The 115343-nt window shown below is 57.9% G+C and carries 97 protein-coding genes, 1 tRNA gene and 5 pseudogenes (2 of these 103 cut by a window edge); 46 read left to right on the top strand and 57 right to left on the bottom strand.

Annotated elements, in window-relative coordinates; translation table 11 throughout:
• The 7 genes from argR to acs form a co-directional block, all read right to left on the bottom strand.
• A protein-coding gene (argR, locus tag QK293_RS03175; RefSeq protein WP_282375575.1) for a transcriptional regulator ArgR crosses the window boundary here: on the bottom strand, positions 1-799 show its 5' portion. 182 nt of this gene lie to the left of the window's left edge; 799 of the gene's 981 nt are visible here — the first part of the coding sequence; its start codon is at positions 797-799; the stop codon falls past the left edge of the window.
• A 112-nt stretch (positions 800-911) separates the two neighbouring features.
• Positions 912-1676, bottom strand: coding sequence for an ATP-binding cassette domain-containing protein (locus tag QK293_RS03170; protein ID WP_282375573.1), 765 nt, complete (start codon positions 1674-1676; stop codon positions 912-914).
• Positions 1677-1703: 27 nt separating this feature from the next.
• Positions 1704-2828: a M14 family metallopeptidase gene (locus QK293_RS03165; RefSeq protein ID WP_282375570.1), complete on the bottom strand. Its 1125-nt coding sequence runs from the start codon at positions 2826-2828 to the stop codon at positions 1704-1706.
• A 1-nt stretch (position 2829) separates the two neighbouring features.
• A complete protein-coding gene (locus QK293_RS03160; protein WP_282375566.1) occupies positions 2830-3528 on the bottom strand; it encodes an ABC transporter permease in 699 nt (232 codons plus the stop codon).
• The gene (locus QK293_RS03155) at positions 3525-4214 is read right to left on the bottom strand and encodes an ABC transporter permease (RefSeq protein ID WP_282375564.1); all 690 of its coding nucleotides are present in this window, start codon (positions 4212-4214) and stop codon (positions 3525-3527) included. The genes QK293_RS03160 and QK293_RS03155 overlap by 4 nt, the downstream gene beginning before the upstream one ends.
• A gap of 90 nt (positions 4215-4304) precedes the next feature.
• Positions 4305-5078, bottom strand: a complete 774-nt coding sequence (locus QK293_RS03150; protein ID WP_282375563.1) for an ABC transporter substrate-binding protein — start codon at positions 5076-5078, stop codon at positions 4305-4307.
• Between the two features lie 558 nt (positions 5079-5636).
• Complete coding sequence (gene acs, locus QK293_RS03145) at positions 5637-7592, bottom strand: acetate--CoA ligase (protein WP_282375561.1); 1956 nt, start codon at positions 7590-7592, stop codon at positions 5637-5639.
• Positions 7593-8141: 549 nt separating this feature from the next.
• Here acs and QK293_RS03140 point away from each other — a divergent pair.
• Both QK293_RS03140 and QK293_RS03135 read left to right on the top strand, forming a co-directional pair.
• Positions 8142-8405 carry a DUF2790 domain-containing protein gene (locus QK293_RS03140; RefSeq protein ID WP_282375559.1) on the top strand — a complete coding sequence of 88 codons (264 nt, stop codon included), beginning with the start codon at positions 8142-8144 and terminating at the stop codon, positions 8403-8405.
• Between the two features lie 711 nt (positions 8406-9116).
• A complete protein-coding gene (locus QK293_RS03135) occupies positions 9117-10367 on the top strand; it encodes a ribonucleotide-diphosphate reductase subunit beta (protein WP_150657174.1) in 1251 nt (416 codons plus the stop codon).
• Positions 10368-10431: 64 nt separating this feature from the next.
• Here the strand turns inward: QK293_RS03135 and QK293_RS03130 are convergent, their stop codons facing one another.
• A complete protein-coding gene (locus QK293_RS03130) occupies positions 10432-12246 on the bottom strand; it encodes a deaminase (RefSeq protein ID WP_282375555.1) in 1815 nt (604 codons plus the stop codon).
• Positions 12247-12452: 206 nt separating this feature from the next.
• On the opposite strand from QK293_RS03130, the pseudogene QK293_RS03125 reads away from it, so the two are divergent.
• A pseudogene (locus tag QK293_RS03125) lies at positions 12453-12590 on the top strand (phage antirepressor protein); the annotation flags it as partial.
• Between the two features lie 119 nt (positions 12591-12709).
• Positions 12710-13423, top strand: a complete 714-nt coding sequence (locus QK293_RS03120) for an HNH endonuclease signature motif containing protein (RefSeq protein WP_282375553.1) — start codon at positions 12710-12712, stop codon at positions 13421-13423.
• Between the two features lie 243 nt (positions 13424-13666).
• Here QK293_RS03120 and QK293_RS03115 read toward each other — a convergent pair whose 3' ends face one another.
• Positions 13667-14590: a LysR family transcriptional regulator gene (locus tag QK293_RS03115; protein ID WP_282375550.1), complete on the bottom strand. Its 924-nt coding sequence runs from the start codon at positions 14588-14590 to the stop codon at positions 13667-13669.
• Between the two features lie 104 nt (positions 14591-14694).
• Here QK293_RS03115 and QK293_RS03110 point away from each other — a divergent pair, with 104 nt between their 5' ends.
• The 4 genes from QK293_RS03110 (at position 14695) to QK293_RS03095 (ending at position 18195) form a co-directional block, all read left to right on the top strand.
• Complete coding sequence (locus QK293_RS03110) at positions 14695-15786, top strand: TauD/TfdA family dioxygenase (RefSeq protein WP_282375548.1); 1092 nt, start codon at positions 14695-14697, stop codon at positions 15784-15786.
• A 5-nt stretch (positions 15787-15791) separates the two neighbouring features.
• Positions 15792-16556, top strand: coding sequence for a TSUP family transporter (locus tag QK293_RS03105; protein ID WP_282375762.1), 765 nt, complete (start codon positions 15792-15794; stop codon positions 16554-16556).
• 9 nt (positions 16557-16565) lie between these two features.
• Positions 16566-17045, top strand: coding sequence for a YbaK/prolyl-tRNA synthetase associated domain-containing protein (locus QK293_RS03100; protein ID WP_282375546.1), 480 nt, complete (start codon positions 16566-16568; stop codon positions 17043-17045).
• Positions 17046-17208: 163 nt separating this feature from the next.
• Entirely contained in the window at positions 17209-18195 is a 987-nt protein-coding gene (locus tag QK293_RS03095) for a hypothetical protein (RefSeq protein ID WP_282375545.1), read from the top strand.
• Positions 18196-18209: 14 nt separating this feature from the next.
• On the opposite strand, the gene QK293_RS03090 is transcribed toward QK293_RS03095, so the two are convergent.
• From QK293_RS03090 to QK293_RS03080, 3 genes are all read right to left on the bottom strand, one after another.
• Positions 18210-18914 carry a hypothetical protein gene (locus QK293_RS03090; protein ID WP_282375544.1) on the bottom strand — a complete coding sequence of 235 codons (705 nt, stop codon included), beginning with the start codon at positions 18912-18914 and terminating at the stop codon, positions 18210-18212.
• Between the two features lie 37 nt (positions 18915-18951).
• Positions 18952-19314, bottom strand: coding sequence for a hypothetical protein (locus QK293_RS03085; protein WP_282375543.1), 363 nt, complete (start codon positions 19312-19314; stop codon positions 18952-18954).
• Positions 19315-19403: 89 nt separating this feature from the next.
• Positions 19404-20219, bottom strand: coding sequence for a sulfite exporter TauE/SafE family protein (locus tag QK293_RS03080; protein ID WP_282375541.1), 816 nt, complete (start codon positions 20217-20219; stop codon positions 19404-19406).
• Between the two features lie 111 nt (positions 20220-20330).
• Between QK293_RS03080 and QK293_RS03075 the strand changes: the two genes are divergently transcribed.
• Positions 20331-21098: a helix-turn-helix transcriptional regulator gene (locus QK293_RS03075; RefSeq protein ID WP_282375540.1), complete on the top strand. Its 768-nt coding sequence runs from the start codon at positions 20331-20333 to the stop codon at positions 21096-21098.
• A gap of 368 nt (positions 21099-21466) precedes the next feature.
• On the opposite strand, the gene bglX is transcribed toward QK293_RS03075, so the two are convergent.
• Entirely contained in the window at positions 21467-23731 is a 2265-nt protein-coding gene (gene bglX / locus QK293_RS03070; RefSeq protein ID WP_282375539.1) for a beta-glucosidase BglX, read from the bottom strand.
• A 277-nt stretch (positions 23732-24008) separates the two neighbouring features.
• Between bglX and QK293_RS03065 the strand changes: the two genes are divergently transcribed.
• Together QK293_RS03065 and QK293_RS03060 are read left to right on the top strand one after the other, a co-directional pair.
• Entirely contained in the window at positions 24009-24326 is a 318-nt protein-coding gene (locus QK293_RS03065; RefSeq protein WP_282375537.1) for a helix-turn-helix transcriptional regulator, read from the top strand.
• Positions 24327-24337: 11 nt separating this feature from the next.
• On the top strand, positions 24338-24601 hold the full coding sequence (locus QK293_RS03060) for a hypothetical protein (RefSeq protein ID WP_282375534.1): 264 nt from the start codon (positions 24338-24340) through the stop codon (positions 24599-24601).
• A 110-nt stretch (positions 24602-24711) separates the two neighbouring features.
• On the opposite strand, the gene QK293_RS03055 is transcribed toward QK293_RS03060, so the two are convergent.
• The gene (locus QK293_RS03055; RefSeq protein ID WP_282375531.1) at positions 24712-26244 is read right to left on the bottom strand and encodes an amidase family protein; all 1533 of its coding nucleotides are present in this window, start codon (positions 26242-26244) and stop codon (positions 24712-24714) included.
• A 113-nt stretch (positions 26245-26357) separates the two neighbouring features.
• Positions 26358-27356, bottom strand: a complete 999-nt coding sequence (locus QK293_RS03050) for an MBL fold metallo-hydrolase (protein ID WP_282375529.1) — start codon at positions 27354-27356, stop codon at positions 26358-26360.
• On the opposite strand from QK293_RS03050, the gene QK293_RS03045 reads away from it, so the two are divergent.
• Complete coding sequence (locus QK293_RS03045; RefSeq protein WP_282375761.1) at positions 27352-27918, top strand: TetR/AcrR family transcriptional regulator; 567 nt, start codon at positions 27352-27354, stop codon at positions 27916-27918. The two genes, QK293_RS03050 and QK293_RS03045, sit on opposite strands and share 5 nt — an antisense overlap.
• 100 nt (positions 27919-28018) lie before the next feature.
• On the opposite strand, the gene QK293_RS03040 is transcribed toward QK293_RS03045, so the two are convergent.
• Positions 28019-28960 (bottom strand): LysR family transcriptional regulator, encoded by a 942-nt coding sequence (locus tag QK293_RS03040; protein ID WP_282375760.1) that lies wholly within the window; start codon positions 28958-28960, stop codon positions 28019-28021.
• A 15-nt stretch (positions 28961-28975) separates the two neighbouring features.
• Here QK293_RS03040 and QK293_RS03035 point away from each other — a divergent pair, with 15 nt between their 5' ends.
• Both QK293_RS03035 and QK293_RS03030 read left to right on the top strand, forming a co-directional pair.
• On the top strand, positions 28976-29683 hold the full coding sequence (locus QK293_RS03035) for a CTP synthase (protein ID WP_282375527.1): 708 nt from the start codon (positions 28976-28978) through the stop codon (positions 29681-29683).
• The gene (locus tag QK293_RS03030; protein WP_282375525.1) at positions 29680-30003 is read left to right on the top strand and encodes an antibiotic biosynthesis monooxygenase; all 324 of its coding nucleotides are present in this window, start codon (positions 29680-29682) and stop codon (positions 30001-30003) included. The genes QK293_RS03035 and QK293_RS03030 overlap by 4 nt, the downstream gene beginning before the upstream one ends.
• Before the next feature lie 124 nt (positions 30004-30127).
• On the opposite strand, the gene QK293_RS03025 is transcribed toward QK293_RS03030, so the two are convergent.
• Positions 30128-30454, bottom strand: coding sequence for a DUF2025 family protein (locus tag QK293_RS03025; RefSeq protein WP_282375523.1), 327 nt, complete (start codon positions 30452-30454; stop codon positions 30128-30130).
• Between the two features lie 233 nt (positions 30455-30687).
• Here QK293_RS03025 and QK293_RS03020 point away from each other — a divergent pair, with 233 nt between their 5' ends.
• Positions 30688-31815, top strand: a complete 1128-nt coding sequence (locus tag QK293_RS03020) for a glycerophosphodiester phosphodiesterase (protein ID WP_282375521.1) — start codon at positions 30688-30690, stop codon at positions 31813-31815.
• A 95-nt stretch (positions 31816-31910) separates the two neighbouring features.
• A complete protein-coding gene (locus QK293_RS03015) occupies positions 31911-32216 on the top strand; it encodes a PepSY domain-containing protein (RefSeq protein ID WP_282375519.1) in 306 nt (101 codons plus the stop codon).
• 95 nt (positions 32217-32311) lie between these two features.
• Here QK293_RS03015 and QK293_RS03010 read toward each other — a convergent pair whose 3' ends face one another.
• Both QK293_RS03010 and QK293_RS03005 read right to left on the bottom strand, forming a co-directional pair.
• Complete coding sequence (locus QK293_RS03010; RefSeq protein ID WP_282375517.1) at positions 32312-32680, bottom strand: hypothetical protein; 369 nt, start codon at positions 32678-32680, stop codon at positions 32312-32314.
• Positions 32681-32940: 260 nt separating this feature from the next.
• Positions 32941-34566 carry a methyl-accepting chemotaxis protein gene (locus tag QK293_RS03005; RefSeq protein ID WP_282375515.1) on the bottom strand — a complete coding sequence of 542 codons (1626 nt, stop codon included), beginning with the start codon at positions 34564-34566 and terminating at the stop codon, positions 32941-32943.
• A gap of 423 nt (positions 34567-34989) precedes the next feature.
• On the opposite strand from QK293_RS03005, the gene QK293_RS03000 reads away from it, so the two are divergent.
• Together QK293_RS03000 and QK293_RS02995 are read left to right on the top strand one after the other, a co-directional pair.
• Positions 34990-36012, top strand: coding sequence for a transporter (locus tag QK293_RS03000; protein ID WP_282375514.1), 1023 nt, complete (start codon positions 34990-34992; stop codon positions 36010-36012).
• 148 nt (positions 36013-36160) lie between these two features.
• A pseudogene (locus QK293_RS02995) lies at positions 36161-37477 on the top strand (inorganic phosphate transporter).
• 2 nt (positions 37478-37479) lie between these two features.
• Here the strand turns inward: QK293_RS02995 and QK293_RS02990 are convergent.
• Positions 37480-38375, bottom strand: a pseudogene (locus QK293_RS02990) (LysR family transcriptional regulator).
• A 20-nt stretch (positions 38376-38395) separates the two neighbouring features.
• Here QK293_RS02990 and QK293_RS02985 point away from each other — a divergent pair.
• Positions 38396-38686: pseudogene (locus QK293_RS02985) on the top strand (SDR family oxidoreductase); the annotation flags it as partial.
• A gap of 49 nt (positions 38687-38735) precedes the next feature.
• On the opposite strand, the gene QK293_RS02980 reads toward QK293_RS02985, so the two are convergent.
• Positions 38736-39170, bottom strand: coding sequence for a multidrug/biocide efflux PACE transporter (locus tag QK293_RS02980; protein WP_282375513.1), 435 nt, complete (start codon positions 39168-39170; stop codon positions 38736-38738).
• A 90-nt stretch (positions 39171-39260) separates the two neighbouring features.
• Between QK293_RS02980 and QK293_RS02975 the strand changes: the two genes are divergently transcribed.
• The 8 genes from QK293_RS02975 (at position 39261) to QK293_RS02940 (ending at position 49213) form a co-directional block, all read left to right on the top strand.
• Positions 39261-40115: a LysR family transcriptional regulator gene (locus QK293_RS02975; protein ID WP_282375511.1), complete on the top strand. Its 855-nt coding sequence runs from the start codon at positions 39261-39263 to the stop codon at positions 40113-40115.
• 139 nt (positions 40116-40254) lie between these two features.
• Positions 40255-41763: a sigma-54-dependent transcriptional regulator gene (locus QK293_RS02970; RefSeq protein ID WP_282375509.1), complete on the top strand. Its 1509-nt coding sequence runs from the start codon at positions 40255-40257 to the stop codon at positions 41761-41763.
• Between the two features lie 306 nt (positions 41764-42069).
• Positions 42070-42453, top strand: a complete 384-nt coding sequence (gene gcvH, locus QK293_RS02965; protein ID WP_282375507.1) for a glycine cleavage system protein GcvH — start codon at positions 42070-42072, stop codon at positions 42451-42453.
• 12 nt (positions 42454-42465) lie between these two features.
• On the top strand, positions 42466-45318 hold the full coding sequence (gene gcvP, locus QK293_RS02960) for an aminomethyl-transferring glycine dehydrogenase (protein ID WP_282375505.1): 2853 nt from the start codon (positions 42466-42468) through the stop codon (positions 45316-45318).
• 163 nt (positions 45319-45481) lie between these two features.
• Complete coding sequence (locus QK293_RS02955) at positions 45482-46858, top strand: L-serine ammonia-lyase (protein WP_282375504.1); 1377 nt, start codon at positions 45482-45484, stop codon at positions 46856-46858.
• A gap of 42 nt (positions 46859-46900) precedes the next feature.
• Positions 46901-48025, top strand: coding sequence for a glycine cleavage system aminomethyltransferase GcvT (gene gcvT, locus QK293_RS02950; RefSeq protein ID WP_282375502.1), 1125 nt, complete (start codon positions 46901-46903; stop codon positions 48023-48025).
• Between the two features lie 390 nt (positions 48026-48415).
• Complete coding sequence (locus QK293_RS02945; protein ID WP_003175786.1) at positions 48416-48628, top strand: cold shock domain-containing protein; 213 nt, start codon at positions 48416-48418, stop codon at positions 48626-48628.
• A 96-nt stretch (positions 48629-48724) separates the two neighbouring features.
• Positions 48725-49213, top strand: coding sequence for an RDD family protein (locus QK293_RS02940; protein WP_282375501.1), 489 nt, complete (start codon positions 48725-48727; stop codon positions 49211-49213).
• Positions 49214-49276: 63 nt separating this feature from the next.
• On the opposite strand, the gene nadA is transcribed toward QK293_RS02940, so the two are convergent.
• The 18 genes from nadA to QK293_RS02850 all read right to left on the bottom strand — a co-directional run bounded on the left by nadA (position 49277) and on the right by QK293_RS02850 (position 63702).
• Positions 49277-50335, bottom strand: a complete 1059-nt coding sequence (nadA, locus tag QK293_RS02935; protein ID WP_282375500.1) for a quinolinate synthase NadA — start codon at positions 50333-50335, stop codon at positions 49277-49279.
• Positions 50336-50606: 271 nt separating this feature from the next.
• A tRNA-Lys gene (locus QK293_RS02930) sits at positions 50607-50682 on the bottom strand.
• 63 nt (positions 50683-50745) lie between these two features.
• The gene (queC, locus tag QK293_RS02925) at positions 50746-51438 is read right to left on the bottom strand and encodes a 7-cyano-7-deazaguanine synthase QueC (protein ID WP_282375499.1); all 693 of its coding nucleotides are present in this window, start codon (positions 51436-51438) and stop codon (positions 50746-50748) included.
• A gap of 1 nt (position 51439) precedes the next feature.
• Positions 51440-52087, bottom strand: a complete 648-nt coding sequence (queE, locus tag QK293_RS02920; RefSeq protein ID WP_282375498.1) for a 7-carboxy-7-deazaguanine synthase QueE — start codon at positions 52085-52087, stop codon at positions 51440-51442.
• Between the two features lie 167 nt (positions 52088-52254).
• Positions 52255-53100, bottom strand: a complete 846-nt coding sequence (ybgF, locus tag QK293_RS02915; RefSeq protein WP_282375496.1) for a tol-pal system protein YbgF — start codon at positions 53098-53100, stop codon at positions 52255-52257.
• 6 nt (positions 53101-53106) lie between these two features.
• Positions 53107-53604 carry a peptidoglycan-associated lipoprotein Pal gene (gene pal, locus QK293_RS02910; RefSeq protein ID WP_131059800.1) on the bottom strand — a complete coding sequence of 166 codons (498 nt, stop codon included), beginning with the start codon at positions 53602-53604 and terminating at the stop codon, positions 53107-53109.
• A gap of 52 nt (positions 53605-53656) precedes the next feature.
• Positions 53657-54937, bottom strand: a complete 1281-nt coding sequence (gene tolB / locus QK293_RS02905; protein ID WP_282375490.1) for a Tol-Pal system beta propeller repeat protein TolB — start codon at positions 54935-54937, stop codon at positions 53657-53659.
• Positions 54938-54954: 17 nt separating this feature from the next.
• The gene (gene tolA / locus QK293_RS02900) at positions 54955-56034 is read right to left on the bottom strand and encodes a cell envelope integrity protein TolA (protein ID WP_282375488.1); all 1080 of its coding nucleotides are present in this window, start codon (positions 56032-56034) and stop codon (positions 54955-54957) included.
• Positions 56034-56486 (bottom strand): protein TolR, encoded by a 453-nt coding sequence (gene tolR, locus QK293_RS02895; protein ID WP_161807482.1) that lies wholly within the window; start codon positions 56484-56486, stop codon positions 56034-56036. Before tolR ends, tolA begins: the two co-directional genes overlap by 1 nt.
• Positions 56487-56509: 23 nt before the next feature.
• Positions 56510-57205, bottom strand: coding sequence for a protein TolQ (gene tolQ, locus QK293_RS02890; protein ID WP_017340467.1), 696 nt, complete (start codon positions 57203-57205; stop codon positions 56510-56512).
• Entirely contained in the window at positions 57195-57662 is a 468-nt protein-coding gene (ybgC, locus tag QK293_RS02885) for a tol-pal system-associated acyl-CoA thioesterase (RefSeq protein ID WP_131059803.1), read from the bottom strand. Before ybgC ends, tolQ begins: the two co-directional genes overlap by 11 nt.
• A gap of 126 nt (positions 57663-57788) precedes the next feature.
• Positions 57789-58850 carry a Holliday junction branch migration DNA helicase RuvB gene (ruvB, locus tag QK293_RS02880; RefSeq protein ID WP_282375484.1) on the bottom strand — a complete coding sequence of 354 codons (1062 nt, stop codon included), beginning with the start codon at positions 58848-58850 and terminating at the stop codon, positions 57789-57791.
• Entirely contained in the window at positions 58851-59468 is a 618-nt protein-coding gene (gene ruvA / locus QK293_RS02875; RefSeq protein WP_282375483.1) for a Holliday junction branch migration protein RuvA, read from the bottom strand.
• A gap of 116 nt (positions 59469-59584) precedes the next feature.
• Positions 59585-60109, bottom strand: a complete 525-nt coding sequence (gene ruvC, locus QK293_RS02870) for a crossover junction endodeoxyribonuclease RuvC (RefSeq protein ID WP_059406065.1) — start codon at positions 60107-60109, stop codon at positions 59585-59587.
• 127 nt (positions 60110-60236) lie between these two features.
• Positions 60237-60983 (bottom strand): YebC/PmpR family DNA-binding transcriptional regulator, encoded by a 747-nt coding sequence (locus QK293_RS02865; RefSeq protein ID WP_282375482.1) that lies wholly within the window; start codon positions 60981-60983, stop codon positions 60237-60239.
• Between the two features lie 125 nt (positions 60984-61108).
• Positions 61109-62884, bottom strand: a complete 1776-nt coding sequence (gene aspS / locus QK293_RS02860) for an aspartate--tRNA ligase (protein ID WP_282375481.1) — start codon at positions 62882-62884, stop codon at positions 61109-61111.
• Positions 62885-63005: 121 nt separating this feature from the next.
• On the bottom strand, positions 63006-63227 hold the full coding sequence (locus QK293_RS02855; protein ID WP_010208103.1) for a zinc ribbon domain-containing protein: 222 nt from the start codon (positions 63225-63227) through the stop codon (positions 63006-63008).
• Positions 63228-63363: 136 nt separating this feature from the next.
• Positions 63364-63702, bottom strand: a complete 339-nt coding sequence (locus QK293_RS02850) for a ribbon-helix-helix domain-containing protein (RefSeq protein ID WP_282375480.1) — start codon at positions 63700-63702, stop codon at positions 63364-63366.
• Between the two features lie 582 nt (positions 63703-64284).
• On the opposite strand from QK293_RS02850, the gene QK293_RS02845 reads away from it, so the two are divergent.
• Positions 64285-64887: a cold-shock protein gene (locus QK293_RS02845; protein ID WP_282375479.1), complete on the top strand. Its 603-nt coding sequence runs from the start codon at positions 64285-64287 to the stop codon at positions 64885-64887.
• 61 nt (positions 64888-64948) lie between these two features.
• Here the strand turns inward: QK293_RS02845 and QK293_RS02840 are convergent, their stop codons facing one another.
• Positions 64949-65155 carry a SlyX family protein gene (locus QK293_RS02840; RefSeq protein WP_056741397.1) on the bottom strand — a complete coding sequence of 69 codons (207 nt, stop codon included), beginning with the start codon at positions 65153-65155 and terminating at the stop codon, positions 64949-64951.
• Between the two features lie 3 nt (positions 65156-65158).
• On the bottom strand, positions 65159-65584 hold the full coding sequence (locus tag QK293_RS02835; RefSeq protein ID WP_282375477.1) for an HIT domain-containing protein: 426 nt from the start codon (positions 65582-65584) through the stop codon (positions 65159-65161).
• 917 nt (positions 65585-66501) lie between these two features.
• On the opposite strand from QK293_RS02835, the gene QK293_RS02830 reads away from it, so the two are divergent.
• Positions 66502-67848 carry an OprD family porin gene (locus QK293_RS02830; protein WP_282375476.1) on the top strand — a complete coding sequence of 449 codons (1347 nt, stop codon included), beginning with the start codon at positions 66502-66504 and terminating at the stop codon, positions 67846-67848.
• Positions 67849-67923: 75 nt separating this feature from the next.
• On the opposite strand, the gene QK293_RS02825 is transcribed toward QK293_RS02830, so the two are convergent.
• A complete protein-coding gene (locus tag QK293_RS02825) occupies positions 67924-68766 on the bottom strand; it encodes a mechanosensitive ion channel domain-containing protein (RefSeq protein WP_282375475.1) in 843 nt (280 codons plus the stop codon).
• A gap of 138 nt (positions 68767-68904) precedes the next feature.
• Positions 68905-69390 (bottom strand): YajQ family cyclic di-GMP-binding protein, encoded by a 486-nt coding sequence (locus tag QK293_RS02820; RefSeq protein WP_282375474.1) that lies wholly within the window; start codon positions 69388-69390, stop codon positions 68905-68907.
• 141 nt (positions 69391-69531) lie between these two features.
• Between QK293_RS02820 and QK293_RS02815 the strand changes: the two genes are divergently transcribed.
• The 3 genes from QK293_RS02815 to QK293_RS02805 are packed head-to-tail and all read left to right on the top strand — an operon-like array spanning position 69532 to position 73115.
• Entirely contained in the window at positions 69532-70449 is a 918-nt protein-coding gene (locus QK293_RS02815; RefSeq protein WP_282375473.1) for a putative 2-dehydropantoate 2-reductase, read from the top strand.
• 45 nt (positions 70450-70494) lie between these two features.
• Positions 70495-72531 (top strand): ATP-binding protein, encoded by a 2037-nt coding sequence (locus QK293_RS02810; RefSeq protein WP_282375472.1) that lies wholly within the window; start codon positions 70495-70497, stop codon positions 72529-72531.
• A gap of 2 nt (positions 72532-72533) precedes the next feature.
• On the top strand, positions 72534-73115 hold the full coding sequence (locus QK293_RS02805) for a cob(I)yrinic acid a,c-diamide adenosyltransferase (RefSeq protein WP_282375471.1): 582 nt from the start codon (positions 72534-72536) through the stop codon (positions 73113-73115).
• A 41-nt stretch (positions 73116-73156) separates the two neighbouring features.
• On the opposite strand, the gene QK293_RS02800 is transcribed toward QK293_RS02805, so the two are convergent.
• The 4 genes from QK293_RS02800 to secA all read right to left on the bottom strand — a co-directional run bounded on the left by QK293_RS02800 (position 73157) and on the right by secA (position 78883).
• Positions 73157-74107: a Nudix family hydrolase gene (locus QK293_RS02800; protein ID WP_282375470.1), complete on the bottom strand. Its 951-nt coding sequence runs from the start codon at positions 74105-74107 to the stop codon at positions 73157-73159.
• On the bottom strand, positions 74104-74736 hold the full coding sequence (locus QK293_RS02795; RefSeq protein WP_282375469.1) for a glutathione S-transferase family protein: 633 nt from the start codon (positions 74734-74736) through the stop codon (positions 74104-74106). Before QK293_RS02795 ends, QK293_RS02800 begins: the two co-directional genes overlap by 4 nt.
• A 72-nt stretch (positions 74737-74808) precedes the next feature.
• Entirely contained in the window at positions 74809-76026 is a 1218-nt protein-coding gene (argJ, locus tag QK293_RS02790; protein ID WP_282375467.1) for a bifunctional glutamate N-acetyltransferase/amino-acid acetyltransferase ArgJ, read from the bottom strand.
• Between the two features lie 121 nt (positions 76027-76147).
• Complete coding sequence (gene secA, locus QK293_RS02785; RefSeq protein WP_282375465.1) at positions 76148-78883, bottom strand: preprotein translocase subunit SecA; 2736 nt, start codon at positions 78881-78883, stop codon at positions 76148-76150.
• A 307-nt stretch (positions 78884-79190) separates the two neighbouring features.
• Between secA and QK293_RS02780 the strand changes: the two genes are divergently transcribed.
• The gene (locus QK293_RS02780) at positions 79191-79646 is read left to right on the top strand and encodes a DciA family protein (protein ID WP_008147416.1); all 456 of its coding nucleotides are present in this window, start codon (positions 79191-79193) and stop codon (positions 79644-79646) included.
• A 103-nt stretch (positions 79647-79749) separates the two neighbouring features.
• Here the strand turns inward: QK293_RS02780 and QK293_RS02775 are convergent, their stop codons facing one another.
• Positions 79750-81237 carry a helicase HerA-like domain-containing protein gene (locus QK293_RS02775; RefSeq protein ID WP_282375458.1) on the bottom strand — a complete coding sequence of 496 codons (1488 nt, stop codon included), beginning with the start codon at positions 81235-81237 and terminating at the stop codon, positions 79750-79752.
• Between the two features lie 184 nt (positions 81238-81421).
• Between QK293_RS02775 and QK293_RS02770 the strand changes: the two genes are divergently transcribed.
• The 4 genes from QK293_RS02770 (at position 81422) to QK293_RS02755 (ending at position 86384) form a co-directional block, all read left to right on the top strand.
• Positions 81422-83311, top strand: coding sequence for a methyl-accepting chemotaxis protein (locus QK293_RS02770; RefSeq protein WP_282375456.1), 1890 nt, complete (start codon positions 81422-81424; stop codon positions 83309-83311).
• 190 nt (positions 83312-83501) lie between these two features.
• Entirely contained in the window at positions 83502-84623 is a 1122-nt protein-coding gene (locus QK293_RS02765) for a glycosyltransferase family 1 protein (protein ID WP_282375455.1), read from the top strand.
• Positions 84616-85392 (top strand): polysaccharide deacetylase family protein, encoded by a 777-nt coding sequence (locus QK293_RS02760; RefSeq protein WP_282375454.1) that lies wholly within the window; start codon positions 84616-84618, stop codon positions 85390-85392. Before QK293_RS02765 ends, QK293_RS02760 begins: the two co-directional genes overlap by 8 nt.
• On the top strand, positions 85389-86384 hold the full coding sequence (locus QK293_RS02755; RefSeq protein ID WP_282375453.1) for a lysylphosphatidylglycerol synthase transmembrane domain-containing protein: 996 nt from the start codon (positions 85389-85391) through the stop codon (positions 86382-86384). Before QK293_RS02760 ends, QK293_RS02755 begins: the two co-directional genes overlap by 4 nt.
• On the opposite strand, the gene QK293_RS02750 is transcribed toward QK293_RS02755, so the two are convergent.
• Positions 86371-86547 carry a hypothetical protein gene (locus QK293_RS02750; RefSeq protein WP_282375452.1) on the bottom strand — a complete coding sequence of 59 codons (177 nt, stop codon included), beginning with the start codon at positions 86545-86547 and terminating at the stop codon, positions 86371-86373. The genes QK293_RS02755 and QK293_RS02750 overlap by 14 nt on opposite strands.
• A gap of 63 nt (positions 86548-86610) precedes the next feature.
• Complete coding sequence (gene purU, locus QK293_RS02745; RefSeq protein WP_282375451.1) at positions 86611-87459, bottom strand: formyltetrahydrofolate deformylase; 849 nt, start codon at positions 87457-87459, stop codon at positions 86611-86613.
• Positions 87460-87798: 339 nt separating this feature from the next.
• Between purU and mvaT the strand changes: the two genes are divergently transcribed.
• Positions 87799-88176: a histone-like nucleoid-structuring protein MvaT gene (gene mvaT / locus QK293_RS02740; RefSeq protein WP_007933316.1), complete on the top strand. Its 378-nt coding sequence runs from the start codon at positions 87799-87801 to the stop codon at positions 88174-88176.
• Positions 88177-88274: 98 nt separating this feature from the next.
• Here the strand turns inward: mvaT and sbcB are convergent, their stop codons facing one another.
• Entirely contained in the window at positions 88275-89705 is a 1431-nt protein-coding gene (gene sbcB / locus QK293_RS02735) for an exodeoxyribonuclease I (RefSeq protein WP_282375450.1), read from the bottom strand.
• Positions 89706-89888: 183 nt separating this feature from the next.
• On the opposite strand from sbcB, the gene QK293_RS02730 reads away from it, so the two are divergent.
• From QK293_RS02730 to QK293_RS02705, 6 genes are read left to right on the top strand one after another with little or no spacing between them, the layout of a single operon-like run.
• Positions 89889-90614 (top strand): RDD family protein, encoded by a 726-nt coding sequence (locus QK293_RS02730; RefSeq protein WP_282375449.1) that lies wholly within the window; start codon positions 89889-89891, stop codon positions 90612-90614.
• Positions 90611-91588, top strand: coding sequence for a stage II sporulation protein M (locus QK293_RS02725; protein WP_282375448.1), 978 nt, complete (start codon positions 90611-90613; stop codon positions 91586-91588). Before QK293_RS02730 ends, QK293_RS02725 begins: the two co-directional genes overlap by 4 nt.
• Complete coding sequence (locus tag QK293_RS02720) at positions 91575-93119, top strand: DUF4129 domain-containing protein (RefSeq protein WP_282375447.1); 1545 nt, start codon at positions 91575-91577, stop codon at positions 93117-93119. Before QK293_RS02725 ends, QK293_RS02720 begins: the two co-directional genes overlap by 14 nt.
• Positions 93116-94279 (top strand): DUF4350 domain-containing protein, encoded by a 1164-nt coding sequence (locus QK293_RS02715; RefSeq protein ID WP_282375446.1) that lies wholly within the window; start codon positions 93116-93118, stop codon positions 94277-94279. Before QK293_RS02720 ends, QK293_RS02715 begins: the two co-directional genes overlap by 4 nt.
• Positions 94276-95277: a MoxR family ATPase gene (locus QK293_RS02710; protein ID WP_282375445.1), complete on the top strand. Its 1002-nt coding sequence runs from the start codon at positions 94276-94278 to the stop codon at positions 95275-95277. Before QK293_RS02715 ends, QK293_RS02710 begins: the two co-directional genes overlap by 4 nt.
• Positions 95274-96605 carry a DUF58 domain-containing protein gene (locus QK293_RS02705; protein WP_282375444.1) on the top strand — a complete coding sequence of 444 codons (1332 nt, stop codon included), beginning with the start codon at positions 95274-95276 and terminating at the stop codon, positions 96603-96605. The genes QK293_RS02710 and QK293_RS02705 overlap by 4 nt, the downstream gene beginning before the upstream one ends.
• Before the next feature lie 48 nt (positions 96606-96653).
• Here QK293_RS02705 and QK293_RS02700 read toward each other — a convergent pair whose 3' ends face one another.
• The 4 genes from QK293_RS02700 to QK293_RS02685 form a co-directional block, all read right to left on the bottom strand.
• Positions 96654-101309, bottom strand: a complete 4656-nt coding sequence (locus QK293_RS02700) for a hypothetical protein (protein WP_282375443.1) — start codon at positions 101307-101309, stop codon at positions 96654-96656.
• A gap of 3 nt (positions 101310-101312) precedes the next feature.
• Positions 101313-105398 carry a neuraminidase-like domain-containing protein gene (locus QK293_RS02695; protein WP_282375442.1) on the bottom strand — a complete coding sequence of 1362 codons (4086 nt, stop codon included), beginning with the start codon at positions 105396-105398 and terminating at the stop codon, positions 101313-101315.
• Between the two features lie 68 nt (positions 105399-105466).
• The gene (locus QK293_RS02690) at positions 105467-109039 is read right to left on the bottom strand and encodes a Tc toxin subunit A (protein ID WP_282375441.1); all 3573 of its coding nucleotides are present in this window, start codon (positions 109037-109039) and stop codon (positions 105467-105469) included.
• Positions 109040-109171: 132 nt separating this feature from the next.
• Complete coding sequence (locus tag QK293_RS02685) at positions 109172-112357, bottom strand: hypothetical protein (RefSeq protein WP_282375440.1); 3186 nt, start codon at positions 112355-112357, stop codon at positions 109172-109174.
• A 501-nt stretch (positions 112358-112858) separates the two neighbouring features.
• Between QK293_RS02685 and QK293_RS02680 the strand changes: the two are divergent.
• A pseudogene (locus QK293_RS02680) lies at positions 112859-113231 on the top strand (DUF6124 family protein).
• A 163-nt stretch (positions 113232-113394) separates the two neighbouring features.
• Here the strand turns inward: QK293_RS02680 and QK293_RS02675 are convergent.
• Both QK293_RS02675 and QK293_RS02670 read right to left on the bottom strand, forming a co-directional pair.
• Positions 113395-113754 (bottom strand): PilZ domain-containing protein, encoded by a 360-nt coding sequence (locus tag QK293_RS02675; RefSeq protein ID WP_282375439.1) that lies wholly within the window; start codon positions 113752-113754, stop codon positions 113395-113397.
• A 265-nt stretch (positions 113755-114019) separates the two neighbouring features.
• Complete coding sequence (locus QK293_RS02670; RefSeq protein WP_282375438.1) at positions 114020-114403, bottom strand: tetratricopeptide repeat protein; 384 nt, start codon at positions 114401-114403, stop codon at positions 114020-114022.
• Between the two features lie 175 nt (positions 114404-114578).
• On the opposite strand from QK293_RS02670, the gene pyk reads away from it, so the two are divergent.
• Positions 114579-115343, top strand: partial view of a pyruvate kinase gene (pyk, locus tag QK293_RS02665; protein WP_282375437.1) — the 5' portion only. The gene runs 687 nt beyond the window's last position; 765 of the gene's 1452 nt are visible here — the first part of the coding sequence; its start codon is at positions 114579-114581; the stop codon falls past the right edge of the window.

Here is a 115343-nt window from a genome sequence, read left to right as displayed (position 1 = left end):
GTCGGGCCTTGTTCAGGCGCAATTCCAGGTAATACTGGCTCGGCACGCGGTTGAGGTATTGCTTGAAAATCCGCTCCAACTGCCGACGGGACACGCACACATGCTGGGCGATTTCGTCGGTGGTCAGCGGTTCTTCGATGTTGGCTTCCATGAGCAACACCGCTTGGGTGAGCTTCGGATGGCTGGAACCGAGACGGTTCTGCAGCGGAATGCGTTGGCGTTCGCCGCCTTCGCGGATGCGCTCGACCACCAGTTCTTCGGACACGGCACCGGCGAGCTCGGCGCCGTGGTCGCGGGCCAGCACGGCCAACAACAGATCCAGAACCGACAGGCCGCCGCACGCGGTCAGGCGATCGCGATCCCAGTCGAACAGATGACTGGTGGCGATGACTTTAGGGAAACGTTCGGTGAAATCGTCCTGCCAGCGCCAATGCACCGCTGCGCGGTAACCGTCGAGCAAACCCAGTTGAGCCAACGGGTAAACACCGGCAGACAAACCGCCTATCACACAGCCAGCACGCACCAGTTGTTTCAGCGCACTGCTGAGTGCCGGCGCGAGTGAGGTTTGCGGCTCATCGGCGAGCAGGAATAGTTTCTGGAAGTTTTCGAGCTTGCCGGCCCACGGTTCACCCGGCAATTGCCAGGCGCCTTCGGTCGGCGGTTCGGCCTGCAAAAACGACAGCTCGTAGACTACGTCCGGATGCACACGCTGGGCAACACGCAAGGCCTCCTCAGCCAGCGCAAGCGTCAGTGCTTTAGTGCTGGGCCAAATCAGGAAACCAATTCGATGGGCAGTCATGGCGAGCAATCCGAAACGAAAACAGTGTTAGAAGCCGAAAGCGGCTGCAACCAAATTAGACCATCTGGCACGCGGGCGCAGCATGACCTAATTGGGTGCGTAACGGGAGCGATTACTTCAGGCTGCCCGAGAGGAATTGTTGCAAGCGTTCGGACTGTGGATTGACCAGCACCTCACGCGGGTTGCCGTTTTCTTCGACGACACCTTTGTGCAGGAACACCAGCTGGTTCGACACTTCACGGGCGAAGCCCATTTCGTGCGTCACCACCACCATGGTCCGGCCTTCCAGCGCCAGGGCCTGCATGACTTTCAGCACGTCGCCGACCAGTTCCGGGTCGAGTGCCGACGTCGGTTCGTCGAACAGCATCACCTCAGGTTCCATCGCCAGTGCACGGGCAATTGCGACACGCTGTTGTTCACCGCCAGACATGTGGCCCGGGTAAGCATCTTTACGATGCGCCACGCCGACCTTGTTCAGGTAGTGTTCGGCCTTCTCGCGGGCTTCGGCCTTGGACATGCCGAGCACGTGGACCGGCGCTTCCATAATGTTTTCCAGCGCGGTCATGTGCGACCACAGATTGAAATGCTGGAACACCATCGACAGGCGCGAACGCATGCGTTGCAGCTGTTTCGGGTCGGCTGCCTTCAGTGCGCCGTCCTTGTTGGCGACCAGTTTCAGCTCTTCGTTGTTGAGCAGAATCTTGCCCGCGTGCGGCTGCTCCAGCAGGTTGATGCAGCGCAGGAAGGTACTTTTGCCGGAGCCACTGGAGCCGATGATGCTGATCACATCGCCAGCCGCCGCTTTCAGGGACACGCCCTTGAGCACTTCGTGACTGCCATAGCGCTTATGCAGGTCTTGGACTTCAAGTTTGTACATGCGGTCGGTTCTCACAAAAACAGTCAGTCAGTCGTTGAGCAGGCGCCCGTGACGCAGCGCTTCGCGCCCCGCCACCTTGGCCAGCCAGAAACCGGGTTGGGCATAACGCAGCCGTTCAATGGCAAACAGCACCCCGGACGTACCAGCACACACCGTGCTGACCCGATCCGATAACGGATCGATCACTTCGAAAATCTCGTCGCCGGCTTCAATCCATTCACCGGGTTTACGCAAATAACTGATCACGCCAGGGTGTGGCGCGAACAACAATTCGGTGCCTTCGAACGGCATGCCCTCGCAAGCGTCTTGCGCAGGTTTTGGCCATTCGCCGCTGATCAGGCCTTGCTCGGCGAGGAACGCCAGAATGCCTTCGGCGTAAGCACAGGCTTCCGCGCGCCCCGTGTCGGCCTGACCACCCAGCTCAATGGTAGTCGCCAGGCAGGCCAGTGGAATCTTCGCCTCTGGGAACAGACGCGACAGACGCAACCACGGCAGCGAACAAGCTTCGTCGAATGAACTGCCGCCGGAATCTTCCGCCAGCAGACCTACTTTCACATTCAGGTGCGCGGCGAGCGAACGCCATTGCGGCCAGTGTTGCGGCAAGGCATACATGTGCAGCGCCGCTTCGGCGTCGCAATGCAGATCCAGCACCACATCAGCGGTGCAGGCATGACTGAGCAAAATGCGCTGCATGCCTTGCAACTGGCTGGCGGCGGGCGGCAATGCGGCGAGCACATCGGTCATCGTCTGACGGATCAGCTGAATATTGGCGTGCGGATCATCACCCAGGCGCCCTTCCAGCTCGGTGGCCACTGGCGCGCTCAGCTCGACGAAATCCCGGTTGAAGTTCTTGCCGCTGCCCGCTTCGAAACGCCCTTGATGATTGCCCTGAAGCAGTTGGCCGAGGCCCAGTGGATTGGCCACCGGCACCAGTTCGATCACACCGTTCAGCAAGCCTTGGGCTTCGAGTTCAGTCAGGCGCTTTTTCAGCTCCCAGGCCGTGCGCATGCCCGGCAACTCATCGGCGTGCAGGCTGGCCTGGATGTAAGCCTTGCGCCCGCCACTGCGCTCCCTATTACCGAAACAGAACACCGAAATCTGGCGTTCGCTACCCAGGTGGCTCCACGGCAATGAATGATCGATGCGTTCCATATCAGTGCTTCCGCGGGGCCAGATAGCCCAGCCAGCGGCGCTCGGCCAGTTTGAACAGCTTCACCAGAATGAAGGTCAGGCACAGGTAGAACACACCCGCGGTGATGTACGCCTCGAACGGCAAGTAGAACTGAGCATTGACCGTACGCGCGGCACCGGTGATGTCGATCAGGGTCACGATCGACGCCAGACTGGTGGTCTGCAGCATCATGATCACTTCGTTACTGTACTGCGGCAGCGCCCGGCGCAGGGCCGACGGCAGCAGGATCCGCTTGTACATTTTGTAGCGTGACATGCCCATCGCCTTGGCGGCTTCGATCTCACCGTTCGGCGTGGCCCGCAGGCTGCCGGCGATGATTTCGGCCGTGTAGGCGCTGGTGTTGATCGCGAAGGCCAGGGACGCACAGAACGTGGCGCTGGACAGCCACGGCCAGAGGAAGCTTTCACGTACAGCTTCGAACTGCGCCAGACCGTAGTAGATCAAAAACAGCTGCACCAGCATCGGCGTGCCGCGGATCACGTAGGTGAAGAGCCAAGCCGTCATGTTGACGACTGCATTCTTGGAGACGCGCATCAGCCCCAACGGCAAGGCCGCCAGCAGACCGAAAAACAGCGACAGCGCAAGCAATTTTAGGGTGGTCACCAAACCGCCGAAGTACAGCGGCAAGGCCTCCCAAATGACGTTGTAGTCGAAGATCATAGATCAGCCGCCCTTACGCCTACCGAGTAGCGCTTCTCAAGGTGACGCAATGCCAGCAACGAGACACTGGTGATCACCAGGTACATCGCCGCCACTGCGAGGAAGAAGGTGAAAGGCTCGCGGGTAGCATCTGCCGCCTGCTTGGCCTTGAACATCATGTCTTGCAGACCCACCACCGAAATCAGCGCGGTGGCCTTGGTCAGTACCAGCCAGTTGTTGGTAAAGCCCGGAATCGCCAGGCGAATCATCTGCGGGACCAACACCCGGAAGAACACCTGAAAACTGCTCATGCCATACGCCATGCCGGCTTCGGCCTGCCCCTTCGGAATCGCCATGAAGGCGCCGCGGAAGGTTTCCGACAGGTACGCACCGAAGATGAAGCCCAGGGTGCCGATACCGGCGGCCAACGGGTTCAGGTCGATGTAGTCGTCAAAACCGAGCATCGGTGCGACGCGGTTGAGCAGGTCCTGACCACCGTAGAAAATCAACAGAATCAGCACCAGGTCGGGAATCCCGCGGATCACCGTGGAATACAGGTCGCCCAGCCAGGCCAGCCAGCGAATCGGGGACAGACGCAGCGCAACGCCGATCAGACCCAGAACAACGGCCAAGACCATGGACGACAAGGCGAGCTGAAGCGTCAGCCATGCGCCATCGAGGATGACAGCCCCGTAGCCTTTCAACATGATTCAGGTCCTCGAAAGTTGGGATGAAAAAATGGCGCAAACCTCAGAGATCCTGTTGCTTGCGCCATTTCGGACTTGTCGCCGGGACTGTTACTTGCCGTAGATATCGAAGGCGAAGTACTTGTCCTGGATTTGCTTGTACTTGCCGCTCTCGCGAATGGCAGTGATCGCGGTGTTGATCTTGTCTTTCAGCGCGTCACCCTTGCGAACCGCGATACCCACGCCGTCGCCGAAGTATTTGACGTCGGTGAAGGCTGGGCCAACGAAGGCGAAACCTTTGCCGGCGTCGGTTTTCAGGAAACCGTCATCCAGCAGCGTAGCGTCTGCCACGGTGCCGTCGAGGCGGCCGGCAGCGACGTCGAGATAAATTTCGTTCTGCGAACCGTAAGGCTTGATCTCGGCACCCAGCGGGGCCAGGACTTCACGGGCGAAACGCTCGTGGATCGAACCACGTTGCACGCCGATGTTTTTGCCCTTGAGCTCAGCCAGGCTGTCGCTGACTGGCGTGCCGGCCTTCATGACCAGGCGAGCCGGGGTGTTGTAGTACTTGTTGGTGAAGTCCACGGACTTCTTGCGGTCTTCAGTGATCGACATGGACGACAGGATCGCGTCGATCTTGCGCACTTTGAGTGCCGGGATCAGACCGTCGAACTCTTGCTCGACCCATACGCACTTGACCTTCATCTCTTCGCACAGAGCGTTGCCGATGTCGTAGTCGAAACCAACGATGCTGCCGTCCGGCGCTTTGGAAGCGAACGGAGGGTAAGCCGCTTCGATACCAATTTTCAGAGGCTTTTCATCGGCAAAAGTCGGCAGGGACAGCACGGACAGTGCCAGGGCGCCAAGCAGCACGAGTTTCTTCATCTTGGGACTCCATCGGTAAAGGGCTAAAACGGCAGAGTGAGCGACAGCCCAATATGCGAGTGAGTAAAACCGCAAAGCGATGCTGCGTCGTAGGAATCGCGTGTTTTTTTTCAACGCGAGCAACAACGAGCGAGTGATCGGCATTCTAACGACAGGCCCGAAGCCGATATTTCTTCAATGCGACAACTAATTACACAAGCACCGAGAAAGTCGTTTGGGCGCGTTGACAGCCTTGAAATTTCATGCAGGAGAAAAAGACAGTAAACCGATCTATGCTGCAATTTGCGGGCCTATTATTGGCAAACCCTTCTAATCCGGCAAGCGCAGCGTTGGGTCTTATTTTAATGGGGGGCTGGAGAGGCCCGATGATGGGGCTTTGCGTTTCCCAATGCCCCGTATGGGAGCGAACGGTTACACATTCAGTTACTTGAAGAGTGGCGGGTAACAGTGGGAAATCGCCTACAGGTGAAGCCGATAATTATTGGCTCCCCGATCAGTACGAAAAAACCCCGCCGGGCGTAATGCCGGGCGGGGCTTCGATGACTCAGGAACGGCGGGTTAAGCGACGTTCATGGTCTTGTGTTCATCAATCAAATGCTGCACCACGCCCGGATCCGCCAAGGTGGAGATATCCCCCAACCCATCGTATTCAGCCGTAGCAATCTTGCGCAGAATCCGGCGCATGATTTTGCCCGAACGCGTTTTCGGCAGGCCCGGTGCCCACTGGATGACATCCGGCGAGGCAATCGGACCGATCTCTTTACGGACCCAGTTTTTCAGTTCCAGGCGCAGTTGCTCGCTCGGCTCTTCGCCACCAATCAACGTGACATAGACATAGATGCCCTGCCCTTTGATGTCGTGTGGCACACCGACCACGGCCGCTTCGGCGACTTTCGGGTGGGCGACCATCGCGCTTTCGATCTCGGCGGTCCCCATGCGGTGACCGGACACGTTGAGCACGTCATCCACGCGACCGGTAATCCAGTAGTAACCGTCTTCGTCACGACGCGCACCGTCACCGGTGAAGTACATGCCGCGGAACGTCTTGAAGTAGGTATCGACGAAGCGGTCATGGTCGCCATACAGCGTGCGCGCCTGACCTGGCCACGAATCGAGAATCACCAGGTTGCCCTCGGCAACGCCTTCGATGATGTTACCCAGGTTATCCACCAACGCGGGTACCACGCCGAAGAATGGTCGTGCAGCAGAACCCGGCTTGAGCGCGTGCGCACCCGGCAGCGGGCTCATCAGGGTCGCGCCGGTTTCGGTCTGCCACCAAGTGTCGACGATCGGGCAACGGGACTGGCCAACGTTCTTGTAATACCAATCCCACGCTTCCGGGTTGATCGGCTCGCCGACCGAACCCAACAAACGCAAACTGCTGCCATCGGCGCCTTCCACGGCAGCCTTGCCCGACGCCATCATCGCGCGGATTGCGGTGGGGGCGGTGTAGAGAATGTTGACTTTATGCTTGTCGACGATTTTCGCCACCCGGGTGATGTCCGGGTAGTTCGGCACGCCTTCGAACAGCAAGGTGGTCGCGCCATTGGCCAGGGGGCCATAGACAATATAGGTGTGGCCAGTGACCCAACCGACATCGGCGGTGCACCAATAGACTTCGCCCGGACGGTAGTCGAAAACGCGCTCGTGGGTCATCGCCGCGTACAACAAGTAACCGCCGGTGGTGTGCTGCACGCCCTTCGGCTTACCGGTCGAACCGGAGGTATAAAGGATGAACAGCGCCTCTTCAGCACCCATTTCTTTCGGCGCGCACACAGTGCCCGCCACTTTCATCAGGTCTTCGTACCAGATGTCGCGATGCTGGTTCCACTTGATGTCGCCACCGGTGCGCTTGCACACAATGACTTTCTGAATGCTGCTGGTTTCCGGGTTGGTCAGCGCGTCGTCGACGTTGGACTTGAGCGGGATCTTCTTGCCGGCACGAATACCTTCGTCGGCAGTGATCACTACTTTGGATTTGCAGTCGATAATCCGGCCGGCCAGGGCTTCCGGCGAGAAACCACCGAACACTACCGAGTGAATCGCGCCGATCCGGGTACACGCCAGCATGGCGACCACGGCTTCGGGGATCATCGGCATATAGATAGTCACCACGTCGCCGCGATGCACATCCTGGCCGCGCAGGGCGTTGGCGAACTTGCAGACTTGTTCGTGCAGCTCGCGGTAGGTGATGTTGCGGCTTTCGGCAGGGTCATCCCCTTCCCAAATAATCGCGATTTGGTCGCCGCGCTCGGCCAGATGACGGTCGAGGCAGTTGTAGGAAACGTTCAGGGTGCCGTCGGCGAACCATTTGATGTCGACATGGTGATCATCGAAGGAAGTCTGTTTCACCGTGGTGAAAGGCTTGATCCAGTCGAGGCGCTTGGCTTGCTCGCGCCAGAAGCCATCCGGGTTGACGACGGACTGCTGGTACATGGCCTTGTAGGTTGCCTCGTCGGTCAGCGTGTTGGCCGCTACCTCGGGACGAACGGGATACAGAGAAGCCGCACTCATCTTTCTTACCTCGGTGGAATAGTTGTTTTTGTATGACCCTGTTTTAGCCGGGCTGGGCCTATAGAACCATTCGACGATGGTAGTAACAAGCCCCTACAAAATGTCGTGAATACCCCGCAAGCCCAACTTCCACGCCTCTTCCAGAGAGTACCGGAGCCCAGCCATAAACCAATCTGTAGCAGCTGGCGAAGCCTGCGTTCGGCTGCGAAGCAGTCGTAAAATCAGCAATTGCGGTGTGTCAGGTAGACCGCGTTTAGCGGGGTTTACGACTGCTTCGCAGCCGAACGCAGGCTTCGCCAGCTGCTACACGCCGTGCGTCGCCAGCTGTCTTCCAACGATTGTTACGAAATCTGTCAAAGGTGTTTATCAAAAGCCCTCCTATATGAATGCAGCCCCCCCGCCTAAAATCAGCCTCGCCAACAAGGCAACGTGATTAACCCAGTTGCAGCCCCCACGAAGGCAGTTAATCCAAAACCTAGCACTTAAGTTCTACACGCAACCCCAAAAAGGTTGCGTGACCCCACTCGACCTCCAAAAGGTAAATTTGAAATGAAAGCTTTATTAGTTCTGGCCCTCAGCAGCCTGTGCGCAACCGCCATGGCAGACGAGGTCCCGACTGATGTCGCGCAGCAACAACCCGCCATCGAGGAATACACTTACTCCACTCATCTGGACATCGCCAAAGTTATCTCCATGAGCGAAATCCCGAACACCTGTGAAGTTGTTCCGGCGAAAATGGAATACGACGATTCCAAAGGTCAACGCCACATTCTGCGCTACAGCGTTATGGGTAACGGCTGCTCTAACGGCTAATCACCCAAACCCGCTAACACCTTCGCCGCCGATGGCTCCGATCGCACCGGCGCTGCCAAACTTGCTTCTGAAATTTTTGATCGCTCCGGTGCTGCCAAAGTCGCTCCGACGGCTTCGATCACACCGGCGCAGCCAAGGTAGCTGAGGATGGTGCAGATCACGTTGGTGCGGCTCGTCTCAGCTAACAAATGAGCACGACTTCACAGCCCGACGTTGGTCGGGCTTAGTTGTGTCTGGAGCTGCCGAAAACCGGCTCAAAACACAACATGTAGTGGAAAAGGCGGTTTTTGATTGTTTTTTGAACAAAAATAATTGTGAGCCAAATTTAATGAAAAAAAAAATGCACCCGCGATAGCAGCCAAAGCCCTGTAAACCCTCACTCCGGCCTAAAAACGCCCCCTACCTCCCCTTCTCAGTGCCACTTCGTCGCACCACGCGGCCGAAAATTTCCCTATAATGCGGCGTAAATCGGGCCTGCAATATTCCCTTACAGGGAAACAAGCCAGTCTGAAGCCCACGCAGAAGCTGTTCACATTTTCTGCGCCCGTCAGTGGCCTCAGAACACCCGTACAAAATTCTGTTTATTGCCTGCGTTGTACTGCTGCAAAAAACGATTTCCTTTAGATCCAACGCGGCCAGTACGGTCGTGTGAAAAACCAACCTATCAGTTTTCACACGGGCATCTGGCCCTCACGCAGGAGACGACACGTCATGCTGAGCTGGGACGAATTCGACAAAGAAGACAGCGGCGAAACCGTGGTAAAAGGCGCCAACGCCGGCCACGCCACTGAAGCCAACATGGACCGCCTCGACACCGCTGGCGGTGTCGCTGCTCAAGAAGCCCGCGCTGTAACCGCGTCCGACTCCGCCGCCATCGCCCGTGCCAAAGCAGCCCTGGACAACCTCGACATCGCTGAAGGCCTCGCCGAACTCGAAGGCGCCTCCGCCCGTGTGGCTGTCGACGAAAAGCGCATGATCAACTGCCGCGCCGACCTCAACCAGCTCGTCCCGTTCAAGTACGACTGGGCCTGGCAGAAGTACCTGGACGGTTGCGCAAACCACTGGATGCCGCAAGAAGTCAACATGACCGCCGACATCGCCCTCTGGAAAGACCCGGAAGGCCTGACCGACGACGAGCGCCGCATCGTCATGCGCAACCTCGGCTTCTTCTCCACCGCCGACTCCCTGGTTGCCAACAACCTGGTGCTGGCCGTGTACCGCCTGATCACCAACCCGGAATGCCGCCAGTACATCCTGCGCCAGGCGTTCGAAGAGGCGATCCACACCCACGCCTACCAGTACTGCATCGAATCGTTGGCCATGGATGAAGGCGAGATCTTCAACATGTACCACGAGATCCCATCGGTCGCGAAAAAAGCCACCTGGGGCCTGAAATACACCCGTTCGATCTCCGACCCGAAGTTTGAAACCGGCACCGTCGACACCGACAAAGAGTTGCTGCGCAACCTGATCGCCTACTACTGCGTTCTGGAAGGCATCTTCTTCTACTGCGGCTTCACCCAGATCCTCTCCATGGGCCGCCGCAACAAAATGACCGGCGTCGCCGAGCAGTTCCAATACATCCTGCGCGACGAATCCATGCACCTGAACTTCGGCATCGACGTGATCAACCAGATCAAAATCGAAAACCCACACTTGTGGGATGCTGAAATGAAGGAAGAAGCGAGCCAGATGATTCTGCAGGGCACTCAGCTGGAGATTGAATACGCTCGTGACACCATGCCTCGCGGCGTGTTGGGCATGAACGCGGCGATGATGGAGGACTACCTGAAGTTCATCGCTAACCGTCGTCTGTCGCAGATTGGTTTGAAGGAAGAGTATCCAGGGACGACTAACCCGTTCCCTTGGATGAGCGAGATCATGGACTTGAAGAAAGAGAAGAATTTCTTTGAGACGAGGGTTATTGAGTATCAGACTGGTGGGGCGTTGAGCTGGGATTGATTTAACAGACAACGTTATAAAAAGGCTGCCTAGGGCAGCCTTTTTTACAGCAAGCTCTAGATTACTAAGCCGACCCTTTTACCAACAATCGAAGTGCATCCACCTCCGCTTGCAAAACCTTATTAGCTTCAACAAGGGCTTCATTATCTTTCTTTAAAAACGCCTTCGAAGGCTTTTTTGGATTATGAAAGTTAGGAATATGAAAAACCAACTCCATCTCGTCCTTATATGGCATCAACGGCTGATACAACTGATAAAACGCACGACCTACCGCACCGCGAAAAAGCTCCAAGTCCGGCTTGTTTATTCCGGCAGACAATATATGTTGCGTTGCTATCCCTGGGTAAGGGTCGATATACACAATTTTTTTCAACCCCAACTGATAAGCTTTTTTAGCACAAAGTTCACATGGGCTGGCAGTAGTAAAGAGCACCCCTCCCAATAATTTCTGACCTCCATGCTTAGCAATCTGCATAAATGCATTCTCTTCAGCATGAAGCGCCCTTGTATGAACTTGATTTTTCTCACCTTCTATTTCATTCTGAATACTTTTAAAACAAAATGAAAAATTTCTATTCGACTCTTTGTTTGTCGCTATTAAGTTTGAGTATTTTTCATTTAACGCTTTTCTAAAACTGGGATTTTTTAATTCATACTCACTATAGTCCGACTCATTCCGCCCCTCGATTAAATCCTCTGCACTTCTTAATAAACACGGGATTTGACCTTGAGGTGTACTATTCCACCCCACAGACTTCACACTATACGTGTCATCCGTTACTACTGCCCCTACCTGTCGAGATATGCAACCAGAATTTTGCTTAGCGGTATAAGCAATTTGCATGCAGTTCTCAATCGACGTTGGCATCACAAGCCCAGGATGCATCATCAGCGTTACATACCACGCCAACTGGCTGACTAGATCATTATGCGTATATTCACTATCCTTAGAGTTGTGAATATGTATATCAGATACTTCAATACACTCTTGAATATTTTGAGCGATGAATTTTTTTGAACCAGATATCTTTTCAGGATACTCCTTATCATCTAGCACTTTAATTTCATCATCAGACAGCTTTCTATATTCCCGAAGGCTACGCAACCTTTCTTCATTAGATGTATTAATAGAAACAAGATAAAAATTAGCGTACCGCCTTTTCAGAAAAAACGCCTCATACGGATTTCTTATCGCATCAACCACAATCCTACATGGCATTTTCTCTACGCGAGCTTTTTTATGGGCCAGCTTAATTAAGAAGTTCAGATGCTTTGGAAAGTTAAATAACTGATCTGGATCAAATGATGAGTCATTAGCTTTTCCTGAGGCTCTTACATTATCTCCGGCGCGCTGATAAAACTGAGTAAACTTAGCTCTGCCTAGCGAGCCCATAACCAGTTTAGTTAATGCAGGCAAATCAAAAAAATAAAGTTCGAACCACGCATCAATCTCATGACTTTCTAGATTACTTCTTTTACCTCCAAGATCCTTATTTTTTTCACGCACTTTATCAAAAAACGAGAAAACCTCTAAAGCAAGCTCTCCATCTAGTGGCTGAGCGAATGTATCGCTAGAAAAATACGTCAAAAAATCATCACTTGAAAGCATCATCAAATGATAAGTAATTATGCTACTGGCTTCTATCTTATAAAATGGCGCCCAATTACTACCATCTATATACTTCTTAATAATTTGATGTTTTTTAAACTCATTACGTGTAAGCCCTTCATAACCTTCACTAGGCACATCCAGACTACCACCACACAATTTTTGAGCAGCCGTAGAGCAACCAGAACCAGTGCGACCGGTCAACCCAATAATTAAAAAATCCTTTGCATCTTCGTAAACACTACTAATCGCTAAAGAAGTATCCTGCACTTTAATCTCTCCCTGAATAACATGCATATTATAAAAAAGCCCAGCAATAACTCACTCAAGCAGCTTACTGTTATAAAACCAACCTGAGTTACATCGGCGATTTTTCGATGTCCACCCCTGCAAACCCCTCGAAACCAGAGTATGGCAAATGGCCGTCACTGCATAGATTGTATTTCCATTGCCCCTGTCTCTAATTACGAGTTTTGCAGAAAGAATGCTGGATTCGGCTGCGGGACATGCCTTATCTGTTGCTCAATCGCACGCGGCGGCGGGTGCCGGTGGTTAGGTCTTGGTGGCGGAAGCTGGTGGAGGTGTTTCAGTCGTCGAAGCATTCGGTGAGTTAGAGCGACGATGTGTTTGTAGGATCGCTTGAGCGATGCGTCGGTCTTTTCTGTAGGAATTTTCGTAGACAGGTGTAATGGCCACTCAGTATCGTCCGAGGGTTTTCAACCTCGGCGATTGTATGAGCGTAAAGAAGAAAGACAGCGACTGGAGCATTTCTGAGATTAAGGCGGCGGTGGATGCCTATCTGAAGATGCTCGCCCTAGAGCTAAGTGGCCAGAAATTCGTTAAGACTGAGGAAAATCTTGCTCTGCGCGAAAACGCCTTACCAACCCGCACCAAGGGATCTGTCGAATTCCGGATGCAGAACATCTCCACTGTTCTGATGAAGATGGATCGGCAATTCATCAAGGGATACAAGCCTGCCAAAAACGTTGGTTCGAATGTTGAGCAATCAATTCGAGCAGCGCTTACTGAAAGAGGCGTTCAGCTTGGCGACCCAACCGCTCCGACAGCCGATGAAGAAACGCTAGAACGCCGCGCGGCTGCGCTTCAGAAGCAAAAGATAAAGGAACCGCCAAAGGGCATTCTGAAACCGAAGCGAGTGCCAAGCTCAAGCACGGTATATGTTCGTGATCCAGAAGTGAGAGCCTGGGTTCGAAATGACGCCGAAGGCCATTGTGAAGGTTGTGGCGAGCCCGCTCCGTTTCAAAAACTTGGTTTGCCTTTTCTTGAGGTTCACCACGTAAAGCCACTCGCCGAAAAAGGTTCGGATCGCATCTCCAATGCTGTGGCGCTATGCCCAAACTGTCATCGGAGCTGCCACCACTCCGACGAAAAAACCGAGTTCACAGCGCTACTTTATAAGCGAGTCACGCGGCTAGTTCCCGAGTAACCAGACTGAAGGCTGTGCGTGCGAGGGAGCTGCTCCCGTTCGGCTGCGGAGCAGTCGCTAAGCGAATACTAATCGAAAGTCAGTTGAGGACTTCCCCTCAACCATAGAATCTCCCACAGGTTTGGTGTGTTGCCGCCGATTTTGCGGTATATTGAAAACAGTCAGTGCAACCCGCCCCGCCTCCCGCTATTAATACTCTTGCCCATTCAAGGACCCGATTGTGCTCCTTCAAAAATTCGCGGTTTAAGGTCCATGCTTGCGCTCAAGGCTGTGACCAAACCCGCGAATCACCTCCAGCAGTGCCTTCACCCGCAGCGGCAAGTTCCCGGCCGGGTACACCGCGTGCATCTGCGGGCTGTCACCGTTGCTGGAGGTGAGCCGGTACTCGGGGCAGACCCGGCGCAGGCGCCCCGCTTGCACTTCGGGCTCCGCCAGCCAGTCCGCCAGGCGGGCGATGCCGATGCCCGCCAGGGCGGCCTGGAACACCGCCACGCCCGAGCTGAAACGAAACCCTGGATGGACCCGAACGCTGATGGCCTGCTGCTCACTGCGGAAATTCCATTCCTTGAGGATGCGCGGTGCCGTGTGCAGGATCAGCGAGTGGGCCTCCAGCGCTTCAATGGCCTCAGGCGTCCCGCGCCGCTGCAGGTAGCCGGGGCTGGCGTACAGATGGCGCGAGTAACTCCAGAGTGGATAGCCGATCAGGTCACTGGATTGCGCAAACGCGCCGCGAATCGAGAAGTCCAGCTTGCTCTTGACCGGGTCGAGGGTCTCATCGGTGAAGATCACGTCGACGTTCACGTCTGGATAACCCTCGGCGTACTGCGCGATCAATTGCGGCAAAACGCCGTGAGCAAGGGACTCGGGGGCGGAAAAACGCACCCATCCGCTCGCCATGCCGCTGAGACCGGCCAGGTCTTCATCCGCCTCACGTTGCAATTCCAGCATTTTGCAGGCGTGGGGCAGCAAGCGTTCACCCGCCTCCGTCAAGCTTACGGCGCTGGAGGATCGATTAAACAACTTGACCCCGGCACTTTCCTCCAGGCCTTGAACGGCGCGGGTCAACGCACTGGGGGAGCGCCCCAGCGTGCGTGCCGCCGCGACGAAGCTGCGCTTGCGCGCTACGGTCGCGAAGGCTTCAAGCGCCCATAACTTATCCAGAGCCATTAATCACCTTATTGCATGTATCGCAACGTGGCATTGCAACACAAAAAAGGCCCTTCCGTTAACCTTCGCGCTCAATTTACAGGGATGTAGGCAAACCGGAGTAAATGGACGTGGCAAAGCTGGAAGAAATAATCGGGACATCAACGCCCACCGAGGGTGAACATATTCGTGACTGGCAGCGCAGTAAATCAGCGAGTTCACCCCGACAGGCGATACCGCAGATTCATGTCTCGTTCGAAGAGCAGCACGCGCTTCACGCCGGCCTGGCCTCCCTGGCCGTGACCGACAGCGCCTCGGGTATCCGTCGCATGCCGGCCTTGGGGCAGCTGCTTGAGAGCATCCTGTGCGGTGAAAAAATCGATCGCTTGCGCAACTTCCCCAAGGCCCCCGAGAAGGCAATGATCGTCAGGGGGTTGCCCCTGGACTCGCACCTGCCCGCCACCCCCTACGACATGGCGCCGGGTATCGAGCAACTGCCGGTAGTGGCCGGCGGCATCCTGGCGGTGCTGCAGACCCTGCAAACCCATCCGGTGGCCTACGAGGGTGAAAACGACGACACGGTGTTCCGCCATGTGTCGCCCAAGCACCAGCGTGAAGCCGAAAAAAGCTCTTATGGGTCGCGCATGGACCTGTGCATGCACGTCGACAACCCGCACCTGCCCTTGACCTGCGAACCTGTCTCAGCGTTGTCGGCCTGTCCGGAGTACCTGTGCCTGACCGGTCTGCGCTGCGAGCCGGATGTGCCGACCCGCATCGTTGCCATTAGCGAGGTGCTGGCCAGTTTGCCCGCCTGGGTTGAAACAGCCTTGTCACAACCGCAGTTCGCCATTCACCGACCGGTGTCCTTCGGCAAGCCAGGCAATGTGCTGGAACACGTGCCCCTGCTGTACAAAAGCGCAAACGGCGAGCTGTTTTGCCGTTACAACAAGGCCAGTGTCACAGCCACCAGCGCCATCGCGAAGTTGGCCCTGCAGCTGTTTGAAGCCGCCGCCAATCACCCCGATGTCGCGCGCCCCATCCTGCTGCAACCGGGGGACATGCTGATCTTCAAGAACCAGCAAACCCTGCATGCCAGGGAAGGTTTTACCCCGCGCTACGACGGGCGCGACCGCTGGCTGCTGCGCGTTTTCGGGGTTAACGACCCGGCCCGCGTGCTGGCGCTGAACCCCCAACAACCCTTCATCGCAAGAGCCTGATGTTCATGGTCGATATTGTCATTCTTTGTGTGTTCGCCTTCGCCGCCGGCCTGATCGATGCGGCGGTGGGCGGCGGCGGCCTGATCCAGATACCCGCGTTGTTCAACGTGCTACCCGCCGCACCACCGGCAGCGCTGCTGGGGACCAACAAGGTCGCGGCCGCGTTCGGCACCGCTTTCGCGGCCCGGTCCTTCGTGCGCAAGGTGGTGATCGACTGGGGCTTGGTGATTCCAGCTGCCTGCGCCGCCTTTGTCATGGCCTTCTTCGGCGCGGCCACGGTATCGTTCGTGCCCCAGTCAGTCATGCGCCCGGCGGTGCTGGTATTGATCGTGCTGATGGCGATGTACACCTTCTGGAAAAAGGACTTCGGCGCCCTGCACGCCCCCACGTACATCGGTATCCGGCAGAAGTGGCTGGCGGTCGTCATCGGCGGCGCCATCGGTTTCTACGACGGGCTGTTCGGCCCAGGCACCGGTTCCTTCCTGATCTTCCTGTTTATCCGCTGCTTCGCCTTCGACTTCCTGCACGCCTCGGCGTCGGCCAAGCTGGTGAACATCGCGACCAACGTGGCGGCGCTGATATTCTTCATCCCGACAGGTAACGTGCTGTACCTGATCGCCCTCCCCATGGCGGCCTTCAACATCCTGGGCGCGCTGACCGGCACCTGGCTGGCGGTGCGTAAAGGCGTGCCCTTTGTCCGGGCGCTGTTTCTGGTGTTGCTGGTGATCCTGATCAGCAAACTGTCCTACGACCTGTTGCTGAAAACCTGAGGAAAGCCCATGCAGCCCATGTTTGATCGCCTGGTGGCGCTACTCGATGCCCACGCCGCCTCCTATCGGGTGTTGATGCACGATGCCGAGGGCCAGTCGGCGCGGGTCGCCGAACTCCGTGGCACCGAACCCGGCCAAGGCGCGAAAGCCATGCTCTGCGCGCTAAAGGGTCAGGCCGAACCCTATGCCCTGGTGATACTGCCAGGGGACCAGAGGCTCGACATGAAGAAAGTCGGAGCGGCCCTGGGAGGAAAAAAAGCCGAGCTGGTGAGCGCGCAAACTGCCATGCAACTGACCGGGTGCAGGATCGGCGCCATCCCTCCGTTTACCTTCGATGCGCGGATTCAATTGATCGTCGACCCGTCCCTGACCACGGGCTACGGCGAAATCGCCTTCAACGCCGGTCGGCTGGATGCATCAATGGTGCTCGATACGCAGGATTACCTGTCGATTGCCAAGCCCCGGTTGGTGGATATCCGCCAGGGTTGAGCACCGGTGGGCAGGATTGGATTGCGCTGATGGGTGTAGGTGCGAGCTTGCTCCGGGCGGTGTTGCGACGAAAGCCAGAGAACGCCGCGAGGTGTCAGGTTTTATGCGTTATCGTTAGCAACCATCGCGAGCAAGCTCGCGCCTGCAAGGACCCGAGCCCGCCATGAAATTCGACCTCGCCTACTGCCTCAGCCTCGACGACAAGCTGTCGATCTATGACGTGCGCGATTTGAATTTCGACGAGACGATGGAGTTCGATTCCGCCAAGGAGCACTTCCAGTGCCCCAACGATGCCTGCCGTTTGGCGTTTGATGCGGCGAATGTGTTGACGACGTTCAACGCCAAGAATGTGAATTACGTTCGTACACCGCACTTCAAGAACACGCCCAGCACCCGCCATGTTGCGGATTGTCCTTATGTCAGTATCAAGGCGTCGGCGTCGGGTGTAGACGATGCGGAAACGGATGACAGTCGCGAGGAGCACTTCCCATCGGAGTTGTTGCTGACTCGGCGTGAGTATGTGCGTAAGCCATCAAACCCGGCAGTGGCGACGGATGTCATGCGGGACGACCCAGGATCAACGTCAGCGGCCAGTGATGTCGAACACCCGAGCCGTGAATCGGCGCCAGACAAGACCAGTGTCTTCTCCCACCCGGTGGAGTGTTTTGTGTCGAACTTCGAGGACATGGAGCTGCTCAAGCGCATGCCGCTGAAGATTGGCGAGCACACGGCGCCCTACAGTTCTTTCTTCAAGAAAATCGAGTTTCTGCTGGACAACAAAGGACTGATTTACTGGGGCAAGATCAAAAAAATCGAGGATTACCACAGCGCTAGTTTTCGCATCGATTTCGAACAGAAGGTCTGGTTCAAGCAACCGGACGAGGCGAAGAAGAAGCCTTACTCGGTCAACGTTTACCTGAGCAAAAAGCTGATCGACAACTACCGCAAGCGCAAAGCATTTCTGGAGGAGATCAAACACGCTATCGAGAGCGAAAAAGAGTTGTTTTGCTTTTTCTATGGCGTGACGCCGGAGTTGAAGCAGGTGCCGAGCAAGAAAAACCCCGAGCAGACGTTCGGGGTGTTCAGTGCGAATATTGAGAACCTGGATCACTTTATTGTTCGGGAAGCGCCAGGGTTAGAGAGTAAGTAGTCTGTTCCACAGCTTTACTGCAACGGCTCATGCGCTTGCTGAAGCTGCCTTACGACCTCCCGAATCTCTCGTTTCGCTGCCTTGTGCCGCTCACCGGCTGCTTGAATGCCAAGCTCATCAAGCCCGCCGTAACGGCTTAACCAGTGAACGATCATTTCCTCATCCGGGTAGAAGTAATTCTTGTGTTCTTTACCGCCTCTCGGGTAGTTGTTCATGTCGGCATCGAAGCGGCCTGCCGAGAACTCGTCAGGGGGTAAAGAACCTCGTTCGGCAGCACATCCCTCAAACACCCAGGCGATGTCATTGATGTGTTTCTGCGCACTGCGATGTCCGCGTTTGTAAAACACGTACTCGCGACAACTCTCTTGGAATCGCTCCGCTATCAGTTGGTCGTTGAACCAACGAAGTATGTCGTGTTGCACCGCATGCTGAATCACGCCGTTTATCCAACGCTCGGAAAAACGTTGAAGGAAACCTTCGATGTCCGCTTTTTTCGCGTCCGCAAAAATCATGCAATAACGAGTTTTTACGTGAATGACGTACAACACATGCTTGCGTTGAACAGTGACGGCGTGAACCAGCCACTGTTCGGTTGACTCATCAGACACGTCATCTTCAATGACGGACGATGGCGGTTTGTGCACCGGGCTGATTTTTTTACCCTTGTGCACGCGGCTGAAGAAGTGACTTGCCGCTTCGGTGCAATTGAAGATCCACATCTATCGTTCTCTTAAAAAGGGCCGGTGATAACCGTTTTCAGTCCTCTCGCACGATCTCTTCGACCCATTCAAGCTTATAGGGTTGACGAACAACGTCAGCGACCTCTTCTAACATTGCTTCGCTAAGAACCGACAGCTCCGCATCGGTCAGCAAGTCGTGCTTGACCATCCATCGCAAAGCTATGGGTGCACTGGAACGACTGTAGGGGTCGAAAGTCTGGACGATGTCCTTGTCCCGATCACGCATCAGGCGATAAATCATTCCATACCTGGCATGAGCCGAGAGCGCGTCATGCTGGGCAATTGTCTTGGCATCAGCCAGCACACCCTGGCAGAAACGATCGAGCGCAAGTTTGTGCAGTTCTTTGAATTTCTTCCAGTCACTTTCGATGATGGACATGACATCCTCCCGCGAAGAATTGTGGTCAGTGCAAAGACTCATTCTTGCGAAAAAACTTACCAATACCAACCCTGAAATAAAGGGGTGATTTAGTTAGCCCACATACTCAGCATCACAAGCATCAGCAAACCGATATACACCCACGCATGGGTTCGATCCGGTATCCGCCCAATCCACGGCGTGGCCAGCCGAATCCCCACCAGCGATCCCACCGTCAAAACCGCAAACGCCAGTACATCCACATAACCGATAAACCACGGTCCCAAATCAAACTCGGTGAACCCAGCCATCGCCACGTAAGTCACCGTCCCAGCCAGCGCCACGGGCAAACTTAGCGGATTGGCCATGGACGTCGCCTGGGACATGCTCAACCCACAACGCCGCAACAACGGCACGGTCATGACGCTGCCGCCTACGCCGAGAAAGGTAGCGATGGCGCCGATTCCTACACCGCCGCCAGACACTTCTGCCTTTCCCAATCGCCGTGGGATTGCGGTGTCGGACGCTGTAAGAAAGCCGCGTCGTAACAGGCAATCCGCGATGGTCACGCCCAGGTACGCGATGAAGGCATAGCGAATCACCTCGCCACTCACCCACATCGCCGAAACGGCGCCGACGATCGCGCCCAGGCCGATGAACCCGCCCAACGGCCACAGGTAATGGCGAATGAGGTTTCCGGCGCGACGGTGTTTGCCGGTGGCGATCGTTGCGTTGACGATCATGACGCAGGTCGAGGTTGCCACAGCAATGTGCATTGCCGATTGGCCGACGGGGTCGTCTGTACCGTGGTTGGCCAGGAGCATGCGGTACAGCAATGGCACGACGACGAAGCCGCCGCCGAAGCCGAACAGCACCGCGGTGATGCCGGTCATGCAGCCGAAGAGTGCCAGCAGGAGATAGAGCATTGCGTGTCGTCCATTGGTTGAGGGCGGTCGACGATAGAACGATGCGCCTTGGTCTGCTTCAGCAAGTCAGCCAATAATGTTTTCGTTTACGCCAACCGTTGAGGCTGTTCGATGCGCAATGTTTCGATTGATCTGCTGGACCACACGCCTCGGCCGGTGGTGGCCATCGGTACGGATTATTCCCACGGGCATTCGTTGCCTCGTCATACACATCGGCGGGCGCAATTGTTATACGGCGCCACCGGGGTGATGCAGGTCAGCACGCATGACGGCAACTGGGTGGTACCGCCGCAGCGGGCGGTGTGGATTCCGCCGGGGGTGGCGCATGAGGTGCTGATGCTGGGGGTGAGCACGCGCAGTGTGTATATCGAACCGGCGGTGGTGGATCTGGGGGATCGCTGCCAGGTGATCAGCGTTTCGCCGTTGATGCGGCATTTGCTGATGGAGGCGGTGGAAATCCCGCTGGAGTATGACGAGCGCGGGCGCGACGGTACGTTGATCGGCTTGCTGCTGCATGAGCTTGGGCGCAGCACTCACCTGCCGTTGCACATTCCGCTGCCCGTCGATGCGCGGCTGCTCGCGTTGTGCCGGGGCTTTGTGCAGCGGCCCGACGCTCATCAGTCGCCCCAGCAATGGGCCGATCAGTTGCACATAAGCCTGCGTACTTTCAATCGCCTGTTCCGCCAACAGACGGGCCTGAGTTTCAGCCAATGGCGGCAGCGAGCCTGCGTGGTGCTGGCTCTGGCGCGGCTGGTGGTGGGCGAACCGGTGACGCGGATTGCCCTGGATTTTGGCTATGACAGCCCGGCGGCGTTCTCAACGATGTTCCGCCGCGTACTGGGGCAGGCACCGTCCGTTTGGTTGGAGGGGGCGAAATAGAGAGGGCACTTCCGCTAGTGCCAGTAGTTAAGCGTTCGGCTGTAGCAGCTGTCGAGCCCTAGCGAGGCTGCGTTCGATTGCGGAGCAGTCGTAAAATCAGAGATTGCGATACATCAGACAGACCGTATTAGCCGGATTCACGACTGCTTCGCAGCCGAACGCAGCCTCGCTGGGGCTCGACAGCTGCTACAGGGAATGCGTCGCAGCTGAAATGGCTTAACTTATCGGCATTAGGGCATGCCGCGTTGGTCAGGCACAGCGCATGCATCGGATTTGCGACTGCTTCGCAGCCGAGCGGGAGCAAGCTCCCTCGCAACAGGTACGATGTTTGTCTCAAAACTTCATAAGCATCAGCCACTGCCTCGGCCTTACAGCAACTCAAAACTCTGCGCCTTCACATCCTGAGAATCCAGGCCGATCTGCACCTGGAACTCGCCCGGCTCGGCGGCGTATTCCAACTGAGCATTGAAGAACTTCAAGTCGTTCTCATCAATGCTGAAGTGGACCGCTTTCTCTTCTCCGGCCTTGAGCATGATTTTTTTAAAGTTCTTCAGTTCTTTGACCGGACGGCTGAGGGAGCCAACGACATCGCGGATATACAGCTGAACCACTGTTTCGCCGTCGCGCTGGCCGATATTCTTCACCATGACGCTGGCGACGAGCTTGTCGGTCTTGTTCAGTGTGGTCGAAGACAGGGCCATGTCGGTCAGGCTGAAATCGGTATAACTCAGCCCATAGCCGAAGGGATAAAGCGGACCATGGGATTGATCGAAATATTGAGACGTGTAGTTGCGAGGCCCACCCGGCAGGTAGGGGCGGCCGGTGTTCAAATGGCTGTAGTAATTGGGGATCTGCCCCACGGAGCGTGGAAAGGTAATGGGTAACTTGCCGGAAGGGTTGTAGTCACCGAACAAGACATCGGCAACGGCGTTGCCTCCCTCAGAGCCGCTGTACCAGGTTTCCAGAATCGCATCGGCCTGCTCCTGCTCCTTGCCGATGGAAAGTGGCCGACCGTTCATCAATACCAGTACCAGCGGCTTGCCGGTGGCTTTCAGGGCGGTGATCAATTCACTCTGGCGTCCTGGCAGATCGAGGCTGGTTCGACTGGCCGCTTCATGAGACATACTGCGGGGCTCACCCACTACTGCAATCACAACATCGGCTTGATGTGCAGACTTCACCGCTTCGTCAATCATTTCTGCTGCCGGACGAGCGTCGTTCTCGATTTCGGACGCGCCCAGGTATTTAATAACCTCTTGATCCTCCGTGAGATTGACGCCTCGGGCATAGATCAGCGAGCCCTTATCCATAGCGCTTTTCAGCCCGTCGTAGATCGTCACCGATTGCGAGGGCACGCCGCTTGCGGACCAACTGCCCATGATGTCGACGGTACTTTTTGCCAACGGGCCTATGAGCGCGATCACACCCTCTTTTTTTAGCGGCAAGAGCTCGTTTTCATTCTTCAGCAGCACCAATGTCTTGCGTGCCACCTCACGGGCCGGCGCTCTGTGCAGACGGTTTTCGGCATTGTTATCAGCGGGGTCTTCACTGGCAACGCCGATGCGCCGGTAAGGGTCTTCGAACAGCCCCATGTCATATTTGGCCCCCAGGACTTCCCGCACTGCGTTATCGATATTGCTCTGGGAAACAGCACCAGACTCAAGCAGCCCGGGTAGCTCCGGACCATAGGAGAAGTCGTTCATGCTCATATCAACACCGGCCCTGATCGCGAGCATGGCCGCTTCGCGGTGATTCTTCGCAACACCATGCTGAACCAGATCGTTTATCCCATTGTGGTCGCTGATGACCAGCCCCTTGAAGCCCCATGCTTTGCGAAGCAGGTCTTGCATCAACCATGCATTGGAAGCGGCTGGCACGCCATTTATAGAGTTAAGCGCCACCATCATTGCTCCCGCGCCACCCTCAATCGCCGAACGATAAGGTGGCAGGTAGTCCTGGTGCATTCTGGCCAGGCCCATGTCGACGCTGTTGTAGTCGCGTCCACCCTCGACAGCACCATACAACGCGAAGTGTTTGGCGCTGGCCATGATGCTGTCGGGTGCACTTAGGCTTTTGCCCTGGTAGGCCTGAACCATCACTTTGGCAATGCGCGAAACCAGATAGGTGTCTTCACCGAAGCCTTCGGATGTACGCCCCCAGCGAGGATCACGGGCGATATCTATCATCGGTGCAAAGGTCAAATCGATACCGTCCGCACTGGCTTCTTTCGCCGCCGTTCGACCGCTTAACTCAATGGCGTCCATATCCCAGCTGGAGGCCAGCGCCAGGCCAATGGGAAAAATGGTGCGATGGCCGTGTATCACGTCCCAGCCGAAAAACATCGGTATTTTCAGGCGGCTTTGTTGAGCCGCGTCCTGCATGGGTCGGTTTACGTAACGGCTCACAGAGCCGTACGTCCCCCCGATTCGCCCGGCGGTGATCTCTTGGCGCATCCTTTCGGGAGTCATCTTTTCATCAATAGCGATCAGCCGCAGTTGGCCGATCTTTTCCTCCTGGGTCATCTGATTTATCAGGTGGGTGACAAAGGCATCTTTGTTTGACGATTCCATATCGGCCAGGACCGGCAGACTTGTAAAACCGATCAGGGCACACAGCAGACGTAATCTTTTCATGATTGCCTTCCCTGTGACGCATACCACCTGCTTGCCTTTGAAACGCCACCTTTCCTTGTGTTGAAAATCAGAAAGCTGACGTTCAAACATTGCTGCTGACGGGGGCTGAAAGCCACTGAGCTTTCAGGATCCCGCATAGCAATAGCGTAGTCGCTCCGACGCTCCTGCCTGAGAGAAAAAATATAACCGATCAAAAAATGAGTTTGATCCGGGCGCAAAACAACTGTACAAAAACACAGTATATTTTGAATCAGCACTCTCGAGCCCGGAGAACACCATGGCCTCTCTTGCGATGAAAATCACCCTGGAACGTATCGCCCTTTTCCAATTCACCCCCGCGCATTGCGCTCAGGCCCGAGCGATGCTGGGTTGGAGTGTGGAGGAGCTCTCAGAGGAATCCGGTGTCTCCGTGGACGCCATTCAGCGATTTGAGGCAGAACGCGATGTACTGGATGTCACCCGACTGGCGTTGGCGTATCGGTTTGAATCGGAGGGCCTGGTGTTCTTCCCGGGATTTGCGCCGGGGAGAGGGATGAATGTGAAAGGGTCGACGCCTGATCCGGTGGGTCGGGCGGACTACGCGATGGTCGAGTGAGGTGTCAGCAGATGAATGGGATCGATGAATGCGACAGGCGCCGTAATCCGCCTTCAGGTGATGCCGATGCGGGGGAGATGAGGGCTAAAGTCGAATACCTGATGAAGATCGGTATGCTCCTCGACACCGGTCAGTTGGGTAAGGCTGCAGCGGCGCAAAGGCTTGGGCTGTCAGCGGGGGAACTGGATGAAATACTCGGTGGAAACGCTCGTGGTCTGACCGTGGCGAAGATCGCGGGCCGCTCGATGGCGAGCGGCCCGACGGCAGAGGATTAAGCGTTCTGAAGGCATAACTTGATTACGCCTTTAGAAGGGTGAGATGACTTTCCCTGCTCGAGCGCGCTGCCAGACCCGTAACGCCAACATCACCAGCCTGGCCTCAGACCTTACTGCTCTTTAAAAGCCGGATTCTGGCGTTCTAACGAAGCTTGTTCATAGCTGTAAGCCAACGCCAGCAGTTGGGGCTCACTCCAACGCGCACCGAAAAAGAACACGGAGGTCGGCAGCTCATCGCTGTTCATGCCCGACGGGACGGTAATGCCAGGGTAGCCTGCCACCGCCGCACTGAATTGCGAGTAGCCATCGGCATCGGCGAACAATGCATCCAGATTATGCTCAGCCAATTGCTCATCAATGGCAGCCTTGAAGCTGGCATTGAGGGTGCCGAACAGTTCGGTTGCCTGTGCGTGGGTCATGTCCAGTTCGTTGATGTTTTTAAGCATTTGCTGCCCGTAGCCTTCAGCGCCCGGATTAAGTTCGTTGAAGTCGATCAACTGTTGAAGCGTCTGGATCGGCAACCCTGAGCGGCTGGCCAGGTACTCGGGCAGTTCATGTTTCATGCCCGCCATGAGGGTGTTGAAGTAGCCATCGATATCCGGCAGTTGGACTTTCAACGGCACCAGGGTAGCGCCTTGTTCTTCCAGTGTGGCCAATGCCATCAGGAATTCAAACCCTGGTCTAAGCACGCTGCCGTTCGTGCCTACGTACTCGGTTGGGTAACCGATTCTCTTGCCTTTCAATGCATCCGTGGCGAGCAGCGTGGTGTAGTCGACTCCCATCGGAGCATCGCTGGTTGCGGCATCCATGGCATCAACGCCCTGCAGAGCATTGAACATCAGTGCGGCGTCACGAACGGTGCGAGTGAGGGTGCCAGGCGTGTCCTGCAGACGCGTGATTGGAACGATACCCGATCGGCTGAACAGTCCCAACGTTGGCTTGACGCCAACTACACCGTTAGCCGAAGCCGGGCAAGTGATCGAACCGTTGGTTTCAGTGCCGATGGCCAACGGTGCGAAGCCAGCGGCTACACCTGCAGCAGAACCGGAACTGGAACCACAGATTTCACCGCTAAGCACGTGGGGATTTTTACCTTGGCCGCCTCGACCACTCCAGCCGTGGGGCAAGCCCAGTTCTCGGGTGTAAGCCCATTCGCTCATGTTGGTTTTGCCGAGAATGATGGCGCCCGCATCACGCAGCTGTTTGACGACAAACGCATCGTTTGCCGCAGGCTGACCGACCATGGCCAATGAGCCCGCGCTCGTTTGCATCGGGTCCGCAGTGTCGATGTTGTCCTTAAGCAGAACTGGAATGCCGTGCAGCGGACCACGAACGTTGCCGTCCTGACGTTCCTGGTCTAAAGCGGTGGCAATGTCGATGGCATGAGGGTTGAGCTCAATAATCGCGTTGATCATCGGCCCTTGCTTATCCAACGTGTCGATGCGCGCCTGCAAATATTCCACCAGTATTACGGAGGTGAGTTCGTTGCGCTCCATCCGTTCAGCGAGCTCGCTGACGCTCGCATATTCGAGCGTCTGAGTGGCTGATGCCGTTGCCTTGCTGTCAGCAAATGCAGACCCGGTGGCCGATAGCAGAATGATCTGCGCCAGTACCGTCATGCGGCTTTTTAAAACGTCCTTCATTTGCAGCTTCCTTGTTATGGCTAATCACGAGTGAGTCATTTCACTCGCTGCATAGCCTACCGAAGCCGTGGGAAACGGCTGTCATCCACAAGGAACCAGCAATGTAGGAAACTTCATCCAGATTTGTAGCCACTACAAGCTATACGCCCTTCTTCCTTTGTGGTGATCGACACAGTGCGCTCCCAGGCCAATGCGAGGATCCGGTCGAAGGGCTCGAACCATGCGTGCATCGACAAATCGAAGGTACCGTTGTGAATTGGCAGCAACCAGCGACCTTTGAGGTCAATGTGCGCCTGCAGGGTTTGCTCCGGCTGCATATGAACATGCGGCCACTCGACGTTGTAGGCACCGGTTTCCATGAGCGGCAGGTCGAATGGGCCGTACTGTTCACCGATGCGTTTGAAGCCGTCGAAGTAGCCGCTGTCGCCGCTGAAGAAGATCCGCGTGTCGCCGTCGATCATCACCCACGAGGCCCACAATGTGATGTTGCTATCGAACAGACCGCGACCGGAAAAGTGTTGCGATGGCGTGGCGATGAACTGGATGCCGTCAACTTCTGTGCCCTGCCACCAATCCAGCTGGCGCACTTTGCTGGCGTCGACGCCCCACTTGATCAGGGTGTCGCCCACGCCCAGCGGCGTCAGAAAGCACTTGGCCTTGTCCGCCAGTTTGAGCACGGTTTGATAATCAAGGTGGTCGTAGTGGTCGTGAGACAGGATCCCCGCTTCGATCGACGGCAACTCTTCGAGGCTGATCGGCGGCTGGTGGAAGCGCTTGGGACCGGCCCATTGCACGGGTGAGGCGCGTTCGGCGAAGACCGGGTCGGTGATCCAGAGTTTGTCCCGCAGTTTCAGCAGTACGGTGGAATGCCCGAGTCGGTAAACGCTGTGGTTAGGTGCGGCGATCAACGCTGCCTGAGTCAGGGTTTGCACCGGGACGGGTGCGGTTGGGCGGGTGTTACGCGGTTTGTGGAAGATCATGCTCCACAGGATGCGCAGGGTTTTGCGAAAGCCTTCGCGCTTTACCTGCGCATGGTTTCGAAAGAGCCCTTCTACGTGACGGGAAGCTTCAGGCGTAGAGCGCCTCACCGACCGAAAACGCGAAGCCATCATTCAAGCCGCGATTACCAAATTCCGTGCCAACGGTTTCGACATCACCAGCATGGACAAGATCGCTGCCACCGCCGGCGTGTCGAAGCGCACGGTGTACAACCATTTCCCCAGCAAGGAAGAGTTGTTCGACGAAATCCTCAATCATTTGTGGGCGCGGGTGACGGCAGAACAGGAAACGCCCTACCACCCTGGCCTGCCGCTGCGCGACCAGATGCGCCGAATGCTAATGGCGAAAATGCAGATGCTGGGCGATGACAATTTTCTCGACCTGGCGCGAGTGGCCATCGCCGCTACGATCCATTCCCCCGAGCGCGCGCAGAATATGGTCGCCCGAATGGGCGAACGTGAAGAAGGCCTGGCCGTGTGGATCCGCTCCGCCCAGGCTGATGGTCGCTTGAAACCGGTCGCCCCCGAATTCGCCGCTCAACAGATTCAGGGAATGCTCAAATCCTTTGCGTTCTGGCCACAGATTTCCATGGGTTTGCCCGGCCTGTCAGACGAGATGCAGACCACTGTTGTGGCGTCGGCGCTGGACATGTTCCTGGCCTGCTATCAGCTCTGAATCGGGCTGCAATAAATGACAAGGTCTGCCGATCGAAAGCCTGACCTCGGAAATGCATCAGCACTTTGTGGGCAAGGATCAGCCGAAGGCCTGACACCCATCAAGGCAATTTCAACGCCCGCCCCAACTCATCAAACAACGTCACCACCGAACGCAAGGCGCGGCAGTCAGGGCGGGTCAGCAACCAGAGCGCCGTGTCGTAACCGTGTAGCGGCTCGCTCAACGGTTGCAGCCCGTCACCGATGAGGAAGTCCGGCAACGCCGCGACACCGAGCCCGGCCCGCACCAGCGCAGTCACCGACAACATGCTGTTGCAGCGATAACCCGGCGTGACGCCGGGCAACTGCTGACGGCGCCACGCGACCGTGGGGTGATCGGGCAGGAAGTCGTCCGGGGCGATCCAGGTCAGCGAGGCCAGGTCTTCGCAATTGACCGATTTCAGGTATGCCGCGCTGGCACAGACTCGATACGACACCTGGGCCAATCGCCGGCCAACCAAATGCCCGGGCGGTGTGCGGGTCAGGCGCAAGGCGATATCCGCATCCCGGCGGCTGAGGTTGGCGAAGTCGTTGGAGGTACTCAACTCGATAGTCAGCGCCGGGTAGGACGGCATGAACCGCGCCAACGCCGGCAACAGCAAACCTTGCAGGACCGAATCGGTGCAGGTCAGGCGCACGGTGCCGCTGATGACTTCACCGCCCTGCTCCACGCCAATGCGCGCCGCCTCCAGTGCCTGTTCGGCCCGCTCAGCCTGCTCGGCCAGGGTCTGCGCCAAGGTGGTGGGCAAGTAACCGGCGCGGCTCTTTTCGAACAACTGCTGGCCCAGCGCGGCTTCCAGTCGGCGCACGGCGCGAAACACCGTCGAGACGTCGACTTTCAACAGCGTCGACGCCCGCGCCAGAGAGCCGCCGCGCACCAGCGCGAGGATCAGGGACAGGTCGGGATAATCCAGTCGATAGTGCATCGGTGCATTGATCAATTGGGATAACGCCAATATTGAGTGCGTGAACGCCAATCTATAGTGGGTGCCAGGAATCAACAAGCGTGGAGCGCACACATGGAAACCCGCCCAATCCGCATCGCCCTGATCGGCGATTACGACCCGCACGTCACCGCTCACCAAGCCATTCCCGTCGCCCTCGGCATGGCTGCTGAACACGCAGGCCGAGACGTGCAGTTCCAGTGGCTGGCCACCGATAGCATCAGCGCCGATGCGTCGTTGGCTGACTTCGACGGTTTCTGGTGCGTGCCCGCCAGCCCTTACCGCGATATGGACGGTGCATTACGGGCGATTCGTTTTGCCCGCGAACAGCAGCGACCCTTCCTGGGTACCTGTGGCGGGTTTCAACACGCCATACTCGAATACGCCCGACATGTTCTAGGCTGGGACGATGCCGAACATGGCGAGACATCGCCCGATGCGGCGCGAGCGCTGCTCACGCCACTGACCTGTTCGCTGGTGGAAGCGGTCGAGAGCATTCATCTGGTTGAAGGCTCGTTGATCGCCGAGGCGTACGAAAGCGCTGAGGTTGTCGAAGGGTATCGCTGCCGCTACGGCGTTAACCCTGAGTTCGAACGTGAGTTGTTGACCCAACAGCTGTGCGCCGTCGGACACGATTCTTCGGGCGACTTGCGGGCAGTGGAATTACGCGGGCACCCGTTCTTCGTCGCGACGCTGTTCCAACCTGAACGCGCAGCGCTCAAAGGCAAGCTGCCGCCGCTGGTCCGTGCGTTGATCGCAGCCTGCACAAGGCAGAAATCATGATCGCCAAGACGCCGCCAGCGCCTTACTACGCAGTGATTTTTACCGCCCTGCGCACCGACGGTGATCACGGTTACGAGCAGGCCGCCAGGCGCATGGTCGAACTGGCCCGTGAGCAACCCGGTTTCCTGGGTGTGGAATCGGCTCGGGGTGAAGATGGACTCGGGATTACGGTGTCCTACTGGGCCAGCGAAGCGGCGATTCTGGCGTGGAAACATCATCCCGAACACAGTGAAATTCGCGAGCGTGGACGGTCGACGTGGTATTCGGCGTGTTGTACGCGGGTGTGCAAGGTTGAGCGGGATTATCGGTTTCAGCAGTGATGAGTGCGGTGTCTTTCAGGCCGTATCGCGAGCAGGCTCGCTCCCACATTGGTCTAGTGATCGACACATAACCCATGTGGGAGCGAGCTTGCTCGCGATAGGGCCCGCACAGTCACCGCAAAACTCAGCTCTGCACCAGACTGCGAACCGCGGAAATCTCCGGCACTTCCCGCCGATTCATATACACCCGCAGCGGTTCGGTGATGTTGATCCGGTCATCGATGTTCTGATCCAGCAACAACTGAATCAACTCACGTTTGAGCGTCATGGCCTGCCCGGAACCCGAGGTCCAGACGAATTCACTGGTGGGAATAATGCCGTCATCCGCCACGTCCATACCGAACGAGTCTTCGCTGAAACGAACGATGTACTGGCCAGTCTTGCGATTGAGGCCGACGAAGCCTTTGAGTTGGTCGGCGGCCTGGCAGATGAGCTCGGAAGTGATGCGCATGATAAACCTCACAAAAGGTCGTAATGGACCGGTGATCGATGGTTTACACGCAGGGCAAGCGAATGGATTTCCCTCTGCCGGGGAAATTGCCGGGGCCAAGAGTACTGCAAAGAACCGCACAAAAGTGCGGAAAAAATCAGCTTTAAACACGTTTATGTCGGTCTGGCGATAGCGCAAGCGGCGCTCAGTTGTTAAAAGATACGTCTTTGTAAATCTGCGAAAGGACCTCGACCATGCCTGTTACCTTCACCAAGAGCGCCCTGTTGCTGAGTCTGATGCTGGGCCTCGGCCAGGCACAGGCCGCCAGCGAGCCAAGCTCCACTGCACTGGCAACCCGCACGGGCATCCCGCACCCGGCAGTGATCGCCCACCGTGGTGCGTCTTTCGATGCACCGGAATCCACCGCAGCAGCCTACAAACTGGCCCGCGATCTGGGTGTCGACTACCTGGAGATGGACGTGCAACGCAGCAAGGATGGCGTGCTTTTCGCCCTGCACGACGACAACCTGCAACGCACCACCGACGTCGCCAGCAAATTCCCTGAGCGCAAGGACCGCCCGGCCAACGAGTTCACTATCGCCGAGCTGAAAACCCTGGATGCTGGCAGCTGGTTCAACTCCGCCTACCCGGATCGCGCGCGTCCTTCCTACGCCGGTCTGAAAATCCTGACCCTCGATGAAATCATCGACATCGCCCAAGGCAACCCGCTGCACAAGCCGGGCCTGTACATCGAAACCAAAGAGCCGAAGCAATTTCCCGGCATTGAGCGCGACCTCAAGGATAAATTGCAAGATCGCGGCTGGCTGAGCCCGGCCGGTTCGAAACTGGCGAAGAGCAATCTGGCGGTTGGCCAGGGCAAAGGCAAAGTTGTGCTGCAAACTTTCGAGAAGAGCAGCCTCGAACTGCTCGAGAAGGAAATGCCGAAAGTGCCGAAAATCCTCCTGCTGTGGGTCGGCGAAGGCAGCATCGAACCGAAATCCAAGGTGACGTTTGCTGAATCCGGTGACAAAGACAAAGCCACTTATTACGCCAAACAACAACCGAAAGACAAAGCCGAATTCCAGCAATGGGTCGAGTACGCCAAAGCCCAGGGCGCGATCGGCACCGGCCCTTCTGCCGCGCTGACCAAGGGTGGCGATCAGAGCTACTCGGACCTGGTGCAACCCTGGATGAACCAGTACACCCACGATCAGGGCTTGCTGGTGCACGTCTACACCATCGACGATGCCGTGGATTACCAGAAAGTCATGGACGCCGGCGTCGACGGCATCTTCACCAACCGCGCCAGCGAACTGCTCAAGTTCTACAAACGCCCGGCGGCTGCCAGTGTTGCGCAATTGCTGCAAAACAACGGTTATTGAACACTGCGAGAAGCGCCCAAAGGAATTAAGGGTGAATTAAGTTGCGCAAGCTAACCTGATCCCACTTAAACAGATCACCCCAAGGAAAGAACTTCATGAAAACCCTGACTGCACTCTTCACTGCCGCTGCCCTGACCCTCACCGCTGGCCTGGCCCAGGCCGATGTTCGCGTCGACCAGATCCCTGAGCTGGTCAAGAGCGGCAAGATCAAGCCTTTGGAAGAAATGCACGAGGCCGCGCTGAAGTTGCACCCGGGTGCGACCATCACCGACACGGACTTGGACAACCACTTCAATAACTATGAGTACGAAGTGGAACTGAAAACCGCTGACGGCAAAGAATTTGACGTGGACTTCGATGCCACCACCGGCAAAGTCCTGAGCGACAAACAAGACACCTGATGCACACATAAAAAGCCGCACGATTTTCGGATCGTGCGGCTTTTTTGCCGATCCGATTCAGACAATCAAATACTTTGACGCAGCGACCACAGCCTCTACGCCTTGAACTCGTTAGCGTGACTCACGGACGATTGGCTGTTAAACATCTCGACCTTGGCATGGGAAGCACTTGAGGTGGAGATCGTTTCATCCAGATGTTTAATCACGTAGTAAAACGCCCCCGTTCCAGTCACCTGTGCCAGTTTTTCTTTGTCCAAAGAAAAATGTACTGGAAAGTGATCACCTTCTCGATAGATGTGAGTGCCCACCACAATGTCACCCATCAACACAGTGATTTCCTCGCCAACTTTAAAGTGTTCTCGTTCTGGAATGATTACTTTCGGGCTCAGTGGGTTTGCCAGGTCAACGTATAAAACGACTACCTGACCACCGACAACTGTCATAGGGCTCAAAGACTCGGCCATCGCAACGCTCCTTGTGGAAGTACTGGCGCATGTTCGGTTCGAAAATGCGTGCCAGTGGTTATCTAGCGCTGCGAGAAAAAACCTGTCTACTGTCAGAAATAACAGGTGGCGGCTAAATCAGGCGCTTCAACCAAGCGTATTCGATCAACGGTCACCTGAGCGTTCAAGCACCGTCAATATCATTGCTTGACATCGACACTACTGACTTGAGATCAACTGTGTACCAACTCGGTAAGCAAACCGGTACACAGCCCTTCCCGTTAGGCGCTTAAACGCGCCGTCACTTCATTCAACTGCCCCGACAACCCGTGCAAGTTGTGGCTGGCCGCTTCGGTGCGCTGCACGTTGTCCAGGTTGGTGCTGGCGATGCTGGTGATTTCGGTGAGGTTGCGCGAGATGTCTTCGGCCACCGAGGTCTGCTCTTCGGCGGCGGTGGCGATCTGGCGGTTCATGTCGCGGATGGCTTCCACCGCATGGGTGATGCGCTCCAGCATGGCGCCGGCCTGGGTCACTTGCTCGACACTTTCTTCACTGCGCGACTGACCGCTTTCAATCGCCTGGGCCGCATCCACCGCTCCGGTTTGCACGGTTTGAATGATCTGGTTGATTTCGATGATCGACGCCGCCGTGCGCTGGGCCAGGCTGCGGACTTCATCGGCCACCACAGCGAAACCGCGCCCTGCTTCACCGGCACGGGCCGCTTCGATGGCTGCGTTGAGCGCCAGCAGATTGGTCTGCTCGGCGATGCCGCGAATCACTTCCAGTACCTTGCCGATGCGCCCGCTGTCGGTTTCCAGACGACGGATGACCATGGCGGTGTTGGCGATTTCGCCACGCATTTGGGTGATGGTGTGAATGGTGCCCTGCATGACTTTTTCGCCCTGCTGAGCGGACTGGTCGGCATCGTCGGCTGCACGCGCGGCATCGGCGGCGTGACGCGCGACTTCTTGCGCGGTGGCGGACATTTCGTTCATCGCCGTGGCCACCTGATCGGTTCTGTTGAACTGCTCGTTGGTGCCGCTGGCCATCAGGGTGGCGATGGAATTCAGTTCACCGCTGGCGTTGTCCAGATCCGAGGCACTGCGCTGCAAACGGCTGAAGGTTTCGGCGAGGAAATCGCGCAGGGTGTTGGCCGCTACCGCCAACTTGCCCAACTCATCCTGTCGGCTGCTGGCCACGCGTTCGGCAAACTTGCCCTGGCTGAGTTGCGCCACGTACTCGATCAGTTTGCGAATCGGTTCCACCAGGTTGCGGTTGACCAGCCACAGGCTCAACAGGCCGATCAGCAGACCCGAGGCGAGCATCACAATGATCCCCAGCAACACGGTGCGATCGGCATCGGCGCTGATCAGCTTCGATTGCTCGGCACCCTGCTTGCGCAATTCGCTGACCAACTCGCTCATCTGATCGCTGGTCGCGCGGTCCATACCTTTGACCGCCGTGTCGCCAGCCGTTGGGTCGGCACCTGCCGCCACATAGGCGTCACGACCTTTTTGATAAGCCGTACCCAACAGGCGATGTTCGTCCCGCAGGCGTTCGATGCGAGTCTTGAGTTGCGGCTCAATACCCTTCTGCCCGGCCAGCTCGCCGAGGATGCCCTGCACATCGCGTTGACGGTCCTCGAATTGTTTCCAGTATTTGTCCAGGTCCGCAGGCTGCTTACCGCGTAGCAGAACGTTTTTCCACTCCTGAACCTGAACCTTGAATTGCAGGTTGGCTTCATCGATCAATTGCGAGGTGTGCAGCGGGCCTTCGATCAGATTCGCGTAGTTCTGAACACCGCTGGACAGAAAGTGAAAGCAGGCCAGGGCGATCAGCAACATGGCCAACAGGCTGCCGCTCAACAAGGCAAGGATTTGTGCTCTCAGGGATTTTTGCAAAAACATCGAGTGCTCTCATGACAGGGATAAGGCACGCCCGTCAGGCGTGCAAGGTGTCCGGACATCCCTGTCAGCGACGCTGGCCCAAGACCGCACCGCGAAATTCAACATCAACATCATCGGCGTGCCAGCGCCTTTCTTTAGCGCTTCCGACCACCGGTAGAGTGAATTTTCAGCGCCACGAGACTGTCACAAAACGGTCAAAAATCCTTGCAATGATGCGGTTCAAGTGAACCTGTGAAACCCGCCGTAACGCGATCTGTAGCAGCTGGCGAAGCCTGCGTTCGGCTGCGGAGCAGTCGTGAAATCAGGCAATGCATTGCCATAGGAAGACTGCGTGCTCAGGCTTGACGACTGCTGCGCAGCCGAACGCAGGCTTCGCCAGCTGCTACACAAAGCGACCGACAGCGCCTCCTTCAGCGAGCCCTCATGAACCACAGCATCGACCAAAGCCATCGCGACCCGGACCTGTTCGGTCTGCTGTACGGTTTCAGTTTTCGCCCCGGTGAGCGCGGCCGGGAGATCGATTCGGCCAAGGCATTGCAATGCCTGCAACAGCCCGGCGACAGCGACGAGTTTCTCTGGTTACACCTGAACCTCGCCCACGCCGCCTGCGAGCGCTGGATGAAGAGCCATCTGGAATTGCCGGACGAATTTTTCGAAGCGCTGCATGAGGGCTCACGTTCGACGCGCATCGAGCATGTGGATTCGGCGTTGCTGGCGGTGGTCAATGATGTGGTGTTCAACCTCAGCAGCATGGTTTCCTCGGATGTCTCGACGCTGTGGGTCTGCGCCCGCAGTCGGCTGATCATCAGCGCACGCCTGCAACCGCTGCACTCGGTAGACAAGCTGCGCTCCTCGGTGAAGGCCGGTGAGTGCTTTCGTTCGCCGCTGGAATTGCTGGTGCATCTGCTGCGCGATCAGGGCGAAGTGCTGACCCAGATCGTGCGCAAGACCAGCCTCAGCGTCGATCAGGTCGAAGATGAGTTGCTGTCCTCGCGACTGTCGACCAATCGCGCCGAACTGGGTGCCAATCGTCGAGTGCTGGTGCGCCTGCAACGCTTGCTGGCGCTGGAACCAGGCTCATTGCTGCGCCTGCTCAATCGCCCACCGCAGTGGTTGCAAAAGGAAGACGTCAAGGAACTGCGCAAGTCCACCGAGGAGTTCGCGCTGATCATCAACGACCTCACGGCTTTGGGCGAGCGAATCAAACTGTTGCAGGAAGAAATCGCCGCCAACCTCAACGAACAGAGTAACCGCACACTGTTCACCCTGACCGTGGTCACGGTGCTGGCACTGCCGATCAACATCATCGCCGGTTTCTTTGGCATGAACGTCGGTGGGGTGCCGCTTTCCGACGATCCGGAGGGGTTCTGGATTCTGGTGGCATTGGTCGCGACGTTTACCGTGATCGCCGGGCGTTGGGCGTTTCGTAAGCGCCAGGATTATTGAACAAACCTCCACCCCCGTTCCCATAGGGAACGGGGGTGGGTTCTGATGGACGGCATTAGCAAAAACCCAAACACAGACCCAGCGCAGCCTCTCTGTAACATGAGCAACGATCATGACCGACACTCTTCCCTTCTCAGGATTGTCCGTCATGGCTACTCCTTCCCTCACCGCCGCTCAGGCGCCCACCAGTAGCGCAAAACCGCAACTCGACAAGAAACCCAGCCTGCTGACCATCGTGATTTTCTTCGCGGTGCTGGGCAGTGGCCTGTTGTTCACGGCTTACAGCCTGATGCACGACATGAACGAACTTGGCACCGTGATGACCACCTGGACGCCGTTTCTGCTGTTGGGCGTGGCGCTGCTGATTGCCCTCGGCTTTGAGTTCGTCAATGGTTTCCACGACACCGCCAACGCCGTGGCCACGGTGATTTACACCAACTCCTTGCCGCCGAATTTCGTGGTGGCCTGGTCAGGCTTCTTTAACTTCCTCGGGGTGCTGCTGTCCAGCGGCGCGGTGGCGTTCGGCATCATCGCCCCGCCGCAATAGTGTGGAACCTCGGCACCTGGTGGCTGGGTTTGCCAGCGTCTTCGTCGCACACCCTGATCGGCTCGATCATCGGTGTCGGCGTGGCCAATGCCTTGATGCACGGTCGCGACGGCACCAGCGGTGTGGACTGGGTTCAGGCGACTAAAATCGGTTACGCGCTGCCGATGGCTTACGCGCTGAACCGCGCCATGGCGGCAGACCAGGCGCTACAGTTTGCCGCCGTAGCCGAAGTCACCCAGCAAGCACTGGTGAAAAGTTCGCCGCTACCGGCGCCCGCCCGATCCTCGCGCGGTGCTGTCCGATCACATGCGCAGCAAGGAAGCCTCACCACAACTGATCCCCGCCCTCGCCGCGTTGGCCGGCAATATCGGTAACGAAGTGAAGGGCTACGGCTCGCTCTCGAAAGCCCCGGCCGAGGCCATGGGCAACGTGCGTAACGACATGTACCTGACCAGCGAAACCATTCGCCTGATGGACAAGAACAAGGTCGGCAACTTTGACGCCGACACCAGCGGCAAACTGCAACTGTTCAAGCAACAGATCAACAACGCCACGCGGTTCATTCCGCTGTGGGTGAAAATCGCAGTGGCCATCGCCCTGGGGCTGGGCACCATGGTCGGCTGGAAACGCATCGTGGTGACCGTCGGCGAGAAGATCGGCAAGACCCACCTGACTTATGCGCAAGGCGCCTCGGCGGAAACCGTCGCCATGCGGACCATCGGCGCCGCCGACATGTTCGGTCTGCCGGTGTCGACCACGCACGTGTTGTCTTCGGGGGTGGCCGGGACCATGGTCGCCAACGGCGGAGGTTTGCAGATGAAGACCATCCGCAATCTGCTGATGGCCTGGGTATTGACCTTGCCGGCGGCGATGCTGTTGTCGGGCAGCTTGTATTGGTTGTTCACCCAGTTGTTCTAAGGTCAGGTGGTTGACTGGATCACCTGCCCCAACCAATCCATAAATGCCCTCACCCGTAACGGCAAATGCCGTTGCCGGGCATAGAGCAGCGATACCTCCGTGGATGGCGCATTGAATGGCGGCAGCACCGCCACCAGCTCGCCACTGAGCAGGTGGGGCTGCATGCCCATCAGCGGCGCCTGAATCAAACCAAAACCGCCCAGACACGCCGACTCGTAACAATCGGTGCTGTTGACCGTGACGCTGCCCGCCATCGGCACCCGATGCAACGTGCCCTCTTGCTCGTACACAAAACCCTCCGACCGTGAGCCCAGTACGCCGACGTAATGGACCAACCGATGCTGCGCCAGGTCTTCGAGCCGTTCAGGCACGCCATAACGCCGCAGATACGCGGGGCTGGCGCAGTTGACCATCGCGAAATCGCATACGTGGGGCGCGACCACCGATTGATCCGGCTGCGCGCCGACTCGCATCACGCAATCAAACCCTTCGCTGAGCAAATCGATCCGGCGGTCGGTGCTGCTGATTTCCAGCTCAAGATTGGGGTGCTGAGCCATGAACTCGGGCAGACGCGGCATCACCACCCGACGGGCCAGAATGTTCGGCATGTCGATGCGAATCCGCCCAACGAGCGATGCCTCGTCCTGGCGAAACAGCCCTTCGATTTCGTCCATGTGCGACAGCGAGTCCTTGCTGCGCTCGTACAACACCAGGCCGTCCTGAGTCGCCTGAACCTTGCGCGTGGTGCGTTGCAGCAAACGCGTGCCTACCAGCAATTCGAGGGCCTGGACGTGCTCGGACACGGTGGACCTCGGCAAACCCAGGCTTCACCGGCGAGGGTAAAACTCGACATCTCGCTGACACGAACGAAGGTGCGCAGCAGTTCCAGTTTGTTCATGGGCCGACCTTCTATTGTTCAGTCAGGTCGCCGATGTATTGCGCAGCCGTTTTGATCGCGAGCACTTTGACTTTTTGATCAACAACGCCGGCATCGGCCTGACCGCGAACTTCGTTGACACCACCGTCGCCCAGTTCGATTTGCTGATGAACATCCATTTGAAAGGGCCGTTTTTCCTCACCCAGAACCTGCTGCCGCTGATGGCTGATGGTGGCCGCATCCTCAACGCCGCGATTGCGCTGTTGCTGGCGCCGGGCAGTCAGTGGATCAATGGGCAACGCGTCGAAGCGTCGGGCGGGATGTTTTTGTAACCTGAAACCTGTGGCGAGGGCTTGCCCCTCGCCACAAAAATAACCGCGCTCAACCAACTGTGCGAGGCATCAGGACCCGCTCCCGCACTACGTCATAGGCCCAGTGGTAGACGTAGGTGTACGGCAGGAAAAACAGCAACACACCGATGTCCAGCAGAAACGCTTGCCACAGGCTGACCTTCAGCCACCAGGCAATCAACGGCACACCCACCGCGACCAGACCGCCTTCGAACAACAGCGCATGGACAACACGCACCCACGCGTTGTGCACGATGTCGTAGTGTTTGAGCGCACGGTCGAACAATCCGTTGAAGACCACGTTCCAGGCCAGGGCAAGTGCCGCGATAGCCGTGGTCACGACGCCCATATCGAGCATCGGTTTGTCCATGATCCACGCCAGCAACGGGGTACAGATCAGGATGGCCAACAACTCGAAACCAATGGCCTGGAAAATACGTTCAGTAATGGATTTGTTCGCGCTCATGGCCAGACTCCTCTGAGTGACTGTGGTTGCCATGATCCTACTTCACACCGATACTTCATAACCAATAACCATCGATCAAGGCGATAGTTCATGGCGTCTCAAGAAGTGTTGCAGGCGTTTGTGCAAGCGGCGACTCAAGGTTCGTTTTCTGCGGCGGCACGCAAACTGGGCCGCAGTCAGTCAACCATCAGCGCTGCGGTGGCGAGCCTTGAAATCGATCTGAACCTGACCCTCTTCGACCGCAGCAGCCGCAAGCCGAGCCTGACCGCGGCCGGGCACGTGATGCTGCAACGGGCCGAGGAAATTCTGGCCGCCACCAGCCGACTGGAAATGACCGCCAGCCAACTGTCTCAAGGGGTAGAGCCAAAATTGACCGTGGCGATTTCCGACACCTATCAATCCGACCGTTTCGAAGCGGCGCTCAGTGCTTTCGAGCAGCGCTATCCGGACCTGGAACTCGAATGCCTGATCGCCGAATGCGATGACCTGGTGGCGCTGGTGCAACGTGGTCGAGCACATGTCGCCTTCGCCGAAAAACAAGACAGTTACCCGCCGGACCTGGTCAGTTCGACCGTGGAGGAACGGACGGAGATTGCCCTGTTCGTGTCTCGTGAGCATCCGTTGGCGGCGCTGAGCCACATCGATCAAGACGTGTTGCAACACCATCGGGAACTGCGTCTGGCGACGATCGTCAATCCGTATGAAAGCCGTGCGAAGGGACGCGTCTGGTCGGCACCGAGTTATCTGATGCTGCTGGAAATGGCCCAGGGTGGATTCGGCTGGGCGCCGTTGCCCCGGTGGCTGGTGGAGCGGTTTGGTGCAGGGACGCTGGAGGAACTGGACGTGCGTGGCTGGCCGAAACCGGTGTTCGTCGATGCGCTGTGGTCGCGGCTGCATCCGCCGGGGCCGGCGGGGAGTTGGTTGCTCGGCAAGATGTTGGAATAGCGATGGCGGGGGCCACCCCAGAGGGGAAAGGGTGGGTGAAGGGTCGATCTTTCAGCAAACTCCAATCTCAAGATTTCACCCCAGCCCTCCTCCAAGGCATACTTGCCACCCTCCGCACTCCAGAACCAAAAAACGCCCCATGCGTATCCACGTCAGCTTCATCGACCGCGTCGGCATTACCCAGGAAGTCCTGGCCTTGCTCGGTGGGCGCAATCTCAATCTGGATGCGGTGGAAATGGTCCCGCCCAACGTCTATATCGACGCCCCGACCTTGAGCCCGGAAGTCCTCGAAGAGCTGCGCGATGCGTTGTTCAGCGTGCGCGGCGTGCAAGCGGTGACGGTGGTCGACATTCTTCCCGGTCAGCGTCGGCACCTGCAGCTTGATGCGTTGCTCGCGGCCATGACCGACCCCGTCCTGGCGCTGGACAGTACCGGCAAAGTGCTGCTGGCCAACCCGGCATTGATTGCCTTGTACGGGCGCGAGCCTGACGGCGAAAGCATCGCTGACCTGTTCGCCGACCCGGCACTGCTCGAAGCCCTGTTGGAAAACGGCTTCCGTCTGCCGCTGCGGGAAGTCACCGTCAACGGCCAGACGTTGCTGCTGGATGCCACACCGATTACCGACGCCGGCGCCCTGCTGACCCTGTATCAGCCGAACCGTATCGGCGAACGCCTTTCGGCACTGCACCACGACCATGCCGAAGGGTTCGATGCGCTACTCGGCGAGTCTCCGTCGATTCGGACGCTCAAGGCCCGCGCCCAGCGCGTTGCGGCCCTCGATGCACCGTTGCTGATCCAGGGCGAAACCGGCACCGGCAAAGAACTGGTTGCGCGTGCCTGCCACGCCATCAGCGCTCGACACAGTTCGCCCTTTTTGGCGCTGAACTGCGCGGCATTGCCGGAGAACCTCGCCGAAAGCGAATTGTTCGGCTACGCCCCCGGCGCCTTCACCGGTGCGCAACGGGGCGGCAAACCGGGGCTGATGGAACTGGCCAACCAGGGCACGGTGTTTCTCGATGAGATCGGCGAGATGTCGCCGTACTTGCAGGCAAAATTGCTGCGTTTCTTGAACGACGGCAGCTTCCGCCGGGTGGGCGGGGATCGTGAGGTGAAGGTCAATGTGCGGATCCTCAGCGCCACGCACCGCAATCTGGAAAAAATGGTCAGCGAAGGTTCGTTCCGCGAAGATTTGTTCTATCGCCTCAACGTCCTGAACGTCGAAGTCCCGCCCCTGCGCGAACGCGGCCAGGACATCCTGCTGCTGGCCCGCTACTTCATGCAGCAAGCCTGCGCGCAGATTCAGCGCCCGGTGTGTCGCCTGGCGCCGGGCACCTATCCGGCACTGCTGGGCAATCGCTGGCCGGGTAACGTGCGGCAATTGCAGAACGTGATCTTCCGTGCCGCCGCCATTTGCGAAAGCAGCCTGGTCGATATCGGCGACCTCGATATCGCTGGCACCTCGGTGGCGCGCCAGAGCGACAACGACGTCGACAGCCTCGAACAGGCGATGGAGGAGTTCGAGAAAACCCTGCTGGAAAAACTCTACGTCAGCTACCCCTCGACCCGCCAACTGGCCAACCGCCTACAAACCTCTCACACGGCGATTGCCCATCGATTGCGCAAGTACGGAATTCCCAACAAGCCGTAAGACCGTGCATCAAAAGCGACCTTCACCTGTACTGAAAGCGCTACAGTGGAACGATATCACTACACCCCCTTCCGATCACCGCTGTGCAAGGCTTTGATCCACTTAGGCTTTTTTCTTTGCTCCTGACTGTAGCGATTTCGCTACAGCCCTCCACATCACGCACGCTATAAAAACACCTAAGACGTTGATTTATAACGATAAAAAAACATTGGCCGCAATTTTGCTTAGTATCCACTCATAAAGCAGGGCTTTGCCCAGCATTCAATCGCGTCCACCAGACGAGTCTGGCCCCCCTTAGGAGTTTCCATGAGCGAGTTGCGTTTTACTGAAGATCACGAATGGCTGCGTACCGAAGCTGACGGCACCGTCACAGTCGGCATCACCGCTTTCGCACAGAACGCCCTGGGCGACGTGGTTTTCGTACAACTGCCTGAGCTGCAGTCCTACGACAAAGGCGCTGAAGCTGCCACCGTGGAATCGGTAAAAGCCGCCAGCGGCGTGTACATGCCGCTGGACGGTGAAGTGCTGGAAGTGAACCCGGCGCTGGACAGCAGCCCTGAACGGGTCAACGAAGATCCGCTGGGCGAAGGCTGGTTCTTCCGCTTTCAGCCAAGCGATGCCTCGGCTGTCGCCAAACTGCTGGACCAAGACGCTTACGACCGTCTGATCAAAGCCAACGCCGAAGCCTGAGGAGCGCCCAACATGACTCAAATTAATCTGAGCACTGCCAACGAATTCATCGCGCGCCACATCGGCCCGCGTGCCGGCGACGAGCAAGCCATGCTCAACAGCCTCGGTTTTGACTCCCTGGAAGCCCTGAGCGCCAGCGTCATCCCCGACAGCATCAAAGGCACCAGCGTCCTCGGCCTCGAAGACGGCCTGAGCGAAGCGGATGCCCTGGCGTTGATCAAGTCCATCGCCGGTAAAAACCAGCTGTTCAAGACCTACATCGGTCAGGGCTACTACGGCACTCACACGCCGTCGCCGATCCTGCGCAACCTGCTGGAAAACCCGGCCTGGTACACCGCGTACACCCCGTACCAACCGGAAATTTCCCAGGGCCGTCTCGAAGCGCTGCTGAACTTCCAGACCCTGATCAGCGACCTCACCGGTCTGCCGATCGCTAACGCGTCCTTGCTCGATGAAGCCACCGCCGCCGCCGAAGCCATGACCTTCTGCAAACGCCTGAGCAAGAACAAAGGCAGCCACGCGTTTTTCGCGTCGGTGCATTGCCACCCGCAAACCCTCGACGTGCTGCGCACCCGTGCCGAGCCGCTGGGCATCGACGTGGTGGTCGGCGACGAGCGCGAACTAACTGATGTGACGCCGTTTTTCGGCGCCCTGCTGCAATACCCGGCGAGCAACGGTGACCTGTTCGATTACCGCGAACTGACCGAACGCTTCCACGCTGCCAACGCGCTGGTTGCGGTCGCCGCTGACTTGCTGGCCCTGACCGTGCTGACCCCGCCGGGCGAGTTCGGTGCTGACGTCGCCATCGGCAGCGCGCAACGCTTCGGCGTGCCGCTGGGCTTCGGTGGCCCGCACGCGGCGTATTTCTCCACCAGGGATGCGTTCAAGCGCGACATGCCGGGCCGTCTGGTCGGCGTGTCCGTCGACCGCTTCGGCAAACCGGCGCTGCGCCTGGCGATGCAGACCCGCGAGCAACACATCCGTCGCGAGAAAGCCACCAGCAACATCTGCACCGCCCAGGTTTTGCTGGCCAACATCGCCAGCATGTACGCCGTCTATCATGGCCCAAAAGGCCTGACGCAGATCGCCCAGCGCGTGCATCACCTGACCGCGATTCTGGCCCAAGGCTTGAGCGCTTTGGGTCTGAGCGTCGAGCAAGAAAGCTTCTTCGACACGCTGACGATCAAGACCGGCACCAACACTGCCGCATTGCACGACAAGGCTCGCGCTCAGCAGATCAACCTGCGCGTCGTTGATGGCGAACGTCTGGGCCTGTCCCTCGACGAAACCACGTCGCAAGCTGACGTGGAAAGCCTGTGGGCCTTGCTCGCCGACGGCAAGACCCTGCCAGACTTCGCTGCCCTCGCCGCTTCCGTGATCAGCACCCTCCCGGCCGCCCTGCTGCGCCAGTCGCCGATCCTCAGCCACCCGGTGTTCAACCGTTATCACTCGGAAACCGAGCTGATGCGCTACCTGCGCAAGCTCGCCGACAAGGACCTGGCACTGGATCGCACCATGATCCCGCTGGGTTCCTGCACCATGAAACTCAACGCCGCCAGCGAAATGATCCCGGTGACCTGGGCTGAATTCGGTGCCCTGCACCCGTTCGCCCCGGCCGAGCAAAGTGCCGGTTATCAGCAGCTGACTGACGAGCTGGAAGCGATGCTCTGCGCCGCCACCGGTTACGACGCCATCTCGCTGCAACCGAATGCCGGCTCGCAAGGCGAATACGCCGGCCTGCTGGCGATTCGCGCCTATCACCAGAGCCGTGGCGAAGACCGTCGCGACATCTGCCTGATCCCCTCGTCCGCCCACGGCACCAACCCGGCCACCGCCAACATGGCCGGCATGCGCGTAGTCGTGACCGCCTGCGATGCCCGCGGCAACGTCGACATCGAAGACCTGCGCGCCAAGGCCATCGAGCACCGCGAGCATCTCGCGGCATTGATGATCACCTATCCCTCGACCCACGGCGTGTTCGAAGAAGGCATCCGCGAAATCTGCGGCATCATTCATGACAACGGCGGCCAGGTGTACATCGACGGCGCCAACATGAACGCCATGGTCGGCCTCTGCGCACCGGGCAAGTTCGGCGGCGATGTGTCGCACCTGAACCTGCACAAGACCTTCTGCATCCCGCACGGCGGTGGCGGCCCGGGCGTCGGCCCGATTGGCGTCAAGTCGCACCTGACGCCGTTTCTGCCGGGCCACGCGCAGATGGCACGCAAGGAAGGCGCGGTCTGCGCCGCACCGTTCGGCAGCGCGAGCATTTTGCCGATCACCTGGATGTACATTCGGATGATGGGTGGCGCGGGGCTGAAGCGCGCCTCGCAACTGGCGATCCTCAATGCCAACTACATTTCCCGTCGCCTCGAAGAGCATTACCCAGTGCTCTACACCGGCAGCAACGGCCTGGTGGCGCACGAATGCATCCTCGACCTGCGTCCGCTCAAGGACAGCAGCGGCATCAGCGTCGATGACGTCGCCAAGCGCCTGATCGACTTCGGCTTCCACGCCCCGACCATGTCGTTCCCGGTCGCCGGCACGCTGATGATCGAGCCGACCGAAAGCGAATCCAAGGAAGAACTGGACCGCTTCTGCGACGCCATGATCCGCATCCGCGAAGAAATCCGCGCGGTGGAAAACGGCACGCTGGACAAGGACGACAACCCGTTGAAAAACGCCCCGCACACCGCGGCGGAACTGGTCGGCGAGTGGACGCATCCGTACAGCCGTGAGCAAGCAGTGTATCCGGTCGCGTCGCTGATCGAAGGCAAGTACTGGCCACCGGTCGGTCGCGTCGACAACGTGTTTGGCGATCGCAACCTAATCTGCGCCTGCCCGTCGATCGAAAGCTACGCTTAATCTATAGGGGGGCGGGTTCGCTCGCCCCCACAAGGACACCACAAAACCTGTAGGAGCGAGGCTTGCCCGCGAAGAGGCCATCAAGGTTGCTAAAAGCTTCGCGGGCAAGCCTCGCTCCTACGGGGTCGCGGTGCTCCTCATAACAAGAAACCGGAGAACAACCATGTCGTTAAGCGTGTTCGACCTGTTCAAGATTGGCATCGGCCCCTCCAGCTCGCACACCGTCGGCCCGATGCGTGCGGCTGCGCGTTTCGCCGAAGGTTTGCGCCGTGAAGGGCTGCTGGCTGCAACCACCTGCGTCAAAGTCGAGCTCTACGGATCACTCGGCGCCACCGGTAAAGGACACGGCAGCGACAAGGCTGTGTTGCTCGGCCTGGAAGGCGAACACCCGGACACCGTGAACACCGAAACCGTCGCCGCCCGCCTGCAAGAGATTCGCAGCAGCGGTCGTCTGAACCTGCTCGGTGAACACGCCATCGAATTCAATGAAAAGCTGCATTTGGCGATGATCCGCAAACCGTTGGCCTATCACCCCAACGGCATGATTTTTCGCGCCTTCGATGCTGCTGGCATACAAATCCGCAGCCGCGAGTACTACTCGGTCGGCGGCGGTTTTGTCGTCGATGAAGACGCCGCTGGCGCCGACCGCATCGTCGAAGACGCCACGCCACTGACCTTCCCGTTCAAAAGCGCCAAGGACTTGCTCGGTCACTGCGCCACCTACGGCTTGTCGATCAGCCAGGTGATGCTGACCAACGAAAGTGCCTGGCGCCCGGAAGCGGAAACTCGCGCCGGCCTGCTGAAAATCTGGCAAGTGATGCAGGACTGCGTCGACGCCGGTTGCCGCAACGAGGGCATTTTGCCCGGTGGTTTGAAGGTCAAACGCCGTGCGGCAGCGCTGCATCGGCAACTGTGCAAGAACCCGGAATCGTCCCTGCGCGATCCGCTGTCGGTGCTGGACTGGGTCAACCTCTATGCACTGGCGGTCAACGAAGAAAACGCCAACGGCGGGCGCGTGGTGACTGCGCCTACAAACGGTGCGGCAGGGATCGTCCCCGCTGTTTTGCATTACTACATGCGCTTCATCCCCGGCGCCAACGAAGACGGCGTCGTACGCTTTCTGCTGACCGCGGCCGCGATCGGCATTCTCTATAAAGAAAACGCCTCGATCTCCGGTGCTGAAGTCGGCTGCCAGGGTGAAGTTGGCGTAGCGTGCTCCATGGCCGCCGGCGCCCTGTGCGAAGTCCTCGGTGGCACCGTGCAGCAGGTGGAAAACGCCGCTGAAATCGGCATGGAACACAACCTCGGCCTGACCTGCGACCCGATCGGCGGGCTGGTGCAAGTGCCGTGCATCGAGCGTAACGCCATGGGTTCGGTGAAAGCCATCAATGCGGTGCGCATGGCCCTGCGCGGCGACGGTCAGCACTTTGTCTCCCTCGACAAGGTCATCCGCACCATGCGCCAGACCGGCGCCGACATGAAAAGCAAATACAAGGAAACCGCCCGTGGCGGTTTGGCGGTCAACATTATCGAGTGCTGATGCGCGCGCATTGGCATCTGCACACTTTTTCAGGAGCTGAATATGTCCACCGAACAACTGTTGAAAACCCCATTGCACGCACTGCACATCGAACTCGGCGCCCGCATGGTGCCGTTCGCCGGCTATGACATGCCAGTGCAATACCCGCTGGGCGTGATGAAAGAACACCAGCACACCCGTGATCAGGCCGGGCTGTTCGATGTCTCGCACATGGGCCAGATCCGCCTGACCGGCGCCAATGCCGCCAAGGCCCTGGAAACCCTGGTGCCGGTGGACATCATCGACCTGCCGGCGGGCATGCAGCGCTATGCGATGTTCACCAACGAGACCGGCGGCATCCTTGACGACCTGATGGTCGCCAATCTGGGTAACGACGAACTGTTCCTGGTGGTCAACGCCGCCTGCAAGGACCAGGACCTGGCACACCTGCAAAAGCACATTGGCGACCAATGCACCCTCGAGCCGCTGTTCGAAGAGCGCGCGCTGCTGGCGTTGCAAGGTCCGGCCGCCGTCACCGTGCTCGCGCGCCTGGCGCCTGAAGTGGCGAAGATGACCTTCATGCAGTTCACCCGCGTGAAGCTGCTGGGCGTGGACTGCTTTGTCAGCCGTTCGGGTTACACCGGTGAAGACGGGTTCGAAATCTCCGTGCCGGCCGCCAACGCCGAAGCCCTGGCTCGCGCTCTGCTGGCCGAACCGGAAGTGGCGGCCATCGGCCTTGGCGCTCGCGACTCCCTGCGCCTGGAAGCCGGCCTGTGCCTCTACGGCCACGACATGAACACCGAAACCACGCCGATCGAAGCTAGCCTGCTGTGGGCCATTTCCAAGCCTCGTCGCGCTGATGGCGTTCGTGCCGGCGGCTTCCCTGGCGCTGAAACCGTGTTCGGACAGCAACAAGCCGGTGTCAGCCGCAAGCGCGTTGGCCTGTTGCCTCAGGAACGCACGCCGGTGCGCGAAGGTGCAGAAATCGTCAATGAAGCCGGCGACATCATTGGTGCAGTGTGCAGTGGCGGCTTCGGCCCGACCCTGGGTGGTCCTCTGGCCATGGGTTACGTCGACAGCGCTTACATCGCAATGGATACGCCGGTGTGGGCGATTGTTCGTGGGAAAAAGGTGCCTTTGCTTGTAAGCAAAATGCCATTTGTTCCACAACGCTACTATCGTGGTTGATTGACTGTTTCTATAAGTAACGCGGTTGCGTTAACAGTGCACTAATGTGTAACGCAACCGCCATAAAATAGTGCATATTTTCGATTACGAACTTGGCTTATAACGATCGAAAACAATTGAACACGGCGATTGCATAAGCCAGCACTAGTTGCGACAGAAACCCACCAACGCGAGCAAATACGGGCCCTCCACGGGGCTTGTTTTTTCTCCCGTAGTTGGCGTAGAGTTTGTTCACTGTGTTTGCATGGGTCGCCTGGAATCGTGACCTGGGCAGTAGCCTACAAGTTAGCTACATCCCGTTCGACGTCTTCTTACTCTCCTGCAACCAGCCCCAGTACTCTTTCACAAGAAGGAGGCTGTCATTAATTTTTGCGTCAAAGGAAATAAGAAATGTCCCAACGTCAGAGCGGTACCGTCAAGTGGTTTAACGACGAGAAAGGTTTTGGTTTTATCACTCCAGAAAGCGGTCCGGATCTGTTCGTGCATTTCCGCGCTATTCAGGGCAACGGCTTCAAGAGCCTGAAAGAAGGCCAAAAAGTGACATTCGTTGCTGTGCAAGGCCAGAAAGGCATGCAGGCTGACGAAGTACAAGCAGAAGCCTAATCTTCTGTAACGAAAAAGCCCCTGATGCTGACATCAGGGGCTTTTTTGTGCGCGTAAATCCGTAAAATGGCTTCTTTTTCCGCCGAGAGCCCTGCCATGCCGAAACACCTGCTGAAACCCCAGGGCGAATTTCCTGCCGCTGGCTTGGGTCGCCGCCTGGCAGCGATGTTCTATGACTTCCTGTTGTGTACTGCCCTGCTGATCGTCACCAGCGGCCTTTACAAGATGATCCAGATGGCGATCATCGGCGAAGACAAAATGCGCACGTTGACCGAAGCCGGTGCGCTGGATGGAGATCCATTGCTGTCGACGGTGCTGCTGTTCGTGCTGTTCGGTTTCTTCGCCAAGTTCTGGACCTGGTCCGGCCAAACTCTGGGCATGCAGGTCTGGTGCATCCGCGTGCAGAATGCCGATGGCTCATCCATCAGCCTGTGGCAGGCGCTGCTGCGGTTTGTGGTGGCGATCGCGTCCTGGCTGTGCGTCGGGCTGGGTTTCTTCTGGCCCCTGTTCGACAAACAGAAACGCAGTTGGCATGACATCTACTCCAATACCCAGCTAGTACGGATTCCGAAGAAAACCAAATAATCCGCCAGATGCAAAAACGCCCCGATCGAATCGGGGCGTTTTTTTTGGGATCACTGTCGACGATCAGGCGTTGCCGGCCAATTTCATCCGCGCAGCCTGGGTGAAGTCGAGCATGCGCTTGAGCGGCCGAATCGCCTGCGGGATCAACGCCGGATCGACAAAGATCTCATTCGCCCCCTCCTTCAAGCTCTTCAGCAGGCGCTCAAGGGTGTTCATCGCCATCCACGGGCAATGTGCGCAGCTGCGGCACGCTGCGCCGTTACCGGCCGTTGGCGCTTCGATGAAGACCTTGTCCGGGCACAGCTGCTGCATCTTGTAGAAGATGCCGCGGTCGGTGGCGACGATCAGCGTCTTGTTTGGCAGGCTCTTCGCTGCGGCAATCAACTGACTGGTGGAGCCGACGGCATCCGCCAACTCGATCACCGACGTCGGTGACTCCGGATGCACCAGAATCGCTGCGTCCGGGTACAGCGCCTTCATGTCTTCGAGCTGTTTGGACTTGAACTCCTCGTGAACGATGCAGGCACCGTCCCACAGCAGCATGTCCGCGCCGGTCTGGCGCTGGATGTAGGTGCCCAGGTGTTTGTCCGGGCCCCAAATGATGGTTTCGCCGTTATCCATCAGGCTTTCTACGATCTCCAGCGCGCAGCTTGAAGTCACCACCCAATCCGCCCGGGCTTTGACTGCCGCCGACGTGTTGGCATACACCACCACCGTACGCTCCGGGTGTTGATCACAGAACGCCGAGAACTCGTCCACCGGGCAACCCAGGTCCAGCGAGCAGGTCGCTTCCAGGGTCGGCATCAGGATGCGTTTTTCAGGGTTGAGGATTTTGGCGGTCTCGCCCATGAACTTCACACCGGCGACCACCACGGTCTTGGCCGGGTGAGCGCTGCCGAATCGGGCCATCTCCAGCGAGTCGGAAACGCAACCACCGGTTTCTTCGGCCAAGGCCTGAATCACTGGATCGCAATAGAAGTGAGCAACCAGCACCGCGTCCTGAGCCTTGAGCTCGGCAGCGATGGCGGCACGGTAATAAGCTTCCTCCTCGGCAGTCAGCGGCTTGGGCTGCTTGGCGTCGAGGTGGGCTTGAACCAGAAGGCGTTCGGAAATCTGCGTCATGTTCGCAAGACCTGCAGGCGCTTTCGCGCGAAAGTCGAGTATACACCCGGCTCCGACCCCTTCAGGGTACCGCCGGGAAAGTGAGTATCATCAGGCACGGACAACGTTGAAGCTGCGCAAGGCTACAGAATATCCGGTGGATGCAAAAGATGATTCTGACCTGCGTCACGGGTTGCAGCCCGGAACTGGGCAAGCTCAAATCGCGGGCAAAAAAAAATCCGGAAATCCTCACTTGCGTGGGCCTTCCAGACTTTTAAAACTGCTAAAAAAATGGTGGGTCGTGTGGGATTCGAACCTACGACCAATTGGTTAAAAGCCAACTGCTCTACCAACTGAGCTAACGACCCGCTGTGTGGTGGCGCGTATAATACTGATTTTTAAGGACTATTCAACACCTAATTTGAAATAAATCAAAAATAAGGTGTTGGGTCGCTGATTCCGGCCGCCGCAAAGCCTTCTGCACGCAGTCGGCAGCTGTCGCACTTACCGCACGCACGGCCGTTATCGTCAGCTTGATAGCAGGAAACGGTCAGGCCGTAATTGACCCCCAGCTTCACACCCACCTCGACGATTTGCGCTTTGCTGAGGTTTTGCAGGGGCGCCTGGATACGGAAACCATTGCCCTCAACGCCGGCCTTGGTCGCCAGGTTCGCCATGCGCTCGAAGGACTCGATGAACTCGGGGCGGCAATCCGGGTAACCGGAATAATCCACAGCATTCACACCGATGAAGATGTCACGCGCCCCAAGGACTTCGGCCCAACCCAACGCCAGCGAGAGGAACACGGTATTGCGTGCGGGCACGTAAGTTACAGGGATACCTTCACCCGCCTCTTCCGGTACATCGATACTGCTGTCGGTCAGCGCAGAACCACCAATACCGTTCAGGTTCAGACCAATTACTTTGTGCTCAACCACGCCCAGGTCGCGGGCGATGCGTTCGGCGGCATACAGTTCGGCATGGGAACGCTGACCGTAATCGAAGCTCATGGTGTAGCAGCTATAGCCTTCAGCACGAGCCATCGCCACGACGGTCGCCGAGTCCAGGCCGCCGGACAACAGGATGACCGCACGTTTTTCCACAGTGTTCAGTTGTTCAGTCATTTCAGCGCCCCGGTTCGTCATTCCAAAGATATTTATGCAACTGCAATTGCAGGCGCACTGGCAGGTTGTCCGCCACCACCCAGTCAGCCAGGTCTCGCGCGTTCAGGTCATGGTGACTTGGCGAGAACAGGACTTCGCCCGCACGCTGATCCAGACCGTACTGAATCAGCTTGGACACAGCCCAGTCGTAGTCTTCCCGCGAGCAGATGACAAACTTCACCTGATCGTTGCGCGTGAGCAGTTCGATGTTCTCGTAGCGATTGCGATGTGCTTCTTTCGAACCCGGGGTTTTCAGATCGACGACGCGACTGACCCGTGGATCGACCGCCGAGATATCCAGGGCACCGCTGGTTTCCAGCGAGACCTCGTAACCGGCGTCACACAACTGCTTGAGCAATGGGATGGCGTTGGGTTGCGCCAGGGGCTCGCCGCCCGTGACACAGACGTAGCGCGGACGAAAACCGGCCACTTGCTCGAGGATGTCATCAAGCGGGCGAAGGGTGCCGCCCGTGAACGCGTAGGCGCTGTCGCAGTATTGGCAACGCAACGGGCAACCGGTCAGGCGCACAAAAACAGTGGGCAGCCCGGCAGTCCGCGTTTCACCCTGCAACGAGTAGAAAACTTCGGTGATTCTCAATGTGTCTTGCATAGTCGCCACGGGCATAACAGCTAAACAGGCTGTCCGCCTCCGTCAGGCACTTCAAGGAACCCCGCCACCGCGCAGATCCCAAAAAGCGTGTTTCATAAAAAGGGCGTGAATTCTAACGAAAAAACCCGCGACAGGCGCGGGTTTCTTCAAAACAGGTCAAGCAGCCCTTACATTTTTTGCAGATCACGCTGGGCCAACTGAGCGGCGGATGTGCCCGGGTATTGCGACACGACCTGCTGCAGAATGCCTTTGACCTTGTCGGTGTGACCGAGGCGGCGCTCTACATCAGCCAGCTTGTACAGCGAATCAGGCACTTTTGGATGCTTGGGGTACAGCTGCGAAACCTTGGCGAATGCCTGACCTGCACCTTGCAGATCGCCTTTGGCCAAATTCACTTCGCCCAACCAGTACTGAGCATTACCCGCGTACTGGCTGTTCGGGTACTTGCGCAGGAATGCGGCAAACGCCAGGCTGGCCTTGTCGAAATCCTTGGCTTTGATCAGGTCGAAGGCTGCATCGTAATACAGTTTTTCCTTCGCTGGATCAGCCGGCTCGCTACCCGCGGCAGGTGCTTGAGCGGCTGCCGTTCCTGCTGCCGCTCCTGCGCCTGCTGCTGCACCGGGGGCATTCAAACTGCCACCGGTGGAAGAATTTTCAGGAGTCGCGGCTGGTGCAACGCCGGTTCCTATGCGCCGATCAAGATCCTGATATCGCTCCAGGTTCTCTTGCTTCATGCGCGCTACATCATTTTGCAGAACTTCGATGATGCCTTGTTGGCGCGAGATCTGCTCCTGCATGGATTGCAGTTGGTTGAACAGCTCGCCCTGTGCCGAGACAGGGGCCGAAACCCCTCCCCCGGCATAGGCGCCGTTCGTACCGTAACCCGCAGGCGGATAACTGGTCCCGCTATTGTTATAGCCGGAGTCGTTATCGACCACAGGAACCGCAGCCCACACCGCAAGCGGTGCGAGGCTGAGAGCCAAAACAGTTACAGCACGACGGCACGTTCGCATGACGAATTACTTACGCAGTTCGACGCGACGGTTTTGAGCCCAGGACTGCTCGTCGTTGCCGGTAGCAACTGCACGCTCTTCGCCGTAGGAAACCAGTTCCAGCTGAGCTGGGGAAACACCTTGCAGTACCAGGTAACGCTGAACGGCTTTCGCACGACGCTCGCCCAGTGCCATGTTGTACTCACGAGTACCACGTTCGTCGGTGTTGCCTTCCAGAACAACGCGAGCGCCGTTTGCTTTCAGGTCTTTGGCGTGAATGTCCAGGGAGCGCATGGCTTCTGGCTTCAGGTCCGAGCTGTCGTATTCGAAGTAGAAGGTGGTGATTGCGCGCAGAGCAGCTTCTTCGCTCAGGGAGCCGTCAACTGCACCAGTGTTAGCGCCGTAACCAGCGTTTGGATCTACAGCGCCTTCACCGGCGTTGTCGCCGCCTTTGGACGAGCAACCTACAGCTACAGCCATGGCCAGAGCCAGCGCAGCAAATTTACCAAACTTCAGCATTTCCATCGTGAAACTCCTAATGAACCCCAGTGTGTTAAGTACAACGTGTAGCGCCGCGTCAGTTCAGGTAAGGGGACCAGGAAGGTTCTCTGACTTCGCCTTGTGCGGTAGGAAGCGGGAGCCTTACGCGTCCATTAATGGACACGAGCATCAAGACTCCCCGGCCCTGCTGGCGGGTGGCGTAGATTACCATGGTGCCGTTGGGCGCAACAGTAGGCGACTCGTCCAGAGTGCTATCAGTGAGGATTTTTACGCTTCCGCGCTGCAAATCCTGGGCCGCCACCTTGAAATTAGTGAAACCTTCCTGGCGGTGGATCATCACCAGGGTCTTTTCGTCAGCCGAAAGCTTGGGGTTGGCGTTGTAGTTACCGATAAAGGTCACACGTTCCGCACCGCCACCACCGACGCTGGTTTTATAGATCTGAGGCTTGCCGCCACGGTCCGAGGTGAAGTAGATGGTCGAACCATCCTTACCCCAGAACGGTTCGGTGTTGATGCCAGGACCGTTGGTAACACGCGTGATCTGACGCGAACCCAGGCTCATCACATAGATGTCAGGGTTACCGTCTTTCGACAGCACGAACGCCAGACGCTGACCATCCGGCGACCATGCTGGCGCGCCATTCAGGCCTTCGAAGTTGGTGATCTGCTCACGGCGACCGGTGTCGATGTTCTGCATGAAAATACGCGGACGCTTCTGCTCGAACGAGACATAAGCGATGCGCTTGCCGTCCGGTGCGAAACGCGGCGACAGGATCGGCTCGCGCGATTGCAGCAGGGTCACAGCGCGGGCACCGTCATAGTCCGAACGTTGCAGCGTGTAGCGAGTGTTCTTCTCGGAAAAACGCTCGGCCGTCACGTACAGAAGACGAGTCGAAAACGCACCTTTGATACCGGTAAGTTTTTCGAACGACTGGTCCGCGATGTAGTGCGACATGTCGCGCAGTTGATCGACGCTGCCCGACACGCTGCCGGTCAGCACTTGCTGCTCGGTGGCGACGTTGAACAGTGCGTATTGGACCTGCAGGCGACCGCCCGCAGGAGCAATGCTGCCGACCATGACGTACTGGGCACCCAGCGCCTTGAAGTCACGGAAGATGATTTCGCTGGCCTGGCTTGGCTGGCTGATCATGTTCTGTTTTGGAATCGGCGAGTAGTAACCCGAGTTGCGCAGGTCGTTACCGATGATTTCGGCCATGTCGTCCGGCAGCACGCTGCCGCCCTGGTTGCCGAATGGAACGACTGCGATCGGGGTGGCCCGATCACTGCCGCTGGTGACCAGAATGTTTTTTTCATCGGCTGCCGCTATCCCTGCCAGGCAGCAGATAACGACAAGCATTCCTCGAAGAAGGTTTCTCACAAGGCTAGATCCTCAGGTGTGAATGTCATCTTGAATGAACGATACGGAGCGAAATCGCTCGGCTTCATTCCCTGCATTTCTGTCAAACGTCCAATATTCTTCACCGCTGCTACAGCAGAAGCGTCAAATGGACCATCGCCACTGGACTTGCCGACGCTGACCGAAGTCACCGTACCGTCCGGCAACATGCCGATTTGCAACACGACTGTCATGCCTTTGCGGGCTGAAGGTGGACGAGCCCAGCCTTCCGCTGCACGAGCACGGATCAGATCATCGAAACTGCCGGCGACTTCGTCACCCTGCTCATCCGCCAAGGCCTGCTGACGCTCCGGCGTGTCGGAAAGCAAATCTGCCAGGGCCTGAGCCTTTTTGTCTTCGGCGGATTTACGTGCCGCTTCCTGCGATTTTTTCTTCGCAGCATCGGCAGCAGCTTTCTTCTTCGCGTCTTCGGCGACTTTCTTCTTCGCGTCTTCAGCTTCAGATTTCTTCTTGGCGTCTTCCGCGGCTTTCTTCTTCGCGTCTTCGACGATCTTTTTCTTCGCTTCTTCAGCGGCCGCTTTCTTGGCCTCTTCTTCAGCCGCTTTCTTGGCTTCTTCTTCAGACTTCTTCTTGGCTATATCAGCCAATTGTTTCTCTTCGACCTTTTTGGCTTCGGCGGTCTTCTTCGCTTCATCGGCTTTCTTGGCTTCATCAGCCTTTTTTGCCTCGTCCGCTTTCTTCGTCTCGTCGGCCTTCTTGGATTCTTCGGCTTTTTGAGCCGCATCTTCCTTCTTTTGTTCCGCGGCTTTGATCGCTTCCTGTTCGATCTTTTTCTGTTCCATCTGTTCGACTTCGGTCTGACGCGCGGCAGATTTCTTCGCCTCACCCGCAATCTTCTGATTGGTCTGGGTGGTTGCCTGACTTTTCGATTTCAGCTGGTACAGGGTCGCCTGGACAATCGGCTTGGCCGGCGGCAGTTCCGGTGTGAAGGCGAAACTGACGAACAGCATGCCAAATACCAGCACGTGCAAGACAAGCGCCCAGACGCTAGGCCAGAAATAGCTTTCCGAGGCTGTTGGCTCTCGCTGTTGCTGCATCAGGGCGCCTCGGTAATCAAGCCAACGTTACCGACTCCGGCTTTCTGCAACCCACCCATGGCGCCCATGACGGAACCGTAATCAACGGTCTTGTCGCCGCGGATGAACACTTGGGTACGCTTGCCGCCTTCAGTACCGGCGCGAATGATCTTGGTCACGGCGTCAGTCATCTGCGGCAAGGTCATTGCCTTGTCCTGCTGCTTTTCAGTGTCGACTTCGCTGCCAAGGTTCCAGTAATAGGTCTTGTCAGCCTTGATCGAAATGGTCAGTACCTGGGTGTTGTTGTCCTGCGGCAAGGCTTCGCTGGAAACCTTGGGCAGATCAACTTTCACGCCCTGATTGAGCATCGGCGCGGTCACCATGAAGATGACCAGCAGTACCAGCATCACGTCGATGTAAGGCACCACGTTCATCTCGGCAACCGGCTTGCGCTTTTTGCGAGCTCGAGCGATTAAAGCCATTGGAAATTACCTGCTTATTCTTCGCTGGTGTGCACTTTGCGGTGCAGGATCGCCTGGAATTCATCGGCGAAGGTGTAGTAGCGGCTGATCAGCGTTTCGCTGCGAGCGGCAAAACGGTTGTAAGCGATAACGGCCGGGATGGCGGCGAACAGGCCGATCGCGGTAGCAATCAGTGCTTCGGCAATACCCGGAGCCACAGTGGCCAGGGTCGCTTGCTGGGCAGTGGCCAGACCACGGAAGGAGTTCATGATGCCCCAGACCGTACCGAACAGACCGATGTATGGGCTGACGGAACCGACGGTGGCGAGGAACGGCAGGCTCTGCTCGAGCTTTTCTTCTTCGCGGGAAATGGCGACGCGCATGGCACGGGCTACGCCTTCCATGACCGCTTCCGGGTCAACACCTGGCTGCTGGCGCAGACGGGAGAATTCCTTGAAACCGGCACGGAAGATCTGCTCGACGCCCGAATCCGGATCAGGGTTGCTGCCGGCCTGACGGTAGAGTTTGGACAGATCGATACCCGACCAGAAGCGCTCTTCAAAGCTCTCCAGGGCACGTCGACCGGCGCGCAGCAGGTTGCTGCGCTGAAAGATCATGATCCATGAGGTCACCGATGCGGCTACCAGGATCAGCATTACCAGTTGCACCACGATACTGGCATTGCTGACCAGGCTCCACATGGAGGAATGGTCGACGACGTTAGCTTCCACGCTTTATCTCCTGCTTTGAGTGTGTACCCGCGCCGCTCACGTCGGCAAAGGCCGCACGTAGAGCTTCGGGAATGGCCCGGGGTTTCAAACTGTTAGTGCGCACACAGGCCACCAAAAACTGCCCTTCGCAGAGCAGCACATTATCCGTGGCTCGCCTGACCTGCTGTTTGAAGCGCAGGCTGACACGGTTCAATTCGATTACTTCAGCGCTTACCAGCAGCTCGTCGTCCAGTCGCGCCGGCGCGTGATAACGCGCTTCGCTGGAATGCACGACGAACAACAGGTCCTCCCCTGCAAGCGCCGATTGGGCAAAGCCCAGCTCCCGGAGCCGCTCGGTTCGAGCCCGTTCCATAAACTTGAGGTAATTAACGTAATACACGATGCCGCCCGCATCGGTGTCCTCGTAATAAACGCGACAACGAAGTGCGAAAGGCTCAAGCCCGTTTTGCGCGCGCATACTCTAGTGCTTACTCCTCAGGTTGCCAATCCGGCCAGGCAACTGTTTTTCATTGATTCACGGCTTTCTGGCGAAAGTACGGTCCTGGGACCGCACAAACTCCGAAAAATCAGCGCGCAAAGGTTATTAATCGTCCACGGCATCGAGGAACTCGTCTACCACGGGCATCTCGCCCATACGTGTCGGAATGTTTAAACCGAAGTGCAGGTACGCATGCCGCGTCACCACCCGCCCCCGGGGTGTGCGCATGATGTAGCCCTGCTGGATCAGGTACGGCTCCAGCACGTCTTCAATGGTGTGGCGCTCTTCACTGATGGCTGCGGCGAGGCTGTCGACCCCGACCGGCCCGCCGTCGAACTTCTCGATCATGGTCAACAGCAGGCGTCGATCCTGGTGATCGAAGCCACGTTCGTCGACATCCAGCAGGTTCAACGCCAGGTCGGCGATTGGTTTGGTGATGTGTCCCTTGGCACGAACTTCGGCGAAATCTCGAACCCGGCGCAGCAAGCGGTTGGCAATTCGCGGCGTACCACGGGCGCGACGGGCGATTTCGAAGGCGCCTTCCGGGTCCAGCGGCAAGCCGAGGATAGTCGCCGAACGACTGACAATCGTTGCCAGGTCAGCGGTGTTGTAGAACTCCAGGCGCTGGACGATCCCGAAACGGTCGCGCAGCGGATTGGTCAGCATCCCGGCCCGCGTCGTCGCGCCGACCAAGGTGAACGGCGGCAGATCAAGCTTGATCGAGCGCGCGGCCGGCCCTTCGCCGATCATGATGTCGAGCTGGAAATCTTCCATGGCCGGGTACAGCACTTCTTCGACGATCGGCGAGAGCCGATGGATTTCGTCGATGAACAATACGTCGTGTGGCTCAAGATTGGTCAACAGCGCAGCCAGATCACCCGGGCGCTCAAGCACAGGGCCCGAAGTGCTCTTGATCGAAACCCCCATTTCCTGGGCGATGATGTTGGCCAGGGTGGTTTTACCCAAGCCCGGCGGGCCGAAAATCAGTGTGTGGTCCAGGGATTCATTGCGCCCACGGGCCGCCTGGATGAACAACTCCATTTGCTCGCGAACGGTCGGCTGGCCAATGTACTCGGCCAGGCTGACAGGACGAATCGCCCGGTCCTGGACTTCCTCGCGGTCACGAGGGCCAGGCGTGGCGGTAATCAGACGGTCAGCTTCAATCACTTAGATCATTCCCTTCAGGGCACGACGAATCATGTCTTCACTGCTCAAACCTTTCTCCTTGATCGCAGAAATCGCCTTGCTGGCCTCCTGCGGCTTGTAGCCCAGGGAGATCAGCGCGCTGACTGCGTCATTTTCGGCGGTGGCGACTGGAGCCGGCGCATCTGGCCCACCTGGCTGGTTTGGCACCAGGGCGAACATCGTCGGTACAGTCTCCCACGCCTTGAAGCGATCCTTGAGTTCCACCAGCAAACGCTCGGCAGTCTTCTTGCCCACGCCCGGCACCTTGGTCAGTGCCGAGGTGTCCTGGGACTGCACGCAGCGGACCAGTTCATCGACTTCGAGGCTCGACATCAGGGCCAGGGCCAATTTCGGTCCTACACCATTGAGACGGATCAACTCGCGGAAAAAGTCTCGCTCGCGCTTGCCGAAGAAACCATAGAGTAACTGCGCGTCTTCGCGTACGACCAAATGGGTGTGCAAGGTCAGCGGTTCACCGACCGACGGCAAGCGATAAAGCGTGGTCATGGGCACCTCCAGCTCATACCCCAGACCGTTTACATCCAGAATCAGGTGCGGCGGCTGTTTCTCAGCCAGAGTGCCGCGCAAGCGTCCAATCACGTTTCAGATCCTTGAGCGTTGGCCAGCTCAGCAGCTGGCGACTGACAGAGCAAGGGTTTTGCGCCGACGACACAGGCGCAAAACCCTCATTCCATAAAAAATGATTGCTGATGCTATCAGAGACGCAGGCGCCCGCCACGACTGCGTGCCGTGCCCAGACCATGGGGCAACAGGCTGGAACGGGTGTGAGCATGGCAAATGGCAATGGCCAGGGCATCCGAGGCATCGATTTGCGGCTTGCTGGTCAATTTCAGCATGTGCATGACCATCATCTGCACCTGTTCTTTGTTCGCCGCGCCGGTTCCGGTCACCGCCTGCTTGACCTGGGTTGCGGTGTACTCCGCGATCTCCAGGGCTTCTTCCGCACCGGCAACGATAGCGGCGCCGCGGGCCTGGCCAAGCTTCAGCGCAGAGTCGGCGTTGCGCGCCATGAAGACCTTTTCGATGCCCATGGTCACCGGGCCGTAGGTCTGGATAACTTCGCGTACGCCGCGATAGACGATTTGCAGGCGTTCATGCAGCTCGCCGGAACCTGTGCGAATGCAGCCCGACGCCACGTACACACAGCCACGCCCGGTATCACGCACCACGCCATAACCGGTGATGCGCGAACCGGGGTCGATACCAAGGATTAAAGTCATAACGCCTGCAGCTTCAAAATGATGCCCGCCGGCAAACACTTGCACGGCGTAAAGGCAGAAGCCGGACGTGCGTGGCGGTGAGTTCATCACGGCCTGCACTTCCGGCTTCAAGAGTATTGCAGATCAATCAACCGAGCTGTGCGGCGACTGCCTCTGGAATGTCCGCGTTGGAGTAAACGTTCTGCACGTCATCCAGGTCTTCAAGCATGTCGGTCAGCTTGAGAACCTTCTCGGCGCCTTCCAGATCGAGCTCGGCACTGGTGGTCGGCAGCATCACGATTTCCGCGTCATCGCCCTTGAAACCGGCCGCTTCCAGGGCGTTTCGCACCGAGTAGAAACCAGCGAACGAGGTGAACACGTCGATGGAACCGTCTTCGTGGGTCACCACATCATCGGCATCGGCTTCCATCGCCGCTTCCATCAGCGCGTCTTCATCGACGCCTGGCGCGAAGGAAATCTGCCCCTTGCGCTCAAACAGATATGCCACCGAACCGTCGGTGCCGAGGTTGCCGCCGCACTTGCTGAACGCATGGCGAACAGCGGCTGCGGTGCGATTGCGGTTGTCGGTCATGCACTCGACCATCACCGCGACACCACCAGGGCCGTAACCTTCGTAGGTCAGTTCGACCATGTCGTCGGTGTCGGCAGCACCGGCGCCGCGGGCGACCGCGCGATCAATGATGTCGCGACTCATGTTCGCGCCAAGGGCCTTGTCCAGCGCCAGACGCAAACGCGGGTTAGAACCCGGATCACTACCGCCCTGACGGGCAGCAACGGTCAGTTCACGAATCCACTTGGTGAAAATCTTGCCCTTCTTGGCATCCTGACGTTCTTTGCGGTGCTTGATGTTCGCCCACTTGGAATGACCCGCCATAACTCGCTCCGAATTTTCTTTGAAACATTGCCCGCCGCGCCATGACACGCCAGCCGGCAAACAAAAATCTCGACCTTGCCTATAAAAGAAAGGGCGCATCCGAAGATGCGCCCTTCTGGCCAGCCTTACTCTGCTTTAGGCGTTTCGCGCAGACGAATGTGCAGTTCGCGCAGTGCCTTGGCATCTACAACGCCCGGTGCCTGAGTCATGACGCAAGCGGCGCTCTGGGTTTTCGGGAAGGCGATCACTTCACGGATCGACTGGGCGCCGGTCATCAGCATCACCAGACGGTCCAGACCGAAGGCCAGACCACCGTGCGGCGGCGCGCCGTATTTCAGGGCGTCGAGCAGGAAGCCGAATTTCTCTTCCTGTTCCGCTTCACTGATACCCAGCAGACGGAACACCGACTGTTGCATTTCCTTGCGATGGATACGGATCGAACCGCCACCCAGCTCGGTGCCGTTCAGGACCATGTCGTAGGCACGGGACAGAGCGGTCGCCGGATTGGCTTCCAGTTCTTCCGGGGTGCACTTCGGCGCGGTGAACGGGTGGTGCAAGGCAGTGAAGCTGCCGTCGTCGTTCTCTTCGAACATCGGGAAGTCGACAACCCACATTGGCGCCCACTTGCAGGTCAGCAAGTCCAGGTCGTTGCCGACCTTGATCCGCAGTGCACCCAGCGCTTCGCTGACGATCTTCGACTTATCGGCGCCGAAGAACACGATGTCGCCATCGACCGCGCCAACACGATCGAGGATCACGTTGAGGTTGGCTTCAGGGATATTTTTGACAATAGGCGATTGCAGCCCCTCGACGCCCTTCGCGCGCTCGTTGACCTTGATGTACGCCAGGCCCTTGGCACCGTAGATGCCGACGAACTTGGTGTAGTCGTCGATCTGTTTGCGCGGCATGCTCGCCCCGCCAGGAACGCGCAAGGCGGCAATGCGGCATTTCGGGTCGTTGGCCGGGCCGCTGAACACCTTGAAGTCGACTTCTTTCAGTTGGTCGGCAACGTCCACCAGTTCCAGCGGGTTACGCAGGTCTGGTTTGTCGGAACCGTAACGGCGCATGGCTTCTTCGAAGGTCATGTGCGGGAATTCACCGAATTCCAGATCCAGCACTTCCTTGAACAGGTTGCGGATCATGCCTTCGGTGATACCGATGATGTCTTTTTCATCGAGGAAGCTGGTTTCGATGTCGATCTGAGTGAATTCAGGTTGACGGTCGGCACGCAGGTCTTCGTCGCGAAAGCACTTGGCGATCTGGTAGTAGCGATCGAAGCCGGCAACCATCAGCAGTTGCTTGAACAGCTGCGGCGATTGCGGCAAGGCGAAGAAGGAACCGGCGTGGGTACGGCTCGGCACCAGGTAATCGCGAGCACCTTCCGGGGTGGCGCGGGTCAGAATAGGCGTCTCGACGTCGAGGAAGCCGTTCTCGTCCAGATAACGACGGATGCTGGTGGTCATGCGCGAACGCAGACGCAGCTTCTCGAGCATTTCCGGACGACGCAGGTCGATGAAGCGATAACGCAGGCGGGTTTCTTCGCCGACGTCGGAGAACTCATTGAGCGGGAACGGCGGGGTTTCCGCTTCGTTCAATACTTCCAGCTCGTAGCCCAGCACTTCGATCATGCCCGACGCCATGTTGGCGTTGCCGGCACCGGCCGGACGCAGGCGTACCTTGCCGGTGACCTTGACCACGTACTCGCTGCGCACGCGGTCGGCGGCGGCGAAGGTTTCAGCGCGGTCCGGGTCGAACACCACCTGGGCCAGACCATCACGATCACGGATATCGAGGAAAATCACCCCACCGTGGTCACGACGACGGTGGACCCATCCGCAAAGGGTAATTTCCTGGCCTTCCAGGCTTTCGTTCAGTTGGCCGCAATAATGGCTGCGCATCATGGTAGTGGTTTCACTTCTCGTAATTCGAAATTCGGTTGGAGATCCTGCAGCAGCCCGCCCTTGAGAAAGGCGCCGGATGATGCAAGAGCTCGCACGTGTCGTTCAACTCAGGTTCAAGACCCTAGTCAGCTTTGTCGCCGCCGGCCAGATTCTTCTTGGAACCGGTCTTGAAATCGGTTTCGTACCAGCCGCTGCCGCTGAGGCGGAAGCCCGGCATGGACAGCATCTTCTTAAGCTCTGGCGCCTGGCAGGCAGGGCAGTCGACCAGCGGTGCTGCGCTGATCTTTTGAATGGCTTCCAACTGATGACCACAGGAAGCACATTGATAGTCGTACATCGGCATGGGGGTTGTCTCGGCGATCAGATTGCTACCGCACACGCTGGGTTTTGCGGCAAAGAGCGGGATTATATCCATTAAATGCAGCCTGTGCAGCCGTAAGACTGCACAGACCGACACTCTGCCCATTCCACCGCGGTGGCTAGGGCATGGCGACGCAGCCGCCTTCCTTCAGGCTATGCACAACGCACACAACCCGCACCAGCCCGGTGAAGTTCTTGACCCCGCCGTGACGCAAATGCACCTCGCGGTCCACATGGGACAACAGCGCACTGACCGTACAGCAGTTGACCTTGGCCATGTCACCCAAAATATCCCAGTAGACCTGTTCAAGCCGCAAACAGGTTGCAAAGCCATTCAGCCGCACTGACCGGGATAAAGGCTGGGCCAGGCCCATATCAAATTCGCTGACAAATGGATCGATCCTTACATCCTTGGCTGGACAGCCCATCCCCTCGCTTCGCCTGCCTTCGTAAACCATATCGTTGACACTCCTTTGTCATCCTTGCTTTTTTGTAAGAGCAACAAGCTGTTGCTCTATAAAAACGCAGGCGCAAAGTTATATCCAGATGACTTTATGACCATCAACGTAGGATAAGCCAACAACTGAAGGGCGATCATGGAGACCGTCCTACTCCAGACAATTTCCTACACTCCCAGGCGCAATATCATTCAACAGAAAGGCATTTAAAGGGACGAGACGACAGGGCGCGAACAACACCTCATGGACGCCATCCGCGCACCGACCTTGTGACGGGTCCAGCAGGGACCGCAGCATCCACGCAGGGCAGGAAATCCGCGAGCACGAATTCGCTCGGCAATCGAATCGACCCCGGACTATCCGGTTGCCTGCAATAAATCGACCCTCGGTGCACCGCTGGACTGCCTGATTTGAGTAGCCGCAGGCTTTGCTGTTAAATAGGCAGTGTGTCGCTACCGCCTATTTTCCGGGGGACGCGCATAGGCTGGTACCGGGTACGTGTCCACCGCCTCTTATTGTTCTGAAGCGAACCGTACTCAATCAGCTCTTCCTTGTGATCCGTCTTAACGTGAGTTACTCAAAATGTTGAAAATTGTCCACCTGCTAATGGGCGCAGCAGCCTTGCTGTTGTCCTTCATCCCTAGCCTGCGATCCGAAGCTGTACCTTACCTGCAACAACCCGATGCGCTGTACCTGGCCTTTTTCGGCCTGCTCAACCTCACCCTCGCTCCTGTTATCCCCTACTGGAACAAAGGCCCGCGTCATCAGCTGCAAAACCTGGTCAGCGCCCTGCTGGTTCTGACCGTCGTCCTGCAAACCCTGACGCTGATCGCGCCGATGCCTGTCATTGCCGGTCAACCTGCCGTTCTGTTCAGCCTGGTCGCTGCACTGATTGCCGTTCTTCTGCACCTGGCCATCAGCTTCTACAAATCCTCACCGGCCGCCGCCTCGCCAAGCTATGACATGACCAACCGTGATACCGGCACCGTCAAGTGGTTCAACACCTCCAAAGGCTTCGGCTTTATTTCCCGTGACTCCGGCGATGATATTTTCGTGCATTTCCGGGCCATTCGTGGCGAAGGTCATCGCGTCCTGGTCGAAGGCCAGCGCGTGGAGTTCTCCGTCATGAATCGTGACAAAGGCCTGCAAGCCGAAGATGTGATCGCCGCACTGCCGCGCCGCTGATTCAAGGCTAAAAAAAACCGCGAACAGCCTGGCTGTTCGCGGTTTTTTTATGACATGCCATTTAGTAATGCGGCGGTGGCGCTTCTTCTTCAAACGTCTCGAACTGGCCAGCCATTTCTTCTTGCCGCTTGAGCAATGCCGCCATTTGCAACTGCAGACGCTCAACTGCACGCTGCTGCGTCGCCAGCACATCACTCAATGCCTGGATGGTGTCATCCTGAAACGCCAACTGACTCTCCAGATCGGTAACGCGATCTTCCAGGCTCATGATTCAACCCTCCAGAAACGTGAAATCATCGGTTAAAACCAGACGCAACCGTTCGCGAATCGCCGCGATCTGCTCTGCGCTATAAGGCTTGGCTGGGTGTTTACCCCAGACCGGAGCCGGCCAGGCGGCGTCCTCACGCTTGCGCACAATCACATGCATGTGCAACTGACTGACGACGTTACCCAGGGCCGCGACGTTCAGCTTGTCCGCATCGAACGAGTCCTTGAGCATTTCCGCCAGTGCGGTCGTTTCGTGCCACAGCTGCTGTTGATCTGCGACACCCAACTGAAATATCTCACTGATATCCTCGCGACGTGGCACCAGAATGAACCAGGGGTAGTTCGAATCATTGGACAGCAGCAACCGGCAGAGCGGGAAATCCCCGATCGGTAACGTGTCTTGTTGAAGTCGTGGATCTAAAGCGAACACTGCGCGCACTCCCGCCTGGTCATCATTTTTCAGCTTAGCGCCCATCCCGAGAGACGGCGCACCAAGCGACAGGACGGCAGCATACCTGCGAACGTCGTACGCTTCACGACGAACCCTTGTCGAAGCCACCTCAGGACCTACAAACGACTGGACTCGCCCCCCGACATGAGTCGTTTTCGATCAGGACGCACCATTACAGAACCAGCACCCACACAAAAAACGCCGAAATGACTGATAAACAATGAAGCGTTCGTGTTTGGCAAACGGGCGCACTGTATGAATTCAGTACAGCGATAAAAATTATTTGCACCAAAACCGCACAGTGCGTCTACGCTGATTCGCTCAGGCATCCGCCATTTACTCACTGGTGGGGTGAACCGGTAACGTTTTGGGTTGTCATGCAGTCGGCTGTAAGGGTGCAACACGATGCGAACCATGGCGTCAAGCCCGAACAAAACGTGCTTGAGCACCCCGGTTTTATGAGGTTTTTACAGCGACAGGCAGGCTTTCAGAAAAAAAACCGGCAGGATTCTGATTTGTGCACGCTTGTTGCATTCACACCCACATCGCCTCTAAAGCGTCCGCTGGAAGTGGAAGCCTTAAGGCAAATAATAACAGTGGCAGGGTTGCCCTATGGAGATTCAAGCGTTTCACCAGGGACTCTTTTTACCGATGCTCAAGCCCTGGAAAACAACGCTAAAAGTTGTCAGTCCGCTTGCGTCGGGGGCTGTAAATTTGCGACATCTACCAAGCTTTTTGCGACAGGGTCGTAAAGAAGCTGAAAGGTTAGATGCGCAAGTATCGCCAACATGGCCGGCGTGATATAAGTTTGCGCCAACACAATAAAGAAAGAGCCGCCCAGATAATAAATCAGGTGGGACGGCAGTACTCTTCTAAAACCAAAGGAGCAAATCACGATGCGCGTGATGAAGTGGAGCATGATCGCACTGGCAGTTGCAGCAGCAGCCAGTACTCAATTGGCAACAGCCGCACCTTTCGTAGGCGACCAAGCCGAAGCCAAAGGTTTTGTTGAAGACGCAAAATTCGACTTGCTACTTCGCAACTACTACTTTAACCGTGACAAGAAAGACCGTGCAGTCGATGACAAAGACTGGACCCAGGGTTTCCACGGTGTATTTAGCTCCGGTTACACCCAAGGTACTGTCGGTGTAGGTGTTGACGCATTCGGTTACTTGGGCATCAAACTGGACGCCCGCGACAAGTTTTCCGGCTCGGGCAACCTGTCAACCAACAGCGAAGGCGAAAACAGCGACAGCTTCGGCAAAGCCGGTGCAGCCGTCAAAGTTCGCGTGTCCAAGACTGAACTGAAGTTCGGCGAGATGCAGCCAAGCACTTCTCCAGTGTTCGCTGTCGGCGGTTCCCGTCTGTTGCCTCAAACCGCTACCGGTTTCCAACTGCAGAGCAGCGAAGTCAAAAACCTGGACCTGGAAGCCGGTCACTTCTACTCGGCCTCCAGCCAGGACGAGATGAACAGCGACGGTGAGCTGCATTCGCAATACGCGAGCACCTCCTCGGACCCTGTTACCGGCAAGACCATGGACTATGCCGGCGGCAAGTACGGCGTTACCGACAATCTGAGCGTCTCGCTCTACGGTGCCAAGTTCGAAGACATCTGGAACCAGTACTACTCCAACGTGAACTACACCATTCCAATGGGTAGCGATCAGTCGGTCAACCTGGACGGCAACATCTACCGCACTACCGACTCCGGTAGCGCCAAAGCGGGCGACATCAGCAACACCACGTACTCGCTGGCAGCCGCTTATTCGTTCCTGAAGGCTCACACCGTTACTCTCGCCTACCAGAAAGTTAACGGCGACACCCCGTTCGACTACGTCGGTGTGGGCGATAACAACCGTGGCGGCGACTCGATCTTCCTCGCCAACTCCATCCAGTACTCTGACTTCAACGCTCCAAACGAAAAATCTGTACAAGTTCGTTATGACCTGAAAATGGCTGAGTACGGCGTACCTGGTTTGAGCTTCATGACCCGTTACGCTAAAGGCTGGGATATCGACGGCACCAAAATGGACGCCGACAGCCCATACGCCTCCTATGGTTATGGCGCAGATGGCAAGCACCACGAAACCAACCTCGAAGCCAAATACGTAGTTCAGACCGGCCCTGCGAAAGATTTGTCCTTCCGCATTCGTCAGGCATGGCACCGCGCCAATACCGACCAGGCTGAAGGCGATATCAACGAGTTCCGTCTGATCGTCGACTACCCGATTTCGGTTCTGTAATTACCGAAAGCTAGTTCGCGGTAATCAAAAAAAGGCCCATCTTCGGATGGGCCTTTTTTGTTGCCTGTTTGTTGCTTACTGCACCGCAGCTTCCTGAACCACTCGAATAACCCGCTGTGGAAACGGAATATCGATACCAGCCGTTTTCAAACGATCACGGGACTGTTCGTTGAACATGAACAACACATCCCAGTAATCCGCCGTCTTGACCCACACTCGCAGGGAAACAGTAATCGAACTGTCGCCCAGAGTAGAAATCACTGCCTGCGGCGCCGGGTCAGCCAAAATACGCTCGTCTTTGGCCAGGTCCAGCAATACGTTACGGGCCTTTTGCAGATCCGCCTCGTAATCAACGCCCACATCAAACACAACTTTGCGCGTCGGCTGACGGTTAGTGTTGGTGATGATGCCGTTCGACAAGTTGCCGTTAGGCATGATGATGGTTTTGTTATCGCCGGTACGCAGCACAGTGTGGAAGATCTGAATGCTGTCGACCGTGCCGGCAACACCTTGGGCTTCGATCCAGTCACCAATGCGGAACGGGCGGAACAACAGAATCAGCACACCACCCGCGAAGTTCGCCAGGCTGCCCTGCAAGGCCAGACCGATGGCCAGACCCGCCGCACCGATGGCCGCCACGAACGAAGTGGTTTCCACGCCGATCATTGATGCCACGCTGACTACCAGCAAAACCTTGAGAATAATGTTCGCCAGACTGCTGATGAACCCTTGCAGCGCGAGGTCGGCATTACGCAACGCCAGCAGACCGCCAAGTTTTTGTGCCACTTTGCTGATCAACCACCAGCCGATGGCCAGGGTGAGGATCGCCAGCAGCACGCGGCTGCCGTATTCCATGATCATCGGAAGCCAGGCTTGAGACGCCTTGACCAGGTTGTCTACTTCAGCATTCAAATCCATCAACTTTCTCCTGATTTCCGGCTACCCGGCACGCAAAAATATAAGCGGCAGAAAGATCGAACCCTTATAGGCTCGATCATTTCTGCCGTTGCTTGGGCCTCGGACGCCAAAAACGCCGAGAGGTCCCCGCTTCAAAGGTCAGTCGCGGAAGTTGTTGAACTGCAGCGGCATCCCGAATTCCTTGGCCCGCAAGGCCGCAATAGCTTCCTGCAAGTCGTCACGCTTCTTGCCGGTAATGCGCACTTGCTCACCCTGAATGGCAGCTTGAACCTTAAGTTTGGCGTCTTTGACATGAGCGACGATTTTCTTCGCCATCTCTTTGTCGATGCCTTCCTTGAGGACCGCTTCCTGCTTCATCAGTTTGCCCGACGCATAGGCATCCTTGACTTCAAGGCACTGCACGTCGATTTTGCGCTTGACCAAGGCCAGCTTGAGGATCTCAATCATCGCTTCGAGCTGGAAATCGGCTTCTGCGGTCAGGTTGACGGTCAGGTCCTTTTCCTTGAACTCGAAGGTGCCTTTGCCTTTCAGGTCATAACGACGATCGAGTTCCTTGACGGCGTTCTCGACCGCGTTGGTGACTTCGTGTTTGTCCAGTTCGGATACCACGTCGAACGACGGCATGTAATCTCTCCAATAAAAGGGCATGCTCGATCACGATGGAGCACACCTGGCTTGCGGTTAAAATCCGCGCTGATTATAACGGGTCTTTCCCATCATTCACTGCGAGCCTCCCATGCGCGCGATAAACAGAGCAAAAAGCTGATGTCCACCACCTGGCATGTTCTGGGCGCCGGCAGCCTCGGCACCTTATGGGCCACGCGTCTGGCGCGGGCAACTGTGCCGGTCAGGCTAATCGTGCGGGACGCTGCGCGCTTGCAAGCGTATGAGGCGGCGGGCGGGCTGACGCTGGTCGAACACGATGAAGTGCGGTGTTATCCGGTGCCCGCCGAGACACCTGACAGCCGTGAACCGATCAACCGCCTGCTGGTGGCCTGCAAAGCCTACGACGCCGAGAAGGCCGTAGCCCAACTGGCACCTCGCCTCGCCCTCGGCGCCGAGTTGATTCTGTTGCAGAACGGTCTTGGCAGCCAGGACGCCGTCGCGGCGCAGGTGCCGCAGGCACGCTGCATCAGCGCGTCGAGCACCGAAGGCGCCTTTCGCGATGGCGACTGGCGCGTGGTGTTCGCCGGCCACGGTTACACCTGGCTGGGGGATGCCGGGCATCCCGTGGCGCCAATCTGGCTGGATGACGTGAGCGCCGCCGGTATTCCCCACGAGTGGAGCACCGACATTCTGACAAGGCTGTGGCGGAAATTGGCACTCAACTGTGCGATCAATCCGCTGACCGTACTGCATGATTGCCGTAATGGCGGCTTACAGGAACACCACTGCGAAGTCGCCACCCTCTGCGTCGAACTGACCGAGTTACTTGAGCAATGCGGTCAGCCAGCAGCGGCCGAGGACCTTCAACAAGAAGTCGAACGGGTGATTCACGCGACCGCCGCCAATTACTCTTCGATGTACCAGGACGTCGCGAACCAGCGCCGGACCGAGATCAGCTATCTATTGGGCCATGCGTGTAAAGTCGCCGCGAGGCATCAGTTGAACCTGCCGCACCTCAATCAGCTTAAGTCAAGGTTGATCGCCCATCTGCACAGCCTTGGATTGCCCAGCGACTGAGCAGCGGCTACGCTGGCCACTTGTTCCTATTCAGCGATGAACCTGATGCTATTGCGCCAGCGACTTGAAAACCTTCCGGTCGGCCAGAAATTGCTGGCCGCCCTGCTGGTGCTGTTGACCACCGTCCTGCTGGTCGCCAACCTGACCTTTATCAGCGCCGCGTACTACATTTCCCAGGAAAGCATGGCACCTCAGGCCTTGCAGACCATTGGCCGACTGGTGTCCAACCCCAGCCTGGTGTCGGAAGCGTTGCAGTCACCGCAAAGCGCCGAACGCCTGCTCAATGAACTCAACAGCTATTCACCGCTGCGCGCGGCGGCCCTTTATAACGGCAAGGGCGAGCGTCTGGCGCAGTTGCAGCATGGCGAAAAGCTGAACCTGCCAGAACGTTACCGGCACATCGAATCCTGGCAAGCCACCGAGTTTCGCAGCAATCAAGTGATCACCCTGCCCCGCCCCGGCACCGCGCCCGGCCACCTGTTACTGGTCGCCAGCAGCGAACTGCCGATGGCGTTCTATACCGGCACCCTCACCGCCAGCCTCGGGATTCTGATCTTCAGCGTGCTGCTATGGCTGGTGATTGCCCGGCAGATCAAACGCCTGATTACCCGGCCGATCCACCAGCTCGAAGAGTTGTCCCGGCAAGTGACCCGCGAAGAGAACTACGCCCTGCGCGCCTCCCGCGGCAACCACGACGAAATCGGCAGTCTCGCCGAGGCGTTCAACACCATGCTCTCGCGGATCGAGGCCCGTGAGCAGCAACTCAAACGGGCCCGGGACGATTCCCAGGCCGCTTATGACCAAGCCCAGGGCCTGGCCGAAGAAACCCGCCATACCAATCGCAAACTGGAACTCGAAGTCCAGGTGCGCAGCAAGATCGAGAAGAAACTCACCGGTTTCCAGAACTACCTCAACAGCATCATCGACTCCATGCCGTCGGCGCTGATCGCCCTCGACGAGCAGCTTTACGTGACCCAGTGGAATCAGGAGGCCAGCGCCCTGTCTGGCACGCGCCTCGACGAAGCCTTGAATCAGCCGATTTTCCTCGCCTTCGAACCGCTCAAGCCGTTTCTGCCACAGCTCAAGCAAACCGTCGAGCAACACACGGTGGCCAAAATCGAGCGGGTGACGTGGCTCAAGGACGAAGAACCCAAGCACTACGCGCTGACGTTCTACCCGCTGATGGGTGGTGCCGGGCGCGGTGTGGTGATCCGGATTGACGACATCACTCAGCGCCTGTCCCTGGAAGAAATGATGGTGCAGTCGGAAAAAATGCTCTCGGTCGGTGGCCTCGCCGCGGGTATGGCCCACGAGATCAACAATCCATTGGGCGCGATCCTGCACAACGTGCAAAACATCCGCCGACGCCTGTCCCCCGATCTCCCGAAGAACCTCGAACAGGCCGAGCAGGTCGGCATCGCGCTTTCGACGGTCAACCAGTACTTGCAAGCGCGGGAAGTGCCGCAGTTGCTCGATGGCATCCAACAAGCAGGTGCCCGAGCGGCGAAGATCGTCACCCATATGCTCAGCTTCAGCCGCCGCAGTACCCGGCAAATGGCCCCGTGCGACCTGCCGGCGCTGATCGATCAGGCGGTGGAAATCGCCGGCAACGACTTCGACCTGGCGATCGGTTTCGACTTCAAAGGGCAGGCGATCATTCGCCAGTTCGATCCAGCGTTGGGACCGGTGCCTGGCACTGCGAACGAACTGGAGCAAGTGCTGCTCAATCTGCTGAAAAACGCCGCTCAGGCGATTCACCAACGTGAGGACGACCGCGAGCCGGGACGAATCATTCTGCGCACCAAACTGAATCCGCCCTGGGCGGAAATCCAGGTTGAGGACAACGGCATCGGCATGAGCGAAAGCGTGCGCAAACGCACCTTCGAGCCGTTCTTCACCACCAAGGAAATCGGTCAGGGTACCGGCCTTGGTCTGTCGGTCTCGTATTTCATCATTACCAACAACCACAAGGGTCAGATGGAAGTGCAATCGACCCTGGGCCAAGGCACGTGTTTCACGTTGCGCCTTCCCTTGGCGGGCACGCCGCTCGTCTCTCAAGAACTCAATCAGCTATCGAGGTAACCATGGGCTTTCGCTTGTCGAAGATTTACACCCGCACCGGCGACACAGGCGAAACCGGGCTGGGCGACGGCCGCCGCGTGCCCAAGGACCATCCGCGCATCGAAGCCATTGGCGAGGTCGATACGCTGAACAGCCAGGTGGGTGTGCTACTGGCCGGGTTGGCGACGCAAAGTAGCGAGTATCCGGGTTTGAACGAAGTGATCGAGGTTCTGGCGCCCTGCCAGCATCGGTTGTTTGATCTGGGCGGCGAGTTGGCGATGCCGGTGTACCAAGCGCTGAACGCGGCAGAAATCGAACGTCTGGAAACCGCGATCGATGTGTGGAACGAAGAGTTGGGGCCGTTGGAGAATTTCATCCTGCCGGGGGGATCGGCGTTAATTGCCCAGGCCCATGTGTGCCGAAGCCTGGCGCGCAGTGCGGAGCGGCGGTGTCAGCATTTGAATGCGGTGGAACCGTTGGCCGGGGTTGGGTTGGCGTACATCAATCGGCTGTCGGATTTATTGTTTGTGGTGGCGCGGTTGATTGCCAAGCGCCAGGGGATTGCCGAGATCCTTTGGCAACCGGCGGCGAAACCAGAGGTTTAATCGGCGGCTGTCAGACCGCCTGCACGCGAAGGGACCAGTGGCTACACCAAAGAATCAGGCCAGAACGCCCGGATCCCTGCCACCCCCTGAGCCCCGGCGGCCCAAGCCTTGCGCCGCTCCGCCGGGCCGACACCACCCAACAAGAACACCGGTTTGCTGAAGTCTTCGATCAGGGTCGCAGCCTGCTCCCAGCCCAACGGTTGAGCATCCGGATGAGTGCGGGTCGGTTGCACCGGTGACAGCGTCACGAAATCCACCCCCATCTGCTCGGCCAACGCCAGCTCTTCAGCGTTATGACAGGACGCCGCCAACCAGCGAGACGCCGGTAACGGGCGACCAGCCGCCGCGTACTTGCGCAGTTGCGCGGAGGTGATGTGCCAACCGGCGGACGGGAAATCTCCCAGCCACTCGAACGGCCCCTTGATCATCAACTGCGCCTTGCCAGCACACAGCCCCGCTGCGTCCACCGCCAGATCGCGGTACTTAGGATCGTAGCCGTTGGGTGCCCGCAACTGGATTAGCTTGATGCCGCCAGCAATGGCTTTTTGAATACCTCGCAGCAAGGCCGGGGTTTCCAGGTCTTCGGGGGTGATCAGGTATTCGGCAGGCAAACGTGCAGCAGCGACGATCGGCTGGTTGGCCGCCGGGAAATCGTAATTCAACAGATCACGGGGCGCGACCCATTCCAAAGGCTGGCCTTCGGCGCCGTGAGGTTCGCCGGTGAAGGCCGAAACCTCCCAAACGTCCAGCAACACCTGTTTGTCCGGGTAGTCGTGCTGAACCTTGATCAGCGGTCGCGCGACATCGACGACAATGCCTAACTCTTCGTGAAGCTCACGGCCAAGAGCCGTTGTCACGGACTCGTCTGCCTCGACCTTGCCGCCGGGAAATTCCCACAGGCCGCCCTGGTGCTGGGTGTCGGCACGGCGGGCGATGAGGATCTTGCCACTGCTATCACGGATAACAGCGGCCGCTACGTGGACTCGTTTCACTGCTCTACTTCCTCCAGACCCGCCTTCTGCCAGGCCTTGAAGGCTGGCCATTGATAGATGGTTTCGACGTAGGCCGCGTCCGCTGCGGGCAGCCTCACCTGATAGGTGCGCAGGCGCACGGCGATCGGTGCGAAGAAGGCATCGACCAGGGTCGCGCCACCAAACAGGAACGGACCGGTTTCGGTGGCGGCAGCGCGGCACTCAACCCACAACGCCAACATGCGCTCAATGTCGGCCTGGACATCAGCCGGTGTCGGTGACAATGCAGCATCGTGGCTCAGGTCGAACGGCATGTTGCCGCGCATGGCGAAGAAACCGCTGTGCATCTGCGCGCAGGCCGAACGGGCCTGGGCGCGGGCGGCGGTGTCTTTGGGCCAGAGGCCGACGTCGGGAAACTGCTCTGCCAGATACTCGGCAATCGCCAGAGAGTCGGCGATGGTGCCGTGTTCGGTTTTCAGCAGCGGGACTTTCGCGGTCGGCGAGTGCTTGAGCAGACGCTCACGGGTGTCCGGCTGGTTCAGCTTGATCAGTTCTTCGGTATAAGGGGCGCCGGCCAGATCGAGGGCCAACGCGCCGCGCAGGGACCAAGAGGAAAGCAGTTTGTCGCCGATGATCAGGTGGAGGCTCATGTTCGGGCGCCTTTGCAAAAAGGAAATGTCACTCACGGTGGGAGCGGTTTTTCCCGCTCCCACCGACAGTGGTTACGTGCGGTATTCGGCGTTGATCTTCACGTATTCGTGGGACAGGTCGGTGGTCCAGATGGTTTCGCTGCAATCACCGCGTCCCAGTTCGATACGGATCGTGATTTCTTCCTGCTGCATCACGGCCGCGCCCTGGGCTTCGGTATAGGTCGATGCGCGAGCGCCACGGCTGGCGATGCACACTTCACCGAGGAACACGTCGATCTTGCTCACGTCCAGATCCGGGACGCCGGCACGACCCACAGCAGCCAGAATGCGGCCCCAGTTCGGGTCCGAGGCGAACAGTGCGGTTTTGATCAGCGGCGAGTGAGCCACGGTGTAACCGACGTCCAGGCATTCCTGGTGATTGCCGCCGCCGTTGACTTCAACGGTCACAAACTTGGTCGCGCCTTCGCCGTCACGAACGATGGCCTGGGCCACGTCCATGCAGACTTCGAACACGGCCTGTTTCAGCTTGGCGAACAAATCACCGCTGGCTGCAGTGATTTCCGGCAGTGCCGCCTGACCGGTGGCGATCAGCATGCAGCAGTCGTTGGTCGAGGTGTCGCCGTCGATGGTGATGCGGTTGAACGACTTGTTGGCACCGTCCAGCAGCAGGTTCTGCAGCACGTCGCGGGCGACTTTGGCGTCGGTGGCGATGTAGCCGAGCATGGTCGCCATGTTCGGGCGGATCATGCCCGCGCCTTTGCTGATACCGGTGACAGTGATGGTCACGCCGTCATGCTGGAACTGGCGGCTGGCACCTTTGGGCAGGGTATCGGTGGTCATGATGCCGGTGGCGGCAGCTTCCCAATTGTTGACCGACAGGTCGTCGATAGCCGCTTGCAACGCGGCTTCGATTTTCTCGACCGGCAGCGGCTCGCCGATGACACCGGTGGAGTACGGCAGCACCAGGCTGGCGTCGACGCCGGTCAGCTCAGCCAGTTTGGCGCACGTGCGCTCGGCGGCGGCAAGGCCTGGTTCACCGGTGCCGGCGTTGGCATTGCCGGTATTGGTCAGCAGATAACGTACCGGACCTTGAACACGCTGTTTGGCCAGGATCACGGGAGCGGCGCAAAAGGCGTTCAGGGTAAACACGCCAGCGACCGTGGAACCTTCGGCACAGCGCATGACCACGACATCCTTGCGCCCTGGGCGCTTGATGCCAGCCGAGGCGATACCGAGTTCAAAACCGGCAACCGGGTGCAACGTTGGCAAAGGACCAAGACCAACAGCCATGAATGCGCTCCTTAATAATGATGTCAACACCGCTTTCAGGAAGAACGGTGGTTTAAATGGCAAAACGCCGCGACGGCATAAGCCGGTCGCGGCGCGGGTATTTCAGCGTATGAAACGGGTTTTACTGGATCTGCCCGTGGCAATGCTTGAACTTCTTGCCCGAACCGCAATAGCAAAGCTCGTTACGGCCCAGCTTCTGTTCGTTGCGTACCGGAGCGGTGGCAAGGGCGACATCGACCTCTTCACCCAGCAGTTCCGGTTGCTCAAGACCCGGTGCTTCGTCGTGCTGGAACTGCATGCGCGCCGCCAGTGCTTCGGCTTCCTGACGCAAGCGTTGCTCTTCTTCGATCGGATCTTCGCGGCGAACCTGGACGTGGGACAGTACACGGATCGAGTCGCGCTTGATCGAATCCAGCAGCTCGGAGAACAGCGTGAAGGACTCGCGCTTGTACTCTTGCTTCGGGTTCTTCTGTGCATAACCACGCAAGTGGATGCCGTGACGCAGGTGATCCATGGTCGACAGGTGATCTTTCCACAGGTCGTCGAGCACACGCAGAACGATTTGCTTCTCGAAGGTGCGCAGCGCTTCGGCGCTCGCCTGCTCTTCTTTTTCGTTGTACGCGGCCAGCAGCTCGGTCATGAGCTTCTCGCGCAGGGTTTCTTCGTACAGGTGGTCGTCTTCGTCGAGCCATTTCTGGATCGGCAACGCCACACCGAAGTCGCTCTGCAACGCCGCTTCCAGACCGGCCACGTCCCACTGTTCAGGCAGCGATTGCGGTGGAATGTGTGCGCTGACGGTTGCGTTAAGCACGTCCTGACGGAAGTCGGCGATGGTTTCGCCGATGTTGTCGGCGGCCAACAAACTGTTACGCATGTGATAGATCACTTTACGTTGTTCGTTGTTGACGTCGTCGAACTCGAGCAGTTGCTTGCGAATGTCGAAGTTGCGGCCTTCAACCTTGCGCTGAGCCTTCTCGATGGCGTTGGTCACCATGCGGTGCTCGATCGCTTCACCCGGCTGCATGCCCAGGGCCTTCATGAAGTTCTTCACCCGATCAGAGGCGAAGATGCGCATCAGGCTGTCTTCCAGCGACAGGTAGAAACGGCTGGAACCGGCGTCGCCCTGACGACCGGCACGACCACGCAACTGGTTGTCGATACGGCGCGACTCGTGACGCTCGGACGCAATCACCTGCAAACCACCCGACTCCAGCACTTGCTGGTGACGTTTCTGCCAGTCGGCCTTGATCTGGGCAATCTGCTCAGGGGTCGGGTCTTCCAGCGAAGCGACTTCCACTTCCCAGTTACCGCCCAACAGGATGTCAGTACCACGACCGGCCATGTTGGTGGCGATGGTCAGCGCACCCGGGCGACCGGCCTGAGCGATGATTTCAGCTTCTTTTTCGTGGAACTTGGCGTTCAGGACCTTGTGTTCGATGCCTTCCTTCTCGAGCAGATTGGACATGTGCTCGGACGTTTCGATGGTGGCAGTACCCACCAGCACCGGACGGCCCTGGGTCATGCATTCCTTGATGTCGGTGATGATCGCCGCGTATTTCTCTTCGGCGGTCAGGAACACCAGGTCGTTGTAGTCTTTACGCGCCAGCGGTTTGTTCGGCGGGATAACCATCACCGACAGACCATAGATCTGGTGGAATTCGAACGCTTCGGTGTCAGCGGTACCGGTCATGCCGGACAGCTTGTTGTACAGACGGAAGTAGTTCTGGAACGTGGTCGAGGCCAGGGTCTGGCTTTCGGCCTGAATGTTCAGGTTTTCCTTGGCTTCGATAGCCTGATGCAGGCCTTCGGACAGACGGCGACCCGGCATGGTACGACCGGTGTGTTCGTCGACCAGGACAACCTGACCGTCCTGCACGATGTATTCGATGTTGCGATGGAACAGCTTGTGCGCACGCAGACCGGCATAAACATGGGTCAGCAAGCCAAGGTTATGTGACGAGTACAGGCTCTCGCCTTCAGCCAGCAGACCAACGCGGGTCAGCATGTCTTCGATGAACTGGTGACCGGCTTCGTTGAGTTCGACCTGACGGGTCTTCTCGTCCACGGTGTAGTGGCCAGCCTTGGTGACCTCGCCTTCGACTTCTTCGACGTGCAATTCCAGCTGCGGGATCAGTTTGTTGATCTCGATGTACAGCTTGGAGCTGTCCTCAGCCTGACCGGAAATGATCAGCGGGGTACGGGCTTCGTCGATGAGGATGGAGTCGACTTCGTCGATCACGGCAAAATTGAGTTCGCGCTGGAATTTTTCTTCCATGCTGAACGCCATGTTGTCGCGCAGGTAGTCGAAACCGTATTCGTTGTTGGTGCCGTAGGTAATGTCGGCAGCATAGGCCGCACGTTTCTCTTCCGGCGGCTGGAACGGCGTCACCACGCCGACCGTCATCCCGAGGAATTCGTAGAGCGGACGCATCCAGTTGGCGTCACGACGTGCCAGGTAGTCGTTCACCGTCACAACGTGCACGCCCTTGCCGGACAGCGCGTTGAGGTAAACGCCCAGTGTTGCCACCAGGGTCTTGCCTTCACCAGTACGCATTTCCGCGATCATGCCTTCATGCAAGGTCATGCCGCCGATCAGCTGGACATCGAAGTGGCGCATACCCATGACGCGCTTACCGGCTTCGCGGGCGACCGCAAAGGCTTCTGGCAGCAGTTTGTCGAGGGTTTCCCCTTTGGCGATGCGGGCCTTGAACTCATCTGTCTTGGCACGCAATTGATCGTCCGAAAGGGCCACCATTTGCTCTTCGAAGGCATTGACGAGTTGCACCGTCTTGAGCATGCGTTTGACTTCACGCTCGTTCTTGCTTCCAAAAAGTTTCTTTAACAAAGGCGCAAACATATCGGCAGGATCTTCCACACTAAAGGGATGGAGGGCGGCCCCGTGAGTCGCCCGTGCAGCCCTCATGGCCGCATGCGAACGAGCATTCTACCCGGAAACGATGGTGAGGAAAGTGGCGTTATTCCACGATGCTGGCACAGCGCTGTGACGGGGCTCACTTAAAATAAGGGCTTTTTACTGAACTTCAAGCCATTCACGGCACAAGTTACTTGTTGATTTAATGGGTAAAGCGTTCGCAAAGCAATGGGTCGGGTGCCTGTGGTGCTTTCTGCTACCATGGCGGCTCTGTTACTTCAGGTGTCTGATCATGGCATTTCGCCCTCTTACGGCCAGAGCACCCGCCGTTCTGCTTCGCGAAGCCAAACCGCTGAAAGCCATCTTCGGCCACGCTCAGCGCCTGGGTCATTTACAACGTCTGCTGGAAAGCCAATTGCAGCCCGCTGCCCGCGAGCATTGCCATGTGGCGTCGTGGCGCGAAGGCAGTTTGTTGCTGATAGTGACCGACGGTCATTGGGCAACCCGCCTGCGTTATCAACAAAAGCGTCTGCAGCGGCAATTGCAGATGTTTGATGAATTTGCCAGTTTGACGCGGATTCTGTTCAAGGTTCAGCCACCGACCGTTCAGCAAGGGGCGGCTGGCCATACCATCAGTTTGTCGACGGACGCAGGCGCGACCATTCAGGCCACGGCCGATGGAATCAGCGATCCGAATCTGCGGGCGGCTCTGGAGCGCCTGGCGGCGCACGCCAAACCCAAAACCTGACACAAATCCTGTAGGAGCGAGCGGGCGGCGATCCGACTTGCCCGCGAAGCTTTTGGCGCCCTTAAGGGCCTCTTCGCGGGCAAGCCTCGCTCCTACAAGTTATTCAGCGGCGCTTGCTGCCACCGAGCAACGACCCCATCAACCCGCGCACCAACTGTCGGCCCAGTTGATTAGCCGCCTGACGCATCGCCGATTTCAGCGCTTGCCCTGCCGCCGTACCCAGGAATTCCCCGGCCTTGTCGGTGAAGCTCGGTTCCTCTGGTGCAGCCTTGCCCGGGACTGCTTCGGGCTCCGGCGCCAGACCTTTGCGTCCCATCAGCACTTCATAAGCCGACTCACGATCGATCGGTTTGTCATAACGTCCCTGCAATGGCGAACTGGCGATCAACGCCGCACGCTCGGCTTCGCTCAGCGGCCCGATCCGCGATTGCGGCGGCGCAACCAAAACCCGCTGAACCACCTCTGGCGTGCCCTTGTCCTGCAACGTGCCGACCAGCGCCTCGCCGATCCCAAGCTCGGTCAGCACCGACAAAGCATCGAACGCCGGGTTCGGCCGGAAGCCCTCGGCCACCGCTCGCAGGGATTTCTGCTCCTTGGCGGTGAATGCGCGCAAGCCATGTTGAATGCGCAAACCGAGCTGAGCGAGCACGTCATCCGGCAAGTCGCCCGGCGATTGGGTAACGAAATACACGCCAACGCCTTTCGAGCGAATCAGTCGCACCACCTGCTCAAGGCGATCCTGCAACGCCTTTGGCGTACCGGCAAACAACAAATGCGCCTCATCGAAAAACAGCGCCAGCAGTGGTTTGTCCGAATCGCCGCGCTCGGGCAATTGCTCGAACAATTCGGCCAATAGCCACAACAGGAACGTCGCGTAGACCTTCGGCGCTTCGTGCACCAGACGGCTGGCATCGAGCAAGTGAATGCGCCCGCGGCCATTGGCGGTCGGTTGCAGAATGTCTTCGAGTTGCAGCGCCGGCTCACCGAACAGCGCTTCTGCGCCCTGCTGCTCCAGGGTCGCCAGGCGCCGCAATAGCGCCTGACTGGAACCGGTGGTCATCAGCGCGGCGTCGTCACCGAGCAATTCGGGGTTGTCACGCAGGTGATTGAGCAGCGCCTTCAGATCCTTAAGGTCCAGCAGCAACAGCCCTTCACGATCCGCCACCTTAAAGGCGGCATACAGCGTCGACTGTTGACTGTCGGTCAGTTCCAGCAGGCTGCCCAGCAGCAACGGCCCCATTTCGCTCAAGGTTGTACGCAATGGATGACCGGACTGACCGTGAATGTCCCACAGGGCCACCGGATACGCTTGAGGCGTGTGGTTCAGCCAAGGCATCCCGGCGATCCGCTCGGCGATTTTGCCTTGAGGATTGCCGGCGGCGCCCAGACCGCACAGGTCACCCTTGATATCGGCGGCAAACACCGCCACGCCGGCATCGCTGAAGGCTTCGGCCAGCCGCTGCAAGGTGACGGTTTTACCGGTCCCGGTAGCGCCCGCCACCAGCCCGTGACGGTTCGCCAGGCGCATGGCCTGAGTGACAGATTGGCCCGCGAGGTCGGCGCCGATAACGAGTTGCAATGAGTCAGGCATTTTGTCACCCATGGTTAATCTTTGATCCTTCATGGCCGATAACAAGCGAGAGACCAGACTGAAAATAGCCTCGGTAATTCCCCGAAGGAAAGACGGAAATATCAGCTTACTTTCAACACTGCCCAATTTGCGCGCCTTTATAAAAGCACGCCCTGGACATTAAGACTTTAGCGGACCCCAAGCCATGAATAAAAATCTGCGCTTCAGCCATAAAATACTGCTTGCCGCCGCCCTCATCGTTATTGCTGCCTTTGCCTCGTTTACGCTGTACAACGACTATTTACAGCGTAATGCGATTCGTGAAGACCTGGATAACTACCTCACCGAGATGGGAGACGTTACCGCCAACAACATCCAGACCTGGCTGACCGGCCGTATCCTGCTGATCGACAACCTCGCCCAGAACATCGCCATCAACCCCGAACAGGCCACCGTCGCCAGTCTGCTTGAGCAGAAAGCCCTGACGTCGACCTTCATGGCGTCCTACCTGGGCGATGCCAGCGGCAGCTTCACGATTCGCCCTGACGCAAAAATGCCTGCCGGCTTCGATCCGCGAGTACGCCCCTGGTACAAAGGCGCCGAAAGCAGCAGCACTGCAACCCTGACCGAACCCTACATCGACGCGGCCACCGGCCAGACCATCATCTCTATCGCCACGGCCTCGAAAAAGGCCGGACAAAGCGTCGGTGTGGTGGGCGGCGACCTGAGCCTGCAAACCCTGATCGACACCCTCAGCGCCCGCGACTTCGGCGGCATGGGTTACGCCTTTCTGGTCAGCGCCGATGGCAAGATTCTGGTCCACCCGGACAAAGCCTTGGTGATGAAGTCCCTGAGCGAGGCGTACCCGAAAAATACCCCGCGCATCAGCAGCGGCTTCAGTGAAGTGGACGTCGAAGGCAAGACCCGCATCGTCACCTTCACTCCAATCAAAGGCCTGCCATCGGTCAACTGGTACATCGGTCTGTCGGTGGATAAAGACAAAGCCTTCTCGATGCTCAGCGAATTCCGCACCTCGGCGGTCGTTGCGACGGTCATTGCCGTGGCCATCATCATCGCCCTGCTGGGCATGCTGATCCGCATCCTGATCCAGCCGCTGCACGTCATGACCCGCGCCATGGAAGACATCGCCGACGGTGAAGGCGACCTGACCAAGCGCCTGACCATCCAGAATCAGGACGAATTCGGCATTCTTGGTACGGCGTTCAACCGTTTCGTGGAACGGGTTCATACGTCGATCCGCGAAGTGTCCTCGGCCACCGGACAAGTCAACGAAGTGGCCCTGCGTGTAGTGGCCGCCTCGAATTCGTCGATGTTCAATTCCGACCAGCAAGCCTCGCGCACCAGCAGCGTGGCCGCGGCGATCAACCAGCTCGGCGCCGCCGCTCAGGAAATCGCCCGTAACGCAGCACAAGCCTCGAGTCAGGCCAGCGATGCCCGCAGCCTGGCCGAAGATGGCCAGCAAGTGGTGGACCGCAGCATTGCCGCGATGAATCAGCTGTCGAGCATGCTCAGCGCCTCGAGCACCAATATTGAATCGCTGAACAGCAAAACCGTGAATATCGGGCAGATTCTCGAAGTGATCACCAGCATCTCCCAGCAAACCAACCTGCTGGCGCTCAACGCAGCCATCGAAGCGGCACGTGCCGGTGAAGCCGGTCGCGGTTTTGCGGTGGTTGCAGACGAGGTTCGTAACCTGGCGCACCGCACTCAGGAATCGGCGCAGCAGGTGCAGACCATGATTGAGGAGTTGCAAATCGGCGCCCGCGAATCCGTCAGCACCATGAGCGAGAGCCAGCGCCACAGTCAGGACAGCGTCGAAATCGCCAACCTGGCCGGCGAGCGGCTGAATAGCGTGACGTTGCGTATTGGCGAGATTGACGGGATGAACCAGTCGGTGGCGACGGCAACTGAGGAACAGACTGCCGTGGTTGAATCGATCAACGTGGATATTACCGAGATCAATACACTGAATCAGGAAGGGGTGGAAAACCTGCAGTCGACGTTGCGGGCGTGTTCGGATCTTGAACAGCAGGCTGCGCGGTTGAAGCAGTTGGTGGGCAGTTTCCGTATTTAGTGTCTGAACTGGCCCTTTCGCGGGCAAGCCTCGCTCCTACAGGGTTTAGCGTGAACCCGTAGGAGCGAGGCTTGCCCGCGAAGGCGATTGCTCAAACATCACAAACCTCGCTGACACCCCCGCCACAAAACCCCAACCGAACATCTATCCTTCATAAAGGTCAACCAAGGGAGAATAACGGACCGGAGGGATGTTCATCGTGCATATCGCTGACATAACCATGTTCTACGCCCCTGCCAGCGGTGGCGTGCGCACCTATCTGGATGCAAAACACCGTCGCCTGGGCATCAAGCCGGGCATTCGCCACAGTCTGCTGATCCCTGGGGCTTACTTAAGTGAACAGGATGGCGTTTACACGGTTCCGGCCCCCGCTCTGCCCTTCGGCAAAGGCTATCGCTTCCCCCTCCGTCTCGCGCCCTGGCGCAATGTTCTGCAGGATTTACAGCCCGACCTGATCGAGGTCGGCGACCCCTACCTCACCGCATGGGCGGCACTCGACGCTCGGCGGCAACTCGATGTCCCGGTGGTCGGCTTTTATCACTCGGACCTGCCGCTGCTGGTCAGCAATCGCATGGGCAACTGGGTCACAACCAACGTCGAAGCCTATGTCAGCAAGCTCTATGGCAACTTCGATCGGGTTCTGGCGCCAAGCCAGGTCATGGCCGACAAACTGATCGGGTTGGGGGTGAAGAACGTTTTCGTTCAACCGCTGGGCGTCGACTTGCAAACCTTCCATCCCAATGCCCGGGACCCGGGTCTGCGGGCCGAATTGGGCATCGATGAAAACACTCATTTGCTGATCTTCGCCGGGCGCGGCGCCAAGGAAAAAAACCTGCCGGTGCTGCTCGACTGCATGAAACGCCTGGGCCGACGCTATCACCTGCTGCTGGTAGGTTCGTCGATGCCAGCCGCAGTGCCCGACAACGTCACCGTGGTCGGTGAGTTCTGTCCGGCGGCACACGTGGCGCGATTGATGGCCAGCGCCGATGCGCTGCTGCATGCCGGCGATCAGGAAACCTTCGGCCTGGTGATTCTTGAAGCCATGGCCAGTGGCATTCCGGTGGTGGCCGTGGCGGCCGGGGCCTTTCAGGAAATCATCACCGATCAATGCGGCCTCCTCTGCCCGCCGAATAATCCGTTGGCGATGGCCAACACGGTCCGCGAACTGTTCAGCTCGGGCAGCGTCGTGTTGGGCAAACAGGCCCGCAGCCATGTCGAGCAGCATTACTCTTGGGACACGGTGGTCAACAGCCTGCTGCGGCACTATCACGCCGTACTCGGCAGCCACTGGCTGCTGACCGCCAATGGTTGAGCCCATGAACCCGCCCAGCCTGTTACTCGTCCTGCACGACGTCGCACCGCAAACCTGGGCCGATTACCAACCCTTTGTCGAAGCTGTCGACGCCCTGGGCGAGGTGCCGATGACCTGGCTGGTGGTGCCAAATTTGCACAAGCACAACGATCTGGAGGAGCATCCGGGGTTTCGACGTTGGCTCACCCGTCGGATCGCCCGAGGTGACGAACTGGCATTGCACGGTTACTTTCATTGCGATGAAGAGCCCACGCCCACTACCCCACGAGACTGGTTCATGCGCCGGATTTACACCCATGAAGGCGAGTTTTACAGCCTGTCTCAAGAAGCCGCTCTTGCCCGCCTGCGCGCCGGCATCGAAGTGTTCCACCGTTATCACTGGCCGCTGGAGGGGTTCGTCGCCCCGGCCTGGCTGATGAGCGAAGGGACGCGCCAGGCCTTGCGCCAGTTACCCCTCAGTTACACCAGCGATCCGCAGCATCTGTATCGTCTGCCGGACTTCAGCGCCGTTGATGCTCCAGGCCTGGTCTGGAGTGCGCGCAGCGCCTGGCGCCGGGGGGTGTCGAAACTCGTCAGCCATCAACGCGAACAACGCTGGCGGCACGCACCGGTGATTCGTCTCGGCCTGCACCCGGTCGATATGCGCCATGAGCTCTCGCGCACTTACTGGCTGCAAACCCTCAAGCGCTTGCTCGGCGAGGGTCGTGTGCCGATGACCAAGGCACGCTGGCTGGCGCTGCAAAGCGATTGTATGGGTCGCGCCGCATGAGTCGCGGGATTCTGCTGCTCGTCGCGCTGCTTGCTGCGGTGCTGATTCCGTCGCTGCTGGGCGGTAACGAAACCTGGTATCGACTGCAAAGCTTTCCGCTGAGATGGCTGCTGATCATGTTCGGCATGATCCTGCTGTGCTGGGTGCTGAACACAATGCGCTTGCGCCTGTTGCTAGGGGATCAGCGCGACAAGGTGGGCCCGTTCAAAAGTCTCGGGGTGGTGATGGCCGCCGAATTCGCCTATTGCGCCACCCCCGGCGGCAGCGGCGGCCCGCTGACCATCATGGCGCTGCTGGCGCGCAATGGCGTGCGTCCGGCCAGAGGCAGCGCCGTGTTTGCCATGGATCAGCTGAGCGATTTACTGTTTTTTCTCTGCGCGCTGAGCGGGATCCTGATCTATGCGTTGTTCCAGCACCTCAGCCAACGCATGGAATGGCTGCTGACCGTCAGCGCCCTTTCGATGTTCGGCGGGTTGCTCAGTTGTGTGGTGGTTGCCCGTTACCATCGAATGCTGATTCGCCTGAGCGGCCGGTTGCTCGCTCGCCTCAATGTCAAAGCCACCACGCGCCTGCGCTGGGCGCGAAAACTCCTGCACTTCCTGGCGGCTTTTGCTGACACGCTGAAGTTGCCCTTTCAGACATTGATCATGGTGTTTGCCTTGACCTGCCTGCATTGGCTCCTGCGCTATAGCGTGCTGTATCTGGCGTTGCGTGGGCTCGGGGCGGATTTGCAGTGGGCCTGGATCTTCCTGATCCAGATGCTTTCGCTGAGCGCGGGGCAGTTCAGCCTGTTGCCGGGCGGTGCCGGGGCAGCGGAGTTGACCTCGGCGGCGCTGCTGGCGCCGATGGTGGGAAAATCTACCGCGGCGGCGGCGATTCTGATCTGGCGGGCGGTGACCTATTACTTCTACCTGGTGGTGGGTGGCCCGGTGTTTTTGCTGATGCTCGGGCGGCCGCTGCTGAAGAAGTTGCTGAAACTCAAGCAGGCGTAGGCTTGTCGTCGGGTTCTTGCTGCAACTGTTCCCACAACTCGACAGCACCGGGAAACTCCGTGCCGTCTTCGGGGTTCATGTCATCCGGGTCATAGCGACTCAGACAACCCTCACCCAACGTGGTGGGTGCCCTGGAAGTGGCTTTGTCCAGTGGATCGGCCATGGTCATGTCCTCTATTTACCCAGATCGTTCCCACTCTGCGTGGGAACGATCAGCAACTGGCTGTCAGAACACGACGGTTTTGTTGCCGTGCACCAGCACCCGATCTTCCAGGTGATAACGCAGACCACGGGCCAGCACCATCTTCTCGACGTCCCGACCGAAACGCACCATGTCGTCGATGCTGTCGCTGTGGCTGACGCGAACGACGTCCTGTTCGATGATCGGACCGGCATCCAGCTCTTCGGTCACGTAGTGGCAAGTAGCGCCGATCAACTTCACACCCCGCATCGATGCCTGGTGATACGGCTTGGCACCGACGAACGACGGCAGGAAGCTGTGATGAATGTTGATGACCTTGTGAGCATATTCGCTGCACAACTCGGGCGGCAGGATTTGCATGTAACGGGCAAGTACGACCACTTCGGCATCGTGCTGTTTGACCAGACGCGATACTTCGGCGAATGCCGGTTCTTTATCCTGCGGGTTGACCGGTACGTGGTAATACGGAATCCCGTGCCACTCGACCATGCTGCGCAAATCGTCATGGTTAGAAATTACACAGGAAATGTCGCAATCCAGCTCATCACTGTGCCAGCGGTGCAACAAGTCGGCGAGGCAGTGAGACTCGCGACTGGCCATCAGTACCACGCGCTTTTTCTGCTCGGTATCGGTGATGCGCCAGTTCATGGAGAACTCTTCGGCAATCGGTGCAAACGCTTCGCGAAAGGCATCGATACCGAAGGGCAGCGAATCGGCACGAATTTCGTGACGCATGAAGAACCAGCCACTGAGATTGTCCGAGTGATGGCTCGCTTCAGTGATCCAGCCGTTATGTGACGCCAGAAAGTTACTGACTTTAGCAACGATGCCGACGCGGTCCGGGCAAGCAATCACCAGCCGAAAAGTGCGCATGAGGGTCAAACTCCAGAACTTCGCAAAGGCGGCCATTCTAGCGATTGCGCAGCAAAACTGCAGTATTGATGACGTCTTGCCTGGCACGAAGGTGGGCGACAGAGATTTTGGCAGCCTCCACTACCCGCGCGATGGTGTTCCTGTTGCCCATCTTCAAGTGCCCGATTGTGAATATCTGTGATGACGGCATCACACTATTTAACTACACCCGCCATTTATGCCCTATTCACCGTAACTCATTTAAATAAAACCACGGTTAATGTTTACTTGATGAAACACCCTGACTATTATTGCCGCACTGTCACCTGCCATCCAGCGCCCCAACATAAGGTAGTCCTCATGTCCTTGATCAACGAATATCGCGCCACCGAAGAAGCTATCAAAGAGCTGCAAGCCCGTTTGAAGAACCTGTCCCAAGACGACAAACTGCAAACCGAGCTGGAATTCGAAGGCAAACTGCGCACCCTGATGGGCGAATACTCCAAATCTCTGCGTGACATCATTGCGCTATTGGATCCAGAGTCCAAAACCAAAGCGCCACGCGGCGGCGCAGTAAAAACTACCGGCACCAAACGTGCTCGCAAAGTTAAACAATACAAAAACCCGCACAACGGCGAAGTCATCGAAACCAAAGGTGGCAACCACAAAACGCTGAAAGAGTGGAAAGCCAAGTGGGGCGGTGACGTGGTTGAAGGCTGGGCTACCCTGCTGGGCTAAGCCGCAGAGTTTGTCGCAGACTCATCCGCGACAAAAAAGAACGCCAGCTGATGCTGGCGTTTTTTGATGCTGGCATTCAGCCCCGGACATATTCGTTTTCAAAGATTCAATCGTTTGCGCAATCCCTGGACATAATTCTGCCATTCATTCAGCACCTCCCGCTGAAGCGATGTAGCACTAATGTTCCATTGGGCTGCGGCCGCTACAAAAGTGTCCAGCGTATTTGGCGCCCCCCATTCGGGTGCTGACAAACGTTGCTGACAGAATATTCGCCAGCGTTCTTGCTCTTCGAAACTCAACGTATCGGGGAAGTTGCGGGCGCGATATCGAAACAATAATTCAGGCAAGCGTTCATCATCGAAAGGCCATTGTTGTTGCGCTAATTGAGCAGGGTCGGCAGACCTGACTTGCTCACATAGACGCCGATCCCGATCACCGATAAAACCATCGTATAACTGTTGCTCAGGGTCTTGGCTCGAGGTGAAGTCTTCGTTGGCATAAATCGCCTGAACTTTATCTCGCCAAACTTTTTGTGCGTCACTTAGCCGCAGCGCACGCGCTTGGTAGAGCGACATATCCAGCCCCAAACGTTGCGGGTCTTCAGAACGAAGTACCGACAACGGCGCCACCACCGGGCATTTGTTGATGTGGATAAGTTTGAGCGGCACCGGCAACTCGCCCTCGGCCAAGTCATCGCGGCGGGTATACAGCCGTTGACGCAAGGTGTCGGCATCAAGATCGAGCAAGCCCTGAGGGTCCAGGTGCAGGTCACAGACAATCAAAGCGTTCTTGTTGCGCGGATGCCAGGCCAATGGCAGCACCACACCAACATAACTGCGCGCCGCCGAGAAGCGCCCGGAGATGTGCACCATTGGCTGCAACAGCCGAATCTGATCCATCACCTTTTGTTTACCGCGCAACTGAAACAACCAGTCATACAACTTTGGCTGTTTTTCCCGGATCAGACGCGCCAGGGCGATGGTGGCGCGAACGTCCGACAACGCTTCGTGAGCATTGCCGTGATCAATGCCATTGGCGGCGGTCAGGCGTTCGAGTTTGAGCGTCACCCGCCCCTCGTCGTCCTTTGGCCAAACGATGCCATCAGGGCGCAAGGCATACGCTGCACGCACCACATCAATCAGGTCCCAGCGGCTGTTACCGCCCTGCCACTCGCGCGCGTAGGGGTCAAAAAAGTTTCGGTACAGGCTGTAACGGGTCATCTCGTCGTCGAAACGCAACGTGTTGTACCCCGCCCCACACGTACCGGGCGCAGCGAGTTGGGCATGCACCCGGGTCATGAAATCGGCTTCACTCAGGCCCTGCTCGGCCAGTCGGCCGGGGGTAATACCCGTGATCGCGCAGGCCGCCGGATGGGGCAGGATGTCTTCACTGGGCTGGCAGTAAAGGTTGACCGGCTCGTCTATTTCATTGAGATCGAAGTCAGTGCGAATCCCCGCCATTTGTAGCGGGCGGTCGCAACGGGGGTTGATGCCAGTGGTTTCATAGTCGTACCAGAAGATAGAGGTCACGGGCTATTCCTGAACTGAAGATCGGCGAAGTCTAGGCGTTCACATCCCGCCCCGGCCAGTAATCTCGTCATTCAATCACCTCCGGCCACTCACCGTGCAATACATAGTTATGTCGTTTCCCCCCGAGAGGCTGCTAGCATCGGCCGGACATCGAATCCCGAACAGGCCACATTAAGGTTGCCCATGCTCGAGACCACAGCACTGCCAAGGAAAGCGACGCTGTCCGCGCCACTGGATACGCGGTATCAAGTCGAAACGCCGGAAGGCATCGACTTGCCACTGCGCCCGGCCGGGTTGATGGTTCGTGCGCTGGCGTTCGCCATCGACCTTGGGTTACGCGGATTGGTCCTGGGCTTGCTGTTTATTGTGTTGGCGTTTCTCGGCAAACTCGGCGCTGGGCTCGGCTCGATTCTTTTGTTCGTGGTGAGCTGGTGGTACATGGTGCTGTTCGAGGTGCTCAACCAAGGGCGCTCGCCGGGCAAACAATGGATGGGGTTGCGGGTGGTGCAGGACGATGGCACGCCGATCGGCTGGTCTGCTTCGCTGCTGCGCAACCTGCTGCGATTTTTCGACCTGTTGCCATTTGGCTACTTCCTCGGCGCCATCAGTTGCCTGCAACACCCCACCTTCAAACGCCTCGGCGACTTGGCCGCCGGCACGCTGGTGATCTACCGCGAACAACCGTTGACTCGACCGCAACTGCCCGACGTCCAGCCTCGGCGCCCGGCCTTTACCCTGACGCTGCTCGAACAACGCGCCATTCTTGGGTTTGCCGAACGCCAGGGTGAACTCTCCGAAGCGCGGACGAACGAACTGGCGTCGATCCTTGCCCAACCGTTGCAGGTCTCCGCGCCACGCGCCGTGGCGGAACTCAACGGCATCGCCCGTGGCTTGTTGGGGCCCGCATGAAGCAAAGCCTTTTCGAAAATCGCCACAAGGCCGAATGGGAGCAGTTTTCCCTGATGCTCGACCAGCTGGAGCGAGGCAAGGAAACCTCACGGATCGCCAGTTTCCCGAAAGACTATCGACGGCTCTGCCAACAGTTGGCACTGGCTCAGGAACGCGGCTACAGCAGTTTCCTGATCGACTCCTTGCAGCAACACGTGCTGCGAGGGCATCAACAGCTTTATCGGCATCGCAGTCGACTGGGCGCCAACCTACTGAGCTTTATCCTTGCCGACTTTCCGCGCCTGGTGCGCGAACAATGGCGCTTTGTGCTCTCCGCCGGCCTGATGTTTTTTGGCAGCCTGATCGGCTTCGCGCTGCTGGTGTATCTGTTCCCGGACCTGGTCTACAACCTGATTCCGGCCGAGCAGGTCAGCGAGATGCAAGGCATGTATGACCCCGACGCCGGTCACCTGGGGCGTTCGGCGGAACGCGCCGCCAGTGAAGACTGGGTGATGTTCGGTTACTACATCATGCACAACATTGGCATCGCCTTTCAGACGTTTGCCAGCGGCTTGCTGTTTGGTCTGGGCAGCGCGTTTTTCCTGTTCTTCAACGGCTTGATGATTGGCGCGGTGGCCGGGCACCTGACGCACATCGGCTACGGGCAAACCTTCTGGTCGTTCGTGATTGGCCACGGCGCGTTCGAACTGAGCGCCATTGCGCTGGCCGGTGCCGCCGGCCTGCAACTGGGCTGGGCAATGATCGCGCCGGGGCGCCTGCCCCGCGCCGAAGCGTTGCGATTGGCGGCGCGCAAGAGCGTGTTGCTGATCTGCGGCGTCATGCTGTTTCTGCTGATTGCCGCGTTTATCGAAGCCTACTGGTCGTCGATGACCGCGCCGGCGCCAATCACCAAATACCTGGTCGGCGCGGTGCTTTGGTTGTTGGTGGCGACTTATCTGCTGTTTGCCGGACGAACCCGCCATGCGCCTGAGTGACGCCACGGTCGTGATCCGCCCGCGCACCACCTGGGAAGCCATGGACCTGGGCGTGCTGCTGAGCCAGCGCCATCGACGATTGCTGATGACCAGTTGGGCCATCATCACCTTGCCGATCTTCGCGCTGCTCACCTTGTTTCTGTGGGATTCGCCCTCCCTCGCCGTGTTCATCTTCTGGTGGCTGAAACCGGCGTTCGAACGACTGCCGTTGTACATCCTTTCCAAAGTAATGTTCGGTGAAACACCCACATTGAAACAGGCGCTGCGCCAATGGCCGCGCCTGCTCAAGCCACAACTGCTGGCCAGCCTGACCTGGCGACGGCTGAGCCTGAGCCGCAGTTTTGTGATGCCGGTGGTGCAACTCGAAGGGCTGAGTGGGCAGGCACGACAACAGCGCTTGCAGGTGCTGTTGCAGCGCAACGCCGGTTCCGCGCGGTGGCTTACGATCATCGGCGTGCATCTGGAAAGCGCGTTATGGATCGGCCTGATGGTGCTGTTCTATATGTTCTTGCCGCAACAGGTCGAACTCGACTGGAGCTGGCAGACCTTGATCACCGCCGCCACACAGGACTGGCGATGGCTGGAACACCTGACCAATGCCTTTTACGTGCTGGTGCTGATTGTCTGGGAACCAATCTACGTGGCCTGCGGCTTCAGCCTTTATCTGAATCGGCGCACGGTGCTGGAAGCCTGGGACATCGAACTGGTGTTCCGCCGATTGCGCCAACGCCTCAACACCACAGCGGTCACTCTGCTGCTGGCCGCGATACTGCTGGTGCCGGCCGCACCCAACGTCTGGGCCGACGAGCCGGTGATCACGCCGGACAGCCCACGCCTGTTGGATCAGCCGCTGACCAGTCAGGCGTCCAAAGACAGCATCAAGAAAATTCTCGATCAGCCCCCGTTCAAGAACAAAGAAACGGTGACCCGCTATCGATTTGGCGAAGACAAACCCGACACCCAAACACCGGATGACGGGAAAACACCTGAATGGCTGAAGGCCTTGGCCAGTCTGTTCGATAGCCAGCGTTTCGGCTTTCTCGCCACCTTGATTGAAGGGCTGTTGTGGGGCGCCGTGATGGGTGCCATCGGCTTGCTGATCTGGCGTTACCGCGGCTGGTTGCAGGCGTTCGTCAGCCGTCGGCCGGCGTTCAACCGTAAAGTCGCACGCCCATTCCCGCCGCAAGCGTTCGGTCTGGACCTGAATCGCGAAACCCTGCCCGCTGACATCGCAGCCAGCGCCGAAAGTCTCTGGCAAACCAACCCGCGCGCTGCCCTCGGGTTGCTCTATCGCGCCCTGCTCAGCCATCTGTTGCACGACCACAACATGGCGCTGAAACCCGCCGACACGGAAGGCGAGGTGCTCCAACGCGTCGAGCAACTGCATCAACCGGCCTTGCTGGCCTTCAGCAGAAACCTGACCAGGCACTGGCAGAACATGGCCTACGGGCATCGCCTGCCGCCCGCGCATTTGCAACAGGAACTCTGTGACGGCTGGCGAACATTGTTCGGCCCGGGAGCGCCCCGTTGAGCCGGCGGTTGCGGCTTTCGGTCGGCGTGTTCATCAGCGTGCTGGTGGGCGTGCTGAGTGTTTATCTGTACCTGAAGGCCACGCCCTATCAGGCAGAAATCGATCACGGCCCGTCCCCCGAAGCCCAGGCCAATCCCTATTTGGCCGCAGCGCATTTCCTGCGCAAACAGGGCCTGACCGTCAGTCACGCCAACAACCTCGACGTGCTGCCCACCCTCGATCCGCATCAGCACAGCCTGTTGTTGCTCGGGGACCGGTACAACATGACGCCGCGCCAGATCGATCAAGTGATGAACTGGACCCGGGCCGGCGGGCGCCTGTTGTTTGTCGCCCAGTCGCTGTGGGATGAAAGGACCGGCCAGAGCAATGACCTGCTGCTCGACCGGGTGCAGCTGCACCAGTCGCTGAGCAAAGACCTCAAGGAGCCGCCGCCCACTATTGGCGGCAACCCTTACCCCAAACTGACCAAGCTGTATCTGGAAGACGAAGACGCGCCGGCCTACGCCAGCTTCGATACGGCGTTCCATCTCGAAGACCCGAAAAACCTCGCGCAAGCCTGGGCCAACAGCGGCAAGGCCACGCACATGATGCAGCTGAACCACGGGCTCGGTTCGATCACCGTGGTCACCGACGCCGACCTGTGGAAAACCCCGGCCATCGACCAGTACGACAACGCCTGGCTGCTCTGGTACCTGACCGCCGACACGAACGTGACCCTGCTGTTCAACACCGATCACGACAGTCTGCTGACCTTGCTCCTGCGTAATTTCCCTCAGGCGTTGGTCGCCCTCATCGCCCTGATCGGGCTTGCGCTCTGGCATGTCGGGGTACGCCATGGTCCGCTGCTGGAACCTGCTCCGAAAGGTCGCCGGCAACTTCAGGAACACCTGCGCGCCAGCGCCGATTTCATGTTGCGCCGCAACGGGCAACAGCACCTGCTGCAAGCCTTGCAGCAAGACATCCTGCGTCGTGTGCGGCGCCGTCATCCCGGTTTCGAACAATTGGACGTTGCCGAGCAATGGCGGGTGCTCGCACGCCTGACCGGCCAATCCACACGCGCTATCAGCCAGGCCATGAGCCCGCGACCGAAGCAGCGGCTGTCCAGCGCTGAATTCAGCCGTCAGGTCGCCCACCTGCAAACCTTGAGGAACACGCTATGAGTGAACAGATCGAGCCCGGCGTGCCCTCCCACGCCGCTCAGCAACGCCAGCGCGCCAGCCAATTGGCCCAAGCGGTACGGACCGAATTACGAAAAGCCGTGATCGGCCAAAACACGGTGATCGACGACGTCCTCACCGCCCTGATCGCTGGCGGCCATGTGCTGCTCGAAGGCGTGCCGGGGTTGGGCAAAACCTTGTTGGTGCGCGCCCTCGCCCGCTGCTTCGGTGGCGAGTTCGCACGCATCCAGTTCACCCCCGACCTGATGCCCAGCGACGTGACCGGGCACGCGGTGTACGACTTGCAAACCGAGCAGTTCAAACTGCGCAAAGGTCCGCTGTTCACTAACCTTTTGCTCGCTGACGAGATCAACCGCGCCCCGGCGAAAACCCAGGCCGCGCTGCTCGAAGCGATGCAGGAACGCCAGGTCACCCTCGAAGGGCGCGCCCTGCCCATCGTGCAACCGTTCATGGTGCTCGCCACGCAAAACCCCATCGAACAGGAAGGCACTTATCCACTGCCCGAAGCCGAGCTCGATCGCTTCATGCTCAAGGTGCGCATGGATTACCCCGACGCCGAGCAAGAGCTGAACATGGTTCGCCAAGTCAGCCGCTCGACCCGCGCCGACATGCTCGACGTGCAACCGCTGCGCACCGTATTGCAAGCCAAAGACGTGCTGGCCTTGCAACGCATCGCCAGTGATTTGCCGCTTGACGATCAGGTCCTCGATTACGCCGTACGCCTGGCCCGCACCACCCGCACCTGGCCGGGCTTGACTCTCGGCGCCGGGCCACGCGCGTCCATCGCGCTGGTGCGTTGTGCCCGAGCCCGGGCCTTGTTGCGCGGTGGCGAGTTTGTCATTCCCGACGACATCAAAGGCTGCGCCCTGGCGGTGTTGCGCCATCGTGTGCGCATTGCGCCGGAGTTGGACATCGAAGGGCTGGACGTCGATCAGGTGCTCAAGCAACTGCTCGATCAAGTGCCGGCGCCGCGTCTGTGAAACCTTCGCGCCTGCTATTGATCTGGCTGGCGATCCTGCTGGCCATCGGCATTGTGCTGGGCACTTTGCGGGCATTGGACGTTGAAGCCCCCGGCAGTCTGTTGTCGATCAACTGGGGATTGCTGCTGGCGCTGTTGTTCTTGGCGATACTCGACGCCATCCGCCTCAAACGCCTGCCCTCGCCGCGCGTGCAGCGGCAGATGCCTGGCAGCCTGGCGCTCGGTCGTTGGGGCGAAGTACGGCTGGAGGTCGAGCATGATTTCCACCAGCCGTTGCACATTCAGATCTTCGATCACGTACCGCAGGGGCTGAGCTTTGAAAACCTGCCGTTGTCAGTCGAACTGCAACCCGGTCAACGCAGCCGGATCGGCTATCGGCTGCGCCCGCTAAAGCGTGGGCACTTCACCTTCGAACACTGCGAAATCAACCTGCCAAGTCCGATGGGATTGTGGTCGGACAAACGCCTGCTCAACGTCGCCGACAACACCCGCGTCTACCCTGACTTCGCCCGACTCTACGGCGGCCAGCTATTGGCGGTGGATAGCTGGCTGAGCCAGCTGGGTGTACACCAACGGCAACGTCGCGGGTTGGGTCTGGAGTTTCATCAACTACGCGAATTCAGAGAAGGCGACAGTCTGCGCCAGATCGATTGGAAGGCCACAGCTCGCCATCGCACGCCCATCGCACGTGAATATCAGGATGAGCGCGACCAACACATCATCTTCATGCTCGATTGCGGCCGGCGCATGCGCAGTCAGGATGATGAGCTGTCGCATTTCGATCACGCGCTGAACGCTTGCCTGCTGCTCAGCTACGTAGCACTGCGCCAGGGTGATGCGGTGGGCCTGAGTACGTTTGCCAGTGATCAACCGCGCTACCTCGCCCCGGTCAAAGGCACCGGGCAACTGAACGTGCTGCTCAATACGGTTTACGACCTCGAAAGCACCCGGCGCCCTGCCGACTATCAGGCCGCCGTCAGCCAATTGCTGGTTCGGCAGAAACGTCGCGCGCTGGTGGTGCTGGTGACTAATTTGCGGGATGAGGACGATGAAGAATTGCTGACAGCCGTCAAGCGTCTGGCCAAACAACATCGAGTTCTGGTTGCCAGCCTGCGCGAAGAAACCCTCGACCGTTTACGCCATGCACCGGTTCAGACTCTCCCCGAGGCGCTGACCTACTGCAGCACAGTGGATTACCTCAATGCCCGCGCCGAACACCATGAGAGGTTGAGCGCTCATGGTGTACCGGTGCTGGAGGTACGCCCCGTGGAGCTGGGCGCGCATCTGATCACTCAATATCTGCGCTGGAAAAAAGCAGGAATGATTTAGCGCCCCAAGTAATTGACCAGAAATGCCCAATAGCAAAAGTGTAAATGCTCAGGTATTGGGCCATCTCAAGGTTACCTCTGACGTGCTGCCATCGAACCAATTATATAAATGGAACCTCGCAAAGACAGGCTGATTCCGCTCAGGTCCTACGAACCTAAAATTACTATCTGCCCATCCGTCCGCAAGAGTTGTAACCGAATAGTCACCTTGACTTCCGGGAGTTCGCTCCATTGAAACTACTTTGCCTTTCACCGACTTTCCAGTGGCTAACGACACCACGTGCACCCCATAGCTAAAAACCGTTGTGCGCGGACCGGGAAAGTACTCCTTGTTAAGACCAAAGCTGTTGTCTATCCGGCAGTGGTAATCACCCACAGTCGCTTTGACTCTTTTAGGGGGGGATGGTAAAGGGAAAGCCTCACTTCTTAGCGACAGGAAAAAAACATCGTCTGAAGAAACATTAGCGCCACAGGCCACTTTCCAGTCCAAACCTTGAGCGGTGAGCACTCGCCCAACCGAGGGTTCCAACGACACCCCGGACGGCGGGTCAATCATCTCCATCGATACGGTTGTACCCAACAACGGACTTGCTTCAGAGGGCCTCAACTGGAAAGTCTGATCCGCTCCTTTAGTGATCCAGGCAAAATCTCCACGATCTATATTGTTCATCAACAATGCGACATCTTTGGTCCAAACCGAATATGTCGAGTCCTTAACTTGCAGATCCAGATGAGGCCTTGTTCCATCCAGGCTGACTACGGAAGCCCGAATGGTGTGAGTCTTCAAAGACGTGCTCCAGCGATGGGTATACTCTGCCCGTCCATCCTCCCCACTCTGCGAAATGTCGAAGCTCTCATCAGAACGCGCCCAGGTCACCGCGACACCAGGTCTTGGTTTAGAGGTGCCTGCTGACAGCACCTGCACACTCAGTTTCACCTCTTTGCCCTCATCCACCGGTTCAGAAGGAACAACAGGGTTACTCAGGATAAAACTGTCTTCCAGCATCGTAAAAACCAACCGAGCCGAATCCAACCCAAACTCCCCAAGCACTGATGCGTTCAATGCACCATTCCCTATCTTCATCGGTAACAGAAACACAATCCGCGCCTTGCCCTGCGCATCGGTGCCAACCGGTTCCAGCGCAACACCCTTGAAGAACCAGTGCACCTTCACTCCTTCAACCGGCTCACCCGTTGAAGCGCTGACTACCGTTGCCTCGGCACTGACCTCTTCTCCCGGATAATTCTCAAGGCCAGGGCTGGTCAGCTCTTGGATCAAGCAGGGCTCTTGCACGTGGTATTCAAATTCGAATACATCGGTTCCTCCGACGATGCTAGCCGTCAATCTTCCTGGCCCCGGGATCGTCGCAATGAAACTGATACGCGTCACACCGTAGAAGTTAGTTACGGTGATCGCATGCTCCATTGCTACGTCAGTTCCTTCCCACTCCACCTGTATATTTTTCGCAGATTGGCCGGACAATGCACTGGCCAACGTGATTTCAAACGTCATCGTCTCGTGCCAACCGGCGACTTTGTGTTCCTGGCGCCTCCCAGACATGATGAGCGCCTGCGCATTGCTGCCCAGGGAAAACGCGTTCAGCGGTGAGCGCGCCAATAGTCTCGAGGCCGACAGTTGCAAAGAAAACGCCGCGTCGGTCTGATCACCGGCCAGAAGGCTGACCGGCAAACCGTCAGCCGCCAATTCCCTTGGCACCCCTAGCCCTACCGGCCCAAACGACAGTTGCGGATCTATCTGGTCGACGCCAATCAGCCCTAACGTCAGCGCTTGATTGTGTAATGGACTGTCTTGCGGGGCGGAAAGGGTCAAGTCGAGCCTATCGCCTCGACGGGGAAAGAGCGTTTGCCCGCCCCAAGACCCCGCCAGGCCCGAGCTCGCTTGTACGTTGAGGTCGAGCCAGGGATCGTCCTGGTAGGCGTGCACTGCAAACGTATGCTCGATTTGGGTAGCGTCATAAGGATTGCTGATCAGGGCGCGGATGTTTTGCCCCCCCGTTGTCAGCGGTTGATAATCGCGCTGGGCGATACCGTCCGAGCCGGTCACCGACACTTCTTCAACGTCGTCCCACTCGACGGGCACGTTGCTCGCTGGCTTCCCAGTGAACGCTGACAGGTACCGCACGGCCAGCCGTGCACTTTCGGCTTTACTCAGGACAGGGTCCGTTGCAACTTCGAACGCAGTGCCAATCACCACTTTGTTGTGAGCCAGCTTCAGTCTGAGTGCCGGTGGTTGGGTGTACGCTTCACCGGTCAAGACCTTGACCTTCCAACTACGTTCTGCAGGTTCAGTCGCGCCAGTGAAGTCACAGCGGTAGCGCACGCCGCCGGCCGTCATGGGTGAAGGTTCTGTCAAGGAAGGGGTAAGGATCCATCCCGGCGGCAGATCCGGCGCCATAGAGGTTTCAAGCATCAACCCATGCAAACCGCCCAGGTCGTTTGTGGGCAGGATTGTCAGGTCGTGGGACGTGCCGATGCACGGATACAAATTAACCTCGGCATCCCAGTTTTCTGGCTTCTGATCGAACTCCAATGTGGTCTCTTTGACCAAATCGAGGGGAAGCGTCCGAAAAGCCAGGTCAAGAGGCTCCAGTCCGTTCGAGAGTACGAGCAAGTCAAATACACCGCTTAGTTCGGGCAGCATCCCATGAACATTCCAAAGTACTCCTTCCGAGGTAATGGGATTCTTATCCGCCATTTTGCGTATGAGAATCACATTCGCGCTTTCCGGATCGCGCCATTGCAGAGAAACACTTTTGCCTATCAACGGACTGCCGGGTTCCACCTTAAGGTGCAGTTGCGTCGTGAACTCGCCAACATCACACACCACACCAGCATTCACCCGATCGGCCACAACGCCGTCCAGTGTGAAACTCGCCGTCCTCCACGAACTGGTCTGCACCGTCTTGATGGCAAAAGCGTGCTCCAGCAATTGCCCTCCTTCACGCGGATTGACCCGCGCTGTGAGGGTGTAATCCCCGTGCTCTGCTGGTCGATCGATCACACTGGCCCAGCCGTTCACGCCGGTATAGGTTCGCTGAAGTCCATGTGGCGAGTCCCATTCGACCGGCACGCCCGAGATCGGCAGGTCACCCAGGCTCAGCACCCGCACCATGCACCAGACGTAATCACCTTCATCCACCACCGGGGTGCGGTTGGCTTCGCGGACCTCACCGATCTTGAGGCTGTGGCGAGCCAGCGACATGGGATTGATCACTGTAGGTTCGCGCAGCTCGGCACAGCACAACCGTAAGCCGAAAGAACTGTCCTTGATGTCCTGGCAATCCAGCTCCCAGTCCAACTGTGTGCCGGTGACCAGGATTGGCTCCAACAAGGGAGGCTGCACCGCCACCCCCAGTTCATCCGGCAATCCACCTTCCCAGGCCAGCCATACATTCAGGTCGCGCAATGGACTGTCGGGGGCAAACAGCGCTGACAACTGATACGTCGCACCACGATCAGGGTAGCCCTGTTTTTCGCCCCAGAATGCGGCTTGCATACTCGGGAATTGTACTTTCACCGCCTTCAGAGGATCCGTGGCATGGGCTCTTATACTGAACGTTTGCGCAGCGCTACCCTGCGCGTAGAACGGGCTTTGAACGCTGGCGTCTATCGAGCGCAGGCCTTCGGTGTCAGGTGTGTAGTCAAACCAGGCAAAGCCACCTTCATCCGTGCTGCCTCGAAAAAGCACCTCGTCGCCGTGCATCCAGCAAACTTCGCGATTGCGCATCGGAAGACGGGAGTAATACGACGTCACCTGAACGCCTAACTTGACCGACTGACCGTACTCGATCACCGGCTGATAAGCCGGTTCCAGACAGGTACTGACGGTCAGCCTGTGGTGCCCCAGCGAAACCGTCATCGCATAAGCGTCGGCGTGGTATTTGCTGTAGATGGACAAACTGAACAGTTGCGTGTCGTCTCTGATCGGCACCGGGCAATCCACTCGCCACGGTGTTTCGATCAATTGGTTTTCTCCCCATTCGGGCGAGACGACCACCGCATCCAAAGGATTGTCGAAGCTCCATAACAACGCCTCGGTTCCCCGCCAAGGGCTGCCTGGCGCAGGCTCGAACGACAACTGGTGACTCACCTCCCCGGTCGCTCCGTGACACAAGTAAAGACAGGGTTGCTCACCCGGGCTAAATACCTGCCCGTCATTAATGATGTGGGTCAACACCAGCGGAGGCAGTTCGACATGAAGGTTGATACGGGCAACGATGACGTCTTTTAAGGCTGTTGCCTGACTCGGGCTTTTGATTTCAATATTGAAAACATCATCCTCCAGCACATCGAACTCAAGTGGCGTGGTAACAGGGGTCAGACTTAATGCTCTCGTTTCAGGGTCTTGCGCACTATTGCCGCTCGGCGGCAGTGGGATTTCGAGCTTATCGTCCGTACCTCGTCTACTGATGAGGAAAGAGCCAGCCTGTTCATGACGATTGTCATAAAGAAAACTCAGGCTGTATCGCTCCCCCGCCGACTGCTGGACGGGAGCCGGCATTAATTGCCCCACCCCCGAGCCTTTGTAAAGAGACATGTAGGAGATAGAGACCCCTTCCCACTCTCCGCTTTTTAAATCGATGTTTCCCCCAGTTGCGCCAACGTCTTCCCAGTGAACGTACCCCTCATCGAAGTGCCCATTGGCGATAACATTGCTTTCGGTGTTGACAGGCTTACTGTTCATTTCTCAGTCCCTCGAGCGAATTTTATCGGCGTCGTTTACATAGTCTTGTACCTTCCTGGAAAACGTGGGGCCTCCCACCTTGGCGGTGTACCGGACCTTCAGGATGATGTCGTTCAGGGCGGCCAGTTGCTGGCTCTGCGGTAAGCGTTTTGGCCAGGGAAATGACAGTGCCCAACGCGATACCGCACCTGTATTTTCGAATGTATTGCGCAGCCCTTCGTCGGGTTTAAACGCGGCCACTCCGGTATCGTCCAACCCCATGGAGATGGCCATGTGTTCACCGCTGCTGACATTGAGCAGTACATCTGCCGGCGCGATCATTGCTTCTTTGGCATACAGATACTCCAGCGACTGCGGTGAAGCCTTAAGCGCAGTGGCGCTGCCGATTTGCGTCAGCGTTGCACACACATTCTCATAGGGACCGAGTAGGGTCGGCAGGGTCACTTCCACGGCGCTGATCTGGCGGCAGTAGTGGTTGTGGTAATCACGATCGAACAACAGTTGAGACAATTTGAAATTCAACGTGCCGGTCTCGGTCAGGGCGTCCAGCGCCCCGACCCAACCTATGATTTCCTGCTTGTCGGTACTGTCCTCGAACAGCTGACGCAGCGACACGGTCTTGACCATTTCAAGGCGTCGCTCATAGCGCAGAAGATAATCAGCCTCCATGCGCAGCAGATCGAGCCGCAGCGCATCCCCGGCGGTCAAGCCGTAATAGTTGTCCAGCCAGGCATCGGTGCGTATGTGCGAAAGATCGAACTCGGCTGTCTCCACCTGCAATGCGCTCTGGGCACTGAGGCACAAACTGACCACTTGATCGTAGGCCTGATAATGCAAGGTCTTGCACTGCCCCAGGTACCAGCGATACAGCTCGACGCGCGTGGCTCGGGTAAGCAGAAAGTCATAGAGCGCCTGGGTCTGGGCGTTCGTCCTGATAACCTGTGCCAGATTGGCCTCGGCTGCGGAAACCGCGTGCTCCAGGGCATTGATGTTGTCATCGATCATCACCAGCTCTGACGAGGCCTGATCCCGCGCCAAGCCCCAGTCCTCACGCCGCCGACGATAGCTTTCGGAGGTGGCATCTTTCTCGGCATTACCGCGTACGACGTCTGCCGCGACCTGGAATCCATAACCAACGGCTCTCGGAATATTGCCGGGCTGATGCCCGCCGTTGGCCAGACCAAAGATATTGGGGAAGACATCAATCACAGCTCCGGCCATTTGCAAGGCGGTACTGAGCGCCGACAGCGTTTTCGCGTCGTCGATAGCCTCCATAACCTTGTACTCGGTACTGGAAATGTTATCCGCATGCAGCTTGGCGTAATGCAATTGCCGTTGCTCAGTCATCGAGCGACTGCTACGCAACGCAGCCAGGCTGGCCCTCACTTGAGCGATATTTTCTTCCTGCACGGCCTTGGTGAAGGCGCTCAGTTCGGTCAGGTGACGCTGTTGCAACAGTTCCTGCTCGCCTCGGTCCTGTTGCTCAAGCAGACGCATCACCTGGTTACCGCACTCTTGCAGATACTGCGTCGCACGGATCGCCGCATCGAACAGCACTCGCCAGCGAAACGCCGCCACTCGCAGCGGTCCGCCCATCGGCCGTACGGGACCTGCACCGCCAGCGGCCAGATTATTCAGCAGATCAGAAGGGTTGATCGTGCTAAACAGCTCGACAGACATAGGTTTGCCGTCGAGCGTCAGGTTGTTGCGCAGGTTGTAGATGCGTTGTGCTGGCAACTCATATAACTGCAACACTCGCTGGCTGACCGGCAACCTGAAACGCCCTGTGCCGATAACACCGAAATCTTCAAAAAATCGGGTTTTGACCGGCAGCCATCCTGAATCCAGCACGATCTCGTGTTCAAACGCCTTGAGCGCAGCGCTGTCCTCCAGCTCCGCGACCAGCTCCGCCAGTGTGGCAGGCGTCCACTGGCTGAGCGTACGCGTATCCGGCGTTTCGCCCATCAGATTCTTGGCCCGCAGGTACTGCAATTTGGCCGCCACCAGACTGTCTCGCGTCAATTGCCGGTACAGCCAGTCGCCCCACGCCACGAGGTTGGCGACATAATCGAGAAAAATCAGCATCTGGTAGTGCCGGGGTGTCGAGTAGGCAATCGCATCCGGATCGGTTGGATTGTCGGCTTCGCAACCCACATCACCATTCTCACCACTGACGACAGTTAACGGCCGGCAGCGCCAGTAGCGAGCTTTCGGATTCGCCGGACGGGCGCCTGAAGCGGCGGGAGCCTGGGGATCGAAGATGAAATGAAGCCATTGTTGGGCTTCGACAAAACGATCCTCATCCTTCAGCCGAGTCGCCACCAGATGGGGCAAATGAAAAAACAACTCCCAGAAGAAAAGCCCGTTGGCGCCATCGAACGGCCCGTTAGGCTCGACCATCTGGTCAGGCAACGGCGACTCCTCGGGAAACTGGGTGTCCCAGTCGAGCACCGCGTCTATCGATACGTTGGAGCGTGTGACCAGTTCAGCACCGATCAACGTATTGAGGCGCACATACTTGAGCTTAAGGGCCGGATTATTGAGGTGCAGGAACTGAGCCCCGCGCGAATCGGTTTTGTGCAGTGCTGGAAGAGGGGTTTCAGCGGGAACGCCCTTTAGCGCCAACGTGAAGGTTTTGGTGCCCAGGCCCGGACTCGACAGGGTGAACGTCGCTGTCAAACCGGCGAAGTTATCGCGGTCAAAGCCCAGCCACCCGGTTGACCAGCCACCGTTATTAGAGTGCGGATGGACACTGGGGCCAGGGTCTCCACCTGCAGAGTATTTGAGTGTCAGTGTGAAATTGTTGACTGTTCCGACCGCCCCCGGTGTCAACAACGCACAATGCGCTTGTACATGCAGCCGTTGCTTACCCGCTTGGAGTGCTACAAAGGCTTGGAGCGTGTATTTTTCTGCCAGTGGCCCTTCCGCTGTGACCGCTTCGGTCATGCGGGAAAAATCTACCGGCGCAACCCGTTGCTGAAGGGTCAAGGGGCTCGCGAAGCGGACCTTGGCCAGGTAATCCATCACCGACTTTTCATCGGCCACCTTGCGAAACAGCGCGTCGCGCGTTTCGTAGATTTCCACGGGGTCGGGTCGGGGCCCTGTCAAGCTGCCGTTGGTCAAGTGCACCGCGAGCCTGCCTTTGGGGTATAGCGGATCCACATCATCACGCAACATCACCGCCACCAAACGACAGCCTGGACTTACATCCTTGTCAAACTGTGACAGGTTCAACCGTATCGGCGGTGACCACTGGCCGCTCAGCGTGATAAAGGCCACCTTCAGCTCAATCTCATAGGGCTTTTGCAGCTTGTTATTACCATCGAACAACGCCTGGCGCCATTCGGCCCAGACCATGCACAAACGCCCACCCCAAAATACATGACGACTGTCGAGTACCTGCACGTCGGATGGGATATCGACGGGTTTCCATTCGCTCCAGGCTGCCGGGTTGATCGCTACCGAGGCTGCATTCAGCTGGATGTCGGCCTTGCGCCAGAAATAGCGATACGGTGCGATCCGTTCCTGACCGACCAGATAGTAATCGGCACTGAGCACGTCATGACCGTCAACATAGCCGTTAAGCACTTCCAGATTGCAAACCTCTTCAAAGGCCCGCAAGTACTGCTGAACGCCCAGTTGCACCGAATCGGTTGTCAGTCGAGTCTGGTTGAGATTGTTTTCAAGTTCTTTGAACAGGCTTGTCTTGCGGATACGCGCATAGGGGGTGATGTAATCTTCGGGCATGCACTTGAGCAGTTGACTGGCGGACCATAAAGGATACTGACTGGCAATGTCCCAATCTTTCAGGTGCTTGCGATCAAACTCCCGATCGGTGTAACCAGGCTCCAGTTTTTGATAAACAGCGTGTATGTATTGCTGAAAACAGCTGACCGCCTCGGCGACCCAGGATGTTTTGACTTGATGATTATCCAAGGGGTCAGTACGCAACCACTCCAATAAATCATCCGCCGTTTTAATCGCCGGCAAACCTTCCTTATCTTCATCGATTTCTTTGATACCCAGAGCACATTCGATCAAAGCGTCGCGTCGCAGGGCGGTTGCCCGGCTGATGTTTTCCGTAGCCATTGCCATCTCCTGTTTGCTGAATCGTCGCCCTATCGACAAACACCGCGGCGCTCGATGAAGCATCGTCTCTAAAGGGTGAATGTGATGGGGCGAAGCATTACTGACGCTTCGTTTCTGAAGACTCGGGGCTTATCGATCGTCAGAGGTTCGGGACTGGTAAACGTGATCTCCGTTATCCCCTCGGCATTGGTAGGGATCGTCACGGGAATAAAGAAAAGTGGTTCAAGTAACCAGGTCACTTGCGTATGCCCAGCCGGGTTGCCATGCCCGTCGAGCAAGCGCATCCGCAAGGTGACGTCCGTGCCGACTTGTTCCGACGTGGTGTAGATCTCGTTGTCCAATCGGGAGAAGGAAAACGAGGTGGGGTCGTTGCGCAAGGTGATGACCACGCCGGACTGCGGCTCGCGAGCATCCAGTCGATAACTGATCACGTCACGCCCCATCGTGGTGCCGGCATGCACTGTGACCGTGGCCGTACCCTCGGCATTGGTCGTGGATACCGGGGGATCGATAGTGCATAGCTTCGACGCCCAATAAATGTTGACGTTCTTTAGCGGCACCTTTGCGCGGGTGATCTTGAGGGTCAGTTGCGCCGACTCTTTACTGTTGGCGATCAGTTCAGTGCTATCGACCGTGCAATCGAACACGACTTGATCGGCCACGGCGGTGATGCCTGCCAGAGGCAATGTCCGGCCTTGTTCTGCCAGCTGGGCTGCGACCCGATCGGCCAGCGCTTCATACTCGTTGAACAGGCTGTCCGGTTTCAGCTCGCCCATTTTCAGAACGGTAGGCGCGTCCAGTTTGCTTTGGCGGGTGAACGCACGCAGGCGGATCAAAAGATCAAGGTGTTCCAAAGTACGGATGTAGCCTTGCCCGGCATTGACATGATCGGCACAAATGCGCACTTCCTCGGCGCTCCAGTCGAAGAGTTCAGCAAGAAGCTTCGCCGCCTGTTCCTTGACCAGAGTCAGCCCGTCGCCAGACAAGTCGTTGGGCAGCGCGTTGATGCGCTGCAGATAACTCAGCAACTGAGACTCGGGCTTGTTACTGAGTTTGACGGCACGGTTGTAGACCGTCAGATAGTACAAAGCGGTTGGTGTAAAGGGCTCAGGCACAAGAGAACGTGTTCCTTCGCCTTCCTCGATGATCGGGTAAAGGGTTAAAAATTCCGCACTCAGCTTCAGTTCCTTCACGACTTCTGCACGGCGGGCAAAATCGCAGAGCATGCCCAGAAACGGATCGCCCGGTTCCTCCTCTCGCCGACTACTCCTGGAGGTGTTGTCCGCGGCTGTAGGATTCAATATGTATGAAAGAACGTCATAGACCGTGCCACCTGACCAGCTCAGCACCGGCAGTGCCATGGGGGACGCCAGTTCGCCATACACGGCCAGACTTTCTTGAACCACACTGTGCTGACCGGAGCGACTGCTCAGCACAACACCCACGATTCTTTCCACTGTCTGTTCATCGGCATGACCAATCACTTGAGACACGACACGCGTGACGACCTCGCGGGCGTAGAGCGTGTAGGGTTGATCGGCGGATTCGCTTCGGTGAATCACCAACCCATCCTGATCAGCCAGCTCGAGTAACTGGTTGGTCCAGTGCCGGCCATTCGACAGTTCGGGAACACCCGCCATCTGAAGCGCCGTCTCGGTAAACAGTGCCGGTGTGAGATGTGTGCGCAATTGTGTGAAGAGTTGAATCTGCGCCTCTGTGGCTTGCGGCGGTGCGGCAACAGGGATGACGTGCTCTATCGCCCACGCCACGTCCAGGTCACTTTCGAAACTCCAGCGAACCCAACCCACCAGGCGCTGAATCACCGTCAGGACATCCGGTGTTTTCGCCATGGCGTCAGCGTTGATAAATGGCTCGCCGGCCAGTGCCGCATTCCACGAACCGGAGCTCAGAAGCATCAACAAATCAACGGCCAGACCAGGGGCAATGCCCAGCATCTGCGGCAGTCTGGCCATGCGATAGAAACTTGAAAGAACCGGAACGCTACGTTTCAAGCTGGTGAGTGAATGAGACTCTGCGATCAATGGCGCCAGTTTGAAATAAGTCGCCAGGTCGATACTCAAACTGCTGCAAATCTGTACGACGGTGAGCGCATCGGCGTCAGTCGATGGCACCAGCGCAAAGGGTTTATCATCCACTAGCAGCGGCGGCATCGACAGTGTGTCCTTGTTAAACACACGATCGAACTGCGAGCGTTCACTGCCGCGACCGAAGATCGAAATATTGCCTACAAATACCGCAAAGTCTTCAGCCGAGCACTGGTAGAACTCTCTGGCCATTTGAAACAGCCCCAGTGCGCGGAGGGTGTTATTTGTCATCCAGTAACTGACTGCCCGCGCCTCTGACCCGGCCTCTGCTAAATGAGATTTTGATTCGGCGCCAATGATTGCACTCAACAACGCATCGGTCTCATGGCTGGGCAAATTCAGACTGTTGTCCAGCCTGATCTTGCGATTGAGGCGGTCAAATCTATCGTTTGAAGTCTCAGCAATTTTGTTGAACATCGCTGTGCCGCCGTAATTGATCCCCATCGACTTGGCAGCCAGGCCATCGTTGATAAACACCGAGAACGCATGCCCAGGCGTGACCGAACCATCAGCAAATACCGGAGCATGTTCGGACACGGTGGTGGCGAACAATTCAACCGACAACAACGCCTCCAGCCCTGGCTGAGTCAGATTGGTTTTCTGATTGAAATACGGGGCTTGTGGCAAATTCCCCGCTTCGACATTCAGCAACCCGTAATTTCTTTTGAAAAATTTTGTGCTGTCTTCACTCGGAAAATGACGCGCTTCAGTAAAGATCTCCCTCTGGCTGGGGCTCAACCGAGTTGCCTGAATGAGCGCATGGTTGGATGTTTCTCCCCAAGACAGTGCACGTAAAAAATAAGGGGATTGTGGATCGCACAACCCCACCACCGTGCCAACGGACATTCCCAAATCCCGGGTCAACTCGTCCATCGTCACCCACGGATGGTGGTAAGGCAGCCCGTTGGGATAACGCCGATCACTCAGTACCTGGTCGAGATCATCAACCGGGCCGAGAGACGCCTCGATCGATCTTTCCAGAACGGCGCTGACCACCTCTACCGAAGACACGACGCCATAAGCCGTCGCCGGATTGATGCTTAACCCGTTCAGGTCTTTGCGGCGGGTGTTGAGTGGGTAGGCCTTGGTTGGGTCGGAAGGAATGAGGCGATTTTCAGACCATTGTTTAAGCGTGACGGCGTAGGCAACGGGCGAATGGATGGCCTCGATCGCATCGGACGGGCACTTGTTGGCAAAATTGGGTTTGAACAGCCCGTCGTAAGTAGGTCCCTCGACCAGGGCCAATAATCCATGACGCATATGAGTGGGAAGCGACTCACTGCCGATCAGCTGTTCTTCGATGAAGCGGCGTAATACCCACGTTGCCAATCCGTTCAGGCGCAGCGCGATCGCTTGGGCATTATCGACCGCCAGGCCGTATTCCCTCACCAGGCCATCAGCGCCTTTACGTGCCAGCGCACATACCGAACCACCCGCTTCGAAATACTGCTCAAGAAGTGAAAATTGATCAGGCTGTAGCTCATCAAAGAACTGTTCACAAAAGTGCTTGGCGATTCGAACCGGGGAATCCTTCATCGTAGCTCTCCACTGAAAATGCGGGCCATGGCCTCCTACCCCAACGTGCAGCGGCCATTATACGAGTGTCATTTGATAGCGGAAAAAGCGGCCTGTCTACTGTCAAATATGACAGTAGACAGGCATCTATCTCTAATGACTGACGTCCGATTCCCGCTCGGTCGGTACCACCTCGAAACGCAGGCTGTCGCCCCAATCGGAACAGTCTTCCCCGACCTGCCGGGCCTTCATCCAGTGGGGGCCGGGGACCAGCAAAGCGTCGGGAAGGGCCGTCCAGGTATCGCCTGCCACTGGATAGCCTTGCGTGACAAGCTGCCGCGAGTCGAACCAGTGCGACAACTCAATGGATTTGCCGTTGTCACCTCGTCCTTCGAAAAGCGGCCTGCTTTCGGACCACTGGCCAGCCACCGGCGCGGTAAAGGTCGGCGGTCTGGAAAGCAAAAGAATAGGATGCTCCTCGCTCCAGCCGGAGCGAAACCCGTCGCATTCTTGCTGTGCAACCAACTTGTAAATACCGGCCGGCCTGTCGACGTGCAACTGAAGCGACCAGGTACGATTTTCTTGCACCTGCGTCGTACCCAACACTGTTTCGGGTGCATCGCTCCATGCCACCTCGACCCAATCTGCGACATACCCGTGCCCCGAAATCGTCACCGTTGAACCGATGTGCTGCTGTAGGGCTGGCGACTCAATAACCGGTTTGGGCGGAACGACGGTGAAATCATGGTCGGGACTAAAAACAGACTCTTCCCCATCGAAAAGTTGCTTGACTTGCAGAACCTCGGGACCCACTGAAAATTGCGAGGAGTACCACCAGTAACCATCGCGGGCCCTGGCCGTCACTTTGGCGAAAGGTGCGTCTGCGTCCTTGAGCCAGAGCTGAACCTGCGCGGTTTCAAACCCCAGACCTTTGCGGGCGTACCCCTCGATTCTGGATAACCGTGGAATGACATCGCCTGGATGAGGTCGGTCGATGGTCGGCGGAAACAGGATCACTTTGAAAGAGGCCGTCCCGCTTCGCTCGGATAACAACTGGTCGTACGCTTGAGTGGCATACACCTTTTGGTGACCAAATGGATGGTCCTCGAGGTGTACCGACCATTCGTCCCCGGATACAGAGGCCTTGCCCAACGGTTTTTCCGTCACGTAATCAAACACGCTCATCACTGCGCCTGATACGCCACCAGTGCCTTTGATGACGGGGTTGTGATCGACGTCAATATCGATCGGCGACGTGATGACCGGCTGCAACACGGCGACATCGAACGGCTTGGATATCTCACTGGAAGTCTGCCCGCCGATGGTTTGCGTCACGTGGACGAGATGAGCGCCGGGCATAAATAGTTGCGGTCGGATGAAGGCCCAGTTTTTTCCGGTCACCTGCGCATTATGAGAACTGCCCTCATCCCCATCGAACCACACCGTTACCCGTGCGTTGTTCAAACAGGTGCCGAAGAAGCGCGGGGTCAAGCCGTCGTGCGTGAACTCAACGGTGGGTAACGGTGCCTTGATGTCAAAGGTAACGAGTTCAGTTGGCTCGGACCGCACTTCTGGGTCCTGTGCCGTCTTGAACAACTGCCAGGCTTGCACGCGGTAGGTCCCCGGATCCCAAGCCTCGGTTGCCGCACTTGACCAGGCGCGGTTCTTGACTTCGACAATGGGCACAGCAGGCGTGGAGGCCCCTTCGCGTCGCACCTCGATCCGCGCCGCTGGCTGATCAGGCCAGTCGTGGCCGGTCCCGGAAAACACCGGTATCCGGTCGAGGTCGACCTGGTACGTAAGGTAGGGAACCGGGACTGGCACATCGATGTTGAACGGCCCATGCCACGCGGAGTTGATCCACCCTCCCGTCCCATCAGGAACACTTTGTCGCGCATTCATCTGGCGCTTTGAAGGGGGCTGATCAGTCCAGTCGACGGACCACGTTTCGTTAATCACCTCGGTGCTGACTTGGACGCTCCCATAGGCGATGAAAATCTCCACCGTAGCGCCGTTGTACCCCTCCCCTGAAAACCGCACGGTGCTGTGGGTCGGATACTCGACATTGATTGAGGTCGGTACGGGAGGGCGGATCTTGAACGCTCGGGGGGCGCTGCGAAAGGACGTCTTGTTCGACAACTTCTGCAGCACTGCGAGCGTTACAGGCCCTGCCGAGGGTAATGTAACGGCGGCGGTCCAGGTGCCATTGCTCGCCACGGTACCGGTACCGACTTTGGTTGTCGCCAGATCGATATAAACTTCGATCGCGGCTCCGCTCAAACCATTGTTGCCGCTGAGGGTAAAGGTGGCCGGCTGAGTAGTGTTGACGGCAGGTGCAGTAATGGCCGGGGCGCCGAGTACGTTGTAGGTGACAACTGCTGTGTAACTGTGCGCAAAACCCGGCAATCTAAATTGAGCCTCAACCGACAGAGGGCCACTGGCTGGCCTGGCAGTCATCGCCGCTTCCCATGCCCCGGATGTCGCGATTGCGTCTTCAGCCAATCCGGTCCAATGGTTGTCAGCCCTGACCATGCTCATTGTGGTTCCGGGAGCGGCGATCCCTTGGAATTTATCACCTGTGACCAAAACAGTACCGGCGGCTGGTGAATTAATCGCGGCCAGATGGGCGGTTACGCTGGTTGAATTAGAAGAGTACTTACCCGCTATTTTCTGCCGGGAGTAAAAGACAAGGGCATTTGCCGCCGCCGGTATGGAAACACTCGCAGTCCAGTTGCCATTTGGCTGAATAGTTGCGGTACCTACCGTAAGGCCGCCGCTCTTATGGAGGGTGATTGTGCCGGCGCCATTTACGCCGCCCGTGCCTGTAACCGTGAATGTTCGAGATGAGACGTTTGCGACGGGGTTGATACTTGGCGCCCTGGGAGTGAAAGACATCGGGAAAGTGTTCCACACTTTCTCCCAACCCCACCAAAACCTATATCTAAACTCAAGAAATAACCCGACGGAACCATCCTTAACGGGCATCGTATGATTTACAGGGAGTGTGTACGTGTGGCCATTTTGATTCGCTCTCTCAGTTAAATAAACGGGCCCCCATTCTTCTTCTGAAAAAAGACCGACAAGAACTTCGCCGCCGTACAGATCATTGTTTGTAGCCGTATAAACCACATGGTGGACAGTAAAAGTCCTACCATCAGCAGCCCACGAATACCTGACTATTAGAACCGCCTGCCAGTCACCATCCGGCCCACGGTAGGTCACCTGGTAGTCTTGATATGCGTTGGTATTACTTTCATAGGACAAAAGCTCACCAGTAAAGGTTGTTTCTTCAGGTGTTGCCCCTGCTTCGTTTTTCTCAAGATAATCGTTAGTATCCATGACTGCTCCTTAACCTGTTCAGGTGTGATAGACATGCAACAATTTGCTGGCTAGCTGTCCAGAAAGTTTCCTGAGCTATTAAATTCCGACCTGTCATGCCCGGCACCTGACAGAACTGACAGTGCCGACGAACGGCATGTCGCGCCGAGTGCCGTGTTATGGCGTTGCTTGTGGCTTCGATAGAGTGCCTACAACGCCTTGCGCAACGGACTACAGATCCGCCAGAATCCGCCGGCTTGTGCGCCTTGGCCTTGCCCCGTAACTTGATCCGCGTCGCTGCCAATCAGCGATCGGGTTTAGTCGCCCGGGAGGTTTCGCGAAGGTGCATAAGCGTCATCAAGTCGGGTATTCCCTATCCCCGCACTCGATGGTGGCTGTGTGCAGGGCGCTCTCGGGCGCGCCGGTTTTTCGTGATTCCTCCCGGTCGACTAACCTGCCCACAGCCGCCACCCTTTCGTTTAGTCGCGAACTGGTGGTAGCCCTAGAAACAGGAATTACGCCATGATCAAACCAACACCAAATCCCCCCAGAAACCGACCCGGTTTCCCCCTACGCCATCCTCGATTCAAAAAAGCTCCACGCCGCCGCCGACAAGGCGCTGGACCATTACCTCAAACCCGACATCGACCACCTCTGTTCATCCAAGGGCCGTGCCATGGAAATGTTCACCGTCTCCCCCGATGCCAACCCCGAAGCCATTGCCATCCAGACCTACGAAACCTTTTCGTCGGTCAGCATTCTGCTGCTGGATTTGGCCGAAAGCCTGGACGACAAACCGCGTCACCTGGCGATGGCGATTTATCAGTTGAGTGAGTTGGGGTTGTTGCTGGTGGAGAAGACGCTGGAGAACGAGCAGGCGATTGCTACAGCTTAGACTTTAGATCTCGGTCGTCTGGACTGACGCCTTCGCGGGCAAGCCCGGCTCCCACTGGTTTCTGCGGTGAACACACTTTTTGTGAACAACGCAAAACCCTGTGGGAGCGAGCTTGCTCCGGGCGGCGTTCCGACGATGGCGATTGCAACGGCGCCGCAGAATTTCAGGCCGAGGCAGGCAACGGCTGAAAACTGAAGTACTGCTTCAGCGCACTCACCAATTGCCCATACTCCGGCGGTGCCCGTTGCAGGCTGAACCCGGCGTCATAGTGGTGAGGGGTCGTGTCTTCATGGCACCACAGGCAACACGCCTGAAGATCAATGACCTGCATACAACCGTTGCTGGCGGGGATTTTCAGGCGCAAATCGAAATCGGCGCCGATCATCATCGGCAACTGGCTGATCAGCATCAGCCCGTCCTCGGACACGTTGCCCAGAAAGCCAATGGGTTTGTCGGTGACGCTGTTGAACACTCTTAGAAAATACGGCAATTGATGCCGCTCGATCCGGCGGTCAGTGAACATGCGCAATTGGCCCAGCAAGGCCCTTAAGCAGGGCCGCACTAATACTTCGGAACGGGCCTGCTTCTATTTCTGCTTCTATTTCTTATAGAAAGGCATAGACATAGGCGCGCTCTCCCCGATCCCGGTGCGACAGTCCACAAAACCGCTGCCGCTTACTCCTGCCGATCACAGGTGTTACGTCGATGTAGAGACGAGGCTCTAAAACCGATCTATTCGACTATAGCTCACCACCGCAGGGGGGCCAGCCTTTGAATACCCCCGTTAATCAGAACCGGGTCGGACGCACGACCGCCGCACTGCGCAGCGGATAGTGGCCCAGCGACTGCAAGGTTTCCAGGCGGGCGCGGGCGCGGAAGGCGTATTCACTTTGTGGGTACGAGGCGATGATGAACTGGTAGGTTTGAGCCGCATCGACAAACAGTTTCTGACGCTCCAGACACAAGCCGCGCATCATCGACACTTCCGGCCACACATAAGGCCGCGCGCGGCTGGCGCGTTCGACTTTTGACAATTCGAGCGTTACTTGCTCGCAGTTGCCGCGGTCATAGGCGCTGTAGGCGTTATTCAAATGATGGTTCATCGACCAACGGGTGCAGCCCGTGACGCTAATAACGGCGAGGGCAAGGGCGGCAATGAGCACGAATCGCATGGGGGTTCTCCTGTCTTGAGCAATGTATCGACCCGTCGCGCAAAATCTTCAGGAATGTTCGTTTAAAGAAACAAACGAATAACAAAGCTCTTCACAAAAAGTAGTGCACATGAACAATGACTACACCCCAAGAGCATAGTAGCCTCACTCAGCGCTTGAACTCAGGAGTCTATGCATGTCCGTCCGTCGTACCAAAATCGTCGCTACCCTTGGCCCGGCCAGTAACTCGCCGGAAGTTCTCGAACAGCTGATTCTGGCTGGCCTGGACGTCGCCCGCCTGAACTTCTCCCACGGCACCCCCGACGAGCACAAGGTTCGCGCGAAGCTGGTGCGTGAACTCGCTGCCAAGCACGGCCGCTTCGTCGCCCTGCTGGGTGACCTGCAAGGCCCGAAAATCCGTATCGCCAAATTCGCCAACAAGAAGATCGAGCTGAAGATCGGTGATCAATTCACCTTCTCCACCAGCCATCCTCTGACCGAAGGCACCCAGACCGTCGTCGGTATCGACTACCCGGACCTGGTCAAGGACTGCGGCGTAGGCGACGAGCTGCTGCTCGACGACGGCCGTGTGGTCATGCGCGTTGATACCGCCAATGCCACCGAGCTGAATTGCACCGTACTGATCGGCGGTCCGTTGTCCGACCATAAAGGCATCAACCGTCGCGGTGGCGGCCTGACCGCACCGGCCCTGACTGAAAAAGACAAGGCCGACATCAAGCTCGCTGCGGAAATGGAAGTCGACTACCTCGCCGTGTCCTTCCCGCGTGACGCCGCCGACATGGAATACGCCCGTCAACTGCGTGACGAAGCCGGCGGTACTGCCTGGCTGGTGGCGAAGATCGAACGCGCCGAAGCCGTGGCCGACGACGACACCCTCGACGCGCTGATCAATGCCTCCGACGCCGTCATGGTGGCCCGTGGTGACCTGGGTGTGGAAATC

The organism is Pseudomonas sp. AL03 (assembly GCF_029960815.1).
Lineage (GTDB): Bacteria > Pseudomonadota > Gammaproteobacteria > Pseudomonadales > Pseudomonadaceae > Aquipseudomonas.
Note: the sequence above shows the minus strand (reverse complement) of the source record. Positions and strands in the feature narration are given on the sequence as shown.

What these genes read in the sequence shown, in the direction of transcription:
- QK293_RS03020 (WP_282375521.1), top strand. Translation starts at nt 30,688, where the DNA reads ATGCCTGTTACCTTCACCAAGAGCGCCCTGTTGCTGAGTCTGATGCTG.
- ybgC (WP_131059803.1), bottom strand. Translation starts at nt 57,662, where the DNA reads ATGCGCGCGCAAAACGGGCTTGAGCCTTTCGCACTTCGTTGTCGCGTT.
- QK293_RS03090 (WP_282375544.1), bottom strand. Translation starts at nt 18,914, where the DNA reads ATGTGGATCTTCAATTGCACCGAAGCGGCAAGTCACTTCTTCAGCCGC.
- QK293_RS02955 (WP_282375504.1), top strand. Translation starts at nt 45,482, where the DNA reads ATGTCGTTAAGCGTGTTCGACCTGTTCAAGATTGGCATCGGCCCCTCC.
- QK293_RS02750 (WP_282375452.1), bottom strand. Translation starts at nt 86,547, where the DNA reads ATGGCCGATCCACTGGACAAAGCCACTTCCAGGGCACCCACCACGTTG.
- QK293_RS03115 (WP_282375550.1), bottom strand. Translation starts at nt 14,590, where the DNA reads ATGGCTCTGGATAAGTTATGGGCGCTTGAAGCCTTCGCGACCGTAGCG.
- secA (WP_282375465.1), bottom strand. Translation starts at nt 78,883, where the DNA reads ATGTTTGCGCCTTTGTTAAAGAAACTTTTTGGAAGCAAGAACGAGCGT.
- QK293_RS02980 (WP_282375513.1), bottom strand. Translation starts at nt 39,170, where the DNA reads ATGAGCGCGAACAAATCCATTACTGAACGTATTTTCCAGGCCATTGGT.
- tolB (WP_282375490.1), bottom strand. Translation starts at nt 54,937, where the DNA reads ATGCTTGTCGTTATCTGCTGCCTGGCAGGGATAGCGGCAGCCGATGAA.
- QK293_RS02730 (WP_282375449.1), top strand. Translation starts at nt 89,889, where the DNA reads ATGCTCGAGACCACAGCACTGCCAAGGAAAGCGACGCTGTCCGCGCCA.
- QK293_RS03035 (WP_282375527.1), top strand. Translation starts at nt 28,976, where the DNA reads ATGGAAACCCGCCCAATCCGCATCGCCCTGATCGGCGATTACGACCCG.
- QK293_RS03000 (WP_282375514.1), top strand. Translation starts at nt 34,990, where the DNA reads ATGAACCACAGCATCGACCAAAGCCATCGCGACCCGGACCTGTTCGGT.
- QK293_RS03025 (WP_282375523.1), bottom strand. Translation starts at nt 30,454, where the DNA reads ATGCGCATCACTTCCGAGCTCATCTGCCAGGCCGCCGACCAACTCAAA.
- QK293_RS02760 (WP_282375454.1), top strand. Translation starts at nt 84,616, where the DNA reads ATGGTTGAGCCCATGAACCCGCCCAGCCTGTTACTCGTCCTGCACGAC.
- bglX (WP_282375539.1), bottom strand. Translation starts at nt 23,731, where the DNA reads ATGAAAAGATTACGTCTGCTGTGTGCCCTGATCGGTTTTACAAGTCTG.
- gcvH (WP_282375507.1), top strand. Translation starts at nt 42,070, where the DNA reads ATGAGCGAGTTGCGTTTTACTGAAGATCACGAATGGCTGCGTACCGAA.
- QK293_RS03075 (WP_282375540.1), top strand. Translation starts at nt 20,331, where the DNA reads ATGCGCAATGTTTCGATTGATCTGCTGGACCACACGCCTCGGCCGGTG.
- QK293_RS02770 (WP_282375456.1), top strand. Translation starts at nt 81,422, where the DNA reads ATGAATAAAAATCTGCGCTTCAGCCATAAAATACTGCTTGCCGCCGCC.
- QK293_RS03150 (WP_282375563.1), bottom strand. Translation starts at nt 5,078, where the DNA reads ATGAAGAAACTCGTGCTGCTTGGCGCCCTGGCACTGTCCGTGCTGTCC.
- QK293_RS02695 (WP_282375442.1), bottom strand. Translation starts at nt 105,398, where the DNA reads ATGGCTACGGAAAACATCAGCCGGGCAACCGCCCTGCGACGCGACGCT.
- QK293_RS02710 (WP_282375445.1), top strand. Translation starts at nt 94,276, where the DNA reads ATGAGTGAACAGATCGAGCCCGGCGTGCCCTCCCACGCCGCTCAGCAA.
- acs (WP_282375561.1), bottom strand. Translation starts at nt 7,592, where the DNA reads ATGAGTGCGGCTTCTCTGTATCCCGTTCGTCCCGAGGTAGCGGCCAAC.
- pal (WP_131059800.1), bottom strand. Translation starts at nt 53,604, where the DNA reads ATGGAAATGCTGAAGTTTGGTAAATTTGCTGCGCTGGCTCTGGCCATG.
- ybgF (WP_282375496.1), bottom strand. Translation starts at nt 53,100, where the DNA reads ATGCGAACGTGCCGTCGTGCTGTAACTGTTTTGGCTCTCAGCCTCGCA.
- argJ (WP_282375467.1), bottom strand. Translation starts at nt 76,026, where the DNA reads ATGGCTGTTGGTCTTGGTCCTTTGCCAACGTTGCACCCGGTTGCCGGT.
- QK293_RS03080 (WP_282375541.1), bottom strand. Translation starts at nt 20,219, where the DNA reads ATGCTCTATCTCCTGCTGGCACTCTTCGGCTGCATGACCGGCATCACC.
- queC (WP_282375499.1), bottom strand. Translation starts at nt 51,438, where the DNA reads ATGACTGAACAACTGAACACTGTGGAAAAACGTGCGGTCATCCTGTTG.
- QK293_RS02975 (WP_282375511.1), top strand. Translation starts at nt 39,261, where the DNA reads ATGGCGTCTCAAGAAGTGTTGCAGGCGTTTGTGCAAGCGGCGACTCAA.
- QK293_RS03120 (WP_282375553.1), top strand. Translation starts at nt 12,710, where the DNA reads ATGAGCGTAAAGAAGAAAGACAGCGACTGGAGCATTTCTGAGATTAAG.
- QK293_RS03055 (WP_282375531.1), bottom strand. Translation starts at nt 26,244, where the DNA reads ATGAAGGACGTTTTAAAAAGCCGCATGACGGTACTGGCGCAGATCATT.
- QK293_RS02765 (WP_282375455.1), top strand. Translation starts at nt 83,502, where the DNA reads ATGTTCATCGTGCATATCGCTGACATAACCATGTTCTACGCCCCTGCC.
- QK293_RS03140 (WP_282375559.1), top strand. Translation starts at nt 8,142, where the DNA reads ATGAAAGCTTTATTAGTTCTGGCCCTCAGCAGCCTGTGCGCAACCGCC.
- QK293_RS02970 (WP_282375509.1), top strand. Translation starts at nt 40,255, where the DNA reads ATGCGTATCCACGTCAGCTTCATCGACCGCGTCGGCATTACCCAGGAA.
- QK293_RS02690 (WP_282375441.1), bottom strand. Translation starts at nt 109,039, where the DNA reads ATGAAGGATTCCCCGGTTCGAATCGCCAAGCACTTTTGTGAACAGTTC.
- QK293_RS03065 (WP_282375537.1), top strand. Translation starts at nt 24,009, where the DNA reads ATGGCCTCTCTTGCGATGAAAATCACCCTGGAACGTATCGCCCTTTTC.
- QK293_RS03050 (WP_282375529.1), bottom strand. Translation starts at nt 27,356, where the DNA reads ATGATGGCTTCGCGTTTTCGGTCGGTGAGGCGCTCTACGCCTGAAGCT.
- QK293_RS02855 (WP_010208103.1), bottom strand. Translation starts at nt 63,227, where the DNA reads ATGCCGATGTACGACTATCAATGTGCTTCCTGTGGTCATCAGTTGGAA.
- QK293_RS03030 (WP_282375525.1), top strand. Translation starts at nt 29,680, where the DNA reads ATGATCGCCAAGACGCCGCCAGCGCCTTACTACGCAGTGATTTTTACC.
- QK293_RS03110 (WP_282375548.1), top strand. Translation starts at nt 14,695, where the DNA reads ATGGACGTGGCAAAGCTGGAAGAAATAATCGGGACATCAACGCCCACC.
- QK293_RS02720 (WP_282375447.1), top strand. Translation starts at nt 91,575, where the DNA reads ATGCGCCTGAGTGACGCCACGGTCGTGATCCGCCCGCGCACCACCTGG.
- QK293_RS02775 (WP_282375458.1), bottom strand. Translation starts at nt 81,237, where the DNA reads ATGCCTGACTCATTGCAACTCGTTATCGGCGCCGACCTCGCGGGCCAA.
- QK293_RS02815 (WP_282375473.1), top strand. Translation starts at nt 69,532, where the DNA reads ATGTCCACCACCTGGCATGTTCTGGGCGCCGGCAGCCTCGGCACCTTA.
- QK293_RS02725 (WP_282375448.1), top strand. Translation starts at nt 90,611, where the DNA reads ATGAAGCAAAGCCTTTTCGAAAATCGCCACAAGGCCGAATGGGAGCAG.
- QK293_RS03085 (WP_282375543.1), bottom strand. Translation starts at nt 19,314, where the DNA reads ATGTCCATCATCGAAAGTGACTGGAAGAAATTCAAAGAACTGCACAAA.
- QK293_RS02825 (WP_282375475.1), bottom strand. Translation starts at nt 68,766, where the DNA reads ATGGATTTGAATGCTGAAGTAGACAACCTGGTCAAGGCGTCTCAAGCC.
- QK293_RS02940 (WP_282375501.1), top strand. Translation starts at nt 48,725, where the DNA reads ATGCCGAAACACCTGCTGAAACCCCAGGGCGAATTTCCTGCCGCTGGC.
- QK293_RS02850 (WP_282375480.1), bottom strand. Translation starts at nt 63,702, where the DNA reads ATGGTTTACGAAGGCAGGCGAAGCGAGGGGATGGGCTGTCCAGCCAAG.
- QK293_RS02820 (WP_282375474.1), bottom strand. Translation starts at nt 69,390, where the DNA reads ATGCCGTCGTTCGACGTGGTATCCGAACTGGACAAACACGAAGTCACC.
- QK293_RS02945 (WP_003175786.1), top strand. Translation starts at nt 48,416, where the DNA reads ATGTCCCAACGTCAGAGCGGTACCGTCAAGTGGTTTAACGACGAGAAA.
- QK293_RS03170 (WP_282375573.1), bottom strand. Translation starts at nt 1,676, where the DNA reads ATGTACAAACTTGAAGTCCAAGACCTGCATAAGCGCTATGGCAGTCAC.
- QK293_RS02810 (WP_282375472.1), top strand. Translation starts at nt 70,495, where the DNA reads ATGCTATTGCGCCAGCGACTTGAAAACCTTCCGGTCGGCCAGAAATTG.
- nadA (WP_282375500.1), bottom strand. Translation starts at nt 50,335, where the DNA reads ATGACGCAGATTTCCGAACGCCTTCTGGTTCAAGCCCACCTCGACGCC.
- QK293_RS02845 (WP_282375479.1), top strand. Translation starts at nt 64,285, where the DNA reads ATGTTGAAAATTGTCCACCTGCTAATGGGCGCAGCAGCCTTGCTGTTG.
- QK293_RS02670 (WP_282375438.1), bottom strand. Translation starts at nt 114,403, where the DNA reads ATGCGATTCGTGCTCATTGCCGCCCTTGCCCTCGCCGTTATTAGCGTC.
- aspS (WP_282375481.1), bottom strand. Translation starts at nt 62,884, where the DNA reads ATGATGCGCAGCCATTATTGCGGCCAACTGAACGAAAGCCTGGAAGGC.
- QK293_RS03060 (WP_282375534.1), top strand. Translation starts at nt 24,338, where the DNA reads ATGAATGGGATCGATGAATGCGACAGGCGCCGTAATCCGCCTTCAGGT.
- ruvC (WP_059406065.1), bottom strand. Translation starts at nt 60,109, where the DNA reads ATGACTTTAATCCTTGGTATCGACCCCGGTTCGCGCATCACCGGTTAT.
- QK293_RS03100 (WP_282375546.1), top strand. Translation starts at nt 16,566, where the DNA reads ATGCAGCCCATGTTTGATCGCCTGGTGGCGCTACTCGATGCCCACGCC.
- QK293_RS03105 (WP_282375762.1), top strand. Translation starts at nt 15,792, where the DNA reads ATGGTCGATATTGTCATTCTTTGTGTGTTCGCCTTCGCCGCCGGCCTG.
- QK293_RS02830 (WP_282375476.1), top strand. Translation starts at nt 66,502, where the DNA reads ATGCGCGTGATGAAGTGGAGCATGATCGCACTGGCAGTTGCAGCAGCA.
- QK293_RS03165 (WP_282375570.1), bottom strand. Translation starts at nt 2,828, where the DNA reads ATGGAACGCATCGATCATTCATTGCCGTGGAGCCACCTGGGTAGCGAA.
- tolA (WP_282375488.1), bottom strand. Translation starts at nt 56,034, where the DNA reads ATGCAGCAACAGCGAGAGCCAACAGCCTCGGAAAGCTATTTCTGGCCT.
- QK293_RS02780 (WP_008147416.1), top strand. Translation starts at nt 79,191, where the DNA reads ATGGCATTTCGCCCTCTTACGGCCAGAGCACCCGCCGTTCTGCTTCGC.
- QK293_RS03005 (WP_282375515.1), bottom strand. Translation starts at nt 34,566, where the DNA reads ATGTTTTTGCAAAAATCCCTGAGAGCACAAATCCTTGCCTTGTTGAGC.
- QK293_RS02840 (WP_056741397.1), bottom strand. Translation starts at nt 65,155, where the DNA reads ATGAGCCTGGAAGATCGCGTTACCGATCTGGAGAGTCAGTTGGCGTTT.
- gcvT (WP_282375502.1), top strand. Translation starts at nt 46,901, where the DNA reads ATGTCCACCGAACAACTGTTGAAAACCCCATTGCACGCACTGCACATC.
- QK293_RS03160 (WP_282375566.1), bottom strand. Translation starts at nt 3,528, where the DNA reads ATGATCTTCGACTACAACGTCATTTGGGAGGCCTTGCCGCTGTACTTC.
- queE (WP_282375498.1), bottom strand. Translation starts at nt 52,087, where the DNA reads ATGCAAGACACATTGAGAATCACCGAAGTTTTCTACTCGTTGCAGGGT.
- QK293_RS03015 (WP_282375519.1), top strand. Translation starts at nt 31,911, where the DNA reads ATGAAAACCCTGACTGCACTCTTCACTGCCGCTGCCCTGACCCTCACC.
- QK293_RS03135 (WP_150657174.1), top strand. Translation starts at nt 9,117, where the DNA reads ATGCTGAGCTGGGACGAATTCGACAAAGAAGACAGCGGCGAAACCGTG.
- gcvP (WP_282375505.1), top strand. Translation starts at nt 42,466, where the DNA reads ATGACTCAAATTAATCTGAGCACTGCCAACGAATTCATCGCGCGCCAC.
- QK293_RS02795 (WP_282375469.1), bottom strand. Translation starts at nt 74,736, where the DNA reads ATGAGCCTCCACCTGATCATCGGCGACAAACTGCTTTCCTCTTGGTCC.
- QK293_RS03095 (WP_282375545.1), top strand. Translation starts at nt 17,209, where the DNA reads ATGAAATTCGACCTCGCCTACTGCCTCAGCCTCGACGACAAGCTGTCG.
- QK293_RS02700 (WP_282375443.1), bottom strand. Translation starts at nt 101,309, where the DNA reads ATGAACAGTAAGCCTGTCAACACCGAAAGCAATGTTATCGCCAATGGG.
- mvaT (WP_007933316.1), top strand. Translation starts at nt 87,799, where the DNA reads ATGTCCTTGATCAACGAATATCGCGCCACCGAAGAAGCTATCAAAGAG.
- QK293_RS03010 (WP_282375517.1), bottom strand. Translation starts at nt 32,680, where the DNA reads ATGGCCGAGTCTTTGAGCCCTATGACAGTTGTCGGTGGTCAGGTAGTC.
- QK293_RS03155 (WP_282375564.1), bottom strand. Translation starts at nt 4,214, where the DNA reads ATGTTGAAAGGCTACGGGGCTGTCATCCTCGATGGCGCATGGCTGACG.
- QK293_RS02805 (WP_282375471.1), top strand. Translation starts at nt 72,534, where the DNA reads ATGGGCTTTCGCTTGTCGAAGATTTACACCCGCACCGGCGACACAGGC.
- purU (WP_282375451.1), bottom strand. Translation starts at nt 87,459, where the DNA reads ATGCGCACTTTTCGGCTGGTGATTGCTTGCCCGGACCGCGTCGGCATC.
- QK293_RS02675 (WP_282375439.1), bottom strand. Translation starts at nt 113,754, where the DNA reads ATGTTCACTGACCGCCGGATCGAGCGGCATCAATTGCCGTATTTTCTA.
- QK293_RS02755 (WP_282375453.1), top strand. Translation starts at nt 85,389, where the DNA reads ATGAGTCGCGGGATTCTGCTGCTCGTCGCGCTGCTTGCTGCGGTGCTG.
- QK293_RS02685 (WP_282375440.1), bottom strand. Translation starts at nt 112,357, where the DNA reads ATGGATACTAACGATTATCTTGAGAAAAACGAAGCAGGGGCAACACCT.
- QK293_RS02865 (WP_282375482.1), bottom strand. Translation starts at nt 60,983, where the DNA reads ATGGCGGGTCATTCCAAGTGGGCGAACATCAAGCACCGCAAAGAACGT.